This is a genomic window from Flagellimonas meridianipacifica (assembly GCF_003001695.1).
Taxonomy (GTDB): Bacteria; Bacteroidota; Bacteroidia; order Flavobacteriales; family Flavobacteriaceae; genus Flagellimonas; species Flagellimonas meridianipacifica.
The window spans coordinates 403,699-519,041 of the sequence record NZ_PVYX01000001.1; the positions used below are offsets into that span (position 1 = coordinate 403,699).

Below are 115,343 nucleotides of genomic sequence, written 5' to 3' on the forward strand. Positions count from 1 at the left end.
TGAGGATGATATCTTCAAGTTTTGGATTGAAATACCCTTGGCTCTAGGTACTGTTGGAGGACTCACTTCTTTGCATCCTTTGGTTAAATTGGCTCTAGAAATCCTTCAAAACCCAACAGCAAAACAATTAATGCAGATTATTGCGGTCGCTGGATTGGCTCAAAATTTTGCGGCCTTGCGCTCTTTAGTTACTACAGGTATCCAAAAAGGGCATATGAAAATGCACTTGCTCAACATATTAAACCAAATGGGAGCCAACGATAATGAGAAGAAAGAATTGGTTGAGTATTTTAAAGAGCGTACAGTGACCAATGCATCTGTTAAAGAAGCACTACAAAACCTCAGGCCTTAGATGCAGCAGGAGTTTTATAGCAATGGAAAATTATTACTATCGGCGGAATACGCTATTTTGGATGGTGCACAAGGTTTGGCCATTCCAACAAAGTATGGACAATCTCTTACTATAAACCCGATTGAAAAACCCATTCTGCTTTGGAAAAGTATCACGCATGACGGAGACATCTGGTTTGAAGCTGAGTTTACGCTTGATAATCTTTCAATTGGCAATACGACAAATGAAGAAGTGGCCAATACCCTTCAAGGATTACTAATTGAAGCCAAGAAACAGAACTCTAATTTCCTGGAAGAACGTATGGGATTTGAAGCTATGTCCCGTTTGACTTTTCCAAGGGATTGGGGACTGGGTAGTTCATCCACTCTTATAAACAACATTGCACAATGGGCCCAAATAGATGCATATCAACTACTATGGAATGCTTTTGGTGGAAGTGGTTATGACATTGCTTGCGCACAATACGATACTCCTATCATGTATAGCTTAAAGAACAAACGACCCATGGTTCAGGCAGTTGCATTTGACCCTCCCTTTAAGGATTCCCTATTCTTTGTATATCTCAACCAAAAACAGAGTAGCAAACAAGCTATTGCTGCCTATCGTCAGCAGTCTTTTGATAAAAACCAATTGATATTGGAAATTAATGGTATCACCCAACAGATGATAAGCTGTGATTCTTTGGATGATTTTATAATACTCCTGGAAAAACATGAATCTCTTCTTTCAAAAGTATTAGGCCTAGAACCGGTAAAATCTAGCCTTTTCCCAGATTTTTCGGGAGCAATTAAGAGCTTAGGCGCTTGGGGAGGGGATTTTGCATTGGTCACCGGTGATGAAAATTCCGTTAATTCCTTTGTGGAAAGGGGTTTTGAAACCGTTCTTCCCTATAATCAGATGGTGCTTACATAGCAATGGTATCTACAAAGCTTTTTCTACAATTCATAAATTTAAACAGGTAGTTTATGAATTCATGAAATCCATAATTCAATGGTTTCATTATATTTCCACTAAATAAGCTCAGGTCCAACCTAACCGAACTCAAAACAATAGAAGGGCTGCCAGCTAATAATCCAATCTGGAATATGAGTATTCTTAAAGATTTAGAGGATTTGGTAAAGGCCAATGTCATCACAGAAGATATTGCCAACAACATTAGGAGTTATTATCAAACTAAGAGCGAAAGCCCATCGTCCAATAGGCTTTTTGTTGTCTTCGGCATACTTGGGGCAATTCTAGTGGGCCTTGGCATCATTTTAATCATTGCCCATAATTGGGATGAGCTTTCAAGATTTACAAAAACATGTTTTGCCTTTTTGCCTTTGGTGCTTGGACAATTACTTTGCTGTTATAGTTTGCTCAAGAAAAGTGGGAGTACAGCATGGAAGGAAAGCACAACTGCTTTTCTGTTTTTTGCAATAGGCGCCAGTATAGCATTGGTAAGTCAGATTTACCATATTCCCGGAGATTTGAGTTCTTTTTTACTGACTTGGATGTTGATTTCGCTTCCCCTTGTTTATGTCATGGGGTCTTCGGTTACTTCCTTGTTTGTGTTGATTGGAATTACGTATTATGCTTGTGAAGTAAGTTACTGGTCCTATCCATACTCCGATTCTTATATGTATTGGTTGATGCTCCTTAGTATTTTGCCTTACTACTATCTTCTTTATAAGAAAAGCCCCAACAGCAATTTTATGGTGCTTCATAACTGGGCAATTCCCTTATCATTAACCATTACGCTTGGAACGTTGGCAGACAAGACCGAAGAGTTGATGTTTGTATCCTATTTCAGCCTCTTTGGAGTGTTTTACTTAGTTGGTGAATTGAATTTCTTTAGCCAACAAAAAACAAGGAACAGCGGCTACCGGACCATTGGTTCTCTGGGTACAATAGTGCTGTTGATGATTTTAAGCTTTGATTGGTTCTGGGAAGATTTAAGACGAAGCGATTTTTTAAATCAAAAAATACTTATTTCCCAGGAGTTTCTGGTCGCGCTTTTGTTATCAACTTTAGCTGGAGTACTGTTATATACCCATTTAAAGAACAAACGCCTAACGAACATCAAACCGCTAGCGCCAATTTTCTTTTTTTTCATACTTGCTTTTGTGCTTGGTCTATTCTCCCCCATTGCCCCAATTCTTATAAATCTCTATGTTTTTGGTTTGGGCTTATTGACAATTCGACAAGGAGTAAGAGAGAATCACTTGGGAATCTTGAATTTTGGACTTATCATTATTACTGTGCTAATCGCATGCAGGTTTTTTGATACTGACTTGAGCTTTGTTGCCAGAGGGATTTTATTCGTTTCTGTTGGAGCGGGATTCTTCATAACCAACTATTGGATGTTAAAAAAGAGGAAAAACCATGACACCTAAAAAAGCTACATTTTCACTATTCATCCTCATGGTTCTGGTCCAACTTTTTATACCGGCAAAAATGATATGGGACAACGAGGACGTTTTGGAAACTGGAAAAGAGTTCAAGTTCAAGACCGCTCCAATAGACCCTAATGACCCATTTAGGGGCAAGTATATCTTTTTGGATTTTGACAATACCACAGTAGAAATTCCACGCGACCATGGTTGGCATAGAGGTGACGCTGTTTATGTTTCCATTGAAGAAGATAGCGATGGGTTCGCTGCAATTGATTCAATTTGGAAGAAAGAACCAAAACATACCCAAGAATTTGTTCAAGCAAAAGTGGGATTCATCAATCCATATCAAGCTGATAGGGTTACCATGGATGTCAGATATCCTTTTGAACGATTTTATATGGAAGAATCCAAAGCTTACGATGCGGAAATTACATATCGGGAATCTCAAAGGGATACCACAAAAACCACCTATGCTTTAGTGCACGTAAAAGATGGGAACGCCGTTCTTAAAGATGTTTTGATAGATGGGGTTTCAATCAAGGAATTGGTTAATGCCAAACCAGAAACACCTTGATAAAACATCAAAAAAAAGCCCCTTGAAAGGGGCCTTTTTATTCTTATCATTATTATTTTCTATTAATAGAAAGTAGCACGCTTGTCCTCTATTTCCGCCCCTTCTTTAAGAGCATTGTAAACATCGCCATTGACTCTATTGGACGAGCTTGTTTTTAAGGTTTGGGCATAGGTACTAAAATTGTCTATTTCTGGTGCTGCCTCTTTTTTGGTCACCTTTATCATATACACCCCAGTCTCTCCTTTTATAAGTCCTGAAGTTCCATCTTGAGCAAGGGCAAACGCCGTACCCACAACTAGAGGTTCTCTACCTGCTCCTGGTAACGTTGGTGATTTCATGGTCAATGCCGTAGCAGTAGATGCAACCACTCCGTTATCCGATGCAAAGGATTCCATGGATTTACCTTGATTTGCGCTCATCAATTGCTCTGCTTTACGTTCTTTTCTTATTTTGGGTAAAACCGTGGCTGAGGCGTCTTCCGAAGCCATTAGGCCTTCTTTATATTTTTTGGTCAACTGCACTACAGCATAGCCATTGTTAACGTTGAAACGTTTGATGTCACCCACCTTGGTATCATCATTGAAGGCCCACTGTACAATCCCTCTCTGATTGGATAATCCCGGTAGATTTTCATCCAACTCCTTGATTTTATTTACTGGACGAACCGTATAATTGCTTTCTCCCGCAATAGTTGAAAAAGATTCCGCTTCAGCATCCAAAGTAGCCATCTCAAATTTTGTAGCATCGGTAAACAAGGTGTTTATGGTTTCTTCTGAAGGTTCTACTTCCCTTGTAAGCGTAGCCACTTGAATTACATCCTGCTTGTCATCTACTTTAATTACATGGAAACCAAATTGCGTTTCTACCAAACCTACGGTCCCAACGTCATTTCCAAAACAGAAATCATTGAACTCATCTGCCATCACACCTTCTTGAAAATAGCCCAAATCTCCACCTCTAGGTGCTGATGGTCCATCAGAATTATCCCGGGCCAAGGCGGTAAACTGAGCTCCTTCTTCTTTCGCATCTGCCAAAAGCTCGTTTGCTCTTGCCTCAGCCTCTTCTTTGGTTCGTGTTACTTCAGGATTGGCACGTTCTGCACCTTCATAAGTAATAAGGATATGACTTGCCTTTACAGAACCATTGGCTTTTTTATCAACTATCTTGCTCAATTTGAAAAAATCACCATCTCGGTAAGGACCGTGAATCTCTCCAACATTCATAGCCAACAAAGTATCCGCAACAACTGAGGGTAAGTCTTTTTTGGCCTTAAAAATCGTATCAAACTTAGAATCAGAGTTTCTGTCCAAGAAAGCAGCCAAATCTGTTGTGTTTCGGAATCCTGGAATAGTGTCCGTAGTATTGGTTTCCTCAATATACTCAACAGAGTCACCCAAAAGACCTATCAGTTCATCCTCCTTTACTTTCTCATCAGCAGCTGACGCTTTCTCCTCGAAATACACAAAACGAATATCCCTAGCTTTCTCTTGCTTGTATTCATCGGCATGTTCTTTCACATAGGCCTCTATTTCACCCTTGGACACTTGAACGGTGCTATCGGCAATTGAAGTATAAGGTACGCGTGCATATTGAATATCAACCTTTTCATTTGCCATTTTATAGTCAAATTCCCCTTCAGCAAGTGTGGCACCAACACCACCTTTAATAAGGTTAAAGTAAATCTGTTCCTTAGCCGATTGGATAATTATTTCTTCGATTCCCAACCATTCTTCATATCGAGCTGGATTGTTCACGCTCCAATCCGATATCGCAGTTCGGAAAACCTCTTCATTGAAGATTCCATTTTCATCCAAGAAATCCGGAATCTGTGCATAACCTGAAGTTCTTACAAACTCCACAATCTGGTCGCTCTCAACATTGATTCCCAAGTCCTCGAACTGTTGGCCCAAAAGGGCTTTTCTTACTTGTTGCTCATAAACGGTGTTAACCAATTGGGTTGCGGGAAAGTTAGGTCCAAATCTTCTGGAAGCGCTTTCTACTTCTCTTCGAAAATCATCAATGGAAATGGTTTCTCCATTAATCTCGGCTACTGCCGAACCTACTTTTGCCCCTCCAAATTCGTTACTGGTAAAAACTCCTGAGATCACAAATGCGAACAAGGCCAAACCAATAATCAAAATTAGTACGGTAGTTCGTTTTCTGATATTCTCCAATATTGCCATTCTGCGCTAGTTTTCTATATTTCAGTGGGCGAAAATACCATTTTCTTTTCAAATTAGAAAGCTGGAAAAAGATGGTAAAGTGTTAATCTTCAAGGAGCACCTGAACGGTTACCAGGTCGATTTTTGTATTGGACACCTCCAAGATGCGAAATACGAAATTGTCCATCTTGATTTCTGAATCCTGTTCTGGAATTTCAGCAATGCCATTCATGATCAATCCGCCCAAAGTTTCATACTCTTCACTTTCAGGAAGCTCCAATTTGTAGTTCTCATTGATGTAATCCACTTCTAACCGAGCAGAAAATTTATACACATTCTCACTCAATTGTTCTTCATGCAAGTCAGTGGAATCATGCTCATCCTCAATTTCTCCAAAAAGCTCCTCAATTATATCTTCTACAGTCATAATTCCCGAAGTTCCACCATATTCATCCAAAACCACGGCCATACTTTTGCGTTTCTTGGTCAATACATTCAAGATATCCTGTATGAGCATGGTTTCCGGCACAAACTCAACCGGTAGCAATATACTTTTTATGGTCTTGGGCTTTTTGAACAGTTCATAGGAATGGACATAGCCAATTATTTCATCTATGCTTTCTTTGTATACCAAGATTTTGGAATATCCGGTCTCAGTGAAGAGTTTTGTCAAATTCTTTGGGGTTTCTTCCAAATCCACTGCCATAATTTCGGTACGAGGCACCATAACCTCTCGTGCTTTTACGGTGGAAAATTCCAAAGCATTCTGAAAAATCTGAATCTCGGAATCCACCTCATCCTCTTCCTCAACCGATTCCATCTGTTCGGTGATATAATCCCCCAACTCCATTTTGGTGAAAGCCAATTGGACCTCATCGCCATCTGTCTTAAAAAACACTTTTAGAATAAAATCGGAAATCTTGATGACCATCCAAGATAGACTGGAGAACAAAAGATAGAAGAAATATGCCGGTATAGCAAACACCTTCAACAAGGTATTCGAATAAATTTGGAAGAAAACCTTGGGCAAAAATTCGGCAGTGATCAGAATAATAAAGGTGGAGATCACTGTTTGTGTGAGCAGGCTGAAATCCGTAAATAATGCATCCAAAAATTGATTTTGTGTGGGCATCAGGGTTTGAAACCATTCCATAAGCAAATCGCCCATATAAAACCCATAAATAACCAGGGCTATATTGTTCCCTATGAGCATAGTGGCAATAAACTTGGAAGGTTTATGTGTAAGCCATCCAAGTACCTTGGCGAAAAAACCCTCCTGCATCTTCTCCAATTCAATATGGATTTTATTTGCCGAGACAAAAGCAATTTCCATTCCTGAGAAAAATGCCGAAAATAGTAGGGACAAAACAATAATCAATATGGGAGAATCCATATTAGAAAGTTACAGCTATTATTTGTTGTTCTTTTTTCTTTCTTCGAACTTTTTGTAATAATGTCTTCTGAAAAAGAACATAAAAGCGGTTATCACAGCTAAAAAAATAAAAATATAGGCACGATTTCGGTCTGTTTCCCAAAAATTGAATGCCATATAAGTAGATAGAATAGCGATGATAAGATTAATATAGATAGTGTATTTTAAATATTTTTCCATTATTTGTCTTCCTCTTTGATGGTCATAAGCCCATAGGTCTTGTGAGCCTTAAAAAAACTGAAATCTCGATTGAAATCCATGCCCTCTCCGTCCATAATGGTTCCATCTTCAGGATTGGTGTAGGTAAATTTCTCTTCGGTGAACACCCAATTGTTCTTACGGTCAAAATACATCTGGGGCGCTTCCAGTTTCTTCCCGTCATGGGTTTCAATAACAACGTTCCCCTGTAAATCAATCAAATTGGTTTGCGTGTACACAATGCCATAGTCTGCTATAACAACACTTTTTTGACCCTTTTCATCAAAAAAATCGACCTGTAAACCTTCTGGGAATGTTTTGTATTTAAAGAACTGGTTGTCATAGTCTTCTGATATGGGGCTCTTAAGTATAGCAATGACCCTAGAGTCGGATTGATCCTCTGTACTGACCTCTTCTTGTGTACCCGAATAGATAAGCGTAAAATTTTGGGCCACGCCTTGGGGAAATACAGGTTTTATTGCCTCTTCACCTATGCGCTCATAGTCATCACCACAGGATATAAAAAGGATTGCCACGGCTAACACCGTGGCAAAACTCTTAAAAATATTTTTAGGACTAGGTCTCACCTTATAGGTTAGGAACTTTTACGCTTCCTCCAACCCAACAACTGAATGTTACGGTTTTACCTGCCATACCTGAGTTGAATATCATCTCTTTGGTTGGGGCTTTTGCTGCATAACTAGCTGCAGATTTGTTTGCTCTTCCACTTAGGGATGGGTCAACTCTTCCTGCTTTTCTAGCCATATCTGCTGCTTTCCAGTAGATTGCTCTTTTTTCGAATGGCGTAGTACCACAAGCATTTGCACTACTAGCATACAAGTTAGCAATCAATAAATATGCCTTACCGTTGGATGCATTTGCATTGATAGCTTTTTGAGCGTAACTACGTGCCTGCGACTTACTACTTCTTCGCACAGTTGTAGCAATCTTGTATAGAATATTGGATTTTCTATACGGATCTGTCTCCAATTCTACCGCTTTGTTAAAGTCTGCAATAGCTCCTTTGTTGTCTCCTGCTTTTTGTTTCAACGTACCGCCATATAGATAGGCATCCGCTGAAGGGTCTAAGGCAATTTGTGCCTCAAATAACTTTTGAAACATAGGATCGTCAGTACATTCTTTGGAGAACATTCTACCCACAGCTCTTTTAACCCAATTTACGTCCGTTTTCTTAGCTTCGAAGCTCTTTTCGTATAATGGAATTAAATTTCCACAATCTGCCAAAGCACCTAATTTGGAGTCTATACTTGTAGCAATCTTACCATAGGATTCTGAATTTGTTGTATAAGCTTTCAAACGTCTTTTCTCTTTAGAGGTCAAAGCAGTTCCGGCATCTTCTTTGGCTAAAAGCTTTTGAAGAGAAGCGGTCAATTTTTTGTTTTCTTCTTCAACCTTTTCCGTTACGTCATCATACACATCAAAAACTTCTTGTAGCTCTTTTTTACCCTCACCATGTAAATCTACAAGGCTTGAAAAATACAAATAGAGCGCTCTAGGATTTTTGAAATTTGTTCGGTCATCGGTAAAAGCAGTACCCAATTCAGCATAAATCTCATCATTGGATATCATCTTGTGTTCATATCGCAACAAAACTTTATCTATAATTACCTCAGCCTTAGAATACTTACTAGGAAAATACTTCAAGCTGTTATCAAAAAGCTCCAAACAATCTTGAATAAAGCCATCTTTATCGGCTCCCGACGTATTTTTTATCTTGTGTTTAAGGATTCTTTCCCCATAGGAAAAATTAGCCTTGTTAATATCTGGGCAGCTTTCATAAACCATTTTCCATGGTTCATATGCTGCATCATAATTTTTGACCTTAGCGTGCTCTGCGTAAATGGAAAGATTGGTCATGCACTCAGGATTTTGCGCTTGAGCCATACTTAAACCCATCGCCATGAGACCCGCAAACATCGTTAAGTAGTGTTTCTTCTTCATCTTACTAATTTTAAAGCGGTTAATGTACTAATTTTTTTTATTAATCTATCCTTCTTTTCTGGAACCATCGTGCATTTAACGAAAGTCCTATGCTGATATTAAGGTAATTTTCCTCTATCAAATTTGCTACCGTAGTCCCTCTCCTACCTAACTCAAAACCTAGGTTTACATTGGAAAAAGAATTAGGTAACGGAAAACCAAAGCCAAAATTTATGCCAAAGTCATTTATTTCGCTTCCATTGACTACCAAACCAGTTACATCATATTTAATTCCTGCTCTATAATTGATACGCTTAAAATAGCTTGAAAGCGATTTGTAATCAGGAATAAAATAACCTCCAAAGGCCATTGTGCTGGCATCTTGATAGGTTACATTGTCCAGTCCTAAAAAGTCGTTGCTAAAACTACTGAATTCCTGAAAACTGTATTCTCCACCCAAAAACCACTTTTTATCCTGACCAAATCCAAGACCAAAGGTAAATCGAGTTGGAATCTTGAGTTCTGTGTTTCTAAGGTTGACAGCGTCTAAATCTACATCGATCACCTCAATTTCTTGACCATTTACTAAGGAGAAAGAACCCAAAGTTTCCGAATTCTGTGAAGTAAGGTTGGCCTGAGTATTAACCAATACAGAAGTGTACAAAGTATATTTGTCCTTTATACGGGGTGTATAGTTTAGAGCATAGTTGATATCAAATCCGTTTATTCTGGATTCACGACGGTCCAGCGTTCCAAATTGAACGCCCTCCACACTTTGTATCCTTTGATACTCCAAAGTTCCAAAGTTAAAGTTTACCGTTGCACCCAAGCTCACATTTTTGATAACCTCTCCCCCAAGAGAAAAGTACACCCTGTTCAATCCTCCTTCTCCCGCAAAAACATTGGTTACCTCTTCTCCGTTGGCATTCGTGCCAACATCTTCCAAATTATAACCCACTGAAGTAAAAGGCATAAGTCCAAAACCAATTCCCATTTTAGAGGATAAGGGAAGACCTATTGACAAATACTCTAAATTGGTTATTGAGGTATTCTGCTCTTGAGTGAAATCTTCCAATCTAATTTCAGAATGGGATACCGCCGCAGTGTATGTCGTTAACTTAAGTTTAGAATAAGCGGCTGGATTTTGAAGATTAATATGTATGCTATCTCCATACATACTAATACCTCCCATCATGCGATTATCTATCGAACTGTTGTTTCTAAGTTCTCCTATTCCAAAGGATGAATAAGGTGATATGGTTCCGTTTTGTGCAAAAAGGCCATGGGCGGCCACGCATATAGATGCAATCAAAAATTTCTTTACCATCTAGCTTTTGTTGTATTCCAGCAAGCAATTAAGCCCCTCCACGAGAAATTTAGAGTTCGCAAATATGGAATTTTTTAGTCGTTTGACAAAAAATTGCGAGTCGCCACCTGTTAAAATAACTGTTAAATCTTGAAAACGAGCATGGTACTGGTCAATTGTTCCATCCAGTTCATTTATCAGACCGTTTATCACTCCGCTGTGCATACAACTCTCAGTGGAATTTCCTATAAAATCCAAAAGATCTTCTGGAGCCAACAAAGGGAGCTTTTCTGTTTGTGCATGCATCGCTTTGTATCGCATATGTAGTCCTGGTGAAATGGCACCTCCGATATACTCACCTGAATCATTAATCATATCATAGGTAATGCAAGTTCCCATATCAATTACCAGGGCATTCTTCCTGGCGTATTGGTAAAAAGCGGCAGTGGCCAATGCAATCCGATCCATGCCTAAAGTATTTGGAGTGGCGTAACTGTTTTTAAAAGGTACTTTGGATGTATGGGAAAGCACATGAACCTTGCAAAAAAGGGCCAAAATTTCCTTTTCCTTGTTCTCCAACTGCCCCACGGTGGATATAATAGCATGCTCCACCTTGGGAAAGCTTTCAAAAACATCTTTAATCTTGGATAAGAACAGATTGGACTCTGAGGTCTCAAAATGCAAAAGCTTACGATTCTCGAAAACCGCATACTTAGTAAGACTGTTTCCTATGTCGACAACAAGATTCATACGACAAAACTAAAAAACCGTTTCCTTTTTTCGTGTTTTTGTTTGTATATCCTAATTTTGAAATTATATTTGCACCCGCCTTTACAAAAGGTATGGAAGGTACCTTAGCTCAGTTGGTAGAGCAACGGACTGAAAATCCGTGTGTCCCTGGTTCGATTCCTGGAGGTACCACAAAAGACCCTCGCAAACACTTGTTTTGCGGGGGTTTTTTGATTAGAGCTCTCAAATGTGGTCTAAAACATCTGGGGTTATCAGCAAAATAAGTGCTTCCGAGACTTTGTCCCTCATACCATATCTCCATTTCAGCTGAAAAACTGATTCAAAATTTCCAAAAGTTTTTATACAATAGCACCCCTTACCATAGACGCTCTTTAAGGTTAAAATTGTTTACAGAAACGTAAAGCTTGCTCACTTCCTGAATTTTGCTTTCTTCCCTTAACTTAGTGGTCCATCAATGATTCCAATTTGAAAAGAAAAAAAAGGACCTTACTATACCTACATGATTTGGAACCCAAATCTGTTTCCAAGATATTCTCCCTAATTCACGATTTCATAGAGAACGGGAAGATTTCGAAACAGGCATTGGATTCGTTTTTGGATGAACATATCCTTTCCCTTGAGGAAAAATACCATTTCATGTACTATTTAGTGAAGTACATCGACCCGGACTTCAAAAGCAATCCAATAGTAATGGAGTACAATCATTTCAATCAAATTAGTGAAATTACAGAAGCCTATGATGATTGGTACAGAACAACTCTTGAAAACTCCCGAAAACTGATTTCAACGCTTTCTATAGGGGATCTCAAGACTTACTCAAAGGCTCTCATAAAGCACAAAAAGAATGAAAACCGCTTTGAGAACAAGATTCAAGCTTTGATTCCAGAATCACCATATACCGATGGTGAAGCAAGAGAGCAGGTGGGTTTTTTTAAGTTGCCCCTCCTTTTGCGGACCAAAGAATTGAAAGCCTTTAAAGACCATTTTCACTCCCTTTTTAAGCAACATTATTCTACTGATGAAATTGATGCAATGTTCGTTAACTCTTTCAAGTTAAACGTTGAGCCCCGGCCAAACGAATATCTTAATTTGAAGGTTTCGGATTCTAAATGGCTTTCAGCCCAGTTCCATAAACTTTATAAGTATTATAATTCCGAAATCAAGAACCATAACGAGTTTGTGACAAAGAAACGAAATGAGCAAGTAGATAAGATACCGTCGAACAGAAGAAAGTACGCCGTCAACATTCCATCAGCCAAGGTCTTGAAGATGGGTTCCAGGAATGACTTCGCAAAGCTTATGTTCTGTAATTTCAAGGAAATTAGGGAAGCTTATTATAAAAAGAAACTTAAACTAGGCCAATATCCGTTATCAAAATACCTTCTCAATATGGGCAAAAACATATGTGAGCGTAAATAACCGTTTATCTTAATTACACTTTTACGCTATTAAAGATTCTCTCTTCTATTTAGCCCATATTCGCTGGAAAGCTTTAAAACTAGCGATATGGACAAACTTAATTATCACCTTCAACAACTGGCGAACGAACTGGGTGAACATCTCAAAAGCCAAATCAAAAAGTGTCTTTCGGAAGAAATAGGGGAACTAAGTCTTCAAGACAGTGACAAAACCAAATTACTGACCTCGGAAGAGGTCTGTGAAAAGCTTGGGTTTTCTAAATCACATCTTTACAACCTAAGGAAGAGGCATAAAGACTTTCCTGTGTACAGATTGGACAAGTGCATCCGATTTAGGATAGATGAGATTGAACAGTTTATCAAAAACCTAAATCAAGGTAAATAATGGCTTTTGAGTACTTTGATCCGAGTTTCAAATTTTGGGGATTGAAAAGACGTAGGCCGGAGGTGAACTACTACAACTTCATAAAATTCCTTGGTCACCTCAACATCATCAAAATAAGATTGAACGATAGGAACCACTTGGCAGTTGTCAAGGGCAATATTGTCGAGACAATAACGATTGAGCAGTTGTCAAAATTGGTGTTGGACAAGATTCTTAATCGACTTCCCGAATCGTACGATTTCAAGGAAAGACAAATGGCAGCCAACGTCATAGTGGAAAAATCACAAAAGCTGTACCATTCAAATACCTTAAACTATCTTGAATGTAAAGAGCTTCCCATTCGCAGGGATAGCAAAAATTCCTGCGCCATCAACTTCAGTAATGGTATCCTCCACATATTTGCCAAAGAAGTCGAATTTGAAAAACATAGGGATGTTAAGTCATTGATATTGAAATCCAGCATTGTTGACCATGAGTTCAGCATAGAAAAAGAGAGAGGTGATTTTCGTTCGTTTGTATGGAAAGTCTCGGGAAGAACCTTGAATCGCTACAAAGCCCTGGTTTGCACTCTTGGTTATCTAGCACATCGCTATAAGGACCCAGCAAATCCCAAGATTGTCATTTTGGTGGATGAAATTGCCGATGAGCACAATATTGCCAATGGCGGTCGTGGAAAATCCCTGTTGCTACGTTGTCTAAAGTATATAAGAAACTGTGAGGAGATTGCCGGAAAGACATTTCAAAGTTCGGCCCGGTTCGCCTACCAGCGGGTAACAATAGCCACCAATAACATCCTAATCAACGATGTCACGAAATATGAGTCTTTGGACAATTTTTACAATGTGAGCTCAGATGACTTTGTAATTGAGCGGAAATTTGAAAAAGAGGAGGTCATACCCTACAAATACTCCCCAAAGATTGCCATAACCGCCAACAACCTGCTCAAACAGACCGAAGGGTTTAGTTCTGAACGGCGCAAGCATGAAATTGAAATAAGCGGTTATTATGGAAAGCACCTTAACCCAAAAACCGATTTTGGAAGGACGCTGTTCGATGAATGGGACACGGAGGAATGGAACCGATTTTACAATTTCATTGCTTGGTCGGTTTCGTACTATTTAAAATTCGGTCTGGTAGAAGCTCCAAAAATCAACATCAACCAACGCAAGCTACTGAACCAAGTGGGACCAGAGCTTACCGAATACCTCGACGAACTTCTTAGGCTAGGAAAGACCAAACTCCATAAAAAGGACACTTACAACGAGTTTATAAAAGGAGGTTACCTCAATAGAAGGTACATCCCCAACCAAGGTTCTTTTACAAGAAAAATCAAAAAATACTTTGAATACCGTGAACTCAATTATCGTGAAGTACCCTCGGATACTAGGCAGTACTTTGAAGTATTGACCCAAGGGGGAGCTACCGATTCAGAACCGACATCGATAAAGGACATAGAGGTCGACTACCAACTGGTCAAAACAAAGGCAAAGATGTCGTCAATCCTAAAAATAATAAAGGAATGAAAAAAATCATCTGTATCGATTGTGAGACGGACGGATTGGATGTAAACACCTGTAATCTGGCAGGAGTGGCAATTTCGATTGAGAAAAACCAGGGATGGTATGTTCCGTTGGAGAAAAAAAACAAGGTAGGCTCCGACGCCATTTCATTTCTTAAGGACCTATTGGGCAATCCACAATTAATCGTTGTGGGCCATAACCTAAAATTTGACCTACAGGTTTTAAAAAACCACGGAATCCAAGTCAATGGTGAAATCCATGATACCATGGTTATGGACTATGTACTGTCCCCACAACGCAAAAAACATGGGCTCAAACTCCTTTCGAAAATCCATTTGAACTATGACCAATTATCTTTTGACAAGATGATGGGAAACCATGGTTCAATATGGGAAGTCCCAATTAAAACCCTTACTAAATATGCCTGTGAGGACACAGACCAGACTTTACAGATTTTTCATCATCTAAACCCAAGAATCCAAGAATCCGGGGTCGGTAATATTTACGACCTCGACAGAAAGTTGGTAGCTGTGTTGGCAAGAATGGAATCCAATGGTGTTGCCATTGACCAAAAACTGCTTAAAAGTATTGCCAAAAAACTTCAAGATGATTCATTGGTCCTCGAAGAATCTATCATTGGTGACCTTATACCCGAAATAAACCTCAACTCTACCAAGGACATCAATTGGTTGCTTTTTGAACACTATGCTATCCCTCCTATTGGAAAAAAAACCAAACAGGGCAACTACTCTGTGTCAAAAAAAGTGCTTTCCAAACTCTCGGCCGACCACCTTATTGTCAAAGAACTTCTGGAACTCAGGGCAACAAAAAAGGTCCTGAGCACCTTTATTCCCGCACTTTCAAATTTAAATCCGCTGACCAACAAACTGCACTGTTCAATCAACCAAACTGTGACCGAAACAGGAAGGCTGAGCTGCTCCAAGCCAAATCTCCAGAACATCCCGAGCAGGACTATCGGAAAAATGCTGCGCCAATGCTTTGTGCCCTCCTCAAAGGACCATGTTCTTATCGGTGCCGATTACAGTAACATAGAACTGAGGGTCATGGCGGTTCTCAGCCAGGACAAAAACTTGTTGAACGCATATAAGAACGGAATCGATGTCCACAGATTAACCGCGTGCAAGTTGCTCGGGATAAAAAATATTGAAGATGTGGACGATATGCAACGAGACGTTGCCAAATCATTGAATTTTGGATTGATCTATGGCATGGGAGCACATGGACTGGCTGAGACCTTGTCCAATGTCACCAAAAAGCAACATACCCCGCAGCAGGCGCAAGAGATAATCGACAGCTACTTCGCCAATTACACCGATGTTGCAAAATGCAAGGAAAACTTGATATACCAGGCAACGGTTAAAGGTTATACCGAAACCCTGTTTGGCAGAAAAAGACCCATCCCCGACATCAACAGCAATGATTCAATTAAGCGCCAAATGTCCAAAAGATTGGCCATGAACACACCCATACAAGGTACAGCAGCAGATATCATGCGTATGGCAATGGTAAATATTGACCAGCAGCTTACAAAACAGAAATTAAAGAGCAAAATGATACTGACCGTTCACGATGAACTGCTTTTCGATGTTCCGAAACATGAAATTACAATCATGGAGGAATTGGTGCGGCATGAAATGGAAAACGCCGCCCAAATCGGTATTGCCCTTGAGGTAGATTTAAAGACTGGAAATAACTGGGCTGAGGTACACTGAATTATTTGCTTAAAACAACAATAAGATGAACCAAATTGATTTTATCCACCTAAAAAGTAAAACGGAAAGTGTTGATTTCAGTAAGTTGACACCCCATCCCACAATCAAGAACCGTTATCACCTAAAGCGCAAAGCTTTGGACGATTGGCAACTTAACCTGTTTGAAAAAAACCTCGATATCTGGACACATAATGAGAATGTGGACTTAAAGACCAGCCTCCCATATCTTTTTTGCGGACATAACTATGTGATGTTCACACAACAAAATATCTTCACCGCTCTTGATATTCTAAGCGACTTCTTGAACATAGATCTTTTCCACTCATCGGTTGAAGAATTGGAGTATGCATTTATTACAGAGAGTCTCGATTTTGAACACTTAACCGGGTCGATATTGACAGCAGTCGGTTACCAAACAATATTGCAAAAGAAGAATCTGCTGGTATTAAGAGGTATAGATGATGCCATAAAGTTTTACGACCCATGCGTGAACTTGAAAAAGAAACTCTCCAAAAAGCAGTACGATAGGATTGAGTTTAATCATGGGAGGTTGAAAACGGAAATCAAATACTTAAACCCAAAAAAATCATTGAAACGTGACTTAGTCGCAGGAGACCTCTGCTCCAATCTTTTCATGAATTACCTTAACAAGGATTTCATGAACAGGCTTGGTTCCATACTGCTCCATAGCGCCCATAACTTCCCTAAAAAGCCCTCCATTATCCAGTTAACCTATGGAAATCTCCTAAAGCTGTGCGACCAGCATGGATTGGACCCTGCACAGATCCTTACGGATTCGATCAACGGTTCCGACCTTTCCCATTCACAGAAATCTCAAAGACGGAAAGCGGTCAAGAGATTGGTTCAAACGTATGGGAAAAGCTATTGCCAACAAATATCGTTGGACAAGGTATTGACCTATTCCAATTACTAAGGGTCGTCCGGAGACCATATTTGGGACCTTCCCCTAATCGTAAAATCTAAAAAAATGGCAACAATCAATTTTCAACTGACCCAGACCCAGACCAACCGTAGAAAAAAGAATCCAATCCATATGATAATGATAAGGTACTCGCACCAAGGCAGGTCAAGACTGTTTTACAGTAAAAAATCGATAGATATTCGATATTGGGACAAGGGAAAGCAGATGGTAAAGCGAAGCTATCCAGGACACAGTACGCTCAACATTTACCTCAGGAAATTCAAGCAAAAAATTGAGGACATTGTCAACCGTGCGTTGATAGAAGACATCAATCCTACTGTAGATCTGGTCAAGTCAACATTTCGAAGGAATGCGCCGAGCGTTGGCAAAACCCAATTGTTGTTTTGGCAGTTCATAGACCAACATATGGAAAACAGCAAGGTCCGTCTGAATCCTCATACGATAAGGTCTTATAACAATTGCCTTAACAACCTCAAGGCTTATGAGCGGTTTTGTAAAAAGACGATTTGCTGGGAAAACATCGACATGCAGTTCTACCATGAATTTATGGATTTTTACCTCAATTACAAGCAATTAACTGTGAATGGGTTTGGGAAAGTGATAAAGGTTCTTAAATCATTCCTCAATGAGGCAACAGAACAGGGCCACAACAAAAACCGCACCTACAAATCCAAGAGTTTCCGTGTCCTCAGGGAAGAGGTGGACAATATCTATCTAAACGAAGGTGAACTTAATATTCTATTTAATTTGGACCTTTCGGGCGATTCTAAACTTGAAAAAGTACGAGACCTTTTCTTAATAGGGTGTTTTACCGGATTGAGGTTCAGTGACCTCTCAACATTATCATCGGACAAAATAGTTGGTAATATCATAAGACTGAGGACTCAAAAAACAAGTGAAGAAGTGTGCTTACCATTATTACCAATCCCTCAAAAAATAATCGCGAAATATAATGGGTCTTTGCCCAAAGCGTATACCAACCAAAAAATGAACCAATATTTGAAACAGATTGGGAAAGAAGCAGGTCTAGATGAAAGAATAGTAAAATATCATACATCGGGTGAAGGAAGGATAGAGACCAAATATGCCAAACATGAACTGATTTGTACACATACGGCAAGGAGGTCGTTCGCTACTAACATGCACCTTAGAGGGATTAGTACATTGGTCATTATGAAACTGACCGGGCATAAGACCGAGCAGTCGTTTATGAACTACATTAAGATAAGCAAGGAGGAAAACGTCAAATTATTCCTCAAACAATTCAACCATGGTTAGCAATTATACCTGTTTCTTGACTAGATAATTATTTTCAGAATTTTATAATTTCCTTTATTCGAAACGATTCTAATAAAGCAAACTTTTGCACTCACATTTGATACAAAAGGTAGAAGAAATTCGAACTATTGTTCGCCTTTAACCTCGCATGCTTGAGATTAGGTTTTTTTATATAGGCAAGCGAAAAAACGAACATAGCTCCCAATATAAACGAAATTGCATCAGATATAAGGTTTATTGCTATGTCTTTAATTGATTCCACTTTTCAAATATAAAGGACGAAGGCTTAATCTAAATTCAATAATTTGAAATATTTTTCCTGTCTTACTTTTTTTGAAGTAAAAAATGAATACAGAGATAGGAATTATCTCTACAATTTATACTTTAGTATATCCCCTAATTCTACCTTTTTTATTATCTAAAGCTAAGGTTCAACTTTTCATTTAATTTTTTAAAATATGGCGAAACTACAACTAAGTATTTATCAATTTGTTCTAAAAGAAAGGGGAAAACGTGCTGGCGAAGAATACCAGCAACTTGGAGTATTTTATAGAGAAAACTTTGTGAGGGATGAGGACGATCTTCAAACGGTAACAAGAGATAAGATTTATTTGAATTTCATAGAGGATTTTATTAATTTATTTGACAATGAATTTAGGTTGAATCCTAATGAAACAAAGGGTATAGGTATTCATAAAATACATCCATATCCTTCTAGCTATATAATTGATGGAATAATAAAAGGTGGTCCTACAGGTATTGAACAGGAAATCTTTAATGTAGATGACATGGTCAATCCGGAGGGGTTGATAGAAGAGGATAAACTTACCACACTTCCATACTATTTCAAATTGTGGGCTCCCTATGATAGTCAAACAGGTATTTTGATGATTCAGAGTTATACGGATTATGGAGTAAACAACTTAATTATAGGTCATATTCGTGAAGTATTTAGAAAATATAACACTACTATGGTATATGAACGTTTTATCCCTACCGAAATTAAAGAGCAATATATTGCGGATAGCTCTGTTTACAAAATCGCTTTTCTTAAAAATACTCTGTCAAGATCGGCACGGGAAAGACTAAATCCTGCCTTTACTGATAGCGAAGGGCTGGAAGTGAGAATTGAAATAAAAGGATTCAATAATGATCCTGATAATTTTTTACATAGTCTTTTTACTCCAGAGCACATAATTGGATCAAATCTTTCGGATTTGGAAATGAATAATAACGACGACTACAAAACTATTATATATTACAAGGATGACCAAAATCATAAAGCTCATGCTTCTGCAGAAAAACATGTTGAAATCACCCCCACAATTTATCTTCCTGAAAGCTTGAAGGAAACAAGCAAAGATTACATTGATTATGAAAAAGGTAGGGTATATACTAACGGAATGTTAGATAAAATTAAAACTGAAATAAATTACACCCCTTCTGAATGATCAATATTAGACGACATATTGGAAAAGTATTCAGTTGGCAAAAACTATCCATATGGGAAATAAAAAGAGATGCTGTTAGCTCTCTTTACAAAAACGAAAATGGAGATAGTTCTAAAAAATGGGTTGCAAATTTTTACTATAATATAATTCCGTTTGTCGTATCCCTAATATTGGTAGTCTTTGGTGTTTTTTTGACTAGTGATGTCTCAAATTACTTAATCACGGGGGTGAGCATTTTCGCAGGCCTTTTTTTCAATCTCCTACTAATTATTGCGGATAAACTAAAGTTAAGGAGAGAATTATTGGAATCGAATGATACTGAAGCGAAGGAAAATTATCTAAAACGTTTTGAAATCTTTTCAAGTCATTTCATATCCACAATATCTTATGCTATTATTCTATCCTTATGGTTAATAATACTAATGTTATTCTGCAGGGTAAATGTATTTCAAGATCAATTTTTTGATTGTGAACCAATGTTTTATGTAATTAAAGTTCTAACATATAGTTTTAACTATTTGACTTATTTAATAGGTTTTAAACTAGTAATACTGCTGTTTACTATTCTTAGCAGTTTATATATAATGATATTTGATGACTTGAATCTGAATAAAGGAACTCACACTTTCTAATAACAATTGCACTCTCAATTTCACCTTCTGTTTTCCTTATTTCCATTACTCATTTATACCGAAGCACTATCTTTAACAATTAAACAAAACGTATAGAAAGAACATAACATCAACATATTGACATTGCGTTAAAGTAATTCTTGGTTCACAAAATCGCCAATTAAAGGAACTACACAGGAATAATAGATTAACGCTCACGCTATGGCGTGGGCTGTATCTATTTGTGTAGTGGGTGTTTGGCGATACCTGTGAATCGGATAGCTCTACAGTTCCACGCTTGTTGTTTTTGGTAATCCGTGTTTGGGACTGGCACACAATAAAAACCAAATGAACACGAAAACAATTACAATTTTAGCGATAATCGCAATTCTGCTTACTGCATTTATAACCAATCCAACAGAAGAAAAGCATTCTGATTTTGCTTTGAAACAAATGATTGAACTTGAGTCAAAGGAAAAAGGAAACACTTTTGGTGAAGGGCCTGCATATGGTATCGCAAAACTATTGGGATTGGTCAACGTTGACATCAAAAATTACTATTTGTTCTCAATATCTTACATGCACTCAAAAAAGAGAAGTAAAACAATCTATATTGGGTTTGGAATCTTTGGTCAAGTTTTTCCGATAGCCAGTGACCAAGACTGGAAAGAATGGGAGAAAAGAAAATAGGTATACTTATCAAGATTTAAATTTGGTTCCGTAGGTAGATTGTAATTGTAAGACTTCCAAATCTCTAAAAACTCCAATACTGACATTTTTCTTAATATTTGGAAGTAATAATCTCGGTGATTTAATATAAAATGAGGAATAGTATTTCCCAAAACAATCATAGGTTCAGGTTGACTAAAATCACAAACAATGATAACTTGACGCTTGATCTTTCATATTTATATCTAAGCACTTTCATTTCAGACCCATTTACATAAATATGTGACAAATCCTCCGTACTGATTGATTTAATTCCATTAGTTGAAAGGGTTTTCAAGTATTTAGAAAACTTTTCGTGTAAAGTAATAAAGCTGTTTGCTTTGCAATATACCCCGACAAATTTTTCCCTTAATCCGGTAGGATCATAATGTTTGATTGTTTTTTCAATATGCCTGGCAACAATACTTTTTCTAAAAGAGTCTAAGATAAAACCCTCATATATGGAAACATTCAATTTATCAGCAGTTTCAATTGCAATGTCAAGTCTTCCTTGTGAATTTCCAGATTCCGATTTTCCTTTAAAAGATTGTTCGTTTGTAATATAGCCATCTTTGATTAGCATTGGTGACAATAAGTCTTGAAAGAATGTGTTAATCTCATCTTCATTAAACCTTTCAACAAGCTTATGTCTCGTTTGTAAATATGAGAGGGCTCTTACAAAGCTACGTACTAAAGGAACGCTAATTTTCTTGGATTTATAGCCAATAAGCATTTCTTTAATTTCTGCCCTTTCCGTGCTTTTAGGACAATCAATCTGCTCCTTACTTCTGGTCAGAAACCTTTTCAAAACGTTTTTGCTAAAAAAGTAAGGATTACTACCTGAAGAACATTCCGAACAATTACATGCTATCTTTTCATCAAAATCATCAGTATTCAGCTTCAGGTCTCTATGGATTCTATCTATTTCATGACTTAGCACGCTGAACAATTGTGAGGGAGTGTCTCCCTTAATAATTAGGTTTATTTTTTTTTCAATCTTATTTAGATGAATTAAAGCTCTATTATTTTCGTCATTAAAAACCGCACCGTATCTCCAAAAGTTTGTTCCCTCTAAGTTATTATTTAGTCTACATATGAGTCTTTCAATAATACCATGAATCAAGAAAGTATATTCTATTTCATATTTCAAAGAATCACCTAGCCTAAAGTATTCCAAAATTGTTCTATCCGGCGGTGAAACTGTTAATAAGGATGGTATTATATATTTATTCCTAGACCCAATTATTTTAAAGCAAATTTCGAATTTCTCCATCATTGACAATATTCCAAGGTACGTACTCATTGGATATGTGTCCTGATCTAAATGCTCTGATAAATCCTCTACTGAGAACAGTCCTTTGTTTTCTTGTATTTTCTTGGTTTGAACAAGCTCATAAATGGCTTTAGTAATCCAATGAGGATTTAGTATAATAATGTTCTTTAACGAAATATCGTCATTAAAGTGTATAATGCCTCCTATATCTGTCAAGTATTCACTTAAGAAATGAAGGTTTTCTGGTTTATCTAGGCCACATATTTCAGCAAACTTTTCTAAATCAATATAGTCTTGGTCTAATTCCCTCAATCTTAATCTGATTATATCCCATGCACTAGGTAATTTATCCCCCATATGAGGAATTTCTGATATAGCGTTTTTGATATCATAAATTAAGTTATCAATACCTTCCTTAGTAAGGCATGATACGTAGTGAAAACTTATGATGTTGTTAAACTTTTTCAAGTACCCGTTTTCATCAATGCTTTTAATTCTTACATCGGACTTATTCATTACAACAATAACAGGACTGTTCAAACTCAATCTTTTGATTACGTTTAACCAATAGTCGAAATTCTCTTCCTCAGTGTCAGATCTAGGCTCCCAAACAAATAAGTAAATTGATCTTTTAGTTAAGAAAAATTGATGTGTGGAGTATAAAATTTCCTGTCCTCCAAAATCCCAGATATTAATTTTGACTCCTTTCTTAAAATAAAAATCATTTCTCACCGTTTTGTAAGGCTCTTCAATAATTCTTAATTCCATGTAATCGTCCATGTAATCGAATTCTGATTGCAAAAAATCGTCTGGATCATACGGATAGTAAAGGAACTTTTTCTCAGATGGGTGAAACTCTTTGAAACAAAGCATATCGAAATCTAAACTTCTTCTGTAAAAAGGTTTTTTAGCTGGAAAATATATTGACTTGGTTATAGATTTGATATTTATTCCATGAGTACTCTCTTCTTCACCTAAGGCCACTTCAGTTTTAGAATCTGAAATTGTCCTCATTAGAGTAGTTTTTCCCACATCACCTTTTCCAACTATTAATAATTTCGTTTCAAAAAGTCTCTTGCTTCGATCATCATTTGCAAGCGCATCCAGATAAAAATCTATATAATGTATGTCGTCCCTAGCAACTAATTCGTAAGGTAAATTGTCAAGAAAAGATTGTTTTCATAAAGTATGTGTGATACACCAATTTTCAACAAACTACTTGGTATGAAGTTAAATTGGTTATTGGAAATATTAATTTCTTTAAAAGAGTAAGCTCTACCTAGCATAAAGTTTAAGTCGCTAAGATTATTGTTACTTATATTTAGGTAGTGTAGATTATCTAATGAATAAATTTCGTCAGATAGGATATTGAGGTTATTATAGCTTAAGTCTAAATCCATAAGAAAGTTCAACTCCCTAATTTCGTGGGGAATTTCAACTAACTCCAGAAAACTTAAATCTAAATATCTTAGATGATTCTTTTTTGCTTCTCGAATCCTTTTTAAAGCAATTTCATAATTTTCTGATGCCATTTGTTTTTAAGTTCAATGAAATGGTAATGGACAAATAAAGGTAAGATTTGAATTACAAATTCGTTTTTATTGTTTCTTAGAAATTCAATTATTTTGACCAATTAGCGATGTTCTTTGAATTTTCGGCGGTTAGATTTCGATTTAATGCCCTGCTCCTGAAATATTCCCCCGAACAACTACTACCCCTTTGGCCTAAATCACTTCTAGTATATTTTACCGCCATGGAAGTATCTCTAAAAGGGTTGGAGGTGAAAAAATCGTTGGCCTATTTTAGGGCACAACTCAAGAAATTTGGAGAAGTAACACTAAACACCGGAATAAAGAATCTTGTTCCCTGATTCAACTAGGAATTGAACCAGATATGACTTTAAGGATTCTCTAGCTGCTTTTGCCGCTAGAAAACTTTATTTATTCAGGAAAAAGTAAGAAGCATAAGCTGTTACCACCTAAAAGAAGTATAAATTTGAATGTGTTCAAAACATTTACACATGGTGTAAAATATATTGACAATACCTAGAAGTCTTTTATTACATTTTATTATTAAAATTTTGATAATCAGCAACATATATATATGGCATGAATTTAGATCAATAAATTGGAAAAACAACGACTTTGTGCAACAGTAATTAGTTCAAAACCTAATCCGATGAAAACTTTTATAAGGACTTTTTTCAGATATCTTCTTAAGAACAAGCTTTACACATTCGTTACAATCTTTGGGTTTTCTATTGCTATTACTTTCGTGTTTTTTTTAGGCACATATTTAATTAATGAATCATCAGTTGATGGGTTTCACGTCAACGGAGATAGAATTTTCAGAATTGAACATGAGGGAACAGAATTTTCCGCCCCTATCGCTCCCATTTTATCAGAATTAGTGCCAGAAATAGAAAGTTATACGCGAACATATGACAATAAATCAATCATAAACCATATAGGTGAAGAAAAATTTGAGATTGATTTATTAGCAGTAGACAGTTCTTTTTTTGAAATTTTTTCTTACTCCATAATAGACGGACAGAATGTTCTGGAAACCAAAAGTAGCATTGTTTTAAGTGAATCATTGGCAAAAAAAATGTTTTCCAGCCGGAATCCCATAGGTGAAACCATAAGCTTGGACAACAAATTCCAATTTATCATTACAGGAATTATGTCTGACTTTCCGGAAAACACCCATCTAAAAAAAGTTGATGCGATCGTTAATATTGGGAGTATGGGAGAAATTTTAGGCATGCAAGATTTTATGGAAAATTTCGAATTTTGCTCGCTTAGTATCTATCTTTTAGAAAAACCCAATTCTGATTTGCCTTCGAAAGCAAATGAGATATTATCCTATTTTAAAAATAACTTTTGGATATATAAAGATGGTTATGCTTCAACTGTAGTTTTTACACCGTTAAAAGAAATTTATTATAGTCAGAAAGAGGGTAATTGGACTAAAAACAGTAGTAAGTTTCTAGTTTATGTTGTGGTATTAATTGTGTTTCTAATTTTACTACTATCAATTGGCAACTATATTAATCTGACCATCGCTCAGGCTTTTTTTCGTGGAAAAGAGGTGGCGATTAGAAAACTTGTTGGAAGTTCCAAAAATCAACTTTTCTTACAATTCTTAATGGAGTCCATTTTCCTTTGTGGGGCGGCAACTCTAATGTCAGTTTTATTTACAATTTTACTCTCCCCTTATGTAAACGACCGTTTAGGATTGAATTTAAGTTTAACCGATGAACTGAACATTGGAAGCATTTTGATTTTTTTCACTATTCTACTATCGATTACTTTGATCTCAGGAATTATCCCAGCAATCAAGGTATCAGGATTTAAACCTTTGGAGATTGTACGCGGGAAGTTAAGACAACGTACAAAGACGGTTTACACAAAGTATTTCATAATTTTTCAGTTTACTATCACAATCGGCTTGTTAGCAAGCTGCTGGATTATAATCAATCAGACTAAGTACTTAAAATCCAAAGATCTAGGTTTCAAATATGAGAATCTAATATGGACGGACTACCTTGGTAATCCAAATGAAAAATCAAGAATCAAGGAAGAAATAATGAAGGTCTCCGGAGTTGAGGCTATATCCATTGTATGGGGAAGTCCCATTGATGGTGGCAGCAATCAATCGTTTACTTATGAAGGAAGACCTGTAAGCTTTCAAGAAATGCGGGTAGATACCGCATTTTTTGAAGTTTTTGATATACCTGTTCAATCTAACAGTACGGCTTTTGGCAAAAAAGGAGTCTACCTCAACAATACTGCAATAAAGGAATTGGGTATTGAACGGACAGCTTCTAATGTAAATTTTGACGGGGAAAAAGTACCTATTTTGGGCTTAGTGGATGATTTTAATTTTAACCGTCTCCAACTTGGGATTAGGCCCTTGATGATAAAACAAGAAACCAAAAATTCCTATGCGAATAAAGTTTTTATCAAATTAGGCTCAAGTAAAGAAAACACTGCCAACACGATTAAGGAAATTAAAAAAGTATATGCTGGGCTTACCAACGATAATCCTTTTGAATTAATGTTTGTAAACACAACCATCCAAGAGTGGTATTTAAAGGAAGAAAGGCTATCAAAATTATTGTCATATTTTGCCTTTCTTTCAATAATCATCTCCTCACTCGGAATTCTTGCGATGTCTACGTATTTTTTAAAACAAAAAAGAAAAGAGATAAGTATTAGAAAAGTCAACGGAGCGACCATTACGGAAATCTTGGTTTCCTTTAACAAAAATTATGTCAAATGGGTATTTATCGCTTTTTTAATTATCACTCCGATTATATGGTATCTTTCCGATAGATGGTTAGAAAACTTTGCATTTAGAATTAAAAACAACTTCTCTATTTATATTTTATCATGCGTATTCACTCTTGTAATGGCACTACTGGCTGTTAGTTGGCAAAGCCTAAAGGCTGCAAAGACAAATCCAGTTCAACATTTACATGAAGATTAGACCAAGTACGAATTGATGGTCGGTAGAAAATTTTTGTAGTAATAACAAGTTTCTTTTTTCGGATTCAACCCCGCTAGAATATGTAAAATTAGAGTTAAATCTTACAAAATAGTAAGATTTTAGCGAATATATTTCCTACATTTAAAGTAGATACTACTTTCTTTATTTAAGAAGTCAAGTCGAATTATCAAGATTCGTACTAGAGAGGCGAAGCCCTGTTCCTTTTAGATTTTTCAAATTTTATCGTACTATTTGTGAATTATGCCCCAAAACATAATAGATGGATGGATGGTTTTATATGTGAAACACCACCATGAAAAAAAAATTGCTGATAAGCTTTCTAAACAAGGTATAACGCATTATCTGCCCTTAATAAAAAGAAATTATACTTCAAAAAGTGTAAAAGAAGATTACAAAACTAAACCGCTTTTTCCAACTTATATCTTCGTAAAACCCACTTCCCGCAAGGAAATCTATATTACTCTGAAGCTGAATGGAGCATTCAAGTTTCTTAAATATTGCGCTGAATATTCCAAGGTCAGCGATCAGGAGATTAGCTCAATTAGAAAAATTACCAATTCAGGTTTCATTAGAGACATTCAAATAAAGTACATAAAGCCTAAAGTTGGACAAGAGGTTCTAATTACTAAAGGACCTTTTCACGGATTGAGAGCGGAAGTAATGAAGAATAAAAACCTTTGTGAAGTTTATTTGCAAATAAAATGTCTGAACCGATACGTTAGCGTGATTGCTCCATTGAACAGCCTAAGTATTCAAAGTGTAAAAATATAAGTTTCATTAACCTTAAAAATAATCTAGATGTCTAATAAGCAAAAAGTCTTAACCAAGACTAATGTTACTACCTTCTCTATTGAATCCCAAAAAATACATATCATAGATGGCGCTTTGAATTTGGACTTAGTAAATCAATTTTTCGATTACGTTTCAAAACTTTCATTTAAAAAAAATGAAAGAGATGACTATGACGATCGTTATCCAATATTTAGTACAGATTTTAAAACTGATTTGTTCGAAAAAGAAACTGAGATTGGGAAAACCGCGAGAGGTTTTGTTACTAAGTTTTATAATGAAAAGGTATACAATCTTAATAGGTCCTATATTAATATGTCATTTTATGGAGATATGGAGTTTCCACATAGAGATTGTCAAATAAATGAAGATGACATTACGGTTCTTTATTACGTAAACAATGTTTGGGACTATCGCTGGGGAGGAGAAACTCTCTTCTATTCTGGGCGCGATACCGTAAGAGCTATATTGCCAACGCCAGGAAGATTCTTAATATTTCCAGGCAACATTGAACATACAGGTTCGGTTCCAACACGAATATGTAATGTGCCTCGATTTAGTTTGGCTATGAAGTATGTTTCCGCAAACCACCAAAACTAAACGTCCTGCTATTAATTGAAATATCCGATTCAAACAATAAGTTTTACAACATGTATCGTAAGAACTTTTTTACCTGTCTTATTATCGGGAGCGAGACAATAAGAAGTAGTATTGAGTCAGTTCTAAAAGAATCTGCATCGTTACAGTTTGTCCAAATAAGGGAAGCTCCTATATCCTTTCTAAGAAAGAAAACATTCGATTGTGCAGTGCTCTATTGGAAAAGTAATAGTCCGATTATGCTGGAATTAGCTGCAAAAATTAAAGAAAACTTTCAAGAACTTCCGCTAATTGGGATTGTAAGTCCTGAAATCAAACCAGAAACTATAAGAAAGTGCGGAGAAATAGGCGTTAACGGAATCATTAAGCGTTCTAATTTATTTACTCTGGAGGAATTTTTGAGGAATTCAATCAATCGCTTGAATTCTAAAATTACACTCAGAGAACTAGATATTCACTTAGAAAATAAGTCAACCTTACTAGTAAGGGCCTTAAGAATAATCGAAGACAACTACCTGGTTTTGATGGGGACTTCAGAAATAGCAAAGCAATTAAATATCACCGATTGTACCTTATCAAGAGAGTTCAAAAAAAATGAGCTACTAAATCCAAAAAGACTGCTTTTAAATTTTAAAGTAAAGCACTCCGTGAATTTAATGGAAAATCGGGGACTAAGCCTAAAAAATATTGCAAGACAATCTGGATTTAGCAATGAACAACGATTTAACAGCTGTTTCAAAAAAATTTATTTCTGTACACCAGGAGAGTTTAGAAAAACTCTAAAAATGGACAATAAAGAACTGACAGGAATAGAGTTCAAACAAAAAAACAGAATAAGTGTCAAAAAAAAGGAATTGAATACAGACTTAAATCAAAATACTTTTATATCAGAAAAAATTAGGAATATGAGAAAAGTGTTGCCTAAAGAGTTAAAAAAACCTTCAAGAATTGACCTGAGACATGAAGAGCAAATCGTGGGTTTTTTATGTCGGGAATACCAGGGCGGCCCTCATTGTCGCGTTAATTCTGAAAGTGGAATAAATGAAGATATTCTTTTCTAAAGAAATAAAAATGGGAAAAAGAAAAAAATTAAAGAGTTTACCAAAAGAACTAATTAAGCCAGAGAAAACAGATACATTTTTTACAACTCAAATGGTTGAGTTTATGTGCCGAGAAAATGATCACGCAACTACTTGCCGTGTTAACTATGGTATGAATGAAGAAAATGACATATTATTTTAAAAATTAAAAATCTTTAAAACCGAAAAAATGAAAAACAAGAAATTGAAAGCATTGCCTAAAGAATTGGTTAAACCAACAGAGATTGACCTCAACACTTCAGGAGATTCAGTAGAATTTTTATGTAGGGAGTTCGGTAGTGGAACCACTTGCAGAATCAACGGAGCTATTGATGAGGAAAGTGATATTTTATTTTAATTCAATAAACCTTAAATTTTAAAACATGAAAAAAGAGAGACAAATTCCAAAGTTGCCAAAGGAGTTAATTAAACCTTCAGAAATTGATACCGAGGCAAAAGGAGGCGCAGTTGAATTCCTTTGTAATGAGTTTGGTAACGGAACAACCTGCCGGATTAATCGGGGGATAGATGAAGCAGATGATATTCTTTTTTAGTATTTCAGTTACTTTAAAATGATGAATTCGATTTAATTAAGAAAAATGAGTTTTTGCTATTTTTTTAACTCAAATCTTAATCTATTTCTTTTTGCTTTCATTACGAATACCAGTCGCAGAAAATCTAATACGTTAGATTTTCTGATATTTGGAACAAGTGTTGAGTATAAACTTGCTAATTCGATAGAGAGCAAATCAGTTTTATACCGGTGATTGATTTATTCAGTCATCGGTTCCATCATATTTCAAAAACATAGCGTACCATTAGGCTACATCAACCTTTCCTAAAAGTCTTTTGGCTTAAACTTCCGGGAGACACTCTAATATTTACTACAGCCCAATAATGACTAATAAGTCGATTTTTATTGGTAAAAGCAAACTATTTGCTTTGCGCAACCTTTACAACAAGTTGATTTTAAACGACATAAAAAATGATAAAGTCAAGTTTCTACAATGTGCTAATTCCAATCGTTGAATCTGATGAATATATCCTCTACAATACAAAAAATGGGGGGTTGGAATTGTTGACTTACTCTAACGGTATTGAGTTAGAGCGCTACCATGACATAACTTCAATTGACCTCAAGAGCGAAGGAAGAAATCTACCTATGCTTGAATATTTATATTCTAAGGGCTATTTTCTTGATGCGGATATTGATGAGCGTGAAGAGTTTCATTCATTTTATTCGAAAGAAAGAAGAGATACAACAATTAAATCTCCCGGTACTATTAACCTCACTATTGGAACAACTATTCTTTGCAACATGGGGTGTCCATATTGTTTTGAATTTGTTAAGCCAAATCTAACGCTTAAGAGTGAGGAGAACATTGTCGGAATCGCCAAATATGTGAATGACATGATAGTAAAGTCTCCTGTAAAATCTTGGAAAACATTAAACGTAACATGGTACGGTGGAGAACCCTTAATTAACACTTTTGGAATTGAAAAATTAACTCCACTTCTCTTAGAACTTTGCGAGAAATACGGGATGGATTATAATTCTGATATTATTACAAATGGACTATTACTTGATTTAAAGACCTGGAACTTCTTAATCGAAAATAAAGTTCAAAACGTTCAGGTGACCATAGATGGTTCGAAAGAAACTCACAATAAAAGTAGACCACTGAAAGGAAAAAATACTGACACAAGAAAGAATTACGAGAGAATATTGGAGAATCTATCTATTATGCCAACTGGAATTAAGACAAATATTAGAATTAACGTCGATAGAAAAGTAGCGTCTAGTTTCGCGGAATTTTTCGAAGATATGGAAAGTTATGGTATATGGCCTATGAGATTTTCGGAATTCAATTTTAGTCCTTCGTGGCTTAGGGTTTATGAAGAAGCTGGAGATTATGACAGTTCTGAAGGCCTAAGTAATCCTGAATTTTTTGATGTACTACAAGACTTCCGCGCTTTAAAAATAAAATTATTCAATAAATGGGCCACAAAGAATAATATACCTCAGGCAAAGTTGAAATGGACTCTTCCATCCAAACAGCAAGATTGCGCAACCTGGGTTTCTCCTTATAGTATGGTTATCGACCCTTTAGGATACATTCACAAATGTTGGGAGACTATTCACGATAAAAAAAGAAGTGTCAATCATGTAAATTCTGGCTATAGTTTTGATGATTTCAAAGAATATTTTGACTTTGACCGATTCCAATTGCATCAAGACTGCTACGAATGTAAATACCTGCCGGTCTGTGACCAATTATCTTGTTCTCATCAAGCAATTGAAACCGGGAAACCACCATGCACATATTGGAAGGAGAGAACAATACCATTTGTTAAGGAACAATATCTAATGTTGAAAAATCATCCGGACCTCATAAGTGCTCCCATTAATCAAAAGTTTGAGAATACCGGCCATACCAATAAATAATTTTCCAATTCTTTTTAATTGTTAGGTTTATGAAAAAAACTTCAATTCAAACCTTTGTTATAGAAGAACATAATGAAGCGTTTTTCGTATGGCAATATGCCCTAGCTAATGGACTTATTAAACAAAAGCAAAATTGCTTAATTCATGTTGATGAGCATTCAGACATGGGAACTCCAAGGTTTAATATTTCTATAGACAATTTAGGTTCAGATTTATCCGATATTCATGATTTTGTATTTAAGGAGCTAAACATTGCCTCTTTTATTATACCCTCAATTTATAAAGGTTTATTCCGAAGTATTTATTGGGTTAAACAAAAACATAGAAAATCTTCAATCACTTCAAATAAAATGTATGTCAAATCCTTAAATGATTCCGGTAAGAAATTGATGTCTGGTAAGATTGAAGATATACCTAAGATTATCGAGGAGTACAGAAAGTCCAGTACAACATACAAAGAATTTGAGTATCACCTTGTTACCGAAGAAAACCTACCATCTAAAGTAAATCCGGTATTAGACATAGACTTGGACTATTTTTCCTGTACAGGAATGCCTAATCAAAACAAGGAAATAATAATTGAGATATCTGAAGATGAGTTTAATGAGTTTACAAATGACAAATACCACCGTTTGAATTATTTACCATCTAGGGTAGAAGCTAGAAAAATTGATGGAAAATATTTCTATCTCTTAAATTATTATAATGAGTTATATCCAAGTAGTCTTTTAAAAAACAAGAAGGAGATTGAAGAAAGAGTTAAAAAGTTTGTTAACACAATCTCCAAAAAAGTAGGTGAACCTCAAATAATAACTATCTGTAGATCACGATTTAGTGAATACACTCCTCCAGAGCAATGGGAATTCATTGAAAAATATCTAATAAGTTGTCTATCAGAAATTTACAATTTAGATATCCACTACATAGACGAAATCAATTTTTTTCAAAATGAAATTGCTTAGTTTTCTTTTTTGTTTTTCATCTCTTATTGTTACAGCTCAATTTGAAGCAGTTTTCTATGAGGATGTCATTACGGATACGATATATTCATTTAAAAGTGAGAATCAAGAAAAACTTAACTATGATTTGGTATTCCCGCCTTACGAATATGGTGAAAAGCATTTGCGTGGAGGATTGCATGTTAATGAGATTTTGAAAGACAAGAAAGTTTCTGCTTTATTTCCTTCAAAAAAAGCCATAGAGGACTATCGTTTGGTCTGGTCTACCTCTTTTGAGGGAAAGAGTGTTGATTTAGAAAATAGTTCTAACCTAGGGTTATTTTGTAGGTTAGAAACAAAAAATATCGAAAAATTACATTTTGTTTTGTTTTCTGATGATTCAAAGGAATGGTACTATAAAGAATTGAAAGTCCCGGAGAATGGATTTTTAACCCCAATCCAGTTTAATCTAAAAGATTTCAGTAGGGAAAATGCATTTTTCAAGGGTTCAAATTCCAACCCCACATTACTAAACAGTTTTAGTATTGTTGCTTCAACCAAAAGTAGTAACGGAAGTTTTTCTATTTACGATTTAATAATCGGAAATAAAAATCAAAAAAGACTTAAGGTAAATCATCGATTTTTCAAAGCACTACTTAATCAAGAAGAAACACTATTAAAAAAAAACGTTTATGAATTAATCGACGTAACAAATGAAATATATGACAATACGTTGATTACTGGTACTATTAATTTGGAACCCATAGAAGGGTCAAACCCAGATGAGAAAACGCTTATTTATGAAATTCTAAATCTTGCATTCGAATACTATCCATTTTATTCCGAAAAGAAAATTAAAAAGAGGGTGATAAAAATGAAATTCTCCAGCTATTGGGATACTATTAGGGATTTAGAATTGTGCGAATTAATCTCAAAGATTGATGAATTTGTTTCTAAAAACTTTAATGACGCACATTTTGGGGTAGAGTTAGCCTCAGCTTGCAAAAATGAAATGGGAAAACCTAGCAAACTAAGAGGACCGGTAAGAGGGGTTTTTATTGGTAAAGAGCTTTACGTTGGTGCAGTATTGAATGAGAAGTTCTCAAAATTGAAAATAGGTTCTAAAATCAAAGTAATAAATGGTAAAAAGGTAAGCCATATAGTTGATAGCCTTTGGAATAATTCAAAATCCGCAGAGCATCGTAGGATAAAATATATTGAGAGAGAAATTTTATCGGGTTACAAATCAGATTCTACGCATATTGTTTATGAGGATGACACCAATCTAACGGACTCATTATTCATTACCTATAATCAAAAATCAAGAATTCCAAAAGGATTTAAATTACTTAAACATTGCGAATTCAAGAAGTTTAATGATAGTATTTCCTATTTCAGCATTAAGAATTGGTATCTAGATACTTATCTCAAGTTTATGAATCATTCTCATGAACTAATTGATTCGAAGAGAATTATTCTTGATTTAAGAGGAAATGGTGGGGGAGAAGATTTATCCTCAATTAGACTATTTTCAACATTTTTAGATACTTCCTTGACTTATTCAAAAACCGTAATCAATGGTGAAGAACAACTTTTGGTGGTCAAACCAAACCCCTATTTGAGATTAAGTGACAAAAAAGTTATAATTATCGGTGATTGGTTGACTGCTTGCTCTAGTGAAAGTTTTATTATGGCGATGTTACAATTGCCTAATGTCCAATTTATTTCTACAGCCAAAACGTATGGTTCAATGGCTACACGCTATAACCTCGTGCTTCCTTCGAAAAACATTATCTACATAAATGGATTGGCAGGAAAAAATGTTTTAATGGGAGAAATCGAAGACAGTGGTATTGAGCCAACCATTAAACCGCAAATTCAAAAAGTTCGAGATTTACTCCCGTATGAAGATAAGGTTTTATCTACAGCTTTAGATCCTATGGACCACTGGTTAATTATGACCAAGAATTAAGTCAATCAAGCTCAGTTCAAAACCACCAACCATAAGTTCCCTAAAATTCTCTAAACAATAGCTCATGGAAATTAAAGTAAGCAATAATTTTCCTCGAAATAATGAGGAGCAAAAAGAACTAATAGAATCCTTTAGTACTTATTCGGAACTTTTTCACGAATGTAACTTTAATAATTACACTCTAAACTTTATCAATAGAAATCTTGATATTGACTCCTTAATCAAGAACAAGTCCAGCGCTTTAAGAAAACTCAATGTGGCTAATTACAATCTTTTGCTTTTTTGCAAAATATGTGCTGAGGAACTACAATCAACCATAAGTGTTAAAAATGGATTAAAAGAAAAATGTGATGGTTGGCTAAATATAATAAGGTCGGGAAATTCTTTCCATACTTTGTCATATGCTCAAACTATAATTGACACCTTAAATAGACATGATTTTCCCTTTATTGACAATTTATTTTCAAAGAAATACGTGGTTATAAAGAATGCTTTTGTCGGTTTGGAGAGTAAATACAAATCCTTATATAAACTTTGTATTTATCTAAATGAAAAACATTTATACGACGTATTGGAAAGAATTTTCAATATTCTTCAAGAAGATACACAATCTTTCCATTTTGTTGAACGAGTCGAAGTGGCGAAAATGCAGTTTGAACTTTCCGGTTTATCGAGCTTCAACGTTTTTCCTTTAATTTCCTTGACAGTGCATAATGATAAGAATGAATTCGCAAAAGACCTGTCTGATTTCCCCTTGATTAATAAACTTAGAAAATTGATACAAGACCTAAAGCCTGTTAATATGAACAGTGATATGGCTATAAGAATTGGAAATCACATGAATCTTTATCAGGGGTATCGCAATTACAAAAATTTTCTTCGTCTTATAAATTCTTTAGATGAAGTTTATGATCCACAATATCAATATGCATTGATAAGAAAATAGTGAAAATGAATATTGTGATAATTGATCAGGGTGTTGAAAAAAACCATCCAAAACTCAAAAATTGTGATATTGAAGGTTACTTAATTTCCGTAGATGAAGATGGATCAATCAAAATTAAGGATAATGATTGTTCTGATGATACTGGTCACGGTACTGCGATAGCAGGAATTATAAACCGAATTGATTCTTCTAGTAAAATACTATCTGTTCATATGACCTCCCTTAATGGGATAATCAATGAGAGTCTTGTTTGTTCATCATTGGAGTTCAGTATTGAAAATTTAAAACCCAATGTCATAAACTTGAGTTTAGGTATTCCTACTGAAGTACCTTCCATGAGACTAAAAAAAATATGTGAAGAAGCTTTTCAGAAAAATGTTTTTATCGTGGCTGCTGCTCATCCAAGTATTAGTCGCCCGTGTTTTCCTGCATTCTTTTCTTGTGTGTTCGGAGTAGCGAATGGTTTAGTCAAAAACAAAATGGAGTATAGATATTGTGAAGGAGCACCAATAAATATTCTAGCTTATGGCGGAGTTCAAAGGGTACTTTGGAAAGATTCAGAGTATCGGATTACTGCAGGTACAAGTTACGCCGCTGCAAGATTTACAGGAATCTTATCTCGACTAATTAACGAATGTGAAAGCAATTTGCATAAAAAAATCTATTCAATTCTGAGAAAGAATAGTTCTTCAAAAGTTATTCCTTTCAAATACAGAAAAAACCTTGATGATTTTTTGTTTCGAGAATCTAAAACTACTAGCAAATTACAAAAGGAAGTTTTTTTTAACTGCATGGAGAGTCTCCAGGAGACTAAAAAGATTGCACTTTTTCCAATTTCAGAGAAAGAAAACTCTACCATACTAAAATTCAAAAAACAAAGCAAGTTTCCAATAACCTTGCTTATGGATTATCCGAAAGTGCTAAAAAAGAGCATGTTAATTCAGAAATCCACTACTGATGTAGTTTACAGGTCAGGCACTTTAAGTGAAAATGACTTTTCCCTTTTTGATACTCTTGTTGTGGGCTATTTTCTCGAACAGGATTTTGATGCCAACATACTTTTTGGGATTAGAATCATAGAAGAGTGTGTCAAAAGAAATAAAAGCTTCATTGTATGGGATAGGTCGGTATCTAATCTTATTCAAGAAGAAATCAGAAAACAAAAAAGAAAGTATACTGGAAAGTTATTCTACCAAGGTATAAATCTCCAACAATTTCAACAGGCTTTAGAATTTTCAAATCTTCCAAAGATAAAAGTACCTGTTTTAGCTGTTGTAGGGACAGGCAGTCAGCAAGGCAAAGTTACCATACAACTCCAAATCAAATTTAGTCTTGAAGCTCTTGGCTATAATGTATCCCATTTTGCAACAGAACCTCAAGCAGTAATATTTGGAGCTCAAATGCTATTTCCCTACGGATTCAATTCTCCGGTTGAAATTTCCAATGATAAGTGGGGAAAATACATTTCACAATGTCTTAAGGGAATACAAGAAGTAAATAATCCGGATATAATTATTTCAGGAACACAGGGTGGTATGATACCGCGTAATGCCCAAATCTTAGATTCTTCTGACTATATATTATCCTCACTCAATTTCATTTCCAGCCTCAAACCCGATGCCGTTGTTTGCGCTATTAACCCAACTGATGAAATTGACTTGATTAGAAATACTATTGAGACTATTAAAATCTTCACAGGGGCAAAAACTTTGTTTTTATGCATGACTCCGTATCGTAGAAGGTTTATAAAAACAACTAATGGGGGTGTTTTAGCAAACTACGATGTAATGGATAAGTATGAAATGGAAAATCGTATGAAATGTTATTCCAAAGAATTGAAAATTCCTGTAATCGATATCATGGATAAAAACAATTATGATTTCATTGTGAATAGCATTCAAATGGCATTTTCAAATTCTTAATCGATTAAGTATAAAAAGGAAAATTATGTTTAGTAGAGAGATTACAGACTATTTAAAGTCTAAAGACATATTGGAAGAGTGTTCAAAGCCTACCAAAGATTTTTTTAATCAAAATTTTGGATTTAAGAACAGGCCAGTACTAATAAAAGATGTCGCAAATTCTTGGGACGCATTCTCCAAGTGGAATAGCTCTTTTTTCCGTAAACATTATGGGGACAAAAAAGTTGATGCTAGGGATGTTTTAAGTAAAGACAGGAAAATCAAGAAATTCACTCTTGAGGATTACCTAGCTACTGCTCTTGAAAATATAGATGGACAAGAAGGTAAGTTCCCCTATTATCTTATAGACTGCCAGATTCATCTTAATACTCCTTTAGAAAATGATTATATAGTCCCCGACTACTTTAAATGCTGGTATCGATCAATTAAATCCAGAAAAATAAGACATATCCTGTCATGGCTATATATAGGAGGAGCTAACACCTTTAGCAACGTACACATGGATATCTGGGATACTAGCGCATGGAATGCGGTAATTTCCGGACGTAAACTTTGGCTTTTTTACGATGAGTCGCAAACAGATTTATTGTACGAAGGGAAAGTAAATCCATTTTATCCAGATTACAATCGATATCCAAAACTAAAAGATGCAAGACCAGTGGTTTGTATTCAAAAACCGGGTGAAATCGTTTTTACCCCAAGCAAATGGTGGCATGCGGTTTACAACATTCAGTCTGGGATTTCACTTACTGAGAATTTTATAAATGCGACCAACATAAAAAATGTTATGGACAATTTTAAAAAAAGAAATAATATCAAGGCGATTGATTCACTAAAACAAATAGCAACAGAAAACTCATATTCTAGAGTTTAAAGTTATTAAATATGGTTAGAACCGACATTTTGCATGCTGTAAAAAGTACAATAAACTCATATTTCCCTGGAGAAGAAGACTTCGAGTTAAGTATAGGTGACAAACTTCATATTTTATTGAGTGAATCTACACAGGCACTATCCTTGATTACCTCATTAGAAGATGAGTTTGAAATTGAATTTAATGATGATGATATTGATATGGATTTTTTCCTTTCCGTTGAAGTTATTACTGAAAAAATCATGAGTAGTCTAAAACAGGACATTCGTATTTAATTCTTCAAACGCAGTTTTGACAAATCAGTAGTACATCATGAATGTAGGAGTTGATATGATAGGGTTAGAATATGTTTCACACGAAATCGATAAAGGTTCGCACTTCATTAAAAGAGTCTTTACCACGGAAGAAATAAAGTATTGTGAATCTCAAAACAATCCCGTACAGCACTATGCTGCTAGATTGGCTGGTAAAGAGGCTGTGATGAAAGCTTTAGGGACTGGATGGGGCAAGGGTGTTAAATGGAATGATATTGAAGTTTTAAGACTTATAAATGGCAATCCATATGTCCGTCTCCATGGTAAAACTAAGAAGATTTTTGAAAATTCTGGATACAGTAAAATCGCGATTACTTTAACACATTACGGACAAACCGCACTAGCCTTTGTGATTTTCTTCGATTAATCTAATCAGTTTTCACAACCTTTTGTAATCAAACGAAGAGTGACAAAAAGTATGTTTTTTTTCTTTCTTAACTATTTGAGACCAAATGCTATTAAAGGAATTTTTGCCTCATTGTTACTAATTATCACAAGTTTACTATCACTAGCTACACCTTACGTCCTTAAAATCATAATTGATGATATTTTTCCATCTGGGAATTACAGGGATTTAATGAACATCCTAATGCTTCTTCTGGGAATATACATCATTAGGATTTTAGGTAACCTTTTGTTCGAGGTGTTGTTTACCAGAATTAATCAAGAGACCATTAATGATATTAGAATAGATTTGTTCTCAAGCTTGTTGAGAGAAAAATTAGGCAAACTAAAAAAAAAGAGGATTGGAGAACTCGTTTTTTTGCTTAAAGATGATGTTGAGACGATTCAAGATGGGGTTTCATCTTTTGGACTTAAAATAGTTAACAATGGTATTACCATTATTGGCATACTTATCATGCTTTTTGTTTTGAATTACAAGCTTACTTTTCTTAGCCTTTTTGTTCTACCCTTCATATTTATATCCACGAAAACTTTCTTACCTGAAATTCGAAAATCTTTTAAAAAACTACAAGCTAAAGACTCAGAATTACATGATTTTTACTTTGAAAGGATTAAGAATATTAGAGTAATAAAAAGCTTCAACACATACATACGTGAAAAGAAAAATGCAACTAGGTTACAACGAGAGCTTATTCACTATTATGTAAGAATCTCCTTAATCAAAGGAGGCAGTAATCATCTAACAGGTTTTTTGATAGCCATTGGACCGTTAATAGTTCTCTTGTATGGAGGTAAACAGGTCTTTGAAGGTTTAATGTCTTTGGGAGCATTAGTGGCATTTTTGCAATACTTGAACAAATTGTATAATCCAATGTTGAATTTAATTAATAGTTATAATGAATTGGAAAGGGCAAAAGTATCAATGGCAAGAGTATATGAACATTTTCAAGATAATATCATAACTCCTTCAAGTTTTTCAAATCCAAAAGAATTTGAAAGTCTATTTCTTAAGAATGTAAGTATAAGTTATAATAACAAACATGTTTTTGAAGAAGTAAATCTTGGGTTTCAAAGGGGAAATGTCTATGGCATAATTGGAGCAAGTGGGTCAGGAAAAACATCTTTGATTGACCTGATTTGTGGATTTCTAGAACCATGTAAAGGCACAGTTCTTATGAACAATGTGCAGGGGATAAGAAACATATCAAACTGGAACCAGTTTTACGCTCTAATCGAAAAAGAAAACCAGATATTTTCCGGCGATGTGATAACAAACATAAAATATGGAATTACGAAAACAAATCCTCAAGAAATCAAGAATGCTATTGGGCTTTCAGGACTTTTTGAAGTAATAAATAATCTCGAACACAAAGAACATACTGTTCTAACAAACAATGCCTCTATATTGTCAGATGGTCAAAAACAAAGAATATCTTTCTCTAGAGCTTTTCTAAAGAAACCCCCAATTTTAATTATTGATGAAGCCACCTCTTCCCTTGATAGTAAAACAGAAGAACTTCTTTTTGAAAATATAAGGAGAGAGTTAAAAGAATCTTTAATAATCTTCATCACTCATAGGACCGCCTCATTGAAATACTGCGACAAGATTTATGAGATAACCGACAGAAAAATCAATCTGGTTTAAAACAGCACATTAATCATAACTTCTTTGGCAAATGCTTTTCTCTATTAAAGAGATAACGAACAAATATTGAAAAATATGAAAACCTATGCCGTCTCAGCACGCCAATTAAGTGATTGGAAGTTGAATTCATACTTAAACCATAACCAAACCCCATCTTTTGTAAAAATCGAAGCTACTCTCCCTTCAACAGTCAGTATTAATAATCTTAAAAAAGTCTATGGGTACTTGATTGAAAGAAACGAAACACTGCGCACTTTTTTTCCAGAAATAAATGGGGAAGTGAAAATGGCCATTGCAGAACCTAACAGTCATATTTGCGGATTAGAGATTTGTGCAGATGAAGCCCAGGCCAACGAAAGCATCAAAACAATCCTATACGAGTTGAAAAACTTATCTCAACCTCCATTGACAAGAGCCATCGTACAGCATCAAAAATCAAAAAAGCTCTTCTCCTTATATATTCATCATATACTTTGCGATGCATGGTCGGAAAGAATCATTAAAAGGGAGCTTGAAAGAGTTTATTTAGCCAACAAGAAAGGCAAGAATCCCTTGTTTTTGAATAACAAGCCTATATCTATTAAAGAACATATCGCATCTAATCCCAGACTTCTTCAACAACCTGATCAAAAGAGAATAGTTAAGTTAAAAGAAAGGATTTCTTCCAATGAGCTGATTATAAATTATGACGTGATTTACAAAAAAAGTGCGCTCATTCATAACAAACCAAAATTGCAAAACAAGGATTGGCGTAGTTATTCTCAGAGAATATTATATAATAATACTAATGGTGAGTTCATAAAATTCACCATAGAGTCTGATTTATTTAAAGGAGTCTTAGAATTGAGGGAGAAATCGAATCTCAGTCCTAACACAATACTTATGTCAGTTCTAGCACTTGTTGGGGTTAAATTTACAGGCAGAAATCATATTTTGATTCCGACATTGTTCCATAATAGACTGAATCAGGATAGTCAAAATGTAATTGGTAATCTTATTGGGAACGTTTTGGTATACTATAAGGTTGATTTAGAACTCGTCTTTAAAGAATATTTAGAATATAGTTCAGTTCTATATCTGAATTCTCTTCGAAAAATGGTCTTTAATACGGAAACGATTAGAGAGATATATGTTCCGAAGCGGTGTTTTTCGTTTTTCAACTTTTTGGGCGGAGACTTGAATGATAATGGAAAACTCACTAACGAAATCAAGGCAAATAACATTTCCAAAGCAGAAATACCGTGCCCACTGGCCATCAAAGTAACCGAGTTTCAGAATACTTTTCTTATCGAGGTTTTTTACAATCTATTGTTTTACGACGAGCAAACAATCAGGTCTATAATTATTACTTACCGAAAAATTTTGCGGAATGGACTTTATAATATGGGGATTAAAATAAAAAAATTAGTTACTTAGAGAGTAACGTTGAGGTTACTTCAAAGAAAACATTAACTCTTATATCATTTTTAAAATATACTATAAAAATGTAAATCATTACATTTAAAGTAAATATCAAATGAAGCCCATCTGAAACCTTACCATTAATAACTTAGTAATTGGTCCTTCAATTATTCCCATCCGCTCATTCATTCTAGAACTTTTAAAACTTTGCGATAGCCAAAAAGTTTGGTTCTATTAAAGCTTGGAAATAGCAATAAATCTTGATTTTTAATACCTTTCATAAACAAGCAGTACGAGATAACAGAGTATAAGCTCGAAAATATGGTCCAGATTATTATCCTCCATTAAAGTTCATAAGTGATTAGTTAACATGCAACTAGACCTTTCTGAATTTTTATTAGTTGCAATCTGAAGTATACTTCTTCAATTTTGGTGAAACTGGAGGTACCACAACTCACAAGAATGTGAGTTACAGGAAAGCGTTCAAATATTGAACGCTTTTTTTGTTTCCAAGCACAATAAATTATTGTCACTTCCAAACTTAGCAAGAGAATGGGAGAATTATGCTGAAAGGCGCAATTCGATTTGAGTCTAGTGTTTCGTTGCTACCTCGTTTTCAATGCTTGTCCTTCTTCACTATAAAAACATGTCAAACTTGAATTAGTTTTCCTTTTTTATAAAAATCTGAGGCAGACTTTTCATCTTTGTATTCTACTAAATTCTTTTTTTTGAAATATATTGAAGAACATCTGGCACTTCACAAACTGCAAGAATTCCTCAAAGCTAATGGATGGCTGATAGCCGATGAGCATATCCAATCCTTACAGAAAGCGGGAGAAGGAAATATGAACGTGGTCCTTAGGGTGCAAACCAACCATCGTTCGTTTATCCTAAAACAATCACGTCCCTATGTTCAAAAATATCCGCAGATAGAGGCCCCTTTGGAGCGTATTGCTGTGGAGAGACATTTTTACAAGGCTCTCGAAGGCTCTTCCATAGCAACTTCTTTTCCCAAAGTGATAGCCTATGATGCAGGGCAATATCTAATGATGCAGGAAGACCTAGGCCAATGTGATGATATGGGATATTTATATGGTCAGCGCAAGGTCTCGTCCCAACAAATCAGAAAATTGGTCCAGTTGGCAGGAACGATTCACTCTGTTGGTAAGTTGGATACCTTTCCACAAAACCGACAGTTGCGCGAATTGAACCATCAACACATATTTATATTACCCTTCCTGAAAGAAAACGGTTTTTCACTCAATGCGGTTCAGGAGGGACTTCAAGAGCTTTCATTACCTTTCAAAACGGATGACCTTCTCAAAAAAAAGGTGACAGAAATTGGCGAAATATACCTTTCGCAGGGAACCTGTCTCATTCATGGGGATTACTATCCAGGAAGTTGGTTGAGCCAAGAAGACTCCATTTACATCATCGACCCTGAATTTAGTTTCATAGGTTTTCCTGAGTTCGATTTGGGTATAATGGCCGCTCACCTCACTATGGCCACCTCAAATTTTTTAGTTGTTGAAGAAGTATTGAAAGTATACAAAGGCGCACACGACCCAATATTGGTAAGGCAAGTGGCTGGTGTAGAAATACTACGCAGGCTTATCGGTCTGGCCCAATTGCCCATGCAGCGCACTTTAAACGAAAAAACACACCTTTTACAGGAAGCCCGAAATATGGTACTTTCCGATAAAACTTTGTAGCATGTCCATAAAATCAACATTCATCATTTCATTGGTTGCTCTGATACTTTCCTGTAAGGAGGAAACCCCAAAATTGGTGCTGCCCAGTCCCGTTAAACCGATTTATGGCAAACGGCAAATCGATTTATCCAAAGAAGAGCTCCACGACCGGGTTCTTGGGGCGTTGGTCGGCTCCGCTATAGGGGATGCGATGGGATTGTCGACCGAAATGTGGAACCGAAAGGATATTCAACGTCGATATGGGTATATCACTGGATTAACTCCCGCTACATCCGGGCAATCAGCAGAAGGATCTTGGGCGCACAATCTTCCTGAAGGGGCCACTACCGACGACACCCGTTGGAAGGTTGCTCTGGCCCGTTATATTATAACCGGCCCAACCCCACCGAATGCAAATGCCTTTGCCCAATTCATTATAGATTATTATCAGGACAATGCAAAGACGTTGGCTGATCGCACCATACTTGCAGAACCCGACAGCCTAGATGCCAAAATTGAAAAAATCAATTGGATCAAGGAGTGGGCACGTGTGGCGTTAGCCTTTCAAGAGGGCGGCACATCGTACGAACAAGCCCGTGACCGATTCTATGGAGGAGAAATAAGTTGCGCTGGCATGCTGTACACTCCAATGTTTGGACTCTTGGCCCTTAATGCCGAATCGGCCTATCAATTGGCCTATGAGCATACCATTTTTGACATGGGATACGGCCGAGACATTTCCAGTATTGCTGCCGTAATGTGCAATATGGCGTTACAAACACAGGATATGGACAGTATTCTTCAGGCACATGCTTACATCGACCCGTATGCCTATCAAGATAGCCGTTTGATAGGGCGTATTCCGCGAGGTATTGCGAGAGGAGTCGAAAACTATATACTAGCGGCCCTTGAAATCGAGGAAATACCCTTGGTACCCTCATTGGTCTTGAATGACAGCCTGATTGTCGGAAAAATTGGGGATGCCCCTGCTCTAGTAATCCACAAAGATTCAGTTCGCATAAAGGTTCCAGAAAATTTTCCTGGAAATACGTTGGATTGGTATCGACAGGAAGCCATCTATCAGGCACTAGAACGCAATAAACACATGATTGCCTTCCATGCTGGTGAGATTTGGGAAATATTGTATGCAGGACTTTTTTATGGAAACGGCGATTTTACAAAGACGATGCAATTCATTGTCAACTACGGTCGCGATAACGATACGGTTGCCGCAATTGCAGGTATGATATTAGGTGCCAAGGATGGTTTTGACAAATTGCCCGAACCGCTTCGCACACAAGTATTGAGTACCAACAAGGAACTTTTGGGCATTGATTTGGTCGCGCTAGCTCAGGATTTGACCAATCACATTTATGAGAGTCGACCCTAAATCTTTGACTAAGTCTTTTGGGTGGACATTCAAATTACATAACGGATTCATATCATTTAGACTTCAGCGCAAGGACAACAACTTATAACGTTGTATCGTCTTATGATGGTTTTCCGTATTAGAAGTTGGGTCAGATGCTCCAGATTTGGACTTTAGAGTGAAGTGTTTTTGATTGGTTTTTGAAGATTTCCGTAACAATTGTATTTCAACTTCATCTTTCATACAAACAATCGAAAAATGAAAAAGCAAATCAGCTTCCTTATAGTTGGGATAATGGTACAATTATCCTTTGCACAAAACACATCCATTGAAAAGACAAAATCCGACTTTTTCCCTAAGGAAAAGACCAAAGTGTTAGTAGTGGGTATGTTCCATTTGGACTATCCTGGGCTAGACAACCACAAAACCAAGGACGACAGTAAAATTGATGTTCTGAAGGAACCCAAGAAAACTGAGGTAACGGAACTTGTGGAGTATATCAAAAAATTTAAGCCAACCAAAATAATGATTGAAGCCGGAACGGATTGGAACAAACGCTATCAGGAATACAGAAATGGAAATTACCGTGATAAACGCGACGAACGCTATCAGATAGCCTTACGAGTGGCCCACGAACTAGACATTGACAGCGTGTACAGTGTGGATGCCGAAACCTTGCAGAGCGAGCTTTTTGAAAAGGATTCAGTCTTAGCTAAATCATTAATAGAAAACATAGATTGGAAAGCTAAAGACCCCTATTTGGACAGTGCCTTTAAGTGGTACGATTACCGTGATACACAAGTAAAACATAAGCATATTTTGACCTATTTAAAGGAAATGAACTCACGGGAGTCGCACAACACCAATTTTGGACTGTATCTTACTGGGCAAATGGCCACCAAAGACTATGATGGTGCAGATAACTTTACCATTTGGTGGTATAACAGAAACGTTAGGATATTTTCCAATATTCTTCGGCTAACGGAAGGTCCGCAAGACAGAATATTGGCGGTATTTGGCAACGGCCATGCAGCAATATTGAGGCAATTGTTCGAGGCCTCCCCGCAATATGAATTTGTGGAATTTGATAGTTTGGAGGATTGAGCAAATCCAGTCTCCCGATAGATTATTTACCGTGTTTCAATTTGACTAGAACACCCTTAATCTTTTTAGGCTCATTGTCTTTGCTTTTTCTTTTTATGAGGATAAACGATAGGCACATAAAAATCAGGGAGAGCAATAGAACCATCCAAAACGGTTCGATTCCAAAAGACCCAAGTTCCTTTTTACTGGCGGAATCGGGAAATTCCCAAACTGCAGTTCTATTTTCTTTGGACAAGGCATATCTGTCAGTTGATTTCAGATGTTTGATGAACACAAAGTTTTCCAATCGATTGTATACATCTGCGAGACAATTGATTTTTATATGAAGGCCCTTTGAAAAATCAAGTGAATCATCCGAAACGAATGTGATAAAAGCTTCATGGGCAATCAAGTTCATTTCCGTAATGGACAACTTGCCTCGCAAACTGTTTTCATTAAGCAGAATCCGCTCTCCGAAATACTCACAAAGCTCATCTTTGTAGTTATTCAAATTGATTCTTGAAGAATCCCTTAATCCAGGTTTTACAAACTCTAAAATATCAAGAAGAGTCTTTGGCGTAAAACGAATGGTCAAAGTGGACGTTTCCCCGTCCAATGTAAAAGTATATGTCAACTGATTAGGTTGATGTGAAAATAGGGTTGTTGTCCACATGAAAAACAACACAACCAAGCCATGGGAAATAATTTTGGTCATCATCTACTTTTTTATTTGAAAGAAAAACTGGAATCGGGAGTACCGGAAAAGCACAAAGGTGAGGAGGGAAAATTATCCGTGACCACATAAAAATATTCGTTATCTGATTCTGGGGTTTTACCAAACATGCCATTGCACTCGTCCAAACTGGAAATGCCATCCACATATTCGTAATCCTGAAAATAAAGCCCATCTGGGCATCCATTAGGTGCGCCTATTCCATCCCCTCCCCGTTCTATTGTCTTTAGCTGGTATCCGCTGCTCAAGTCCACTAGAGTGACTCCATCATCGGCATAGGCATACTTGTAATAAATCGGAAAACCATCGGCGGCGTATCCAATTTTTACCATTTCCGAACCGTCAATACCCTCCAATGAAACATAATTTGAAGGTGTACCATGATAGTGATATCGTCCGGTGGGCTGCGCATGGGCGTTATTGCAGTCCAAGCCCAAACTTCTTTCTGATTGTAAGGTCGTTATGTTCCAGTCCCGGTTAATGGTTCCGTCCGACCCAACAAAATACTCTGCAGTATAGGGTTCTCCTACAACACCCGAAAAATAGATGGCCATAGTATATCCTTGCCCATTCGTTACACTGGCTGCAAGCTCTGGCTCCATGGTCATAGTGTAGTTTTCCTTCGTTTCGGCTATGGTACTTGGGTTGCCTGAATTGGGAAACTCCCCCACAAGGTGATTGGCCACTCCATTAATCGTAATCTTTCTGGTAGTCCCTGAAATGGATTCAGAATACAAGGAAACAATACCCAACTCGGTTTCAATATCAATATCACAATCCGTTGGGTCCAAGTTGATGGTAAAAATACTGGACGGATTCGTGCAGTCCAGAAGAGAATCCGAATCATCTTCCAATAGGGTAACTTCAGAATCATCTGAAGTAGAACACGAAACAAAGAATACAAAGGCAATGCAAGAAATGTGTCTTAGGGATTTCATGGCTATGTTGTTTTGGAGATTATGTCCCTAAGACTTCGGCCTATTACATAGGTTTAACCCATGTTTTGAGTTTTAAGATTATTTAACACCCTAGTTGTGCTCTGGATTTTCATCAAACAAGAACTTCCCCATAGACTCTAGGGGTTTTCCTTTTTTTAGGCTTTTGACCTATCCAAATACCAAACAGGGCCACGTATTTGTCTAACCCAGCCTTTGGTAGATGGGCTTTTGCGTATACACAAAAAACAATTGGAACTCTCTTTTCGAATAGATGACCCTGACCCTTACGCGAAGATTCATGTGAAACACACCTATACAGGACCTATACAACTTAAAAAGAGAACCAGACTTGTTTTGGTATGATTTGGAGCGAAAAAGATGAGAAATAGATGGAAAACCTTACTTTTCTTTTGTAGTCCATTGACTACTTTCTTAAGATTTTCATAAATCTACAAAATGAATGGTGCTATAACTTTTTTATATCAAACTAAGGATTATATTTACCCAATCTAGACTAATTTTAAATAAACTAGATTAATTACACACAAAATGACGGAGCAGTTATTACTTCAAGCAGAGGAGTTCAACAATAGGACTCTTAGCCATATGTCCACCAGTGACCGCGTAAAAGCTTCAAGAGAAGCTAAACAACTTATACTTTCCATAAACGAAATCTACAAGAAGACCAAGGATTCCAAACTTATGGATGTGATGAAGAGCATCACCGAAAAGAAAAGAAAAATAGAAAAGCGTCTAAAAGGTACTCCGCTAGTATAAGCACATTGCCTAGTTATATATTCTTTTTTTGATAAAAAGTTCCGCCCAGAATGAGCGCGGAAGATATTATCATGACATTTTTTAAGATATACTGTCCTATCAAAGTAGGTTTCAAGTAATTTCCGTTCTGCACAGTTACCTCGGGCAAAAACACAAAGGGCATAAACGTACCCAACATTTGCAGAAAAAGAAGCGCTATGGCTATTCGTGTGGTCCGCTTAAACATAAAGGTAATCCCAATGGCCACTTCCCACCAGCCAATGACCACCAACCAAGTATCTGGTTGACCGAAAGGAAGCCATGCTACGGTATCCTTGAGCAGTTCACTTGCCGATGAAAGTCCAAATGGTTTTAGAATACCAAACCAGAAAAAGATAATGGCAAAAGAAATACGCAGCGCAGGAATTCCCCAATGGCTCATGCGTTCCGCAATGGCCTGGTCCACTTTGTTAAAATTCATATCTATTAGTTAAGGTCTGGCAATAGTAGCATTTTTTGTTTTTTTAACCACATTACCGTATAGAATTTCTTTTTAGACCCATTTCCATTTATACTCTTTTTTTTACCACCTATGACTTTTCCCCTACAGAGAATAAAAAGCTAAAAAGATCTACCCGTACTTTTCAGTAATTTCGAAAAGAAATCAAAATTCAACCTTTAATAACCCATTCAAAAATGAACACTGTAGAAGAAAAAATAGGCTATGCTTTTTGGTACTTGATGGTGGCTTGTTCTGTTTTTGCACTCATCAATAGCTTGTACCATTATATGAACTAAAAAAGGCCTTTAGGCCTGTCAAGAAGTCTCCACCCAGAAGGGTGTCTCATTTACATGAACAACCAACCAAAAAATAAGGGAAGCAGTTTGCTTCCCTTATTTTGTTTTATGCTCATCCTTTGATTTCCAGAATCTGCCTGACCATTTGATTGGTAAAGCCCCACTCATTGTCATACCAGGTCATTACCTTAAGCAAATCACCGCCTACAACTCGAGTCATGGCCAAATCCACTGTTGAAGCATAGGGGCTCATAATTATGTCGGAAGACACAATAGGTTCATCTGTAGTTGACAAAACATCCTTGTAGCGATCTGTTTGGGCTTCCTCCACCAAAATTTGGTTCACTTCTTCCGGTGTAACCTCCTTTTCGGTTACAAAGGTCAAATCAGAAATGGAACCTATAGGCACAGGAACCCGAATCGCTACCCCATCAAATTTACCAGCATATTCAGGTAATGCCTTGGTAGTAGCAATTGCCGCTCCTGTTGTGGTAGGAATCAGGTTTTGCGCTCCGGCTCTACCCATCCTAAAATTCTTTTTGGAAGGGGCATCTACCATTCCTTGTGAAGCAGTGTACGCGTGAACCGTGGTCATTATCGCTTTTTTGATACCAATACGCCTACCTAGCACCTCAACTACCGGACTAATATTGTTGGTAGTACAACTGGCACAGGAAAATACACTGGTTTCCCCATCAACAGAATTTACTCCATGAACCACAGTGGGTGTATCCACGCTTTTAGTGGGAGCCGAAATAATCACAGTTTTTGCTCCAGCTTTTAAATGTCTTTCTGCATCTTCACCCTTGGTGAAAACCCCAGTACTTTCTATCACTAAATCTACCCCATATTCACCCCATGGCAATTCTTCAGGGGTTCTGATGGAGGTAAACTGGATTTTATTTCCATCTACTACCAAAGCGTCCTCTTCGTGAGAAACTTCTTTGTCATACACGCCATAAACGGTATCGTATTTAAGTAAATAGGCTATGTTCTCAACAGGAACAATATCGTTTACCGCTACTACTTCTAGACCCGGAGTTTCGTTTATTACTTTTAATGCGGCCCTTCCGATTCGGCCCATTCCGTTTATTCCAATTTTCATATCTAATGTGTCTTTAAGTTACTCATTGTTTGCTACGTACTTAGTCCAAAAACCAGACTATAAATTACATATTGCCCACCTTTTCTTCAAAAGGCTAAGCGCAATAAAATGGTTATCAAATTGCTAAATTTATAAGTTATCCATTTTAGGCCACAGTCCCTCTTTCTTGCTATGTAATTCCTCCATACTTTCCAGTGTTTTATCCAAAAGGGAAATAGCTTCATTTATATAGAGGCCCTTGTTTAGCATGACGCATTCCGCCCGTAGAGAGGATGTCACATCGGTGATTTCAGAACGTGATGGCAGGCCCTTTTTGGCCAAACCCTCCAATACCTGTGTGGCCCATACCACAGGAACATGGGCTGCACTGCATATGGAAAGTATTTCCTCTTGTACCTTTCCCATGTTCTCCCATCCCACCTCCAGGGCTAAATCCCCTCTGGCTATCATTACTCCAATAGGCTTGGTTTTCATGGCCTTCAGCAAAATTTTCATTAGATTTTTGTAGGCAAAACGGGTCTCAATTTTCAATATCACCCCAATTTTGTCAAGTACCTCCAAATCGTTCAATGCTTCAAGTAGCTCCTCTACATCAGATTCTGTATTGACAAAAGAAAAACTGACAATATCCACATATCTGGCAATAAACTTTAAGTCTTCCTTATCCTTTGCCGTTAAACCTGAAAAACCAAGGTCCAAGGTTGGAAAATTGATTCCTTTCTCAGCCTTGAGCTGAGTACCTCCCTGTCTTGCTTTTACAATTCTCACTTCAAAACTATCGTCATGAACCCTTTCAATAACACCTTCAACTTTTCCATCATCAAAAAGTATGGGTGCCCCCTCCTTTACTTTTTCGACCAACGAAGGTGGCTGACAAGCGATACTCCCTGGATTAACCAGATTTCCTTTTTCATCAAACTTGGGCAAACTTCCAATGGAGTCATGCCCCTTTACAATTAGAGTGTCTCCTACATGCACCTCGATGGCCTTTTCCTTGGGGGAAATCTCCCCTAAAACAGCATTGGGTAATGAAACTCTTTTGGAAACCAATTGCATTCCCGTTTTTAGGTATATGGTCTTTCTGCATTGAAGTAAAACCGTATTTTCTGCAACCTGGGTCACCACCAACTTTCGAGTCTTCCCTCGAGCGTCTTGAACAACAAACTTATCTCCTAGCTGCACCAATTCTATCCATTGTGAAGGAACTGGAATTTCATCGGGACCTCTGCTCTGCTTGTCTTCCGGAACCAAAACAATTGCAGCGGGGCTTTCCACGACACCTTCATCATTTCTTTTGGGCCTGAATTTTTTCACTTTCGGGCCTTCTCCCAAAGCTCCCGTCCTGATTTTAGGCCCAGCCAAATCCATGGCAATCTTCACATTCGCGTTACAGGCTTCTGAAGCTTTTCGCAGATTTTCCACAATCTTTTTCCAAACTTCGGGTGAGTCGTGTGCACAATTAATGCGAGCGCAGTCCATTCCATTTTTCACCATTTCCAACACCATTTCATAGTCTGTGCTAGCTTCGGTAGGCATGGTAACCATAATCCTGACCCTCCTATTTTTTCCGCCATTTGAAAAAAGAGCTTCAGCATGTTCTTCAAGTTTTCTTTTGCCCTTCCCTATTTCCAGCTCGCCGTTCTGTACAAATTCCCCATTTTCATTAGTCAAAAACTTAAGAAGATTGTGAGTATTGATAAGGCTCTCCAAAATATTGCCTTCCGCATTCGCCAAACGCGAAAGACCCAATTCTTTTAGTTTCGTTTGTATCTCTCGCAAATCATAATTCCTAACCGTGCCATAGTGAAGTAAATTTTTTGCACTCCCTAAGTATGGAAAACAAACCTCCGCAAGTAATTCTGTATTATCCTGTTCCTGGTCATGGACAATTTTTATCAAATTGCCTATTTGGTCTTTTATTGAAGTGAGTTGGTCCGGAGCCACTATCTTTAGGAGGGGTTTTGTTCGACAAATTTTCTAATAAAACTGTTTAAAAAGACTGATTTTTGTCAAGCTATTTACAATATCAACATTTTCACCTTACCAAATGGACTGCATCCCCAAGATGGATATCTGTTGAATAGCATGATTTGAATCTTTGTTTTCCACAATGAGTTCATTGAACGGTTCAGTAGGAAAGATTTGGTCAGTCATGGCATAGAGCCCACCATCCACAAATACCTCAATGGAAGACCAATCCAAAAATATACTCACTTCATAGGGTTCTTTACCAAGTCTTTGTATTGGGGCATAATGTTTTTTATTTCCAAACTCTGCCTGGAAACTCATTTGACCCGATTTCATGCGATCCAAAAGCAAGGATTCACTTTTGGAATCCATTATCAAATCAACTTTTTCTCCAGAAGCATTTTTTATACTAAGCATGAAATCTTTGGATGCGGTTTTGAACTTAATCTGTGATTGATGCAATCCTTCAAGATAAATGGTTTCCTGTTTATTTGGCTTCACATCGTCCAATCGAGCCAAAACAGATTTTGCTATGTCATCCACTGACTGTAATGGGTAATTGACCAAAAAGTAATCATCTTCCACTTTTCTTAACCCTAAGTTCCTTGGGAGTGTCATAGCGCTTCTCCATTTTTCTGTAGGTGTGTCCCGCGCATAGTCCCAATTGCTCATCCATCCAATAAATATGCGCTCATCATCCGGCGTGTTATTATAAGTTACCCCAGCATAGTTATCTGTACCGTAATCCAGCCATTTGGGTTCTTTTTGGTTGGATGTAAATCGTTTTCCATTAAATTCTCCAATAAAATACTGAGTACCACTTCCGCCATTGGGAGCTCCAGGATTGATACTGATTAGAAGCACCCATTTTTTCTCTTCAGTCCCTTCAACTGGTAACGCAAATAGGTCTGGACATTCCCAAACCCCACCATGGGCACCTTGCCTTTTACCAAAATCACTCGCGTATCTCCAGTCTTTTAAATCGGCTGAGCTATAAAATTTAGCATGGTCCCCAGCTACCAAAACCATAATCCACTGTTCCGTTTCTTCATACCAGAACACTTTTGGGTCCCTAAAATCCCGAATTCCAGAATTTTTTATTACCGGATTGCCAGCATATTTCTCCCAAGTTTCCCCATTATCCAAGCTGTAGGCGATGCCTTGGGTTTGAAAATCATCCCTTCCAGATTTCTCACCCTCCATTAAATGATAGGTGAACATGGCCACCAAAGGCGTTTCTCCATTCTTGGCAAATCCAGATATGTTTTTCTTATCCACTACGGCGCTACCTGAAAAAATAAGTCCATGCTCATCCGGGTAAAGTGCAATAGGTTTGTGTTCCCAATGCACCATATCCTTGCTTATTGCGTGACCCCAGTGCATTGGTCCCCAAACTATATCATCCGGATAATATTGATAGAACAAGTGATATATTCCTTCGTGATAGACCAACCCATTGGGGTCGTTCATCCATTTTTCTTCCGGGCTAAAATGATATTGGGGACGGTACATCTCGGTATAGATTCCAGGGTTCTCAACAATCTCCTTTTTTACTTCCTTTTTGGGTTTACAAGCCAAGAACAAAGTAACGGCAGAAAGAAGGATAAAAAATCGATTCATGGGCAGGAAACTTAAATTACCCTTAAGATAACCATAATTGTTTTCTTGCAGACCAAAAATATCGGGGCGAGTCCTTAATTTTGAACTCATGTTCAAGCTCTATCTTCTCTTTCTTAGTTTTTCCATTTCCTTCGGATTAGTTGGGCAGTCTTCCATCCGTCAATCTTTGGACGATTTAAATGAAGGAAGTGTAGAATACATCCAACCCAAAAACCTTTCAAGCATGAAAGATATGGTGATTTTGGACGCTCGCGAGAAGGACGAGTTTATGGTAAGTCACCTTGAAAATGCAATTTGGTCAGGTTACTCTAATTTTGATTTTAGTAGGATTCAAACCCATATACCGAATAAAGAAAGTACCATCGTGGTTTATTGTTCTATTGGTGTTAGATCAGAAGATATTGGTGAAAAGCTTTTGCAGGCTGGATATAAAAACGTCAAAAACCTGTTTGGGGGTATCTTCCTTTGGAAAAATCTAGGATATCCTGTTTTTGATGAATCTGGCAAAGAAACCGAAAAAGTGCATGCATATAGTAAGGAATGGGGACTGCTTTTGACCAACGGAACCAAAGTATACTCGACCAAAAAGAATTAGTTTGAACCAGCGAGAAACCAACCTGTTACTTATTTTCACTCGAAATCCTGAACTTGGGAAGTGTAAAACCCGGCTAGCCTCCAAAATAGGCGACTCTGCTGCTTTGGAAGTTTATAAATTCCTTCTCAACCATACTGCAAAATTTACCAATAATCTAAATTCCAGTAAGCATGTTTATTACTCTGAGAACATTTGGGAAGATGATATTTGGGACAATACTTTGTACGACAAGAGATTACAGAAAGGTGACGATTTAGGAAAACGTATGGAACATGCTTTCGCCAATGGTTTTGACTCAGGTTTTAAAAAAATCATTATCATTGGTAGTGATATGTACAACCTATCCCAAGCGGATTTGGAAGAGGCTTTTTCCAGTCTTGATGCGCATGATTACGTAATTGGTCCGGCTGAAGATGGAGGATACTACCTTTTGGGCATGACCGTTCAAAATGCTAAGTTGTTCCAAAATAAATCTTGGGGTACTGATACTGTTTTGAGTGACACGTTAAAAGACCTTGAAAAAGAAAACATTTTGTTGCTGGAGGAAAAGAATGATGTGGACCATTATGAAGATATAAAGGATGATGAGGCATTTCAACCTTTTTTAAAACACATGAAAAATGACTAAAAAACAAGTCGAAGAATCATTACAATATCTCAAAAAAAGAGGCTTTGAATCGCCAGAAATCGGCATCGTTTTGGGTACAGGCCTTGGACAATTGGTAGAAGAGATTGAAAACCCGATTGAGGCTCATTACAACCATATACCCTATTTCCCATTGGCTACCGTGGAATTCCATTCCGGTAAACTGATTTATGGGACTATTGAAGGGAAGAAAGTAGTGGTAATGCAAGGACGCTTTCACTTGTATGAAGGGTACGATTTTTTGGACATTACATACCCCATACGCGTGATGCACGGGTTAGGGATTCAAAAACTATTTGTCTCCAACGCCGCCGGAGCCATTAATCTTGATTTCAAAAAAGGAGATATCATGCTCATTGAAGATCATATCAATTTGCAGGGAGGTTCTCCTTTGGCATTTAAGAATGTTGTGGAATTCGGTGATCGGTTTGTAGACATGAGTGAACCCTACGACCCAAATATGCGTAAGAAAATAGAGGACATTGCTGAGCGGGAGAACATCTCTCTCCAAAAAGGAGTCTATGTTTCTGTAGTTGGACCTCAACTGGAAACCAAAGCGGAGTATCGCATGTTGAAAATATTGGGGGCTGATGCCGTTGGAATGAGTACTGTACCGGAAGTAATTGTCGCCAATCATTTACGACTACCAATTGTAGCCGTTTCGGTTTTGACCGACGAATGTGATCCTGACAATCTACAACCTATTAATATTCAGGAGATTATTGAAATAGCAGGAAAGACCGAACCAAAAATGATACAACTGTTTAAAGAATTAATTAAGGAAATATGAGTTATTTAGATGCAACCCAAGATTTGTATAAAGAAGCGGCCTTGACCCCAGATGTAGGCCTATGCTGTACCACAAATCCCGTTTGGCAGTTCCCTGGATTGTCCATCCCCAAAATTATGCAGGAAATGAATTATGGATGCGGAAGTACAGTTTCTGCCCAGGACTTGGTCAATGACCCTAAAGTGCTGTACGTAGGTGTGGGAGGTGGCATGGAACTACTTCAGTTTGCATATTTCTCAAGGCAAATTGCAGGAGTGACTGGAGTGGACTCTGTGGACGAAATGTTGGAAGCATCTCGAAATAACTTCAAAATAGCTGAAGAAGAAAACGATTGGTTCAAAAGCGAATACGTTAATCTGGTAAAGGGAGATGCCTTAAATCTACCTGTAGAAGATGAGAGTATTGACGTAGCGGCCCAGAATTGCCTTTTCAACATCTTTAAGATGGAGGATTTGAAAAAAGCAGTTTCCGAAATGTACCGAGTTCTTAAACCTCATGGAAGACTGGTGATGAGCGATCCTACTTGTGAACAACCTATGAATGAAGAACTCCGCAATGACGACCGTCTTCGTGCGCTATGCTTAAGTGGTAGTATTCCGATTAGGGATTATGTAAAAGTTTTGACCGATGCTGGTTTCGGAACCATTGAAATCCGTGCTAGAAAATCATATAGGGTCTTGACACCAAATCATTACCCAACGGACGAATTAATTCATATCGAATCTATTGAAATTGCTGCTATAAAAGACCCTATGCCTACAGATGGTCCCTGTATATTCACAGGAAAAACAGCGATATATTATGGTAACGAAGAATATTTTGATGATCATAAGGGTCATGTTCTACAACAAAATCAACCTTTGGCCGTATGTGATAAAACTGCGGCGGCTCTTGCGGAAGCTTCAGATGAGATTCATATAAGTGAGAGTACATGGCACTACGACGGTGGAGGCTGTTGCTAAAAGATTTTTAAGGGCAAAATGAAAGTTTTGCCCTTTTTTTTAGACTTCTTTTACAACATAAAACCACAAAATCAATTGCTATGAATTTTTGGGGCTACACTTTGTTGTTTGCATCACTATTTAATTGCCAACCCGAGCTTACTCAGAATACTGTTTTTGATTCCAATAGTTTGATTCAAAAGATTGATATTGAGACTGAGAAGCCAGACCATACTTCATGGAACGATTTATTGAAAAAGTATGTGGATGATCAGGGCAATGTGAACTACCAAGGATTCAAAACTGATATCCAATCCTTAGAATCCTATATCAAAAACCTTTCAAATACACCCCCGACCAGTTCTTGGACAAAAGAAGATAAGTTGGCTTACTATATCAATCTCTACAACGCGGCCACGGTAAAACTAATAGTAGACAACTATCCTACTAAAAGCATAAAGGACATTCCCAACAGGTGGAAGAAAAAGTGGATTACGGTGGGGAATATTACCACCTCCCTAAATGATATAGAACACGAGGTTTTGCGTAAAATGAACGAACCCAGAATTCACTTCGCCATCAATTGTGCCTCATACTCCTGTCCAAAATTACTGAACACAGCCTTTACCGCCCAAAATATGGATAGTCTACTATCCATAACTGCCAAAGACTTTGTAAATGATACAAAACGTAACCGCTTCCAAAACGGAAAGGCGCAATTATCAAGGATTTTCAAGTGGTACAAAGGCGATTTTACAGAAAATGGTTCTCTTTTAGAGTACATTAACCAATATTTAGACAACCCGATAAACGAAAAAGCGAGCATTAGTTATTTGGATTATGATTGGAGTTTAAATGATGCAAAGTAATCCGAAAATAAGTGTTCTCATTCCTGTACTGAATGAGGAAAAAGGCTTGGGTACTGTCCTGAAAAACCTTTATTCGTCTGCCACAACTTCGCAAATAGAAGAAATAATCTGTATTGATGGAGGGAGTGCAGACCGTACGGTTGACATCGCAAAATCATATGGGGCAACGGTAATTTCTTCCAAAAGAGGCAGAGCCAGACAAATGAATGCGGGTGCCAGACATGCCAAAGGAAACATCCTTTATTTTTTACATGCAGACACTCTCCCCCCCAAAGGATTTGATAAAACAATACTAGAGGCTGTAGAGAATGGGAGTCAATCTGGGTGTTTTCGGATGAAATTTGATTCAAAAAATCCGATGCTTCGTCTTTTTGGTTGGCTTACACGAATAAACCACACCTTATGCCGAGGAGGAGACCAATCTCTTTTTATTGAAAAAGACCTTTTTGAACTAACCGAAGGTTTTAACGAGGACTATTTTATTTATGAGGACACGGAATTCATTCAACGGCTATATGAGCAGACGGAATTCAAAGTTCTTCCTGAATACGTGATTACTTCAGCAAGAAAATATAGAGATAAAGGATGGGTAAAAGTCCAGTTCCACTTTGGGATGATTCACTTAAAAAGCTACATGGGGGCTGGTCCTGAAGAATTGTATCGCTATTATCGCAAAAATCTGTTGACCTAAGGAGATGATTGAATTTTAGAGATTCACTCTTCTATCTTTAGGTCGGCATAATCCTTTAGAATTCCATTGGCCAACCATTGGGCCAAAATTGCTTTATTGGACACTACTTCTATTCCCTTGTTTTTGGATTGGGCAGACGTTCCATCAATATCCAACAAACTCACGGCTGGCAGCACATTTTTGGCCAGGTATAGCGTATTGTCATCATTAATAATGGCCTCTATACTTTTGTATGAACGATTCTTAACGCTGTTCTTTTGAAAGACTTCTCTCAGGTTTTTCGCCAATCGCTTTCCTTCATCACTTTTTTTATGATGATATACAGAGACATCTATTTTACCTTTAATTTGTCCGTTGGCACGTATAATTAGCAGCCTTTGGTATTTTCCAAAATGCTTTAGGTATCTTTTGTTTACTGCTTCCACATATGCTCCCATCAGCTCAATACCCTCCTGTTCTTTATTGGAATACTCAAAGCCCTTTTGTTCAAGCACAAACACGTGGGCCCCATTTTCTAGAAGTGTCTTTGCCAAATTGAGTTCTACTTCCTTAGCGAAACTACTCGATGCTTTTTCGCCATTTTCGGTAATCAAATAATAGACCACATCCTTTAACGCATCGCTCTTCCTGGACAGTTTTCTAAGTTCTTTTTCAAATACTGGTTCTTCGGTATCAGAAGCCAAAAAAACCCTAACCCCTACATTTTTAAAAGATTCAGCTGCATAGGGAATATAGTACTCTCTTCCCACATGCAGAAAACTGCCATCTTTGATGTTTTCCTGATTGAGTTCCACAAATTCTTGATAATGCTTAACAGGGTCCAATCCTTGTTTTCGCAGTATGGAATAAATACCATCACCAGGTTCGGCGACAACCTTATAGGCTTTTTCTTGGGCAAATAGAGTGCATACCAGAAACACCCACAGTACTAATGCGAGTTTGTATTTCATCAAAAAGAATTTTGCTGGGATGCTTTACAAATATCCGAAAAAATGACGGGAAAAACGCACTAAAAATACTGTCCTATCCCGAAAACCACCCCTCTGGAAGAGTTTGGGGTTATACCTTGACCATAATCAATCCTAAAAATGGCATTAAATATTCGTTTATGAATAAAACGGAGCCCCATACCTGGGTAAATTCTCAGGTTTTGATCATCTCCAAAATCACTGAAATCACCCCCAGGATTTCTCCAAGACCCACCATCCACAAAAACGTTGCTTTGAAGTACAAACCAATCTTTATCTATCAAGGTATGTCTATACTCCGTATTTAAAACAATAGCGGCGGTACCACGATCAATAAGGTTTCCTACTCCACGTATGTTCAAGTTATTATCAACTGCGAACGGAGCAAATGGTGTATCCAGATTGCTGGACAATCCCAATCGTAGTCGACTTGCCCAATTTCCTTTTTCACCCACCCTGAGAAAATAGGTAAAATCGTTAAAACCAATCCAAAATGGTGGGAGCTGCCCATCATCGCTTCTGACGTATTGTAGATTCAACGAGCTTTTAAATCCAGAGAGATATTGGTAGTGAAATTTAATTGCATCATAATTATAGAGCAATTTCAGCAAATGTTTGTTGACCCGTAAAGCCAAGGGAACGCTTGGGTCCGTATCCCCTGAAAGAAACTGATAGTCCTCCGTAAAAAAATTGATTCCAAACTCAAATCTGTTTTTAAAGTTGAGTTGAAACAGGACCAAAGCCTCTATGGATTCATTGTTGTAGCGGTAATCTGCACTACCGTTATCCAAAAAAACAGGTTCTTCTGTGGTTAAATCCTGATAGCTGAGAGCCAAACCCCATCTTCGGCCAAAGATATTTGGAGCCCGTATATGTGCTCCGAAAGAGTCAAAAATGTCTCTTTGATAAAAGCCACCTAAAGTGATATTACGACCAAGAACGTTGAACTCCTGCAATCCAACCCGAAACGCAAATTCATCATCATTAGAGGTGAAAATACTGGCAAAGGGAATTAAGGTAAAATTTTCCTCAATTCCGTAAACGACGTCTACCTGATTCTCGGCAAAGGATTCAGAGACTTGATAATACGCATGGGAAACCGAAGGCAATCGCTTAAGTCGGTACATATCCTCTTCCATCTTGGTGGTGTCCAAAGATGTACCAACCTCAAGTTTTATGATTTTTTCAAGGAAAGAGGTCTTGGTTTTTTCGTTTCCCTGAATTTTTAGGCTGGCTATGGTAGGTGTTTGGCCGTATCCAAAGAACACAACCAAAAAAACGGTTAAGGTAACCAAGCACCTATGTATCACAGCAATTCTTTTTTAATAAAGCTAACCCATTGGCTCTAAATAAACCAAACTCAATTGCGATTCTACTACCAATACCTAACCTATTCAAGCTCAAAAGGTATTTCGGAGAACAAGTTCACCCAATTGTCTTCACTTACTGCAAGTAAGGTAAAACCATACGGTGTACCTGGAGTTAGTATTGGAGGAGTTTCTTCGGTAATGTTCAATACCACATTATCCAATTTGTAATACTGAAACCTTCTTTCAAAAGTATATGTGCCTGATAAAAAATCGTTGAAGGCATTGGTAACCACATGGAAGTATATTCGGGAATCGGTAAAGCGACCATCTTCCCAAGTAAATTGCGGCATAGTACCCATTGAAAGGTCGGTCATTACATTTTCTGACAAATACTCAGTGGGCTTGGAAAGCTGTTTTAACCGAATGGGATTTGAAACATGCACGTCTCCCTCTTCCTCAAAGCTAACAATGACCCATTTTTCTTCTTCTGGTTCAATTTCGTACCTAAGCAAATGACCATTGAATACATCAAACAAAGGAAGCTCCTTACTTGTATACTGGGCAAAATCATTCTTATCTACCTCAGCCGTAGACGTTTCAAAATATCTGATGTTGCTCACACCTGGTCGGGGGTATAAAAAAACGCTTACTAATTCTGGATTTCTGTTACTTGCCGCACAGGCAATCACATTATCCAAAACCACTTCTCTCCCTTCCAAAAAAGAGTCCAATCGAATGGCATCTAGGATAGCCTCATCTTCCCCGTCTGAAGAACAAGATGACAGGATTAATGATAATAAAGCAAAAGCAACTTTAAACTTCTTCATTAGCGTTTCGCAAAAAAATCTCGTATCGTTTTTTCCGCAGGTTTGTTTTGTGGTGTAAAACGGTTATCCTCAGCGCCACCCGATCTATCATGATGTATGAACCATTTCCATATAAATCCTCCTGCAAACCAGTCCTCGTTCCAAAATTCATCAAAGATGGCCTGAGTGGCATCTGCCTGAGCCTGAAGATTCACATCCATTTGGTTTCTGTCCACCAACCAAGGTTTTTTGGCCGTATAATCCATACTTCTATATCCAAACTCAGTGAAAAGAATTGGTTTATCGGTAGTATTTGATAAGTCCACCAATTTGGTCTTCCAAGGCTGCCATCCTGATTTGAGTTCTTCCATGGTTGGATAACGCTCTTCAGAAAGTGGAAAATAGGCATCCACACCTATGAAATCCAGTTCTTTCCAGAATGGGGTTCTAGAGAATTCATCCCAATTTGCCGCATATGTCAACTTCCCTGTATAAATCTTTTTAATTTTTTTGATCAGATTACTCCAATAGTCCGGTCTATACTTCACAAACTCTTCCAGCTCCGTTCCAATACAAAATATTTCAGACTTGGTTTCCTGAGCCAATTTTGCGAAGGTGAGAATAAAGTCCTCGTACGTACTTTCCAGAGTATTCCAATCTTCTTCTGATTCCATCATCATATCCCCGGTAAACTCTCCACGCCAAATCCAAATCTGGGGTTTCATCATTACCTTAACCCCATTTTTCTTAAGCATTTCAATGTACTGCTTCGCGCCCTTCTTAGTTTCACCAAACCATTGTCTTTCTGTATCAAAGATTATTTTTGGTGAGCTAAGGTTCCTAGCAAAACCGAAGGGCATTACCGCCGCATAGTTGGCATTGACCTCTAAAACCGGTTCTATATGGTTTTGGTCGACTTTTTCTCGTGACCCTACAAAACTTACCCCATTTATTTTTTCTTTTTTTTGACTGGTACAAGAAAACTGGAGCATGCATAAAAAAAGAAGTCCTAATTTCTTCATAGTTTGAGAATTAAGACTTCTAATTTAGGCTTTTATGTAAGGTTCTGTCTAGAAAACAGCTCGTAAACCTATGTTAAATGTCTCTCCAAGCCCTGTATCCCTTCCTCTCACAAAGTTTGTATATAGGAATTCAACATTTAATTCTTTAGTCAATTGATATTTGGCACCACCTCCCAGGGCAGTGAAATTCTGACTAAAATTGTTTCCTAAATCTATCAATTCGGTATGCTGACCCAAGACCAATACTGTAAACTTACTACTGGGAAAATAGCTCAAAAATATACCTGGGGTTAACCGAAGACTGTTGTTGGCAAAGCTACCTTCAACTGTAATGCCATTCGCGTCCTGTACCGCATCATCCCCAAAGTTGTATTCAGAATTTATCTCTGAAAAAATTTGCCACTTTTTACCTGGAAATGTGTAATCATAGAAGAAACGATTTTGCCAAGTAAATCCATCCTGATCTAGGAACACTCCATTGTCGTCCACTTCTTGACTAATCAATGGAATGGAAAAAGAACTTAGAATGGAAAAGTTGCCTACTCTTTTAAACGGAACTATTTTGATGGATGGTGCAATTGAAGTCAGACCAGAGGTGTTTCTTCGCTCTGTAGTGCCATTTTCTAGGTTAAAATCTCTACCATTGGCCCTGTATTCTGCGATAACCCCAACATTTACCCTTTTAGTATCCGATACTCCCGTAAAGACTTCTAAGGTAGAGGTGAAAAAGTTTTGTCGAATTCCATCTTCTGCTTCAAATGTACTCTCGGTTTGCGTGTACAGATTGTTGAACAATTTAATGTCCCATTGTCCTTTACCAATAAGTTTGGAAGGTGTCAAATTCTGTATGTTACTGCCGGATTGGTCATCGTCCTGAGCAGATACAACAGCCGCTCCCAGAAAAAATAGGGCAAAAAAGGTATTTTTAAATATTGTTTTCATGATGTGTTGAATAGTCGTTTTACTTTTATTTGGTTTCATTTAGGGCCCAATCATAGCTATAGTAACCCACCTTAGCTTTTGGGTCCAGTTTTTCATTGCGATATTGGTTTACGTACTCTATCAAGTTTTTACCTCCTTGGGTAAAATCTCCGGTATACCACTCAAATATTTGTGATAGGTTGACCTTTTTTCCTTTGACCCGAATGAAGTTTGGGTTGTTCAAGGCCAGTTGGGTCTGTGTTTGCAATTGTCCCTCCAACTTTGCGGGAGTATAGGCTGCATCTATTATGGGAGGACATCCAAGACCCGCACAAACAAGCACGAAGTGAAAGCGTGATTCCTGTGGGAAAACAGCACGCAACAGTTTGTTCTCGATATCATTCAGTGTAGTCTTCTCCCCGCCGATGTCATATGTTTTCTTATCAAAAAAACCAGCTTTATCCAAAGGGGATTTTATCGGGTAATTGTCCACAATTCCCTTTATGACGGAAAGATTATACCCATTAATCCAAAAAGCTTGGTAGGTCTTTGCATCATCTTTAGTCACTCGAATTTCCTTGGCTATCGCCAAAAGTTCATCCAATGAAGCAGGATTAGCTTTAATTTCACTATAAGCTACTCTGCCATTACTAACATAAGTGCTGAAAAAAGCATCGGCTTTAGAGAAAAAGTCAGAGGTCTTCTGACCAAACCCAAATTGAGCTAGAACCAGAAACATGAGTACGATTAGTGTTTTATTTGTTTTCATTTCAATTGTTTTGTTGATTAAAACTGACCATTATGTCGAGGGTCATTTTAACACCATACAGCACTGTTAAATTTTTATGATATATTTAAGATTTTAATAATCAGAGTGTTACGAGTTCGCTATTTGAAGAATAACCTTACGGTAATGGTTGAAATTTAAATTCTTTCTAAATTGAAGACTCTTGATAAGTTCCTATCTTTAAAAACGACACAACCAACAACCAATAATACCTCATGGAGAACATTGTAATTATCGGGAATGGTATTGCAGGTGTTTCAGCCGCCCGCCATATCCGAAAACTATCCGACAAAAGAATCATTATTGTTTCTGCCGAGACCGATTACTTTTTTTCTAGAACCGCTTTGATGTATGTGTATATGGGTCACATGAAGTTTGAGCATACCCAACCTTATGAAAATTGGTTCTGGGAAAAAAATAGGATTGAACTCGTGAATGCTTTTGTAAACAAGGTGGACACAGAGAACAAGGCACTTACCCTTGATGGCTCACGCACCTTGCATTATGATAAACTGATACTGGCCACAGGTTCCAAACCCAACAAATTTGGGTGGCCTGGTCAAGACCTTCATGGGGTTCAAGGATTATACTCTAAACAGGATTTGGATTTGCTGGAAGTCAATGCTCCAAACAAAGAAGTTTGCAAAAGAGCAGTTATCGTAGGAGGTGGACTTATTGGAATCGAATTGGCCGAAATGCTGCGTACTAGAGATATTCCAGTAACCTTTTTAGTAAGGGAAAGTAGCTTTTGGAACGGTGTTTTACCGGAAGGAGAATCCCAGATGATTAATGAACACATTCTGGAGCATCATATTGATTTGCGTTTAGCCACAAACTTAAAAGAAATAGTTTCGGATGAAAATGGCAAAGTAAAATCGGTGATCATTGCAGAAACCGGTGAAGAGTTACCTTGCGATATGGTAGGGCTAACAGCTGGCGTGACTCCAAATATGGATTTTCTGAAAGATTCAGGAATTGAATTAGGGAGAGGAATCAAAGTGAACCGCCATCTTGAAACCAATATTCCGGACGTATACGCCATAGGTGATTGTGCAGAGCAACATGAGGCCATTGGCAATCGAAGACCTATTGAAGCAGTTTGGTATACCGGACGAATGATGGGGGAAACCGTTGCCCAAACCATTTGCGGCAACCGCATAGAGTACAAACCAGGACACTGGTTTAATTCAGCTAAATTTTTGGATATCGAATACCAAACCTATGGTTGGGTGTTTTCCGAAAGGGGTATGAAGGATTATGAGGCACATTTTCATTGGAGACATTCTTCAGAAAAACTTTGCATTACAGTAGCTTATAATAAAGAAACGGAACAGTTTCTAGGCATCAATACATTTGGAATTCGTATGCGACATGAAATGTTTGATAGGTGGTTGACCCAAGAAAAGGATGTTAACTATGTAATGCAGCATTTGGCAGACGCCAATTTCGACCCGGAATTCTACAAGCATCATGAATCCGCGATTCTATCCAAGTACAACTCGGATAGGGGTACCTCAATAAAACCCAAAAAGAAAAGTTTCAAAAGAATATTTCAACTCACATAAAGACAATCCTAATATCATGAGCACTTACGATAGAAGCATGGCCCTTACCGGTCAGCCTCCCAAAGAAATTAACCTAAATCAAAAAATCGCGTCCATAGTGGGCATGCTAGGATTGGCCATTTTGTTGTTGGCTACATTTAATGTGAGCTTTCCTAACAAAGCCTTTTGGCTTACCCTTTCATTAGTTTCAATTTCAGGCGGTACCATATGGTTTTCCTGGGAACAGTATAAGGGGAAATATCCAGGCATCAAGAACGATGGGGTTTGGTTCAAATCGCTTACCAACCTTGGGTTTTGGGGCTGGATAGCAGGTCTGGCCATTACCACTTTTTATGTGATTCTGTATTTTTTTCCTGAATATCTAGGTTTGGTAAATGGAGGCGACAATAAGGGTGTTATAGGCCTGTTCGACCCGCTGAGCAAGGCTTTGAGTGGTAATCCGGCAAGTCAATGGTTTGTTTACGGCGCGTTGTATACTGTAGCTATTTTGGCATTCGGGATAAAGTTTATGTGGAAATATCGCCACAATCGATATGAAAGGATAAGGACTATGAGTGTGATGTTCTTTCAGACTTCATTTGCTTTTTTAATTCCTGAATTCATGGCTAGATTGAACGGTAGCTCCGTACTTCAAGGAGGTAGCCTTCCTTTCTTGGATTTAAAAAACATCTGGCCACTCAACTATTACAACTTTGAATCGTATAGAATAAAAGGGTTTTTAAGCTCCGGTGACATAGGCTTTGCCATGCTCATTTTTGCTATCCTTTCCGTTTTTGTGATTACTCCTTTTTTGACATACAAATTTGGCAAGCGGTGGTATTGCTCCTGGGTATGCGGATGTGGTGGCCTGGCAGAAACTATTGGTGACCCTTTCAGACAATTGAGTGATAAGTCGGTTAAGGCTTGGAAAATTGAGAGATGGGTTATTCACAGTGTCGTGGTTTTTGTTACCCTTATGACTACCGCTGTAATCTATTCCTATTTAGGGAACGATACTAGCAAATATTGGTTGACCAAGACTACCTTTCTTTTAGGTGTCGCCGCATTGTTGACCTTAGTGTTCGCTTGGGTTATGATTTTCAAGCGCGACCAACTACAGAAAGATGCCAAATATGGGGCCATTGGATACTTCGTAATTATCATTTCATTGATTGCCATTCATTTTTTTAGTGGCGAAGGACATGTCTTTTTATTCAAATCAGGTGCACTTAGAAAAAACTACTCATTTCTTATTGGGAGTATCTTTTCTGGTGTGATTGGAACCGGATTCTATCCCATTTTTGGGAACCGAGCTTGGTGTCGATTTGGTTGCCCTATGGCTGCGATGATGGGCTTTCAACAAAGACTTTTCTCAAAATTCAGAATAACCACCAACGGGGGTCAATGTATTTCCTGCGGCAACTGCTCTACCTATTGTGAAATGGGTATCGATGTGAGAGCCTACGCCCAAAAAGGTGAAAATATTGTGCGTTCCAGCTGTGTGGGATGCGGTATTTGTTCCGCGGTTTGCCCAAGAGGTGTGCTAAAACTGGAAAATGGTCCTTTACAGGGAAGAATAGACAGCAATCAAGTGTTGTTGGGGAATGATGTTGATTTAATGGAATTGGTGAACTCAAAATAAGATGTTACGCTTTTTACTGGTTTTCATTTTTTTGGCTTCTCCTGTTTCCCTAAAAAAAGAGTACCATCGAGAATACCACAACAATGGTTCTATAAAGTCACAGGGGTGGAAAAAAGGAGATTCCAAAGAGGATTTTTGGAAATTTTACTTTCCCAATGGGAAAATCAGGGAACAGGGTCATTTCAAAAACAATCTTAAAGTAGGTTATTGGTACTTTTATACAAAAGATGGCAAATTGGACATGGAAGGTCATTACATCAAGGGCAACATGGTGAAATGGTGGCTGTTCTATGATGAAAATGGGAAAATCAATCACAAATGCCAACTACATAAGGGAGTAAAAAATGGGTACTGTCTCAAATACAAAAATGAAAAACTGAAGTCGGCCCAAAAATATAGCAATGGAAAAAAAATAAAGGAATGGTATGATTTCAGAAGCTTCAAGAAAGAAAACAAACTTTCCGATTTAAAATAAATGGCAGATATTAAAGTTATCATCCCAGCGGTGAACGAGGGGGATTCCATTGCCAAGGTAGTTGCTGAAATTCCAAATTCTGTTTCCGAGGTCATTGTGGTGAACAATGGTTCTACCGACAACACGGTTGAAAACGCGAAAAAAGCAGGGGCCACGGTTCTAACAGAAAATAGAAAAGGGTATGGATATGCATGCCTTAAGGGTATGGATTATGTGGACCAACAATCCAAAAAGCCCGATATCATCGTATTTATTGACGGAGATTATTCTGATTATCCGGAAGAATTGGATAAGATAGTGGCTCCAATTTTAGAAAAAGACATTGATTTTGTGGTTGGTGCACGAAAAAAATCACTTCGTGAACCGGGTTCTATGACTCCACAGCAGGTTTTTGGGAACCAATTGGCTACTTTTTTGATGCGCTTGTTTTTTAGGGCAAAATTTACGGATTTAGGACCTTTCCGTGCCCTAAAATACGAAAAGCTCAAAGCTTTGGAGATGCAGGACAAAACTTATGGCTGGACTGTGGAGATGCAATTGAAAATTTTGCGAAAAAAAATGTCATATATCGAAGTACCAGTACGTTATAAACAGAGAATTGGCGTCTCAAAAGTTTCAGGAACCGTAAAAGGTACTATATTTGCTGGCGTAAAAATCTTGGGTTGGATCTTTAAATACAGTTTAAAATAATGGGACTAACAATTGCTTTTATCATCATTGCCATTTACAGTACCGCACTGATATTGATTTTCTGCTATAGCCTGGCACAGTTGAATCTTTTGATTAATTATCTCGGTCAGAAAAGACAAAACGAGGAGGCTCCCAAGTACAATCTCCTTGACCCTAAAGAAATACCTCATGTGACCATACAACTTCCGATTTACAATGAGGAATATGTAATGGAACGACTCTTGGATAATATTGCTCAAATAGAGTATCCTAAAAGTAAGCTGGAAATTCAGGTATTGGATGACTCCACGGATGATTCTGTGATTGAGACAGCAAAACAAATTGAAGAACTCCAAAAAACCGGTCTGGATATCCAACACATTCGAAGAGAAAATAGACAAGGTTTTAAAGCAGGAGCACTCAAAGAAGGTCTAGCAATAGCCAAAGGAGAGTTCATCGCAATATTTGATGCTGACTTTTTACCCGAGAGCGATTGGTTAAAAAAGACCGTCCCTTATTTTAAAGATGAAGAAATCGGTGTGGTCCAAACCCGTTGGGGTCACATTAATAGAGATTATTCAACCCTTACTCGGATTCAAGCTTTTGCTTTGGATGCACACTTTACGTTAGAACAAGTAGGTAGAAACTCGAAAGGACACTTCATCAATTTTAACGGTACTGCAGGCATTTGGAGAAAAGAGTGTATCCTAGATGCAGGAAACTGGGAAGGTGATACCCTAACTGAAGATTTGGACCTGAGCTATCGTGCTCAACTGAAGAACTGGAAGTTTAAGTATTTGGAAGATGTAGAAACTCCAGCCGAGCTACCTGTGGTAATGAGTGCAGCACGTTCTCAACAATTCCGTTGGAACAAAGGGGGTGCAGAAAACTTTAGAAAAACCGTTTGGAGCGTCATCACCGCCAAAAATATTCCATTCCGCACCAAATTCCATGGAGTGATGCACTTGTTGAACAGCTCTATGTTTTTGTGTGTATTTATCGTGGCTTTGTTAAGCATACCCATGCTCTACATCAAAAACACATACGGCCATTTGGGTTGGATTTTTCAAGTAACAAGCTTCTTTATAATCAGTACCATTATTCTTTTTATTTGTTATTGGTTTACCTACAAAAGTATTCAGGGCAGTAGTTTTGATAACTTCGTGGATTACATCAAATTGTTCTTTACCTTCTTCTCCGTGGCTTTAGGGTTTTCCCTTCATAATTCCATCGCAGTTATGGAAGGTCATATGGGTAAACGGAGTGAATTTGTAAGGACGCCAAAATTCAATATCAATAGTCTTACAGATAGTTGGAAAGGCAATAAATACCTCGCCAAAAAACTATCTCCAAATATGGTCATCGAGTTCGCCCTCATGGTGTACTTCCTATTTGGAATGTATAGCGCAATTCCTTTGAACGATTATGGACTATTTCCTTTCCATTTGATGTTGTTTTTAGGATTTAGTTTCGTTTTCTTTAAATCCTTGACTGCAAAGGCGTAGTTTTTTTGTTCCATACCGAATCTATTTCGGAATCTCATTGGGTTTTTTGGGCACATTAAAATGGCTACTTTTATCTTTTAAGCTAGCCCATTTCTGATGTAGCATGGAAGAAAAACCTAGACTATCACGGCTCACAGCCATATTGACCCAGTTACAATCCTCTAGGATTGTCACAGCCAAGACCTTGGCCGAAAAACACAATGTTAGTATCCGGACCATATATCGAGATATACGAACGCTGGAAAAATCTGGAGTACCCATAGTCACGGAAGAAGGTAAGGGCTACTCCATGATGGAGGGTTATCAACTACCCCCGGTAATGTTTACTGAGGATGAGGCCAATGCTCTAATTACTGCAGAACAACTTGTTTTAAAAAACAAAGATGCATCCTTTGTGCAGTACTATACCGAAGCTATTTTAAAAATTAAGGCCCTTTTAAAAGGTTCGCAAAAAGATAAGGCCAGTCTGCTCAAAGACCGAATCTATTTTACCGATAATTTTTCACGCCAAACGACGAGTAGTTATCTTATGCGGATTCAATCGGCATTGACCAACTTTCAAGTCTTGAATATTGAGTATCTCTCCTTGGAGAACAAATCCACCAACCGAGATATAGAGCCCTTTGCTTTATACAGTACCCAAGAAAAATGGTTGTTAATTGCGTATTGTCGATTAAGAAAAGCTTTTAGAGTGTTCCGAATTGACCACATCCAAAAGGTCACAAACACTTACGAAGAGTTTGAATCGCATAACATGACTTTGGAAGAATATTATAAGTCATATGACAGGTATAATGAGAATGATTCCCATTACGGGAATCAATAAGCTTTTATGTCATTTATTAGCGTAGTATGTTACGTTATTTCATTCAAAATCTGTACCCAAATTGTATTTCGAAATTTCTCTTTAAATACTCCGAAATGTCCAATTTTTTTTGAGGTAAAATCCTCAGGTTTAAGATGAATCGATTTCTTAATGGCGTTTTTGTATTGTCGTGTCATCCATTGAACCGCTGCTAGCGGGGCAAAATCATCATCCTCAATACTAAATGCAGTAATATCGACCTTTATTTTCTCATAGAAAGTATCCTTTATCGATTCATCACTAAGGATGTAATCGCTGTTCTTACCCCAATTCCGCCATTGGTTTGCCACATTCCTTGGAAGATTTTCCATTCCACTTATTTTCTTGGAATTCAAGTATCCAAAGGAGTTTAGAAGAACTGGAAAAAGAATGTGCCAATTGAACCACATTTTTAATCTCCCAATTCCTCTCCAATATTTCCAATATCCAGATTGAGCGGCAACCAAAACTATTTTATCCAGGTCTTCAGACGACTTTGCAAGTCCTATTAATTGACCACCTATACTATGCCCTAGAACAATCTTTTTTGATTCTGGATAGTTGTTTTTGACGAATTGAAGTACACTTTCCAAATCATTTCTACCCCAATCCGCTGCATTGTTTTTTAACTCTGTAATCGGTTTTTTTAAAGAACTCCCTATGCCATAGTAGTCAAAGGTGATAACAGTAATTCCATTATCTGAAATGTACTGAGCAAATTTCTTATAAAACTCCTGCTTTACTCCGGTAGCAGAGGCGATAATTAGGACTATTTCACTAGAATCGTTCTCGAACAAAGTGGCTGATAAAGTCTCGGAATTGGATGTTATTTCGATTTCCCTCATTTCCCGATATGGATAAAACATGAACCGATAAGTGAAGTTAGCGATTTCATAAAGGAAAATCCAGACAAAAACATTCATGGTTGAAAGAAATTCAAGTTTTCAATCAACCCCTGACACACCCTTGTCATAAACTGGATTTAGTTTTGTACATATCTTAAAAAACAATCATCATGACAAACACTAAAAAAGAAGAATTAACCATTGTCGGAATCGCAGTAAGAACCTCAAACAAACCTGGAAAAGGTGACAAAGACATTCCCCGGTTATGGCGAAAATTCACAGGGGAGAACGTTCTAAATCGTATCCCTAACAAAGTGGATAATACCATATATGCCATGTACACGGATTATGAAGGAGACCATTTCCAACCTTATACCTTGGTTATAGGCTGTAACGTATCCAGTTTGGACAATATCCCAGAGGATATGACCGTGAAGATGGTTCCAGCATCCAACTACACAAAGTTTACCGCAAAAGGGGATTTAACCAAAGATGCGGTAATCAATACCTGGATGAAAATCTGGAATACAAACTTGAAAAGAGCCTATACCGCAGATATTGAAGTCTATGGTGAAAAAGCATTGGATCCTACCAATGGGGAAGCAGAAATTTTAGTGGCTACGGCCTAATATTCATCTAATCAAAAAAGAACAGTCATGAAAAACAAAACCCGTAAAAACAATCAGTTTGGGTTTTTCTCTCTGGCAGATCGTACGTCTGTCGGGCATAAACTCAGAGGCAGAAGAACCCAAAATTCGGAAAAGCATAGAACAAATGGATTAAAACAAAAAAGGTGGTTCTCCATACACTTTATCCAAGAATCGACTTAAAAAAAACGAGCCAAAGATTTCTCGATAAGACTTCTGTTAATTAAGTAGAGATTTAGACAAACAAAAATCTAGTTTGAAATAAAAGAATTTATAGTCCTAATCTTTATTTTTCCCTAATTCCAAAACATAATCTATGGTGCGCTGCAAGACCTCACTATCCCCATCATTGGTGTTATTAAAAGCAATACTACAACCATATGCTGGGATGTGCATAAAAACGGTGCCCCAAAAACCTGTATGCATATACACTTCTAAGCCCGATTTCTTTCCCACTATACTGCCAAAACCCAACCGCTGCTCCGGCAGTCCTTCGCCCTTATCATCAAAATCCTTTTTAAGTAACATAATATCCAGGGTATCCGGATAATCAAAAATTCTTCCGTTGAAGAGCGCTTGTAGAAAAACACTTAAATCTTTCGTATTGGAGACAAGACCTCCACCACCATACAAATCAACGGAATTGTCCCAATCTGATGCATCTATTTCTCCCATGTATCTTTTTACATTGGGGAGCAGACCCTCCGGTCTTTTTTCAAGGCTTTCCAAATATGTAGCTGACATCCCCAATTCATCAAATTTCAAAAGTTCGCGTAATCCTTCAGCGAGGCCTGATTGATTGAGTTTTTCAATAATTTCTCCCAAAAGCACATAGCCCGTATCGCTATAATGATGCTCTTTGCCAGGTGCTGCATGGGGTTGTCCATTTTCCATGGCAAATTGTATCTGTTCCGTTCTGGTCCATCGTTTATTAGGGTCTTTTGAGGCTTCTTCAATATACTCAGGACCACCTTCTGCATAGTCATATAGACCACTGGTATGTGTAAGACAATGCCTTATAGTAATTTGTTCTGGATTATAACCTCCTTTTTTCAGAATTGCTAGATGTTCTTCAGAAATATAGTTTGAAATAGGGTCTTCTAGGGAGAGTAATTCTTTTTCATAGAGTCGTAATATGGATGTGGCTACAAAAACTTTGGTCAGACTGGCTATTCGAAAAGGTTGTTCGGCTTTAAGGAGGTCTGTTTTCTCCAAACTGTCGTACCCTGAACTTCCTGTAAAATCAATATCCAATTGGGGTGATAAGACGGTAAGGGACATACCTACGATACCATTTTTAGTTTTACCACATTCTTCGTCCAAAATCTTTTGTAACTCGGCAGTAGTATTTGTTCCATAAGTAATTCTCTTAGCAGAAGAACAGGAAAATAATGTGTTGATAGCGATAAACAGCCATAAATATTTCATCTTTCTTGATTTTTGAACAAAGATTGGTGTTTGTTTCAAATCCCCATTGTAAAAATTCGTCAGCTATAATGGGGGCGTAATTCTATGAAACTAGGCATTTGAACCAAGACTGAAGGAGAATGTCCAGTAAACCTTTTCATTTCTTTGATAAAATGGCTTTGGTCATAGTATCCATGTTGTAAAACATAATGTTGCCAATCATGATTCTTTGTTGTTGAGAGTTCGCGGAGCACTTTTTTGAAACGTTGTAAGGTTTGAAAGGCTTTGGGAGTTAATCCAGTTTCTTTTTTGAAATAGCGTTCCAAGGTTGAATAAGAGTAGCCCGTTGCATGCATAATAGTGCTTAAATCGCAATCCATGCTTACTTCTTGCGACATTTCGACAATAAATCCTTCATCTTCCTTTCGGTAACGTTGCGCAAACCAGCTATCCAATTCAGAAACCAATAATTTTGGGTCGCACGCTTTTAGATAATCGTTCAGTCTTTGCATACCAAAACCGAAAACATCTTCCGTAAACGCTACCGAGTTCCTCATAATGGTATCAGCACAAGCCCGAATAAATGGCTTTAATGAAGAAATTGCCCTGGACTTAAACTTGACCACTATACAACGCTTCAAAGATGAAAAATCAATATGTACTTTTTCATGTATAAAACTAAAGAGAAGACCTCTGTTCGACCTGAAATTTTTGCCTTGGTATGAAAGAGAATAATGTCCGTCAAGCACAATAATCATGTCAGGGGTAATACCAGGGTAAGCAAACATTTGGGTGCTGTTCAATGCCAAAAGATCCGAAGCGCTGAGAATCCAGTAATGGTCAATATGTTTTTGTACTTCAGAAAGTTGGGGTTCGTAAACCATGAAATGATAAAATTGCTATGCTAAAAGACGCCGACGTATCTAAATTGTTACGCAAAGCACTAAAATAATCAAATACGAAAAAGAGTGAAAAAAATGCAGATTCTCACAATGGTAAAATGGTTTATGCTTCATTCACAAATCATTTTAAAGGTCTATTTTAGTATGCTTTAAGCCTACCCGTAAATGCCAAACCAACTGCTCCGGTACATCGCGTTGCACAAAATACCCTTGTTATTGGTAGTAACAAGCATCGTTTTTTATTGGGTATTCGGTTATGACTTGGACCGAACAGACTTTCTGAAACTACTTCTTCTTTTTATCGCTCTTTTCATCTGTCATCTTAAGCTTATTCAATTTGAAAAATGGAATTTTAAGCTGTTGTTTATAGCAGGAGTGCTGTTTCGCTTGGTTTTTCTTTTTGCAGAACCAACTCTATCACAAGATTTTTACAGGTTCATTTGGGACGGTCAGTTGATTAAGAGCGGCTTAAACCCATATGTTTATACCCCCTACCAAATCATGGAATGGTCACAAATTCCCATGGCAAATTATAACATGCTTTATGATGGAATGGGTGAATTGAGTGCTAAGCACTTCAGCAATTATCCTCCGTTAAATCAAATTATGTTCACCATTGCTGCCTTTTTTGGTGGAAAAAGCATATTAGGAAGTATTATAGCGCTACGTGTCCAAATTATTTTGGCGGATATAGGTATTCTTTATTTTGGAAGTAGACTGTTGAAAATGTTGAATAGCAATCCCAACAACGTCTTTTGGTATTTTTTGAATCCCTTGGTTATTTTGGAACTCTCTGGCAATTTACATTTTGAAGGGGTTATGCTCTTTTTCTTTGTTTGGTCAATGTATTTGCTCTGTAAAGAACGATGGATGTCTGCAGCACCCATCTACGCCCTTTCTATTTTGGTGAAATTGGTTCCCATCCTATTCTTACCATTGTTCTTAAGATATCTCGGATTTAAAAAGAGTGTCGGATTCTATGTTTTGGTTTTTACCACCTGCCTTGCTTTCCTTGCTCCCTTTTACACCACAATTTTTATTGACAACTATTCTGAAACAGTTGGGCTTTGGTTTTCCAATTTCGAATTCAATGCGGGAATATATAATGTGGTCAAATTCATCGGAGTCAACTTTTTTGAAGCAAAACCTTGGGAGTTGATAAAAACCTATGGCAAGATTATGGCCCTTGCTGTAATAGGGATTGCCTTGATCCTTGCATTTTTCAGGAAGAACGAAAACTTCAAAACCTTAATCCAATCCATGCTCTGGGTTCTTTTTACCTATTTGGTGTTGTCCAGTACGGTGCATCCATGGTACATCATTTTCTTATTAACCTTGAGTTTATTCACTGAATATAAGTTCCCAATCCTCTGGACTTTGGTGGCAATATTGAGCTATTGGGCCTATTCCAATCCCGATTTTACCGAAAATCTATGGCTTCTGGCTATTGAATATTTTGTGGTGTTTGCCTTTTTCATTTATGAATTGACCACTAAGTCAGGAAAAAAGTTAGATTTCTTCAAAAAAACATCCCCAAATTAGGGAGGTTGGAATTAATTTGTACATTTATCCCAATAATGAACGGACAAAATTACATATCAACTTCTTTGAGCACCATTGCTCCAATACGTCCTTTCGCACCTCGCCGTCGCCCGTAAGGGTGCACTCTAGTTATGGAAATAGGTGAGTCCATTTCCGCAAAAACCATCGAATCCTTAGTTTAAATTTTAGTTTAAATCGCATTGGCAATGGAAATTATAATTGCTAACGAATCACATTTTAAATACGCCCAGATAATAAGTGACACCATCTCCGAATCTGCAAAGGTTCGAGGTACAGGTATTGCGCAAAGATCTCCAGAATATATTATCCAAAGACTTCAAAATGGGAATGCAGTCATTGCGCTAGATGGAGAAAACTTTGCAGGTTTCTGTTATATCGAGGTTTGGGGAAATAAGAACTTTGTGGCCAACTCAGGCTTAATTGTGCATCCCGACTATAGAAATCAAGGATTAGCTAAAAAAATCAAAAAAGCGGTCTTTGAGCTTTCCAGAAAGAAGTTTCCTGATGCTAAGATTTTTGGAATCACCACAGGACTAGCTGTCATGAAAATGAATTATGAACTGGGTTACAAGCCTGTTACGTTCTCTGAACTTACGGACGACCCTGAATTCTGGAAAGGCTGTCAGACCTGCAAGAATTTCGATATTCTCACCCGTACCGACCGTAAAATGTGTCTATGCACAGGAATGTTACATGACCCCAAAGTCAATACATACAAATCAAGAAAATTGAACGGGAAGGCATTCCAACGATTGAAAGAAATGAAACAGAACCTTTTTCTTAAAAAGAAAACCAAATGAAAAAATTAGTACTGGCCTATAGTGGCGGATTAGATACTTCGTACTGTGCCAAATACCTCTCCAAGGAGGAAAATTTCGAAGTGCATGCCGTTAGTGTGAACACTGGGGGTTTTACAGAAATAGAAATTCAAGAAATAGAAGAAAAGGCCTTACAACTCGGGGCAATATCCTATACTTCCATCGATGCCATTGCGACGTTTTATGAGAAAGTGGTCAAATATCTCATCTTCGGAAATGTTTTACGAAACAACACCTACCCCCTATCCGTGAGTGCGGAACGAATTGTACAAGCCATAGAAATTGTAACCCATGCTCGAAAAATTGGTGCCGAATACATTGCCCATGGAAGTACAGGGGCTGGGAACGACCAGGTTCGTTTCGATATGATTTTTCAAATAATAGCTCCAGAAATTGAAATTATTACTCCAATTCGAGACAACACATTATCCAGGGAAGCTGAAATAGCCTATCTGCAAGAAAACGGAGTTGAGTATTCCTGGGAAAAAGCTAAATATTCTATCAACAAAGGCCTTTGGGGAACCTCTGTAGGAGGGGATGAAACCTTGACCTCTCATTTAGCGCTTCCAGGCGAAGCTTATCCGAGTCAATTGGAAAAAGAGATTTCCAAAGTTTTAAAGTTGACGTTTGACAAAGGCGAGCTTGTGGCAGTTGATGGAGAAAAAGAAAGTCCTGTTGTGAATATTGAGAAATTATCCGAAATCGCGTCCAAATATGCTATTGGAAGGGATATTCACGTGGGCGATACGATTATTGGTATAAAAGGCCGGGTTGGTTTTGAGGCTGCTGCTCCCTTAATCATCATTAAAGCACACCACTTATTGGAAAAACACACCTTGAGTAAATGGCAGCAATATCAAAAGGAACAGTTGGGCAACTTTTATGGTATGTTGTTGCATGAAGGCAACTACTTGGATGAAGTGATGCGAAACATTGAAGCCTTTTTAACCGACACCCAGAAAAATGTATCCGGTGATGTGCTGGTAACTTTGCACCCGTATCGATTTGAACTAAATGGTATTAACTCCACGCACGATTTGATGAATGCTTCTTTTGGAAGTTATGGTGAAATGAACAAAGGATGGACTGCCGATGATGCGAAAGGATTCATCAAAATCCTGTCCAATCCCGGAAAAATTGCTAATCACGTAAACAAAAACATTGAATAGACGTCACCCTGAACTGGTTTCAGGGTCTCACTCCAATGAGATGCTGATTTAAATTCAGCATGACACAAAAAGAACAACAAATGATTAAAGCTGGAATAATTGGTGGTTCAGGATACACTGGCGGAGAGCTCATCAGAATATTACTCAATCATCCTGGTGTGGAAATTGATTTTGTCTTTAGTACTACCCGTGCAGGAAAACCCATTTCAAGTGCCCATCCAGACTTATTGGGAGTAACTGAATTGGAGTTTACAGGGGAATCAAACCTAGAGGTTGATGTTGTTTTTCTGTGTTTGGGCCATGGGAACTCTTCCAAATTTTTATCTGAAAACGAATTTAGTGCCCAAACCAAAATCATAGACCTCAGCAACGAATTCCGATTGGAAAATGATGCTGAATTTCAAGGTAACAAATATGTATACGGCCTCCCTGAGTTACAAAAAGAGGCGATTGTCAATGCCACCCATATTGCCAATCCAGGTTGCTTTGCAACGGCTATCCAACTGGCATTGCTTCCATTGGCCAAAGAAGGGGCATTATCACAAGAGGTACATATCAATGCAACGACAGGGAGTACAGGCGCTGGAGTAAGCTTGTCTCCTACCTCACATTTTAGTTGGAGAAACAATAATATTTCTTGGTACAAACCCTTTACCCATCAACATTTAGGGGAAATTGGGGAAAGCTTAAACTCTTTCGGAAATACTATTGGCAAATTGCGATTTCTGCCCAACCGAGGGAACTTCACTCGAGGTATTTTGGCCACAGCTTATACAGCTTATGAAGGAAGCCTGGAAGAAGCAAAGTCGCTATACCAAAAGTTTTATCAAGAAGCTTTGTTCACGCATGTAACCGATGACCCTATTCATTTAAAACAGGTGGTAAATACGAATCAGTGCCATATTCATTTGCACAAACATGAGGATGTTTTACTCGTTACCTCCGCGATTGACAATTTATTGAAAGGCGCTTCCGGGCAAGCGGTGCAGAATATGAATTTGATGTTTGGACTAAAAGAAGATTTGGGCTTACAACTTAAGGCGGGAGTCTTTTAAAATAAAAATCAGGTCGAGCTGTCACCCTAAGCGGAGTCGAAGGGCGAGAGTTTGACAAAATAACCATCTCTCGATTGTGCTCGAGATGACAAAAAGAAATTATGAAAATAGCAATAATCGGAGCAGGAAATTTAGGGTTATCCATAGCCAAAGGGGTGTTGCACAGCAATGGTGCCACAACAATGTACTTGACCAAACGGAATTTGGATGAAATCAAGAATTTTGAAAAATATGGAAATGTAACAGTTACCTCCGACAATCGTGAGGCAGTAAAACACTCGGACATATTGATTTTTGCCGTTCAACCGGGGCATTTTCAAGCTATACTAGAGCAAGTAAAGGATTTGCTGACGGAAAAACATGTAGTCATCAGTACGATTACGGGTTTCAGCATTTCCAAAATGGAAGAAACAATAGGTTCAGACAAATACATCATCCGAAGTATGCCGAATACGGCAATCTCCGTTAGTAATTCCATGACCTGTATATGCAGTAATGAATTGGGCAAAAAGCGAATCGATTTGGCCAAGGCCATTTTTAACAGAATGGGGCATTCCTTGGAAATACCGGAAGAACAAATGCAGGCCGCCACGGTTATTTGTGCCAGTGGAATTGCGTTCTGGATGCGCCTCATCCGGGCCACAACACAAGGCGCCATTCAATTAGGGTTTGATGCTAAAGAGGCTCAAGAATTGGCCATGCATACTTGTAATGGAGCAGCCAATTTGTTGATTGAATCAGGTACGCATCCCGAAGAAGAAATTGACCGGGTAACAACACCTAAAGGATGTACCATTGAAGGATTGAACGAAATGGAACATCAAGGACTTAGTTCATCCCTGATTCGTGGTATCGTTACCTCGTTCGAAAAAATAAGTCAGATCAGAAAAGGATAGTATGGAGTTGTTTGATGTATACCCCTTATATGATGTTGCCCCGGTTTCCGCAAAGGGAATTGAGGTCAAAGACAATCACGGAACGACCTATTTGGATTTTTACGGAGGTCATGCCGTCATTTCCATTGGTCATTCACATCCGCATTATGTGAATCGAATAAAATCCCAATTGGAAAAAATCGCTTTCTATAGCAATTCAGTGCAAAATCCTTTGCAGCAAGAACTCGTGGAGCTCCTAGGTAGGCTTTCGGGTTGTGAGCATTACAATTTGTTTTTATGCAATTCAGGGGCAGAAGCCAATGAAAATGCTTTAAAATTAGCTTCGTTTCATACCGGAAAATCCAAGGTCATCTCGTTTTCCAATGGATTCCATGGAAGGACTTCGGCTGCCGTGGCCACAACGGACAATCCCGCTATCAATGCGCCTATAAACAAACAACAGCAGGTCACCTTTTTGCCACTGAATGATTTTGATGCTTTTGAAAAAGCTATCCAATCTGATACCTATTGTGCGGTCATTTTGGAGGCGATTCAAGGCGTGGGTGGATTGGATGAACCTACCACAGAATTCTATCAGTTTATAGCCAAAAAGTGCAAAGAAAACGGTGTGGTGCTTATTGCTGACGAAGTACAATCCGGATTTGGGCGAAGTGGTGCTTTCTTTGCTTTCCAGCACCATGGAATCCAACCTGACATTATTTCCATAGCCAAAGGCATGGGCAATGGTTTTCCAGTGGGCGGCATTTTAATTCATGAGTCCATAAAGGCATCCTATGGTTTACTGGGCACCACTTTTGGAGGAAATCATCTGGCGTGCGTTGCCACTTTAGCCGTTCTGGAAGTATTGGAGCAAGAAAACTTAATTGAAAATGCCAGAACCTTGGGAGTTTATTTCAAACAGGAAGCAGCCAAAATTCCGCACGTGAAAAAAATCAAAGGAAGGGGATTAATGCTGGGGCTGGAATTTGATTTTGAAGTTGCCGACCTACGTAAAAGATTGATTCACAACCAGCATTTTTTCACTGGAGGTTCAAAGAATAAGAAGCTGTTGCGAATCTTGCCAGCCTTGAACATTTCCAAAGACCATATTGACCAATTCTTTGAAGCCTTAAACAAAGAACTTTCATGAAACATTTTCTCTCTTTACAGGATATCGATTCTCTGCCCGATTGGGTAAACGAAGCCATTACACTAAAAAAAGACCCGTATCAATATAAAAAGATGGGGCAGGGCAAGACCATTTGTTTGTTGTTTTTCAACAATAGCCTTCGTACCCGTTTGAGTACACAAAAAGCGGCTATGCATTTAGGGATGGAGGTCATGGTCATGAATTTTGGAAATGAAGGATGGGCCTTGGAATATGAAGATGGAACGATTATGGACCAAGGCACTTCAGAGCATATTCGAGAGGCCGCTCAAGTGGTTTCTCAATATGCGGACATTGTGGCCATTCGTGCTTTTGCAGGATTAAAGGACAAAGCCAAAGATGAGGCAGAGGAGGTACTCAACGGCTTTGCCAAATTTGCTTCCATTCCCATTGTGAACATGGAAAGTTCTACAGCGCATCCCCTACAGGCCTTAGCAGACGCGATTACCTTAGCAGAAAATAAAACTAAGGACAAACCTAAGGTGGTTTTATCCTGGGCGCCACATCCAAAAGCTTTACCTCATGCCGTGGCCAATTCGTTTGTGACCCTGATGAAAGGCCAAGAGGTGGAATTTATAATTGCGCATCCCGAAGGCTACGAACTCAATCCACAGATTACTGAAGGTTGTCAAATTGAAACAGACCAAGAAAAGGCATTGGAAGACGCTGATTTCGTTTATGTGAAAAATTGGAGTAGCTACTCGGAATATGGGCAAGTGCTTTCTAAAGATTCTGGCTGGATGATGACGAAGGAAAAGCTGGGTAATGCTAAATTCATGCACTGTCTGCCTGTACGAAGAAACGTAGTAGTGGAAGATGCCGTATTGAATGGTAATCAAAGTTTGGTGATTCAACAAGCCAATAACAGGACCTATTCTGCGCAAATTATATTAAAAAAGCTCTTGGAGAAACTATGAAACCAAAATTATCCATAGTAAAGATTGGAGGGAATGTCATTGAAAATTCAAGTTCATTATCCCAGGTTTTGGAGTTGTTTTCCAAAATGGAAAACCATACCATCTTGGTGCACGGTGGCGGAAAAAAAGCTACTGAACTGGGCAACCGACTTGGCATTAAGGCACAAATGATCAATGGAAGACGTATTACCGATGCGGCCAGTTTGGATATTGCAGTGATGGTCTATGGGGGCTTGGTCAACAAAAATATCGTGGCAGAGCTACAAAGCATTGGAACCAACGCCATTGGAATGAGCGGCGCTGATGGCAATGCCATCCATGCACACAAAAGACCCATAAAGGATATCGATTTTGGTTTTGTGGGTGATGTTGATAGCGTGCATGGAGAAAATGTTTCAAAGCTTTTGATAGCTGGTTTTACTCCTATTTTTTGTGCCTTGACACATGATGGGAAGGGGCAGTTGTTCAATACCAATGCAGATACAATTGCAGCTGAATTGGCAGTGGGTCTTTCCTCAAACTATGAGACTACCTTGTACTATTGTTTTGAGAAAAAGGGAGTTTTGCGTGAGGTGTCCGATGAAGATTCGGTAATTGAACACATCAACTCCGAAAGCTATAAGGAATTGCTTAAAAACGGTGTTATTGCTGACGGCATGTTACCCAAAATGCACAATTGTTTTTATGCCCTACAGAATAACGTTCATCAAGTATGTATTGGCAACGAAAGTATGTTGTCCAATACCTCATCAAAATATACACGTTTGACATTATGAGTCACAATCAAAAAACATTGACGGAGAAGGCGATTGCCCTGTTGAAGGAACTGATTTCCATCCAATCCTTTTCTGGTGAAGAGGATAAAACGGCGGATACCATTCAAAATTGGTTGGGAGGTTTTGGAATTAAAACCGAGAGGCAAGTCAACAATGTATTTGCTTTCAATCAACATTTTGATGCCTCCAAACCGACCCTTTTGTTGAATTCCCATCATGATACGGTAAAACCGAATACCGCCTACACCAAAGACCCGTTTCATCCCTATGTGGAAGATGGGAAACTCTATGGTCTAGGAAGCAATGACGCGGGAGGATGTTTGGTCTCACTTTTGGCCACCTTTGTTCATTTTTATCATAGGGATGACCTAAACCATAACATTATCATAGCGGCAACAGCGGAAGAAGAAAGTGCAGGTCCAAACAGCTTGCTTTCCCTCTTGCCTAATCTGCCTGAAATTGATGTCGCCATTGTCGGAGAACCAACCTTAATGGACCTGGCTATTGCAGAAAAAGGCCTTATTGTTTTTGATGCCGTAGTAGAGGGAACTCCCTCCCATGCAGCACACCCAAATGACGACAATTCCATTTACAACACCATCGAAGTGCTTGAATGGTTCAAGAACTATCATTTTGAAAAGACCTCAGAGGCTTTGGGCGAGGTAAAAATGACCGTTACCCAAATTAGTGCGGGCAAACAACATAATGTGGTTCCTGCGCATGTGGATATGGTGGTGGATGTTCGTGTAAACGACCGCTATTCCAATGCTGAAATTGCAGAACTTTTACAGAAAGAAGCCCCATGCGAGATGACACCACGCTCATTGCGACTAAACTCCTCAGCTATTGACCCTAATCACAATCTAGTAAAAAGTGGTTTGGCTTTGGGGAGAAAAACCTACGGTTCTCCTACCCTTTCGGACCAAGCGGCCCTAAGTTGTCAATCCCTTAAATTAGGACCTGGCGACAGCACACGTTCCCACTCGGCCGATGAATATATCTTCGTCCATGAAATTGAGGAGGGCATTGACTTGTACATTAAAATATTAAACGGATTTATCACAGCATAGCTTGGAAAAAATGGCTGGAAAAAAGGAACTAACACAATTACTGAATGAAATGGAGCCGGTACTTCATTCAGGGGAATATGTGTTTGTTTCTTCAAAACATTCCATACCATTGGATTTCAAGGAAATCGTTGCCAGCTTTAAAGAAGAAGAGGGCACTACACTGATTCTAGAGAAAGAAAAAGCGGATGCGCTACATTTGGATTACGACTACGTAGCTTCCTGGATTACTTTGAACGTACACTCTTCTTTGGAAGCGGTTGGGCTAACAGCAGCGATTTCCAATGCCCTAGCTCAAGAAGGGATACCTTGTAATGTGGTGGCAGCGTACTACCACGACCATATTTTTGTAGCCCAAACAGAAGCTAAAGCTGCAATGCAAGTTTTAACCAATTTGATGAATACTAAAAGAGAAACACCATGAAGCTTTGGGATAAAGGATTCAGTACCGAAAAGAAAATAGACCATTTCACGGTGGGCAACGACCGTCAACTGGATTTGGTCCTTGCCAAATATGATGTTATTGCTTCCAAAGCCCATGCGCAAATGTTGGGTAAGGTTGGCCTAATTGATGAGGCTGAAGCCAAAAGTTTGGTCAAAGAGTTGGGAGTCATTGGAAAATCCATAGAGAAAGGCACCTTTACGATAGAAGACGATTTTGAAGATATGCACTCCAAAATTGAGTATCTATTGATTGAAAAGTTGGGAGATGTGGGCAAAAAAATCCATACCGCACGTTCTCGAAATGACCAAGTCTTGGTGGCTACGCAACTATACCTAAAAGACGAACTTATTGAAATCAAGAATCAGGTAAAAACCTTGTTCGACCTCTTATTGAAATTGGCGGACAAGCACCAAAAGGTTTTACTTCCAGGATACACGCATTTACAGATTGCCATGCCCTCCTCTTTTGGGCTCTGGTTCTCTGCTTATGCTGAAAGTTTGGTAGATGACCTCTATTTTATCCAAGCAGCCTATAAAGTAACAGACCAGAATCCCTTGGGAAGTGCCGCGGGCTATGGAAGCTCTTTCCCCATAGACCGACGTTTTACCACAGAGACCTTGGATTTTGAAACGCTTAAATACAATGTGGTAGCTGCCCAAATGGGAAGAGGAAAAGCGGAACGTGCCGCAGCCTTTGGAATCGCCAGCGTGGCCTCTACTTTAGGAAAACTGGCCATGGATATCTGTTTGTATATGAGTCAAAACTTTGACTTTATTTCCTTTCCCAATGAACTCACTACGGGGAGCAGCATTATGCCTCACAAGAAAAATCCGGATGTCTTTGAACTCATTCGCGGTAAGTGCAACAAACTACAGTCCATCCCTAACCAGTTGAGTATGATTATGACCAACTTACCTAGCGGGTACCACAGAGATTTGCAATTGGTCAAAGAAGTAATTGTCCCCTCCATTCAAGATATGAAGGCATGTTTGGAAATGATGTCCTTTAGCCTCAAGGAAATCCAGGTAAAACCCAACATTTTGGATGACCCCAAATACGATTATCTGTTCAGTGTGGATACCCTAAATGAAATGGTAAAAAATGGAGTTCCCTTTAGGGACTCTTACAAAAGTATGGGCAAGGCTATAGAAAATGGGAATTTTAAACCCAAAAAGGACATTGAGCATACACATGAAGGCAGTTTGGGCAATCTATGCTTGGAAGAAATCGAAGCTAAAATGAAGAAGGTTTTGGGCTGATAACTGCTTCTCTGTTGCCTTAAATCTTAACAAATGTCTCTTTATCCGCCATTTTGCGGTAATTGGTTCATAAGAGTGTGCTTATGTTTCATGTATCTTTATACAGACGTTGGCAATAATTAAGCTCAATAAAATAGATAGTGGTGTATTGAAGAAATTATTCTATGAATGTATACGATCTCCATAAAGCCAATCCCGATATTTTCAAGCAGTTTTCCATAAAAGACATCTTGTTTTTATATTACCATTGCCCACAGAAAGAAAAAATCATTAAGTTACATTCCCCATACAATCAACTTACATTTTCTATTTCTGGAAGGAGAATATTTCATCAAGGGGAACACACCTATACTGTAAACAAGAATTCCGGATTTCTTTTGCGAAGAGCCGCCTTTTTACAAGAGATGGATGATGCTTTCAAGGGTTGGGAATTGATGGCCTTTTATCTCAAGGATGAGTTCTTAAAAAAAATATTCAATGAGTTCAGACCGCATTTACCATTAAGAGATATCCCACCACCACCCAATGAAATGGTAATTCCTATGGATGTTAACAATCGGATTCGTGACTGTTACCTCAGTCTCATTCCATATTTCAATCAATCAGATTCCTTACCTGAAGAAATTCTGATCATTAAATTGAAGGAATTACTTTATAACGTCTTCATTAACCCAAAAAACAACCATATACTATCATATGTAAACAATCTTGCCAATGGTTACGAAGTTCCTATTTGGGAAGTTATGGAGGCCAATTATATGTACAATTTGAAACTATCGGAATACGCACAACTGGCCAATAGAAGCCTTTCTTCCTTTAAAAGGGAATTTGAAGAATTTTATAGTACTACCCCAGGAAAGTGGATTCTTGAAAAGCGTTTGGAGCGTGCCAAAAGATTTATTCGGACTTCTCAAAAAACTATAAGTGAAATTGCATTTGAATGTGGTTTTAAAAACGTATCCCATTTTAGCAGAATCTTTAAAGAGAAAATCAAATTTTCACCAACAGAGTATCGTGATAAGGCTTAAACTCTGTGACAATCCCAATTGAACTCCAAAGTAAAAAGATTGACTTTTTAAGAAAAACGATGTGTGAAGTACTCCCCTAGATTTGTGATGCATTTAATAATCATCAAAAATTTAGAATTATGAAATCTCTACTATCATTTACTGCGTTATTGTTGTTCGTCTTTAGCACTGTGCATTCACAACAAAAAGAAATTCCAACCACAACTAATAATGAGGACACTATGAAAACATATGTAATCGAACGTATTATTCCAGGTGCTGGTGATTTAACAGCAGAACAACTTAAGGGAATCTCCAAGACATCCTGTACGGTCTTAGAGGAAATGGGGCCTACAATTGAATGGCAACACAGCTATGTTACGGGCGACAAAGTCTACTGTGTGTACAAAGCAGAAAACAAAGCCTTGATTGAACAACATGCTAAAAAAGGAAATTTCCCGGCAAATTCAATAAGTGAAGTCGCAACTACAATCAGCCCAAAGACCGCAAACCAGTAGGTTAAACTATTACCAACATTGTATAAAAGCAATAGCGGTTTGGAGTAGTCCCAAACCGTTTTTTGTTTATTTAAGTATATTGCTGGTATATAAAACTTTGGGTTAATTGCAGACTACTGCCTTTATACTGGACCGTTGTGCTCAATTAAAAAAATGTAATTGCTTTCGACGAAACAAAAAAGAATAATTTTCCAAATCCTCCCTTTTGGAATTGTACCTGCCATCTTTAGTGCAGTTCATGTAATTCTTGAGAAAGGTATTTTGGGTAATCATCCTGTATACCCATCTACAGGAAATCCTTTTGATTCCAATATTTTTGTTTCGGTTGTTACCGCTTTCGTAGTAGGTGTAATTATTGGATTTTTAGAAGTTTTTTATGTAAACAAATGGTTTCAAAATAGAAGCTTCTATCAAAAAATTATCTTTAAATCCATTCTATACACCGTAGCAATAATAATAGCATCCGCTATCACTGTTGCTCTTGGCCATGCAGTAAACCAAAACAAGAGTCCATTTAGTTCAACTGTCTGGAATTTTGTACTATCATTCTTTACCAATTTTGTGTTTTGGAGCATAATTTGCTACTATTCATTGGCCATACTCGTTAGTTTGTTTTACAAAGAAGTAAGTGATAATATGGGTCATGCCGTATCATTGAACTTTTTCACTGGGAAATACCATCAACCAAAGTCAGAATTTAGGGTATTTATGTTTTTAGACATGAAATCTTCCACAGCGCATGCAGAAAAACTTGGCCATATCCGCTATTTTGAAATGCTAAAGGACTATTACGACGATTTATCTCATGCCATTCTTAAATATGGTGGAGAAATCTATCAGTATGTAGGTGATGAAATCGTAATCACATGGAAGGTAAAAAAAGATTTTGCGAAGAAGGCCTTGGACTGTTTTTTTGATATGAAATTGACATTAAGTGCTAAGGATAAATCTTATCTCTCAAAATATGGCTTTTCACCGAAATTTAAAGCTGGACTGCATTTTGGAAAGGTTACTACAGGTGAAATAGGACGTCTAAAAAAAGATATTGTTTTCACTGGAGACACCTTAAACACTACTGCTCGAATTCAAAGTTTATGCAATCAGTATGGGGCAGAATTGTTGGTTTCTGAGGATTTTACCAATGCAATCAAGTCAAAAAGTCACTACAAAATCCAATCCCTAGGGAAAGTTCAGTTACGGGGTCGCAACGAGGGAATAGAGTTGTTCCGTGTGAATAAAACGGAGCACAACAACTTAAATAAGTAATTACGGTAGGAAATTCAACAAATAGATTTCCTTCAATCAATTACCTTTACTAAAGGTGGACATTTTCCACAGGAAAAGTCCGCAACTAATCATACACATAACCGTTAGTTGTGATTATTGAAAATGAATAAACTAATTATGAAATACGTAAGACTTTTATCCATTTTCTTGGCTTTATTGTTGACCTCGATATTGGAGTCTTGTAGAGAGAATTACAAATCGAATCTTACTTTGCTCAATACCCAAATTCCAACGGATAAACCTTTGGTTTTTGCACCTGGCATTATATCGATTGACGACCATGTCTCAACTTCAATCACTTTTAGTCCCGATATGGATGAATTATTTTTCAACCGTAGAAAAGTAGACCAGAGTCATAATCTTTATACCATGAAATTGATAAATGGAGAATGGTCAGAGCCAGAACCAGCTTTTTTTTCAACCAACAAGGAATATCTGGATTTTCATTCCCGCTTTAGTCCAAATGGAGACCGACTTTATTTTGGAAGCACAAGACCAATTAATGATACCATTAAAGCATCAAATACCCCAAGAGGATTGCATCAATGGTATATCGAAAAAGATAAAAACGGTAGTTGGAGCGAACCCATTCTGATGAAAAAACCATTTTTGGATATATACATCATGTGTACCACACCTTCGAAAAATGGCAATCTATATTTCACTTCTGGTGAAAAACCTGGAGCAAATGACGAGGGTATTTATTATGCCATTAATCAGAATGGTTATTATACATCTGTTGAAAGGATGAGTGATGTAATCAATACCAATGGGAAGTGGATTGCCCATCCCTATGTGGCACCTGATGAAAGTTATATTTTATATGATTCTGAAAAAGTATCAGAACCAGATAATGGGGATATATTCATCAGCTTCAATATCGATGGAACCTGGACAGAATCTTATAGTTTAGGACCTAAAATAAACACTGAACTAAGTGAAAGTACTGCCACGGTCTCACCAGATGGGAAATATCTATTTTTCTCCAGGGGTGAAGAAAAAACAAGGGACGATGGAAGTACGTATTGGGTATCAAAAACCTATTGGGTAGATTTTACTAAACTAAAAAAAGAAATTCTTGAAAATATAAACAGCAACTAAGGATGTATCAAAACCATTAAAACTGTTTTTGCACGAGACAGTTGGCAACAGACCATACCAATCCTAGACAACTGTTTTGATAAATTTTACGTCTACTCTTATAGAAAGTAAATTTGTCAAATGCCAAAATCCAATATCACCAAAACTTCTACCATAATCGGTTGTACACTTTTGATTATCATGGCTCTATTTCATGGGAGTGGATTTTTTTATGTTACTGATGTAATTCAAAAATCCAACTCCGAACCATTTATAAAGAAAATTTTCCCCATTCTGTTTGCCCATCCTTCCATTCAACTTTTTGGACTTGCCGGATTAGGAGTATTAACACTGTTCATGAAACATGAAATTGAGAAAATATTATTCTTCATTGCTATTTTGGTATTCATCGATTCGTTACTGGCATTCTTTTTAGGTGCAGTTATACCTGGGATTTTATTGGTCTTTTCTTCTTCTGTGTTTGTATTTGGTGGAATCAAGAGAGTAAAATAAAAGCCTATTGCCAATGATGACCATAATTCATCGCTAATGTCGAGCAAAAAATAGAAATCCTTAACTTCAAACGAACTAAAAACAAATCGGAATTGTTTCTACACACGCTTTTGGCTCACTAGAAAATTGCAGTGTCCAACACGTGACGTTTGCCTAGGGGCCAAACTGTAATAAGATGATAACTGAGATCATGCGAGCAATTTGTTTGGTCTTATGGGAAAGCAAGCACGAAGAGACGAAAAACCTGCTCAATACAAGCAGTAGGAAGAAAATATTGGTGATATGGGAGAAAATTCCGCAATACAACCGGCTTGGAGGGGCTATCATAAAATTGGATTCCGTTTTGCTCTGATATTTTTTGTCCTGTTCATTATTTTTATGGATTGGTCAGTGAACCCCATATTGACCCAACTATATTATTATGGGCCGCTCTCGACTTTATTGGATAACGTAGTTTCCTGGGTTGGGAAAGACCTATTCAACATTCAATATATCATCATATCCCCATATGATGGGGAACACAACGATAGAACTTACATCTATTTACTTTATTTCACGATAGCGGTTGTGGCCGCTTTGGGAACTATCCTATGGAGCTTACTCGATAGAAAACGCCAAAATTATCAGGTGCTCTATTATTGGCTCACCACTATCATACGCTACTACTTGGCATGTACACTATTTCTATTTGCGCTGTATAAATTTTTTAAAGTTCAATTTCCCGACCTTGGATACTATACGTTGACAGAGCGTGTGGGAGACATGTCACCCATGCATTTGGCCTGGGCTTTTTTTGGTCATTCTTATGAATACAATGTCTTCATGGGTTTAGCAGAAGGAGCGGCATTGCTACTGTTTTTTCGAAGAACAACTGCCCTTGGAACAATCCTAATCATGGTGGCTCTTATCAACGTAATAGCCGTAAACTATAGTTATGATATTCATGCTAAAATGTATCCTACAGCTTTGTTCGTCATGGCTCTTTTTTTATTCCTTAAAGATGCTAAAAGTATCATCCGGTTTTTCTTGACCGGCCAAGCCGTTTCGCTTTCTGTTATTCAAGCGCCTGTATATCAAGAAAGATGGATAGGTATTTCAAAAATAGTATTGAAAATTGTTGTAATAGGTTATTTTCTGATTGTCTCAGTTAAAGAGAATATTAGCTACAAGAAGAGCTCTGAAGAAAGTTTACAGGCCAAATCCGAATATGCTGGGCTTTATGACATTGAGTTATTCACCTTGAATAAAGACACCTTATCACCAGAGAATCCCCAGCGTTGGCAGCAGCTCATTATTGGAGATAGAATACTTGAAGCAGTACGCTTTAGGGGAGATAGTGTCGCATTCATAAATGTTGACGTCGATAAAAAAGAACTTATGCTATATGGAGACCCAACGGATTTATCTGAAAAAATGCAAATGGTTTACAATGAACTAGGTATTGCTGATAGTATTTATTATGGGATGGATTCCATATTGATCGCTCAGAAAAAAATCAATAGGTTTTATCTTGAAAAACCTGATTCAACTACGCTTGTATTAAAGGGAATGATAAAAAACGATTCTGTCTTTATAACTGCTAAGCGAAGACCTCTAGAAATAAATGACTTCAGGTTAATGAAAAGACGTTTCCATTGGATAAACGAGTCAAGTTATTTTTATTAATGATGTATGTCATATTGGAATCTACTATGGAGTGCAGTTAACCACTCAACCAAGTCAAGATAAAGCTGCTTATAACAAAGACCATAATTCATTACTGCGTTCTTACTAACTTTAGACTCACCAACTAATAAAACCGCAGGATTTCAATTGGAGCATTTCCTATTGAAATTGTTGTATCAAAATCTTAACCAAAAGCATAACATTCGATTAAATTACTGATAAACCAATAAGAAGAGGAGCTATCAAACAAAACTAGAAAATGAAAAAAAACAGACGCGAGTTTTTGGGAATGGGGCTTGCTTTAGGATTAACATCAATTGTAGAAGCTAGTCCGGTAAAAAGCATAATCGATTATAAATGGAATGACAAAAAACTAAAAATCCTCATTCTTGGAGGAACAAGTTTTTTAGGTCCGCATCAGATTGCATACGCCCTAGATAGAGGACACGAAGTAACAACCTTTACGAGAGGAAAAACCATTCCCAGCGTTCATCAAAAGCTTTTTCCAAAAGTTGAACAACTCGTTGGGGATAGAGAAGACAATCTGGAAGCACTTAAAAACAGAACATGGGATGTGGTCATAGACAACTCTGGACGTAAAACGAAATGGACAGAAGACACAGCTCAGTTATTAAAAGATCAGGTTGGATATTACATGTACACTTCTTCAATCAGTGTTTATTATCCGTATTATGGAGAAGATTTTTCTGAAGACCGGTCGGTTGTGTTGGAAGTACCCAAAGAAGCAGAGGGAGATGCAAAATATACCTACGAATATGGTGTGATGAAGGCCAACTCAGAATTGGCGACCATAAACCATTTCGGAGCTGACAGATCTATCATCGTACGACCATCATTGATTGTTGGCCCTGGCGATCGTACAGATCGTTTTCCATATTGGTTGGCCAGACTTGAAAAAGGAGGGGATATAATCATTCCAGGGGACAGAAATGAGGTGGTCCAGTACATTGATGTAAGGGACTTGGCAGAATGGATGATACGATTGCTTGAAAACAAGTCGGCGGGGACTTACAATGCTTCAGGTCCTTGTTTTCCCATGACAACCAATGCTTTTGTCCACGGAGTTCATGCCTGCTATAATTCTCCAGTGAACTACATACAAATTGATGACCTCAACTTTCTGAAAGACAATGAAATCATCGGAATTCAGCCATGGGTTATCCAATTACCGGAATATGCAGGTATGTCCAAAAGTGATAACGGTAGAGCCATTGCGGCCGGCCTACAATTTAGACCACTGGCAGAAACCGTTATGGCTACTAAAGAATGGTGGTATTCCAATGCCATTACACAAGAACGTCGAGATAACATATTGAATGGTGAACGCTCCTTTATGAATAGGGAAAAAGATATATTAACCAAATGGAAAGCAAGGAAATAGTTAATAAAAACTAAGAAAAGACCATAACAAAATATGGCAATAATTCATAGCTTGACCGTTCAATGCTACCATTTAAAAACGTTTTAAAGCGAAAACAACAAATGTCCCTTATACAAAAACCTTTCATTTTTTTGATTGTATTGTGTTTTACAATCAATCTAAGCGCACAAAAAAGAGCCATGACGACCGACGATGGCCTTAACATGATTCGATTACAAGGCGCCTACATTTCACCCAATGGCAATCAAATTCTTTATGGTAAATCTGTACTGGATTGGGCAAAAAACAAACGCAATACGAAATACCACAGCATTCTTCCCAATGGGTCGGATGATTATCAGTTTCTAGGAAAGGACGGTGGGAGCAACATCCAGTTTTCACCTGATGGAAAGTATATAAGTTTAACACGTACTATAGAAAAAAAATCGCAATTGTTTTTGCTCCGAGCCAATGGTGGTGAGGCCATCCAGCTAAGTAAACACAGCGAAAGTATTAGGTCATATCAGTGGTCTCCCGATAGTAAAAAAATCTATTTTTTAGCAAACCAAACGCTTTCCAAAGAAGCCAAAAAAGATAAAAAAGACGGGTATGACCATGTGGTTGTGGACGAAGGCCCCAATGGACAACGTGCATCCGAATGGAGGCATCTATTCGTGATTGACGTAGAAGATAAGAAGATTCAACCGCTGTTAAAGAAAGAATTGCTTATTGGCAATATGAAAGTGAGTCCCGATGGAAAACATATCGCCTATACCGCACGTACTGAAAACCGCAGAAATCAGAGAGATCTGTCAGAGATTTTCTTTTATCATGTGGCAGATAGCTCTATAACCCAGCTCACTGACAATAGGGCTCCGGAGGGAGGATTAGCTTGGTCTCCAGACAGTAAAATGCTCAGTTTCACGGCCGCTGATGATAAGAGATGGGAGCTGAAAAACGCAAAGATTTGGACAGTGGATGTGAACACAAAAAGCATACAGATTCGTTCTGGAAAGTTTGAAGGAAACATACGCGGCCATTATTGGGCACCTGATGGAAAGTCTATCTTTTTTAGCGGACAGCAAGGCATCAACTCCAATGTCTATAGCTTAAATCTGGAATCAGGGGATTACACCAATATCAGCAACGGAACGGGCACTTGGAGAATTCTTGGAATGGACAAAAGTCGAAGTAAAATGGTTTTAAGCTTCAGCGACTTTGATACCCCCACTGATCTTTACTTCTCGACAGTCGCTCCCTTCCAACCCAAAAAACTGACCAGCCTCAATCCCTGGATTGAAAAAGATATCGAACTGGCCAAAATGGAACCCGTTCAATGGGAGTCAACCGATGGATTGTCAATCGAAGGACTGTTGTTTCAACCTGCGAAATCTGCTTCCAAGAAATCCCCTTTTCTACTTCATATCCATGGTGGTCCCGCTGGGGTTTTTTCCAATTCATTTAGCTATTGCTATCATGTATGGGCAGGTTTGGGCTATGTTCAATTAGCCCCCAATGTTCGTGGAAGTAGTGGGTATACGGATGCACTCCTGCGTGGCAATATGAAGGATATTGGTGGAGGGGATTACAATGATCTCATGAGTGGAGTGGATTTTGTAATTGACAAGGGCTTAATTGACTCCAGCAAAATGGCCGTCCGTGGATGGAGTTATGGAGGAATTCTAGGAGGTACGGTGATTGGTAAAACCAATCGCTTCAAAGCTGCTTCTTTGGGCGCTATGGTATCGGATTGGCGCTCAGAATATGGAATCGGATTTAACTTTGATGTCAGGCTATGGTACATCGGTGGGACTTTTTGGGAGAACCCAAAAGGGTATCGCGAAAAGTCTGCCCTAACCCATGTAGAAAAGGTAGAAACGCCTCTCCTACTTTTACATGGAGACAAAGACATCACTGATACCGAAGCACAGAGCATGATGTATTTTGCCGCACTGAAAGATCTTGGAAAAACGGTACGATACCTAAAATTCCCTCGTGAACCTCACGGTTTTAAGGAGCCATGTCATATTCGTACCAGGGATATCGAGGAAATCAAGTGGGTTCAAAAGCATACCCTAGGAAAAGATTGGAAACCCTGGGAACGCAAGAAGGATAAAAAGGAGGAAGAGAAAGAGGAAAAAGACTAAGCTTCCAATGAACAACAATTTACTTACGATTAGAATCTTACTTGCACTCTTAGCAACAAATGCTATGCTTTCGTTTTCCCAAAACAAAAGGCTGCGGGATTACGGGATTGAGATTGGCGTTTTAAAAACCGGCAAGTACAATGCCATCACGGATGTGGATGGAGTTAAAGTGGGTCATACCACATTGATTATTGGGGACAGTATACGAACCGGTGTGACCGCAATTCTGCCTCACAGCGAAAACATTTTTCAATTCAAAGTTCCTGCGGCTATTTATATTGGAAATGGTTTTGGGAAGTTGGCAGGTTATAGCCAAGTCAAAGAATTAGGGAATATTGAAACACCCATTATTCTTACCAACACATTGAGCGTTCCTGTTGCTTCGGATGCGCTGATTACCTATACCTTGAAAGAAAATGAAAACGTACGCTCGGTAAATTCAGTAGTTGGAGAAACAAATGATGGTTGGTTAAATGATATCAGAGGGAGACACATTAAATCCGAACATGTGTTAAGCGCCATACAAAACGCGCAGGGAGGACGTATAGAAGAAGGCAATGTGGGAGCAGGAACAGGAACCATTTGTTTTCAGTACAAAGGGGGCATTGGGACTTCTTCCCGCATTATTCCTGAAGAATTTGGAGGATATACCGTTGGTGTTTTGGTTCAATCCAATTTTGGTGGGGTGCTGGAGATTAACGGAGCTCCAATAGCCAAAGAACTGGACAATTATCCCTCCCAATTCAAATATGATGTGGATGGTTCGTGTATGATGGTGGTGATGACCGATGCCCCACTGGATTCAAGAAATCTTGAAAGATTGGCAAAAAGGGCCATTATGGGATTGGCAAAAACAGGTGGAATTGCATCCAATGGAAGCGGGGATTACGTTATAGCAGTGTCAACAGCAAAAAAGAACCGTATTCCCCATTCAAGTGACTCGTTATTTAATGAGACCAAAGTATTGCGCAATGGAGCAATAACACCCTTGTTTTTAGCAACTATTGAAGCAACCGAAGAGGCCATTATAAACTCCTTATTTGCCGCAGAGACCATGACTGGAAGAAATGGTCATACGATAAACTCCATTCCTAAGGACAAAGTCCTCAACATTTTGAAGAAATACAACAAAATTCGTGTGGATTGACGTCATCAGTGTTTATATGGAATAAACGGCATTACTATAACCATCCATAGGGTTCGTAGTGCGTCAAAAAAATAAAATAAATGGTTTTTGAACTTGACAAAGCGATTGAAATTCTTGAGAGAACGCCTGCATCCATAGAGACGTTATTACATGGGATCTCCAATGAATGGCTAATGCACAATGAAGGTGATAACACCTGGAGTCCTTATGAAATTATTGGACATTTAATTCATGGTGAAAAAACGGATTGGATACCAAGAGCCAAAATAATTCTCTCGCAATCACAAAACAAAACCTTTGAACCATTTGACAGATTCGCGCAAAACAAGCAAGGTCAAACAAAGACTATCTCAGAATTACTGAAGGAATTTAAAAAATTGAGGGCTGAAAATATAAAAGAATTACTAGCATTAAACATTGACAAGCTAGCCCTAAAAAAAACGGGTATTCATCCTGAATTGGGTGAGGTTAACTTACAGGAACTCCTGTCCACATGGGTAGTGCATGATTTAGGACACATAGCGCAAATTTCACGAGTTATGGCAAAACAATACAAAGATGAAGTTGGCGTATGGCAAGCATATTTAGGAATTTTAAAAAAATAAAGAACACAACACAAAAGAATATACACGCTACAATTTGAGCAATGAAAGTAAAAGATTCAAGAATAACGATTCATATGGTTTCCAGTGTTGATGGTTTTATTGCCAAGAAAGATGGAGACGTTTCTTGGATGCACTCAAAAGATACTTACCCTAAAGGAATAGAGCTGACAAAAGAGTACATAGCTGAATTTCTCGAGTCCATAGATTGCTATGTTATGGGTTCCCGAACCTATGAGCATGCCGTTGAACTAGGCTGGCCTTATGGTAAAACGCCGGTTTTTGTGCTTACGAACAGAGACTTAAAATCGGACAAAAAAAGCGTGCAATTTCTTTCCGGTGATTTGACCAAAATCGTGAATCACGAGTTAAAGCCAAAATTTGAAAACATCTGGATGGTTGGCGGAACTATGCTTACCAAAGAATTTCTGCAACAAGGATTGGCTGATGAAATATGCATCACCACAGTCCCTACCCTTTTAGGTGATGGAATACTCTTTTTCGAATATATTGGCAAGCAAATTCCATTGCATTTAAAAAACGTAACGGCTTTTAGGGATGGAATGGTTGAAATGGTTTATGAGATACATAAACTGTAGCTGGTAAGGACTAGGGTTCATTATAATTTCTTGAGATTGCAGAAATCGAAACCAAAACCATTACATGTAACTTGACAAAGACAGATGGAGATTAAAAGCTTAGTAGGAATTAAGCACACTGACATTCTCAATGTCTTTAATGAGTCCTTTTCCGACTATTTTGTTCCTTTTCGATTGAACGAAGAGCAACTGAAATCCAAAATGATCGCAGACCAAACTGACCTAGAATTGTCAGTTGGTGTTTTTCACAATCAAAAACTGATTGCTTTTATTCTTCACGGTTGGGACACTATTAAAAATCGAAAAGTAGTCTATAATGGAGGAACAGGTGTCATCCCCTCTAAAAGAGGGAATGGATTGACCAAACGAATGTACCTGTTCAGTCTACCAGTTCTAGAGAAAAATGGGGTTGATAAAATTGTCCTGGAGGTTATCTCCCAAAATATTCAAGCTATTAAATCTTATGAAAAATCTGGCTTTGTCAAAACAAGGAAATTGGCTTGTTTCAAAGGAAGTTTTAAATCCAATAAGACCAACAAAGATTTAGAAATCCGTCCACTGCTAGTTTATTCATGGAAAACAATGGAATCTTTCTGGGATATAAATCCTACATGGCAAAACTCTAAAAATGTGATGAATACGTTGAGAACGGTCAATGCTTCTTTTGGAGCCTATCTAAACGACCAACTCGTGGGTTATCTCATATACAATCCACAAAGCAAACGGATACAACAAGTCGCTGTGCATAAAGATTATAGAAAAAATGGAATAGCTTCAACTTTGCTCTCTAATCTGGCAAAAGGACATGGAGACACCTTTTCTATTATCAATGTAGATAAAAAAGCAAAAAACATGACCAATTTTTTTAATTCAGTAGGACTTGAAAATTATCTGGAACAATTTGAAATGGAATTGGAACTCACTAAAAACTAGTGCTGTTCAAGTGAGGAACATTCTAAGCCCGAAACAAGACTAATGTAAAAAGTGAATTGACAATTGCAGGGATACAAATCACCATTTATCAATTCAACTTCTCGTGAAAAGCAAAAAAGCTTCCACAAGGTCTATGACTCATTTTGGCGTTCTTGTTAACTTTATGTAATTACTATCACGCAGGCCAAATTTCATAAAACTAGAACCATGAAAAAGACAAGCTTACTCCTTCTACTTATTGTATGTATTCTTTGGCAATGTAAAACAAATACGTCTAAAGAATTAAAAACAGTCACTTTAGAAAAACAATCCAATGAAGGTGTTGTTGCCGCTAATGGAATGGTAGTTACTGCTCATCCCATTGCAACGCAAATAGGCTTGGATGTTTTGAAGAAAGGAGGCAACGCCTTCGATGCAGCAGTGGCCGTGAAGTATGCCCTATCCGTGGTTTTGCCAAAAGCTGGTAATCTTGGCGGAGGAGGCTATATGGTTTATCGGACCGCCGATGGCAAAAAAGGGGCACTGGATTTTCGAGAAACAGCGCCTGCGGGAGCCAGTCGAGATATGTTCATTGACACGAAAACGGATTCAGTGATGAAACAAAAAGCACTTTTGGGGCACTTGGCTGCTTGCACTCCAGGCACAGTGGACGGTATGGACAAAATCTATAAAAAATTCTGTACTCTACGTTTTGACACTTTAATTCAACCTGCCATTGATGTAGCGAAAAACGGTTATGCTGTTTCAGAATATGATGCGTGGACTTTTAATCGAGCTCAACAAGATTTTCGTGCAGTTAATGATTCAACGATGTTGTTTATCAAAAACAAACCATGGATGCAAGGGGATTCCTTGATTCAAAAAAATCTGGCTAACACCCTTGAACGCATTAGGGATTTTGGGAGAGATGGTTTTTATAAAGGAGAAACGGCTCAACTCCTTTTGGACGAAATGAATTCTGGTGGAGGTATCATCAGTAAGGAAGACTTGGAAAACTACAGTTCTGTGTGGAGAGACCCCATTGAAGGTGTTTATCGGGATTCTTTCAACATTATTTCAATGCCTCCCTCATCAAGCGGTGGCATTATCATAGTTCAACTCTTAAAAGGTTCCAACGCGTACGATATTAAAAAAATGGGACACAACACTCCCGAAACGATTCATGTAATGACGGAATTGCAGCGTAGAGCATATGCAGATAGAGCCGAACATATGGGAGACCTGGATTTTTATGATGTGCCCATTGAAATGCTTTTGGATAAGGAATATATTGCCAGCAGGAATGCTTCAATCGATATGAAAAAGGCAACACCTTCAGCAGAAATTAAAGCTGGGAAAGTAGATAAAATCGAAAGCCTTGAAACTACCCATTTTTCCATAGTTGATAAGGAAGGAAATGCGGTTTCCATAACCACCACTTTAGTGGGTTACTTTGGTTGTAAGGTATTGGTGGATAATGCGGGATTCTTTTTAAATAATGAGATGAACAATTTTAGTTTAAAACCTGGTTTTCCAAACATTTTTGGCCTTATAGGGGGTGAAGCCAATGCTATTGCCCCAGGAAAAAGAATGTTGAGCAGTATGAGTCCGACCATCGTTGAAAAAAATGGGGACTTATTTATGGTTTTAGGTACTCCTGGAGGCTCAACCATAATAAATGTCAACTACCAGAACATTATCAATGTCATTGACCACGGTATGACCATGCAAGAAGCTGTTGATGCTAAAAAACATCATTCACAATGGCTACCCGATACAATTGTAATGGAAGAAGGGGCATTGGATAGTTTGACCATTACAAGATTAAAAGAACTGGGACATACATCTTTCAGGGAAGTTGAACAATTAGGAAGAACCGAGGCTATTTTAGTAAGACCTGACGGCTCCTATGAAGGTGCAGCGGATAATACACGAACTGGTGATGCGGTAGCTGAAGGATATTGATTTTGATTCTTTTCTCCTCCTAAATCCGTTTCGGTCCTCTTAAAAAATCCGGTGCTAAAATGGTCGGATTATAGTATCTTTAAGGTGTTTGCTTTTGATGGAAAGGCTACGAAACGACTAACGAAAACACCTTCCTAATGAAAAAATCCTACCCTATCGCATTTGTATGCGCACTACTTGCTTGTTTTTTCAATTCATCTGCTCAAGAATCAACTCAGAATACGGAGATTGACTCTAGTTTTTACAGTGGTCTAAAATGGCGAAATATTGGTCCCAAACGTGGAGGCCGCTCCCTAGGTTGTGCGGGTAGCCCAAGCCGCCCCAACGAGTATTATTTTGGTGCTACTGGTGGCGGATTGTGGAAAACAATTGATGGTGGAAATGAATGGAAACCCGTAACCGATGGACAAGTAACTAGTTCCTCAGTAGGTGCCGTTGCCGTTGCAGAAACTAATCCTGACATTGTTTACATTGGCATGGGCGAAGTCCAATTGCGCGGCAGTATTACCCAAGGCGATGGGGTATACAAATCTGAAGATGCTGGGAAAACTTGGAAGCATTTAGGACTAAAGGAAACTCAAGCTGTTGCGAGAATAAGAATTCATCCCACAAATCCTGACTTGGTCTATGTGGCGGCTTTGGGCCATCCCTATGGTGATAATGAAGAAAGGGGCGTATTCCGAAGCAAAGATGGGGGTGAAAATTGGGAAAAAGTACTGTACGTTGGACCCAAAGCGGGTGCGGTGGATTTAATTATTGATAGAAACAATCCTGACGTTCTATATGCAACTACCTGGCAAGTGTATCGCAAGGCTTGGAAAATGTGGGGTGGCGGAGGCCAGAGCAAGCTGTGGAAATCTACAGATGGTGGCGACACTTGGACTGACCTCACCCAAAATTCCGGGATACCTAAAGGCCCCATTGGAAAAATTGGAGTAACTGTTTCTCCTGCTGATTCCAAAAGAGTGTGGGCCATTGTTGAAGCCAATGAAGGAGGGGTATTTCGTTCCGATGATGCGGGTAAAACTTGGGAAAAGACCAATGATGAACGTAAACTCAGGCAACGTGCTTTCTACTATTCCAGAATTTATGCCGACCCTTTGGATAAAGAAACGGTTTACGGACTGAATACTCGAATGTATATGTCAACAGATGGAGGAAAAACGTTCGATTCCATCATTCAGACACCCCACGGCGATAACCATGATTTATGGATTGACCCAAATAATCCAAAACGCATGATTAATTCCAACGATGGAGGAGGTAATGTTACCATCAATGGAGGTAAAACATGGACAGAACAAGATTTTGTCACCACACAGTTCTATCATGTGATGACCACTAATGATGTGCCGTATCATGTTGCTGGAGCACAACAAGATAACAGTACTCTTGCCATGCCGAGCGATGGCTGGAGCCACATGCAAGCCAGAGGCCATAACAAAGGCTGGTATTATGCTGTAGGAGGTGGAGAAAGTGGATGGATTACCCAACACCCTGAAAATTTGGACATTTTCTATGCGGGCAGTCAAGGAGCCCTATTAACTAGATATGACAGAAGTAATGGTCAAATTCGAGATATTCAGGTATATCCACGATTCTTTTCAGGAGAGCCAGCAGAGGCCCTTCCTGAAAGATGGCAATGGACCTTCCCTATTATGTTCGCGCCTCAAGACAGCAAGGTAATGTACACCTGTTCCCAACACGTTTGGAAAACCACAAATGATGGGCAGACTTGGGAAAAGATAAGTCCTGATTTGACCTATGCCGACCCAAGTACTTTAGGAAAAACTGGTGGGGTAATTACGATGGACATGAATGGCCCCGAGATTTATGCGACCGTCTTTGCATTGGCACCCTCTTTCCATGATATAAATACCATTTGGGCAGGATCGGACGATGGAAAAATCCATATTACGCGTGATGGAGGTAAAAACTGGGAAGACATCACCCCATCCGATTTGCCGAAATTCTCAAGGGTAAGCATTATTGACGAATCAAAACACCGACCTGGTACTTTATATGTGGCAGCAAATCGCTATCAAGTAGATGATAGACAGCCCTATGTCTTCAAGACTCATGACTATGGTAAAACGTGGACCAAAATCATCAACGGAATTGAAGATGGGCATTTTGCCAGAGCTATTCGCGAAGATCATGTAAGAGAGGGGCTCCTGTTTTTAGCAACGGAACACGGGGTGTATTTTTCTATGGATGACGGCGCGAAGTGGCGAAGCCTGCAATTGAACCTTCCGGATACGCCCATTCGTGATTTGGTCATTAAGGACAACGATGTGGTTTTGGGTTCACATGGCCGTGGGTTCTGGATATTGGATGATATTCTTCCGCTGCGTCAATTTAAGCCAGAAATGTTGAACCAATCGGTAGTACTTTTTGAACCCAGGGACGCCATTCGCGGTATTTCGGAAGCTTCTGTGCAGTATTATCTGAAAGAACAACTGGACACCATCACTTTTGAAGTTCTGGATGCCAATGACAACCTCATTGATACGTTTACAGGTAGCAAACCCAAATATAAAGTGGATAAAAACATTCCATGGTGGCGACGGGGCGGCTCTTCCAAACCAACCACCGCAAAAGGGCTGAACACCTTCACTTGGGATTTGCGTTATAAAGGTGCTACGGATTTTGAGGGGATGATCATTTGGAGTGCACGACCTACAAGAGGTCCAAAAGCCCCCATTGGAGATTACAAAGTGAAAATCAAATCAGGCGACTATGAAAAGACCTATCCTTTTTCAATTCATATGAATCCTAATTTAAAAGGAATCACTAAGGAAGATTTGGACGAACAGTTTCAATTGGCGAATAAAATTATGCAGAAAACAAGTACAGCCAATGAAGCAGTTATCCATATTCGAGAGATAAAAAAACAACTCAAGGAACATGAAGAAAAACTGTCCAGTAATGCTATGAAAAGAACAATCACTCCTTTTATCAGTAAACTAAGTGCTATTGAAGAAAACTTATATCAAGTTAAAAATCAGTCTGGACAAGACCCATTGAACTTCCCTATTAAGTTGAACAATAGATTGGCTTCCTTGCGACGCAGTGTCGAAAATGGGGACGCCAAGCCAACGGATGGGGCCTACAAAGTGTTTCAAGAGCTTTCAGCAGAACTTGAGATTGAGTTGAGCAATTTGGACAATATTCTAAGAAAAGATCTCCCCAAGGTGAACAAAGCCCTTCAGGTGATTGACGCAGATAGTATAGAAATTACGGAATAACGAGCTTAATATAGTTTGATTTATAGATTCAATAACCTTAAGCAATTTCCATTTAGAAATCATTGCCGTAATACTGAAAAAACTATATGAAGTATTTAATGTTGGTTTTATGTTTGGCTCTTACAAGCTGTAAAACTGAAAAGAAACCTAAACCGGAAACTATTGCGGAAAAGCAAAAGAATAATCAAAATGAATATGGTATTTCTCCTTCTGCAATGTGGAAAGATTATACTGAATCAAATCCTAGAGCAGAAAACGAGCAAATTCCCGAATCTGATTTTTTTCATAATAATCGAGAAGATGCAAATCGTCTTGCAGAATTAACCTTGAAAGGTAAAAAGAAGGCTTCCTCCGGACTTTATCGCTTGTACAAACAATACAATGTGGATTTGCCTAGTGTTGGAGCAATACAGATAATAACAGATTTCGACGGGAAAGCAAAAGCCATAATAAAAAATGTAAGTGTTGATACAATTCCATTCAACAAGATTTCCAAAGAATATGCTGAACTGGATATGGGGACAGATATTGAACCTCTTAAAAAATGGAAGAAAGCACACTGGGACTTTTTTGAAAACTTTTTGAAGGAAAGTGGCGAGAAACCAACCGAGGAAATGCTGATAGTCTGTGTAAGATTTGAAAAAGTATGGCCCAAATAACGTACTAGAATTATCATCATTTGTGATTGATTACTAACCTCTGCAACCATCAAATTTCACTAAATTTATAGTACAGAGAAGTCCGTGGCTCATCTAGGCCCTTAGGCTTCATTCAAAACAGCAAAGAGTGAAAAAATTCATTGAATTAAACCCCGAAAATATCGCTTCGGAGCACATCTGTTGCGCCATATCCGACAAGAAATGTGCTGACAGCTATCAGGCAAAAAAAGACTGGTTAAAGAAAGAGTTTGCCAATGGATATGTCTTTAGAAGACTTGATGAGAGGGCAAAAGTATTTATAGAATACGGCCCTGCAGAAAATGCTTGGATTCCCATAACAGCACCCAATTACTTAAATGTAAACTGTTTTTGGGTTTCAGGTAAATATAAGAAGAACGGTTATGGAAAAGCCCTTTTGCAATCAGCTGTTGAAGATGCAAAAGCGCAAAATAAAAATGGCCTTGCAACTGTAGTAGGTACAAAAAAGTTCCATTTTATGAGTGATACCAAATGGTTGTTAAGACAAGGATTTGAAGAAGTGGAAAGGATTACGAGCGGGTTCAGTTTATTGGCATTAAAGTTTAATAAAAGTTCTGAAAACCCCAAGTTCAATGAATCAGTATTGAGTGGGGAATGCCCAGACAGAGAAGGGATTGTTGTGTATTACTCAAACCGATGTCCTTTTGCCGAATTTCACGCCATGAACTCATTGGTTGAAACAGCAGAAAAAAGAAATCTTCCTTTAAAAGTGATTAAGCTCAAAACAATGGAAGAAGCCCAAAACTGCCCGAGTCCTGCAACTATTTTCAGCTTGTTTTTAGATGGTAAGTTTATGACCACCGACCTCAGTGTCTGTATGGACAGTAGGTACGACAAAGTGATTGAGAAGGCAAAAAAGTAAGTAAGGACAAAAAGTACAACAGTATACTCTAAAATTTTAGTTAAAAGAGATTAACTAGAGGGATTTTTATGCTTCTCTACGTGTGCCTTAAGTATGTTTAAGTCGTATTTTTAGAGCCTTAAACCTAATTCATGCGTAAACCTTTTTTCCTATTCCTGGTCAGTTTGTTCCTGTGCAGTCATAATCTGTACTTAAAAATGGAAACCTATTTCTTGCAACCTAATCAAGGAGCCGTTTTGAGCTTATACAACGGGACTTTTGAACAGAGTGAAAATATCATCACTCGGGATAGAATGTTGGATGCCTCTCTCATTGCTCAAGGCGAAAGGATAGCCATTGACCCTAAGCAGTGGAAGGATCAGGATAGCACTATTACTCAATTAACTTTCAATACAGGTGTAGCCGGAACCTATGTGGCAGGGGTCTCTACCAAAGCAAGAAACATTGAACTCAGCGCGGAAAAGTTTAATAGCTACTTAGAACATGACGGTGTCCTCGATATGCTTGAACAACGTACCAATGACAGCCTTTTAGATCAAGATGCGGTAGAGAGTTATGAAAAACATGTAAAAGCCATCTATCAGGTAGGCGACGTAAAAACAAACGACTGGAGTACAGCGCTAGGCTATCCAATTGAGTTTGTTCCGAAAGCGAATCCATATGAAAAATATAGTGGCGAAAAGTTGAAAATACAGTTGCTTCTCGATGGTGAACCGTTATCCAACCAACTAGTCTTTGCTGATTATATTAAAGGTTCCCACGCTCATACACATAATGATCACGACCATAATCACACACATGATGGAACTGAACATTCCCATAATCATGAACACTCGGGTGATGGGCATGGTCATTCCCATGAATCACAAACAGGGGAAACACATACCCATACCAGTGGGCAGCAATTACGAACCAATGACGAAGGTATGGTTCTTGTAGACCTACCTGAAGACGGTATCTACTATCTGCGGACCATTCACATGACCCGAGTCACTGATAGTGACGAATTGACCCATCAGTCCAAGTGGGCGACACTTGCTTTTGAAGTGAGCCACAAACATGGTGCAGATACGCATACACATGATCATGACCATGAACATGATTATGCCACCTGGATTTTTGTTCTGGGCAGTTTACTAATCATAGGATTGTTGTTCCTAGTCTTCAGAAAATAGAATTAAGGATGTCTGCACGTTTAAAGCAAGTTTTGCTGTTAGTCCTGTTGTTTGTTCCACTTCTTGGATTTGCACATGATGTTACAAGTGCTGATCAGGAGATTTTACGCAATGGCGGTTTGTTAGCCTATATTCGTGTAGGGGCAACACACATGCTCACAGGTTATGATCACCTGCTTTTTCTTACTGGTGTCATATTCTTTCTAAAAGGTTTTAAAGATATCTTGATCTTCATTACCGTTTTTACTATAGGGCATTGTATAACCCTTATAGGCGCTACTTATGCAGGAATTACAGCAAATGAACATTTGGTAGATGCGGTAATTGCCCTAAGTGTTTTGTATAAAGGGTTCGAGAATTTGGGTGGTTTTGAAAAATTAAAAGTAAAGTCGCCCAATTTGCTCCTAATGGTGGGTCTTTTTGGATTGATTCACGGATTTGGACTTTCTACAAGGCTACAATCCTTTGACATAGGAAAAGAACAGTTTTTGGCAAAAATTCTGTGCTTTAACCTGGGGGTGGAAGTAGGGCAGATACTTGCATTGATTCCAATCGTTTTTATAATTACGCTTTCGCGAAAGCATAAGCAGTTTCCCGCTTTTTACCAAGCAGTGAATTGGTATCTGGTGTTGGCAGGAATAGGTCTGTTTGCCTATCAGTTGTATGGCTATTTTACTGGGCATTGATTCTATAGTCTAAGAGATATTCTTGTATTTAAAAGATGTTTTAATTCTGAAATGGTGAAAAAAGACTGATGTTGTCTTTGGCCATCAAATTCAAAACAAATCCCAAAATGAAAAATATAATTATTATCCTGGTTTTATGTCTAGGCTTAGGATGTAAAAATGATCGTCAAGACACGCTTAAAAAAGATGCAAAAACGCATAGTGAAGAGCATAAGCATGAAAAGCATTCGGGACATGCTTCAGCCAATGAGTTCATGCATAAATCTTCCTTCGATGACCTTATAGCGCGATTCGAGTCTCCTGAAAGGGATGCTTATCAACACCCCTATAAGGTATTAAACCATTTAGGGGATATCCAGGGACAGACCATCATGGATATTGGAGCCGGTTCAGGTTATTTTTCTGTAAAACTCGCGAAAAAGGGAGCTAAGGTGATTGCAGCAGATGTAGATGATCGTTTTCTTGAATTCATCCAAAACCGAATTGAAGGAAACGCGCTAGAAAACATTGAAACCCGCAAAATCCCATATGATTCGCCTAATTTAGAGGAAGACGAGGTAGATTTGGTATTGGTAGTCAATACGTACCATCATATTGAAAATAGGCCAGAATACTTTGCGCAGGTAAGGAAGGGAACGAAAACCAATGGAAAATTGGTCATTATTGATTTCTTCAAAACAGATACTCCTGTAGGGCCACCTTCAGATCATAAACTATCTATGGACGTGGTGGTTGACGAACTTAAAAAAGCAGGGTATTCTTCCTTTGATGTAAATGTGGATTTACTACCTTATCAATATATTATTACGGCAAAATAAAATGGACCCCAATCCACAACTCAAAAAATTTTTGGAACCTTATGATGATAGCATCCAAAGATTGACTTTGGATTTACGCAGCTTCATATTGGACATAGTGCCAGAGACCAACGAATTAATTTGGGACAATTACAACGCTGTTGCCATCGCATACTCTAAATCGGAAAAACTAAAAGATGCATTTTGTCATATTGCAGTGTATAAAAAACATGTGAATTTTGGATTTAACCGTGGAGCAGAACTAACAAAGACAAACGTAAAGCTAAGTGGTACAGGTAAGTTAATACGCCATATTTCGGTAAAGGACTTTCACTCCTTCCCTTCTGAAGAAATAAAGCCCATGATTTGGGAAGCCGTTGGAATTTCTGAACACATGAACAGTTCGTTACTGGATAGAAACAACAATCCAAAAAGTATTGTGATGTCTATCTCTGAAAAGAAAATACGACCAAAATCATGAAGAAACTGATTCTTGGCCTTAGCATGCTTTTTGTGACCCTGGGTCATGGTCAAACTGAATTTACCATTACAGCGGACGGAATATACCCAAAAGCCATAACGTCCGAGATAGGTGCCTACACAACCTCGCAATTGTATAAAAAAACCATTGACTGGATTGAGGAAAATTCAGAGACCCATAACCTCACGATAGATTGTACTGCCGAAGATATTTCCATTCATATTTCTTCCCTAAAAAACAATGCGGCAAACCTAGAGAAACAGTATTACAATGCAACCTATAGGGTAAACATCCGCTTTGAATCCGGAAAATACACATTTGAGCCCACTCAAATTCAGTTAAAGCTAAACAGCAAGTATGATATGGGTTGGGAGGATTTTGACCTCAACAATGGGTCGCTATATTTCAAAAAAGGAAAACCACTGCGAAAGTATAGGGCCTATTTAGAAAATATCCCCAAGGTATTGAATGAGCTTCATACGGAACTTGATGGTCATTTAAAAGTAAAAGAAAACTAGTTTACCCTGGAGCCAAGAATTACTAAGTTTTCAGAGTTTCAATCAGTATAAGATTTTCGAATAATGCTTGGTAGAATACGAAATAGCTTTTTTACTAGAATCCTCTGGGGATTTATTGGGCTTTACCTTCTCAATATGAGTGTTGATAGTTCAGACCCCTTCCCAGATTATATCCCAGAAGACCTGTCTTTCAATGACCAAGAAAGCATTATTGAAATTTTGGTAGAACAGGTTTTAGGTTTTGAAAATGCTTTTGAGGAGTATGATGACCATGATACAGAAGACCACAACAAAAAAAAGAATATAAAGATTGAACTATTGGTTCATACAACCAAAAACAAGGAAATCACACATCGATACCTCACTGAAAAAGAAATGCTTTGCCTTCATTATGAAGCCAGATTAACCAAAGGCTTCAAAGAAATAGATTCTCCTCCGCCCAAAGCTTGATTTGTTTTTTATGATTCTAAAATCCCTATGACCAAAAGGACGTAGGGATAATTCTTAATGCTTAAAACAAATCAAAAATGAATATCAAAATAAAAACTATGCTAATCATTGTATTGGCATACCCAACCTATGGAGTATCCCAAAAAACTGATAACGAGAAAGATCTTCTCTATATTCAACAAGTTGAAGACCATAAAGAACCTGATAAGGTTTTACATGCCGAACCCCTTTACATTGATTTGATACGCGACTTGGGAGCAAGAAAAGGCGAAAAAGAATGGAACATAGGATTAGGGCTTACCGATAATTTGAAATTCGATTCTTACGAAGCTTTAATAGAGTATGAATGGGCTCCTATAAACAGATTGGGATTGGAAGTCGAATTGCCTTTTACCTTTTATTCCCCAGTAAACGGGACGGTAAGAGATTCGGTCCCATCCAACCAATTGAATAGTATAAAAATTGCTGCTCAATGGTCATTCTTTGTAAGCGAACCAATGGCTACTTCAATGGCGCTAGGATACATAAACGAGTTTGAACTCTCAGAATTCAGAAATTTAGGAAGGCCCTTCATTAAAGGAAATATTTACAATCCCTTCTTAGTAGTGGCCAAGCGCTGGGGGAATAACTTTCATTCATTGATATATACAGGTCCTCTGATAGAGCAAAACTTCGATTCTAATAGGTTTCACACTACGTATGACATCAATAGCAGTTTTCATTACATGATTTCGGGCACAAGAAACTTTCTGGGTGTTGAGTTTAACAAGACCATCTTAAAAAAAGACTTTGACATGACAGTTCGACCTCAGATGAGACTGGGAATTGCAGATAATTTGTTAATCGGAATTATTGCAGGAATTCCGGTAAGTAGGGAAAATCAAAGGTTAAGCTCCTTTGTTCGGTTGATATGGGAACCCGGGCATAAAAAAGAATAAACAGGAACTCCCACAGGGTATAGACGTAATGCGGGAAAAAAGTTCAAATAGAGTACTTTGCACCTATTAAAGCTTTGGTGTCGGACAAGAATCACATTGGAATCCCGCATTTCGTTTATACGAGGTTATTAACTTTAGGCCCAGAGAAACATTGTTGATGATAATTCATATTCCCGTGAAACCCAGAATTGAAATATTACCAGAAAAGAAGCTAGTAGGAAATACAATGTCCATGAGTATTTCCCACAATAAAACAGGCCAGCTTTGGGGACAGTTTGGTCCAAAAATCCACGAAATAAATAATCGTATATCTCGCGATAAGATTTCAATGCAGGTTTATCCGTTATCCTACTTCGACTCCTTCAATCCCATGGCTGAGTTCGAAAAGTGGGCTGCTGTAGAAGTTGAAGATTTTGCAAATGTTCCACAAGGGATGGAGACCTTCGTTTTGCAAGAAGGGCTTTATGCCGTTTTTGATTATAAAGGGTTAAGTTCGGATAACTCTATATTCCAGTACATTTTTACCGAATGGTTACCTAGTTCAAAATATGTTCTAGATAATAGACCTCATTTTGAAGTACTGGGTCCCAATTATAAGAACAACGACCCCGAATCTGAAGAAGAAATCTGGATTCCGATAAAGCCGGTATCCGAAACTTAATCATGTAGTTACAAACCATTGTTTACTTTTACGAAAAAACCATGCTTTCCAAAATTTACAACATTAAGAATCTAAGAGGTGATTTTACTGGAGGTCTAGTTGCCGGTGTTGTTGCTTTACCCTTAGCCCTAGCGTTTGGGGTTCAATCTGGAATGGGAGCTACAGCGGGTCTTTATGGAGCCATTGCCGTAGGAATCTTTGCTGCTTTGTTCGGAGGAACGGAAACTCAAGCCAGTGGTCCAACCGGTCCAATGACTGTGGTCTCTGCCGCTTTGGTTGCAACTGCCATAGAAATGAACGGCAGTCTGGAGAGTGCGCTTCCTATCATCTTGGCCACTTTTTTGGCAGGAGGGCTTTTTCAAGTGATTTTTGGATTCATGAATATTGCGAGCTACGTAAAATACTTTCCCTATCCTGTGGTTTCGGGTTTTATGAGTGGTGTAGGGTTGATTATCGTCATTTTACAGCTTTTTCCTTTTGCCGGGCTTGATTCAGCTAAATCTACAGTAACGGTCATACAAAATTTTCCTAGCCTTTTTGCTGAGGCGAACATCTACGCATTACTCTTAGGGGGAGTGACGATTGCCATCTATTTTCTCTTTCCAAAACTCACAAAGGCCATTCCCAGTGCATTGGTTGCCATGATTGTAGCTACCCTAATTGCGTATTTTACCAAAATGGATGTTCCTGTAATTGGAGAAATACCCTCAGGACTCCCCTCTTTTCAACTTGGAGGAATTCTAACCATTGATTCTGGAGCGTACTCCACAATTTTGGAGTATGGATTGGTACTTGCTGTACTGGGCAGTATTGACTCCCTATTGACTTCCGTTATTGCAGACAACATTACGAAGACCAAACACAACAGTAATAGGGAACTTATTGGTCAGGGTATTGGAAACATGTTAGCCGCGGCCATTGGAGGAATCCCAGGAGCTGGTGCTACCAAAGGAACCGTGGTAAACATCAATGCAGGTGGTAGAACAAGGCTATCTGGAATTCTTCATGGTGTTTTCCTTCTTGCGGTCCTTCTAGGTCTTGGTCAACTTGCAGCTCATATCCCATTATGTGTGCTAGCCGGTTTACTAATTCCCATTGGTTTTAAAATCGTTGACTTCAAAGGTTTAAAACACTTGACAAAAGTACCGAGGGCCGATGCCATCGTCCTTGTAATTGTTTTGCTAATCACAACATTTGGCAGCTTGATTTATGCAGTAGGTATCGGTGTAACTCTTGCCTGTCTGTTATTTATGAAAAAATCAGGTGATATTAGTGAAAATGGGATGGAAGTAGGTAGCATTTCAGATATGGACGGTTCTAAACCTTGGCAAGATGAGCAGGAGTTTTACGAAGAATACAAAGATAAAGTCATTATCAAACACCTGTATGGTCCATTGTTTTTTGGCTTTACTTCGTACTTTAAAGACCAAATAAGCAACCTTCCAAAAGACATTACTGCAATTATTTTGAGAATGGACAGGGTTCCTTATATAGATCAGTCCGGTTTGTACACTTTGGAAGGAATTATCTTTGATTTACGTAAACAGAACATCGAAGTCATTCTTGTAGGCCTTAAAGAACAACCTTTGGATATGCTTAAAGCTGTTGACATTATTCCAGATCTTGTCCCTGAAGAAGACATATTCCAGAATATTGGGAACAGTTTTAGCTACCTACGGGAAAAGCTAAAAGAAGAAAATACTGTTTCATAAGACAAGAATGGCATAATCCTCGACTGAACGTTTCATTTTCTTTTTCAAAGTCTAATATCAATTCTATAAAGGTTTGTTGCATTTACAACAATCCATTACCTTGCCGTTACAAAACCAATAATACATGAACAATTCAGAGGACCTGGAACGGTTGGCTGAAGCAGAGATTCGGCTGTCCTATTTCTTAGCAGAGCAAATCAAGAATTCTACTACCTATTTCGGTTATCCAGAAGTTCCCGAAAATAATGATCTTTCCATTCTGGGGATTAGTAGTCTGGCCAAATTACATCTGAACAATGCGGGTGATCCATGGGTACACGGAAATGCCAAAATGCATACTAAGGAATTTGAGCAAGAAGCGTTGGATTTTGTTGCCCATCTCTATGGAATTGAAGATAATTACTGGGGCTACATCACCAGCGGCGGAACAGAGGGCAATTTATACGGCATGTACACAGGTCGTGATTACCTTGCCAACCAAGGAAAGCGCCCCGTTTTTTTATTTTCATCATCAAGTCATTATTCTATCCCCAAGAACGCACATCTGCTGGGTATAAAAGCTCTCCAAGTTTCAGCACAGACAAGTGGCGAAATGGATTATGACGACTTAGCAAAAAAGCTGAAAACCATAGAAAATCAAGATGGTATTATAGTCAACCTGAATTTGGGAACAACCATGACAGGGGCCATGGATTCTTTAACTCAAATTAATACGGTCATTAATGATTTAGGCATTCCCAGAGATAGGGTTTTTATTCATGCGGATGCCGCTTTAATGGGATTTATTTATCCTTTTCTGGAAAATGCAGAGTCTTTATTTGAAAATGGGGTGAACAGCATTGCGATTTCGGGTCATAAGTTTCCTGGGGCCATACACCCCTGTGGCATTGTTTTAAGCCAGAAAAAAGTACACGACATAGCTTTTGGTGAAAACTGGGTGCCTTATGTAGGAACGAAGGATACAACCATAAGCGGTTCGCGCAATGGTTTTTTGGCCCTGAATCTTTGGTATATTTTTCAGAAAAAAGGAATTCAAGGTTTTAGGGATGAAGGTATGCAGTGCATTGAAAATGCCAAATACCTTACACAGAAACTAAAGGATATGAACTATCCAGATGTTTTCCATTTTCCCAATCAAATCATAGTTACTTTCAAAAATCCTATCCCTGCCCTGGTTCGGAAATATCAATTGGCCACACAAGGAGATATGGCCCATGTGGTGGTCATGCAGCATATTACCAAATCCCGGATTGATAGTTTTTGTAAAGACTTGATGAAAAATATAGTGTAGCAGCATTGAGTACAATAAATAGGTCAAGATGAAACGATTACAGCTTTTTGAATTCGAGGATTTTGATTGGTTACCACTTGACCTACGTTCTGGAGCTACAAACCTCATCAAGGTTCTTCACCGTTTAGTAGGTACTTCTGAGGTATTGTCCAACCTAATTCTAAGTGTAAGGGAAAAAGTTGATTTTAATCAAATTGTGGATTTGGGCTCTGGTTCTGGAGGACCTATGATTGAAACCATATGGAAAATCAATGAGGAAAGACAAGACTCCCAAGTTAACTTGTTATTAACTGACCTATATCCAAATACCAAAACCATTGCGGACATTAATGCTTTAAACCTTTCTAATGTTTCCTATCATCCTGAATCATTGGATGCGCAGAAAATGGATACCGCTCCTGAAGGGCTTAAAACCATGATTGCTAGTTTTCATCACATGAGACCATCCATTGCCAAACAGATTTTGGATAAGGCCGAACATAGCGGTGAGCCCCTGTTGATTTACGAAATTGCCAAAAACAACGTTCCCATACTAATTTGGTGGATTCTTCTTCCCATTTCACTTATAATCCTGGTGATCATGTCCTTGTGCATGACTCTTTTTGTAAGACCCCTAAGAGCGAAGCAACTCCTTTTTACCTATCTGATTCCATTGATTCCCATAATCTATGCATGGGATGGACAAGCCTCATTAATGAGAACCTATACATTCAAGGACGTTGAGGAGTTATTAGGAGAACGAAAAAACGAAAAA

Annotated in this window: 110 protein-coding genes and 1 tRNA gene (2 of these 111 only partly in view); 87 read left to right on the plus strand and 24 right to left on the minus strand. The window is 38.1% G+C overall.

The window, feature by feature from the left end; genetic code table 11:
* The 4 genes from CLV81_RS01725 to CLV81_RS01740 form a co-directional block, all read left to right on the plus strand.
* On the plus strand, nt 1–352 hold the final stretch of the coding sequence (locus tag CLV81_RS01725; RefSeq protein ID WP_106143341.1) for a hydroxymethylglutaryl-CoA reductase, degradative. The gene continues 962 nt to the left of window position 1, outside the view; the window shows 352 of its 1,314 coding nt (coding positions 963–1,314); the start codon falls outside the window, past its left edge; it ends in the stop codon at nt 350–352.
* Complete coding sequence (locus tag CLV81_RS01730) at nt 353–1,264, plus strand: GYDIA family GHMP kinase (protein ID WP_106143342.1); 912 nt, start codon at nt 353–355, stop codon at nt 1,262–1,264.
* A gap of 173 nt (nt 1,265–1,437) precedes the next feature.
* Nucleotides 1,438–2,727: a DUF2157 domain-containing protein gene (locus tag CLV81_RS01735; protein ID WP_106143343.1), complete on the plus strand. Its 1,290-nt coding sequence runs from the start codon at nt 1,438–1,440 to the stop codon at nt 2,725–2,727.
* Nucleotides 2,717–3,301: a GDYXXLXY domain-containing protein gene (locus CLV81_RS01740; RefSeq protein WP_106143344.1), complete on the plus strand. Its 585-nt coding sequence runs from the start codon at nt 2,717–2,719 to the stop codon at nt 3,299–3,301. Before CLV81_RS01735 ends, CLV81_RS01740 begins: the two co-directional genes overlap by 11 nt.
* A gap of 62 nt (nt 3,302–3,363) precedes the next feature.
* Here the strand turns inward: CLV81_RS01740 and CLV81_RS01745 are convergent, their stop codons facing one another.
* The 7 genes from CLV81_RS01745 to CLV81_RS01775 all read right to left on the minus strand — a co-directional run bounded on the left by CLV81_RS01745 (nt 3,364) and on the right by CLV81_RS01775 (nt 11,090).
* Complete coding sequence (locus CLV81_RS01745) at nt 3,364–5,484, minus strand: peptidylprolyl isomerase (protein ID WP_106143345.1); 2,121 nt, start codon at nt 5,482–5,484, stop codon at nt 3,364–3,366.
* A gap of 82 nt (nt 5,485–5,566) precedes the next feature.
* The gene (locus tag CLV81_RS01750) at nt 5,567–6,856 is read right to left on the minus strand and encodes a hemolysin family protein (RefSeq protein WP_106143346.1); all 1,290 of its coding nucleotides are present in this window, start codon (nt 6,854–6,856) and stop codon (nt 5,567–5,569) included.
* Between the two features lie 18 nt (nt 6,857–6,874).
* Complete coding sequence (locus tag CLV81_RS01755; RefSeq protein ID WP_106143347.1) at nt 6,875–7,075, minus strand: hypothetical protein; 201 nt, start codon at nt 7,073–7,075, stop codon at nt 6,875–6,877.
* Nucleotides 7,075–7,680: an LPS export ABC transporter periplasmic protein LptC gene (gene lptC, locus CLV81_RS01760; protein ID WP_106143348.1), complete on the minus strand. Its 606-nt coding sequence runs from the start codon at nt 7,678–7,680 to the stop codon at nt 7,075–7,077. The genes CLV81_RS01755 and lptC overlap by 1 nt, the downstream gene beginning before the upstream one ends.
* Before the next feature lies 1 nt (nt 7,681).
* Complete coding sequence (locus tag CLV81_RS01765) at nt 7,682–9,055, minus strand: hypothetical protein (protein ID WP_106143349.1); 1,374 nt, start codon at nt 9,053–9,055, stop codon at nt 7,682–7,684.
* Between the two features lie 40 nt (nt 9,056–9,095).
* Nucleotides 9,096–10,361 carry a BamG family beta-barrel-assembly machinery protein gene (locus CLV81_RS01770; RefSeq protein ID WP_106143350.1) on the minus strand — a complete coding sequence of 422 codons (1,266 nt, stop codon included), beginning with the start codon at nt 10,359–10,361 and terminating at the stop codon, nt 9,096–9,098.
* The gene (locus CLV81_RS01775) at nt 10,362–11,090 is read right to left on the minus strand and encodes a type III pantothenate kinase (RefSeq protein WP_106143351.1); all 729 of its coding nucleotides are present in this window, start codon (nt 11,088–11,090) and stop codon (nt 10,362–10,364) included. It lies immediately after the preceding gene.
* A gap of 98 nt (nt 11,091–11,188) precedes the next feature.
* Here CLV81_RS01775 and CLV81_RS01780 point away from each other — a divergent pair.
* The 9 genes from CLV81_RS01780 to CLV81_RS01825 all read left to right on the plus strand — a co-directional run bounded on the left by CLV81_RS01780 (nt 11,189) and on the right by CLV81_RS01825 (nt 21,119).
* A tRNA-Phe gene (locus CLV81_RS01780) sits at nt 11,189–11,261 on the plus strand.
* Between the two features lie 294 nt (nt 11,262–11,555).
* On the plus strand, nt 11,556–12,509 hold the full coding sequence (locus CLV81_RS01785) for a hypothetical protein (protein WP_106143352.1): 954 nt from the start codon (nt 11,556–11,558) through the stop codon (nt 12,507–12,509).
* 87 nt (nt 12,510–12,596) lie between these two features.
* Complete coding sequence (locus CLV81_RS01790) at nt 12,597–12,893, plus strand: helix-turn-helix transcriptional regulator (RefSeq protein ID WP_106143353.1); 297 nt, start codon at nt 12,597–12,599, stop codon at nt 12,891–12,893.
* Nucleotides 12,894–12,934: 41 nt separating this feature from the next.
* Nucleotides 12,935–14,416: a hypothetical protein gene (locus CLV81_RS01795; protein ID WP_146129806.1), complete on the plus strand. Its 1,482-nt coding sequence runs from the start codon at nt 12,935–12,937 to the stop codon at nt 14,414–14,416.
* Nucleotides 14,413–16,146, plus strand: a complete 1,734-nt coding sequence (locus CLV81_RS01800) for a DNA polymerase (RefSeq protein WP_106143355.1) — start codon at nt 14,413–14,415, stop codon at nt 16,144–16,146. The genes CLV81_RS01795 and CLV81_RS01800 overlap by 4 nt, the downstream gene beginning before the upstream one ends.
* A gap of 25 nt (nt 16,147–16,171) precedes the next feature.
* Nucleotides 16,172–17,080, plus strand: a complete 909-nt coding sequence (locus CLV81_RS01805) for a hypothetical protein (RefSeq protein WP_106143356.1) — start codon at nt 16,172–16,174, stop codon at nt 17,078–17,080.
* Nucleotides 17,081–17,134: 54 nt separating this feature from the next.
* A complete protein-coding gene (locus CLV81_RS01810; protein ID WP_106143357.1) occupies nt 17,135–18,367 on the plus strand; it encodes a site-specific integrase in 1,233 nt (410 codons plus the stop codon).
* 458 nt (nt 18,368–18,825) lie between these two features.
* Complete coding sequence (locus CLV81_RS01815; protein WP_106143358.1) at nt 18,826–19,818, plus strand: hypothetical protein; 993 nt, start codon at nt 18,826–18,828, stop codon at nt 19,816–19,818.
* 959 nt (nt 19,819–20,777) lie between these two features.
* Nucleotides 20,778–21,119, plus strand: coding sequence for a hypothetical protein (locus tag CLV81_RS01825; protein WP_146129807.1), 342 nt, complete (start codon nt 20,778–20,780; stop codon nt 21,117–21,119).
* Between the two features lie 157 nt (nt 21,120–21,276).
* Here CLV81_RS01825 and CLV81_RS01830 read toward each other — a convergent pair whose 3' ends face one another.
* Together CLV81_RS01830 and CLV81_RS01835 are read right to left on the minus strand one after the other, a co-directional pair.
* Entirely contained in the window at nt 21,277–23,424 is a 2,148-nt protein-coding gene (locus tag CLV81_RS01830) for a COR domain-containing protein (protein ID WP_146129808.1), read from the minus strand.
* A 128-nt stretch (nt 23,425–23,552) separates the two neighbouring features.
* Nucleotides 23,553–23,942: a leucine-rich repeat domain-containing protein gene (locus CLV81_RS01835; protein ID WP_106143362.1), complete on the minus strand. Its 390-nt coding sequence runs from the start codon at nt 23,940–23,942 to the stop codon at nt 23,553–23,555.
* Between the two features lie 107 nt (nt 23,943–24,049).
* Here CLV81_RS01835 and CLV81_RS01840 point away from each other — a divergent pair, with 107 nt between their 5' ends.
* The 21 genes from CLV81_RS01840 (at nt 24,050) to CLV81_RS01930 (ending at nt 46,414) form a co-directional block, all read left to right on the plus strand.
* Nucleotides 24,050–24,280, plus strand: a complete 231-nt coding sequence (locus tag CLV81_RS01840; RefSeq protein WP_106143363.1) for a hypothetical protein — start codon at nt 24,050–24,052, stop codon at nt 24,278–24,280.
* A 257-nt stretch (nt 24,281–24,537) separates the two neighbouring features.
* Nucleotides 24,538–26,901 carry an ABC transporter permease gene (locus CLV81_RS01845; protein WP_146129809.1) on the plus strand — a complete coding sequence of 788 codons (2,364 nt, stop codon included), beginning with the start codon at nt 24,538–24,540 and terminating at the stop codon, nt 26,899–26,901.
* A gap of 261 nt (nt 26,902–27,162) precedes the next feature.
* Nucleotides 27,163–27,693, plus strand: a complete 531-nt coding sequence (locus CLV81_RS01850) for a UpxY family transcription antiterminator (protein ID WP_106143365.1) — start codon at nt 27,163–27,165, stop codon at nt 27,691–27,693.
* A gap of 27 nt (nt 27,694–27,720) precedes the next feature.
* On the plus strand, nt 27,721–28,311 hold the full coding sequence (gene flmC, locus CLV81_RS01855; protein ID WP_106143366.1) for a FlmC family 2OG-Fe(II) oxygenase: 591 nt from the start codon (nt 27,721–27,723) through the stop codon (nt 28,309–28,311).
* 50 nt (nt 28,312–28,361) lie between these two features.
* Nucleotides 28,362–29,369, plus strand: a complete 1,008-nt coding sequence (gene flmA / locus CLV81_RS01860; protein ID WP_106143367.1) for a FlmA family RiPP peptide — start codon at nt 28,362–28,364, stop codon at nt 29,367–29,369.
* 10 nt (nt 29,370–29,379) lie between these two features.
* On the plus strand, nt 29,380–29,550 hold the full coding sequence (gene flmA / locus CLV81_RS20490; protein WP_158259055.1) for a FlmA family RiPP peptide: 171 nt from the start codon (nt 29,380–29,382) through the stop codon (nt 29,548–29,550).
* A gap of 27 nt (nt 29,551–29,577) precedes the next feature.
* Nucleotides 29,578–29,745 carry a FlmA family RiPP peptide gene (gene flmA, locus CLV81_RS20495; RefSeq protein WP_158259056.1) on the plus strand — a complete coding sequence of 56 codons (168 nt, stop codon included), beginning with the start codon at nt 29,578–29,580 and terminating at the stop codon, nt 29,743–29,745.
* A gap of 25 nt (nt 29,746–29,770) precedes the next feature.
* Nucleotides 29,771–29,941, plus strand: a complete 171-nt coding sequence (flmA, locus tag CLV81_RS20500; RefSeq protein WP_158259057.1) for a FlmA family RiPP peptide — start codon at nt 29,771–29,773, stop codon at nt 29,939–29,941.
* 431 nt (nt 29,942–30,372) lie between these two features.
* Nucleotides 30,373–31,833, plus strand: coding sequence for a FlmE/OhkG family radical SAM/SPASM peptide maturase (locus CLV81_RS01870; RefSeq protein ID WP_106143369.1), 1,461 nt, complete (start codon nt 30,373–30,375; stop codon nt 31,831–31,833).
* Nucleotides 31,834–31,862: 29 nt separating this feature from the next.
* A complete protein-coding gene (locus CLV81_RS01875) occupies nt 31,863–32,795 on the plus strand; it encodes a peptide arginase, FlmR/OhkR family (RefSeq protein ID WP_106143370.1) in 933 nt (310 codons plus the stop codon).
* A complete protein-coding gene (locus CLV81_RS01880; protein ID WP_106143371.1) occupies nt 32,782–34,743 on the plus strand; it encodes a S41 family peptidase in 1,962 nt (653 codons plus the stop codon). Before CLV81_RS01875 ends, CLV81_RS01880 begins: the two co-directional genes overlap by 14 nt.
* Before the next feature lie 64 nt (nt 34,744–34,807).
* Nucleotides 34,808–35,689 (plus strand): hypothetical protein, encoded by an 882-nt coding sequence (locus CLV81_RS01885; protein ID WP_106143372.1) that lies wholly within the window; start codon nt 34,808–34,810, stop codon nt 35,687–35,689.
* Between the two features lie 5 nt (nt 35,690–35,694).
* Nucleotides 35,695–37,611, plus strand: a complete 1,917-nt coding sequence (locus CLV81_RS01890; protein ID WP_106143373.1) for a S8 family serine peptidase — start codon at nt 35,695–35,697, stop codon at nt 37,609–37,611.
* A 25-nt stretch (nt 37,612–37,636) separates the two neighbouring features.
* Complete coding sequence (locus CLV81_RS01895) at nt 37,637–38,485, plus strand: cupin-like domain-containing protein (RefSeq protein WP_106143374.1); 849 nt, start codon at nt 37,637–37,639, stop codon at nt 38,483–38,485.
* Between the two features lie 11 nt (nt 38,486–38,496).
* On the plus strand, nt 38,497–38,760 hold the full coding sequence (locus CLV81_RS01900; RefSeq protein ID WP_106143375.1) for a hypothetical protein: 264 nt from the start codon (nt 38,497–38,499) through the stop codon (nt 38,758–38,760).
* Nucleotides 38,761–38,797: 37 nt separating this feature from the next.
* Nucleotides 38,798–39,166, plus strand: coding sequence for a holo-ACP synthase (gene acpS / locus CLV81_RS01905; protein ID WP_106143376.1), 369 nt, complete (start codon nt 38,798–38,800; stop codon nt 39,164–39,166).
* Between the two features lie 75 nt (nt 39,167–39,241).
* Nucleotides 39,242–40,849, plus strand: a complete 1,608-nt coding sequence (locus tag CLV81_RS01910) for an ABC transporter ATP-binding protein (RefSeq protein WP_158259058.1) — start codon at nt 39,242–39,244, stop codon at nt 40,847–40,849.
* A 75-nt stretch (nt 40,850–40,924) separates the two neighbouring features.
* Nucleotides 40,925–42,265, plus strand: a complete 1,341-nt coding sequence (locus tag CLV81_RS01915) for a condensation domain-containing protein (RefSeq protein ID WP_106143378.1) — start codon at nt 40,925–40,927, stop codon at nt 42,263–42,265.
* A gap of 713 nt (nt 42,266–42,978) precedes the next feature.
* Nucleotides 42,979–43,962 carry a phosphotransferase gene (locus CLV81_RS01920; RefSeq protein ID WP_106143379.1) on the plus strand — a complete coding sequence of 328 codons (984 nt, stop codon included), beginning with the start codon at nt 42,979–42,981 and terminating at the stop codon, nt 43,960–43,962.
* Nucleotide 43,963: 1 nt separating this feature from the next.
* Nucleotides 43,964–45,331, plus strand: a complete 1,368-nt coding sequence (locus CLV81_RS01925; RefSeq protein WP_106143380.1) for an ADP-ribosylglycohydrolase family protein — start codon at nt 43,964–43,966, stop codon at nt 45,329–45,331.
* Nucleotides 45,332–45,568: 237 nt separating this feature from the next.
* The gene (locus CLV81_RS01930; RefSeq protein WP_106144864.1) at nt 45,569–46,414 is read left to right on the plus strand and encodes a DUF5694 domain-containing protein; all 846 of its coding nucleotides are present in this window, start codon (nt 45,569–45,571) and stop codon (nt 46,412–46,414) included.
* Between the two features lie 22 nt (nt 46,415–46,436).
* Here CLV81_RS01930 and CLV81_RS01935 read toward each other — a convergent pair whose 3' ends face one another.
* Together CLV81_RS01935 and CLV81_RS01940 are read right to left on the minus strand one after the other, a co-directional pair.
* Nucleotides 46,437–47,111: a hypothetical protein gene (locus tag CLV81_RS01935; protein WP_146129811.1), complete on the minus strand. Its 675-nt coding sequence runs from the start codon at nt 47,109–47,111 to the stop codon at nt 46,437–46,439.
* 8 nt (nt 47,112–47,119) lie between these two features.
* The gene (locus tag CLV81_RS01940; RefSeq protein ID WP_106143382.1) at nt 47,120–48,064 is read right to left on the minus strand and encodes a YHYH protein; all 945 of its coding nucleotides are present in this window, start codon (nt 48,062–48,064) and stop codon (nt 47,120–47,122) included.
* Between the two features lie 549 nt (nt 48,065–48,613).
* On the opposite strand from CLV81_RS01940, the gene CLV81_RS01945 reads away from it, so the two are divergent.
* The gene (locus tag CLV81_RS01945; RefSeq protein WP_106143383.1) at nt 48,614–48,841 is read left to right on the plus strand and encodes a hypothetical protein; all 228 of its coding nucleotides are present in this window, start codon (nt 48,614–48,616) and stop codon (nt 48,839–48,841) included.
* 13 nt (nt 48,842–48,854) lie between these two features.
* Here the strand turns inward: CLV81_RS01945 and CLV81_RS01950 are convergent, their stop codons facing one another.
* From CLV81_RS01950 to CLV81_RS01965, 4 genes are all read right to left on the minus strand, one after another.
* Nucleotides 48,855–49,301 carry a DoxX family protein gene (locus tag CLV81_RS01950; RefSeq protein ID WP_106143384.1) on the minus strand — a complete coding sequence of 149 codons (447 nt, stop codon included), beginning with the start codon at nt 49,299–49,301 and terminating at the stop codon, nt 48,855–48,857.
* A 429-nt stretch (nt 49,302–49,730) separates the two neighbouring features.
* On the minus strand, nt 49,731–50,723 hold the full coding sequence (gene gap / locus CLV81_RS01955) for a type I glyceraldehyde-3-phosphate dehydrogenase (RefSeq protein WP_106143385.1): 993 nt from the start codon (nt 50,721–50,723) through the stop codon (nt 49,731–49,733).
* Between the two features lie 129 nt (nt 50,724–50,852).
* Complete coding sequence (locus CLV81_RS01960) at nt 50,853–52,667, minus strand: pyruvate kinase (RefSeq protein ID WP_158259059.1); 1,815 nt, start codon at nt 52,665–52,667, stop codon at nt 50,853–50,855.
* A 96-nt stretch (nt 52,668–52,763) separates the two neighbouring features.
* On the minus strand, nt 52,764–54,401 hold the full coding sequence (locus CLV81_RS01965) for a glycoside hydrolase family 32 protein (RefSeq protein ID WP_245911896.1): 1,638 nt from the start codon (nt 54,399–54,401) through the stop codon (nt 52,764–52,766).
* On the opposite strand from CLV81_RS01965, the gene CLV81_RS01970 reads away from it, so the two are divergent.
* The 6 genes from CLV81_RS01970 to CLV81_RS01995 all read left to right on the plus strand — a co-directional run bounded on the left by CLV81_RS01970 (nt 54,400) and on the right by CLV81_RS01995 (nt 58,843).
* Nucleotides 54,400–54,906 carry a rhodanese-like domain-containing protein gene (locus CLV81_RS01970; protein WP_106143387.1) on the plus strand — a complete coding sequence of 169 codons (507 nt, stop codon included), beginning with the start codon at nt 54,400–54,402 and terminating at the stop codon, nt 54,904–54,906. The genes CLV81_RS01965 and CLV81_RS01970 overlap by 2 nt on opposite strands.
* A gap of 1 nt (nt 54,907) precedes the next feature.
* Entirely contained in the window at nt 54,908–55,534 is a 627-nt protein-coding gene (locus CLV81_RS01975; RefSeq protein WP_106143388.1) for a TIGR04282 family arsenosugar biosynthesis glycosyltransferase, read from the plus strand.
* Complete coding sequence (locus tag CLV81_RS01980; protein ID WP_106143389.1) at nt 55,527–56,342, plus strand: purine-nucleoside phosphorylase; 816 nt, start codon at nt 55,527–55,529, stop codon at nt 56,340–56,342. Before CLV81_RS01975 ends, CLV81_RS01980 begins: the two co-directional genes overlap by 8 nt.
* A complete protein-coding gene (gene arsM / locus CLV81_RS01985; protein ID WP_106143390.1) occupies nt 56,339–57,304 on the plus strand; it encodes an arsenosugar biosynthesis arsenite methyltransferase ArsM in 966 nt (321 codons plus the stop codon). The genes CLV81_RS01980 and arsM overlap by 4 nt, the downstream gene beginning before the upstream one ends.
* 80 nt (nt 57,305–57,384) lie before the next feature.
* Complete coding sequence (locus tag CLV81_RS01990) at nt 57,385–58,152, plus strand: DUF547 domain-containing protein (protein ID WP_106143391.1); 768 nt, start codon at nt 57,385–57,387, stop codon at nt 58,150–58,152.
* A complete protein-coding gene (locus tag CLV81_RS01995; RefSeq protein ID WP_106143392.1) occupies nt 58,139–58,843 on the plus strand; it encodes a TIGR04283 family arsenosugar biosynthesis glycosyltransferase in 705 nt (234 codons plus the stop codon). The genes CLV81_RS01990 and CLV81_RS01995 overlap by 14 nt, the downstream gene beginning before the upstream one ends.
* A gap of 23 nt (nt 58,844–58,866) precedes the next feature.
* Here CLV81_RS01995 and CLV81_RS02000 read toward each other — a convergent pair whose 3' ends face one another.
* The 6 genes from CLV81_RS02000 to CLV81_RS02025 form a co-directional block, all read right to left on the minus strand.
* Nucleotides 58,867–59,793 (minus strand): N-acetylmuramoyl-L-alanine amidase, encoded by a 927-nt coding sequence (locus CLV81_RS02000; RefSeq protein WP_106143393.1) that lies wholly within the window; start codon nt 59,791–59,793, stop codon nt 58,867–58,869.
* A gap of 59 nt (nt 59,794–59,852) precedes the next feature.
* The gene (locus CLV81_RS02005; RefSeq protein ID WP_245911898.1) at nt 59,853–61,121 is read right to left on the minus strand and encodes a POTRA domain-containing protein; all 1,269 of its coding nucleotides are present in this window, start codon (nt 61,119–61,121) and stop codon (nt 59,853–59,855) included.
* An 80-nt stretch (nt 61,122–61,201) separates the two neighbouring features.
* On the minus strand, nt 61,202–61,948 hold the full coding sequence (locus tag CLV81_RS02010) for a hypothetical protein (RefSeq protein WP_170068318.1): 747 nt from the start codon (nt 61,946–61,948) through the stop codon (nt 61,202–61,204).
* Complete coding sequence (locus CLV81_RS02015; RefSeq protein ID WP_106143395.1) at nt 61,948–62,949, minus strand: glycoside hydrolase family 113; 1,002 nt, start codon at nt 62,947–62,949, stop codon at nt 61,948–61,950. Before CLV81_RS02015 ends, CLV81_RS02010 begins: the two co-directional genes overlap by 1 nt.
* Nucleotides 62,950–62,997: 48 nt before the next feature.
* Complete coding sequence (locus tag CLV81_RS02020; protein WP_106144867.1) at nt 62,998–63,891, minus strand: hypothetical protein; 894 nt, start codon at nt 63,889–63,891, stop codon at nt 62,998–63,000.
* Nucleotides 63,892–63,916: 25 nt separating this feature from the next.
* The gene (locus CLV81_RS02025; protein ID WP_106143396.1) at nt 63,917–64,639 is read right to left on the minus strand and encodes a DUF547 domain-containing protein; all 723 of its coding nucleotides are present in this window, start codon (nt 64,637–64,639) and stop codon (nt 63,917–63,919) included.
* Nucleotides 64,640–64,872: 233 nt separating this feature from the next.
* Between CLV81_RS02025 and CLV81_RS02030 the strand changes: the two genes are divergently transcribed.
* The 6 genes from CLV81_RS02030 to CLV81_RS02055 all read left to right on the plus strand — a co-directional run bounded on the left by CLV81_RS02030 (nt 64,873) and on the right by CLV81_RS02055 (nt 71,318).
* Nucleotides 64,873–66,222 carry an NAD(P)/FAD-dependent oxidoreductase gene (locus CLV81_RS02030; RefSeq protein WP_106143397.1) on the plus strand — a complete coding sequence of 450 codons (1,350 nt, stop codon included), beginning with the start codon at nt 64,873–64,875 and terminating at the stop codon, nt 66,220–66,222.
* A 16-nt stretch (nt 66,223–66,238) separates the two neighbouring features.
* Nucleotides 66,239–67,843, plus strand: coding sequence for a 4Fe-4S binding protein (locus CLV81_RS02035; protein ID WP_106143398.1), 1,605 nt, complete (start codon nt 66,239–66,241; stop codon nt 67,841–67,843).
* 1 nt (nt 67,844) lies between these two features.
* Nucleotides 67,845–68,318, plus strand: a complete 474-nt coding sequence (locus CLV81_RS02040; protein WP_106143399.1) for a toxin-antitoxin system YwqK family antitoxin — start codon at nt 67,845–67,847, stop codon at nt 68,316–68,318.
* Entirely contained in the window at nt 68,319–69,008 is a 690-nt protein-coding gene (locus CLV81_RS02045; RefSeq protein ID WP_106143400.1) for a glycosyltransferase family 2 protein, read from the plus strand.
* Nucleotides 69,008–70,492 (plus strand): cellulose synthase family protein, encoded by a 1,485-nt coding sequence (locus CLV81_RS02050; RefSeq protein WP_106143401.1) that lies wholly within the window; start codon nt 69,008–69,010, stop codon nt 70,490–70,492. The genes CLV81_RS02045 and CLV81_RS02050 overlap by 1 nt, the downstream gene beginning before the upstream one ends.
* A 103-nt stretch (nt 70,493–70,595) precedes the next feature.
* Nucleotides 70,596–71,318, plus strand: a complete 723-nt coding sequence (locus CLV81_RS02055; protein ID WP_106143402.1) for a helix-turn-helix transcriptional regulator — start codon at nt 70,596–70,598, stop codon at nt 71,316–71,318.
* A gap of 29 nt (nt 71,319–71,347) precedes the next feature.
* Here the strand turns inward: CLV81_RS02055 and CLV81_RS02060 are convergent, their stop codons facing one another.
* Nucleotides 71,348–72,259, minus strand: a complete 912-nt coding sequence (locus CLV81_RS02060; RefSeq protein WP_106143403.1) for an alpha/beta hydrolase family protein — start codon at nt 72,257–72,259, stop codon at nt 71,348–71,350.
* A gap of 92 nt (nt 72,260–72,351) precedes the next feature.
* On the opposite strand from CLV81_RS02060, the gene CLV81_RS02065 reads away from it, so the two are divergent.
* Both CLV81_RS02065 and CLV81_RS20505 read left to right on the plus strand, forming a co-directional pair.
* Nucleotides 72,352–72,810, plus strand: a complete 459-nt coding sequence (locus CLV81_RS02065; RefSeq protein ID WP_106143404.1) for a GyrI-like domain-containing protein — start codon at nt 72,352–72,354, stop codon at nt 72,808–72,810.
* 27 nt (nt 72,811–72,837) lie between these two features.
* On the plus strand, nt 72,838–73,011 hold the full coding sequence (locus CLV81_RS20505; RefSeq protein WP_158259060.1) for a hypothetical protein: 174 nt from the start codon (nt 72,838–72,840) through the stop codon (nt 73,009–73,011).
* A 96-nt stretch (nt 73,012–73,107) separates the two neighbouring features.
* On the opposite strand, the gene CLV81_RS02070 is transcribed toward CLV81_RS20505, so the two are convergent.
* Both CLV81_RS02070 and CLV81_RS02075 read right to left on the minus strand, forming a co-directional pair.
* Complete coding sequence (locus CLV81_RS02070; RefSeq protein WP_106143405.1) at nt 73,108–74,256, minus strand: serine hydrolase domain-containing protein; 1,149 nt, start codon at nt 74,254–74,256, stop codon at nt 73,108–73,110.
* A 59-nt stretch (nt 74,257–74,315) separates the two neighbouring features.
* Nucleotides 74,316–75,119, minus strand: a complete 804-nt coding sequence (locus CLV81_RS02075) for an AraC family transcriptional regulator (protein WP_106143406.1) — start codon at nt 75,117–75,119, stop codon at nt 74,316–74,318.
* Nucleotides 75,120–75,302: 183 nt separating this feature from the next.
* On the opposite strand from CLV81_RS02075, the gene CLV81_RS02080 reads away from it, so the two are divergent.
* From CLV81_RS02080 to CLV81_RS02265, 38 genes are all read left to right on the plus strand, one after another.
* The gene (locus CLV81_RS02080) at nt 75,303–76,679 is read left to right on the plus strand and encodes an MptA/MptB family glycosyltransferase (protein WP_106143407.1); all 1,377 of its coding nucleotides are present in this window, start codon (nt 75,303–75,305) and stop codon (nt 76,677–76,679) included.
* Nucleotides 76,680–76,885: 206 nt separating this feature from the next.
* Complete coding sequence (locus tag CLV81_RS02085; protein ID WP_106143408.1) at nt 76,886–77,500, plus strand: GNAT family N-acetyltransferase; 615 nt, start codon at nt 76,886–76,888, stop codon at nt 77,498–77,500.
* A complete protein-coding gene (locus CLV81_RS02090) occupies nt 77,497–78,687 on the plus strand; it encodes an argininosuccinate synthase (protein ID WP_106143409.1) in 1,191 nt (396 codons plus the stop codon). Before CLV81_RS02085 ends, CLV81_RS02090 begins: the two co-directional genes overlap by 4 nt.
* 80 nt (nt 78,688–78,767) lie before the next feature.
* Nucleotides 78,768–79,742, plus strand: coding sequence for an N-acetyl-gamma-glutamyl-phosphate reductase (gene argC, locus CLV81_RS02095; RefSeq protein WP_106144868.1), 975 nt, complete (start codon nt 78,768–78,770; stop codon nt 79,740–79,742).
* Nucleotides 79,743–79,843: 101 nt separating this feature from the next.
* On the plus strand, nt 79,844–80,638 hold the full coding sequence (gene proC / locus CLV81_RS02100; protein WP_106143410.1) for a pyrroline-5-carboxylate reductase: 795 nt from the start codon (nt 79,844–79,846) through the stop codon (nt 80,636–80,638).
* 1 nt (nt 80,639) lies between these two features.
* Nucleotides 80,640–81,767 (plus strand): aspartate aminotransferase family protein, encoded by a 1,128-nt coding sequence (locus CLV81_RS02105; RefSeq protein ID WP_106143411.1) that lies wholly within the window; start codon nt 80,640–80,642, stop codon nt 81,765–81,767.
* Nucleotides 81,764–82,702, plus strand: a complete 939-nt coding sequence (locus tag CLV81_RS02110) for a Rossmann-fold NAD(P)-binding domain-containing protein (RefSeq protein ID WP_106143412.1) — start codon at nt 81,764–81,766, stop codon at nt 82,700–82,702. Before CLV81_RS02105 ends, CLV81_RS02110 begins: the two co-directional genes overlap by 4 nt.
* On the plus strand, nt 82,699–83,478 hold the full coding sequence (argB, locus tag CLV81_RS02115; protein WP_106143413.1) for an acetylglutamate kinase: 780 nt from the start codon (nt 82,699–82,701) through the stop codon (nt 83,476–83,478). Before CLV81_RS02110 ends, argB begins: the two co-directional genes overlap by 4 nt.
* Nucleotides 83,475–84,548, plus strand: a complete 1,074-nt coding sequence (locus CLV81_RS02120; protein WP_106143414.1) for a M20 family metallo-hydrolase — start codon at nt 83,475–83,477, stop codon at nt 84,546–84,548. The genes argB and CLV81_RS02120 overlap by 4 nt, the downstream gene beginning before the upstream one ends.
* 10 nt (nt 84,549–84,558) lie before the next feature.
* Nucleotides 84,559–84,969, plus strand: a complete 411-nt coding sequence (locus CLV81_RS02125) for an ACT domain-containing protein (RefSeq protein ID WP_106143415.1) — start codon at nt 84,559–84,561, stop codon at nt 84,967–84,969.
* On the plus strand, nt 84,966–86,249 hold the full coding sequence (argH, locus tag CLV81_RS02130) for an argininosuccinate lyase (RefSeq protein ID WP_106143416.1): 1,284 nt from the start codon (nt 84,966–84,968) through the stop codon (nt 86,247–86,249). Before CLV81_RS02125 ends, argH begins: the two co-directional genes overlap by 4 nt.
* Nucleotides 86,250–86,413: 164 nt before the next feature.
* Complete coding sequence (locus CLV81_RS02135) at nt 86,414–87,277, plus strand: helix-turn-helix transcriptional regulator (protein ID WP_106143417.1); 864 nt, start codon at nt 86,414–86,416, stop codon at nt 87,275–87,277.
* A gap of 119 nt (nt 87,278–87,396) precedes the next feature.
* Nucleotides 87,397–87,774: a DUF4242 domain-containing protein gene (locus CLV81_RS02140; RefSeq protein ID WP_245911900.1), complete on the plus strand. Its 378-nt coding sequence runs from the start codon at nt 87,397–87,399 to the stop codon at nt 87,772–87,774.
* Between the two features lie 159 nt (nt 87,775–87,933).
* On the plus strand, nt 87,934–89,040 hold the full coding sequence (locus CLV81_RS02145; protein ID WP_106143418.1) for an adenylate/guanylate cyclase domain-containing protein: 1,107 nt from the start codon (nt 87,934–87,936) through the stop codon (nt 89,038–89,040).
* A gap of 138 nt (nt 89,041–89,178) precedes the next feature.
* A complete protein-coding gene (locus CLV81_RS02150; protein WP_158259061.1) occupies nt 89,179–90,162 on the plus strand; it encodes a TolB-like translocation protein in 984 nt (327 codons plus the stop codon).
* A gap of 120 nt (nt 90,163–90,282) precedes the next feature.
* Nucleotides 90,283–90,654, plus strand: coding sequence for a hypothetical protein (locus CLV81_RS02155; protein WP_106143420.1), 372 nt, complete (start codon nt 90,283–90,285; stop codon nt 90,652–90,654).
* A 282-nt stretch (nt 90,655–90,936) separates the two neighbouring features.
* Nucleotides 90,937–92,319, plus strand: a complete 1,383-nt coding sequence (locus CLV81_RS02160) for a hypothetical protein (RefSeq protein WP_146129812.1) — start codon at nt 90,937–90,939, stop codon at nt 92,317–92,319.
* A gap of 259 nt (nt 92,320–92,578) precedes the next feature.
* Nucleotides 92,579–93,721, plus strand: a complete 1,143-nt coding sequence (locus CLV81_RS02165) for an NAD-dependent epimerase/dehydratase family protein (protein ID WP_106143422.1) — start codon at nt 92,579–92,581, stop codon at nt 93,719–93,721.
* Between the two features lie 179 nt (nt 93,722–93,900).
* Nucleotides 93,901–95,847 carry a S9 family peptidase gene (locus CLV81_RS02170; protein WP_158259062.1) on the plus strand — a complete coding sequence of 649 codons (1,947 nt, stop codon included), beginning with the start codon at nt 93,901–93,903 and terminating at the stop codon, nt 95,845–95,847.
* Between the two features lie 7 nt (nt 95,848–95,854).
* Nucleotides 95,855–96,994, plus strand: coding sequence for a DmpA family aminopeptidase (locus CLV81_RS02175; protein ID WP_106143424.1), 1,140 nt, complete (start codon nt 95,855–95,857; stop codon nt 96,992–96,994).
* Between the two features lie 80 nt (nt 96,995–97,074).
* Nucleotides 97,075–97,599, plus strand: a complete 525-nt coding sequence (locus tag CLV81_RS02180) for a DinB family protein (protein WP_106143425.1) — start codon at nt 97,075–97,077, stop codon at nt 97,597–97,599.
* A 41-nt stretch (nt 97,600–97,640) separates the two neighbouring features.
* Nucleotides 97,641–98,195 (plus strand): dihydrofolate reductase family protein, encoded by a 555-nt coding sequence (locus tag CLV81_RS02185; RefSeq protein ID WP_211297980.1) that lies wholly within the window; start codon nt 97,641–97,643, stop codon nt 98,193–98,195.
* An 84-nt stretch (nt 98,196–98,279) separates the two neighbouring features.
* Entirely contained in the window at nt 98,280–99,128 is an 849-nt protein-coding gene (locus CLV81_RS02190; protein WP_106143426.1) for a GNAT family N-acetyltransferase, read from the plus strand.
* A gap of 207 nt (nt 99,129–99,335) precedes the next feature.
* Entirely contained in the window at nt 99,336–101,072 is a 1,737-nt protein-coding gene (gene ggt / locus CLV81_RS02195; RefSeq protein ID WP_106143427.1) for a gamma-glutamyltransferase, read from the plus strand.
* 137 nt (nt 101,073–101,209) lie between these two features.
* Nucleotides 101,210–104,320, plus strand: a complete 3,111-nt coding sequence (locus CLV81_RS02200) for a VPS10 domain-containing protein (RefSeq protein WP_106143428.1) — start codon at nt 101,210–101,212, stop codon at nt 104,318–104,320.
* A gap of 86 nt (nt 104,321–104,406) precedes the next feature.
* On the plus strand, nt 104,407–104,979 hold the full coding sequence (locus CLV81_RS02205; protein WP_106143429.1) for an ASCH domain-containing protein: 573 nt from the start codon (nt 104,407–104,409) through the stop codon (nt 104,977–104,979).
* A 127-nt stretch (nt 104,980–105,106) separates the two neighbouring features.
* Nucleotides 105,107–105,880 carry an N-acetyltransferase gene (locus CLV81_RS02210; RefSeq protein WP_106143430.1) on the plus strand — a complete coding sequence of 258 codons (774 nt, stop codon included), beginning with the start codon at nt 105,107–105,109 and terminating at the stop codon, nt 105,878–105,880.
* Between the two features lie 131 nt (nt 105,881–106,011).
* A complete protein-coding gene (locus tag CLV81_RS02215; protein ID WP_106143431.1) occupies nt 106,012–107,055 on the plus strand; it encodes a DUF4198 domain-containing protein in 1,044 nt (347 codons plus the stop codon).
* Between the two features lie 8 nt (nt 107,056–107,063).
* Entirely contained in the window at nt 107,064–107,741 is a 678-nt protein-coding gene (locus tag CLV81_RS02220) for a HupE/UreJ family protein (protein ID WP_106143432.1), read from the plus strand.
* 107 nt (nt 107,742–107,848) lie between these two features.
* The gene (locus CLV81_RS02225; RefSeq protein ID WP_106144871.1) at nt 107,849–108,559 is read left to right on the plus strand and encodes a class I SAM-dependent methyltransferase; all 711 of its coding nucleotides are present in this window, start codon (nt 107,849–107,851) and stop codon (nt 108,557–108,559) included.
* A 1-nt stretch (nt 108,560) separates the two neighbouring features.
* A complete protein-coding gene (locus CLV81_RS02230; protein ID WP_106143433.1) occupies nt 108,561–109,019 on the plus strand; it encodes a DUF1801 domain-containing protein in 459 nt (152 codons plus the stop codon).
* Nucleotides 109,016–109,537 carry a hypothetical protein gene (locus CLV81_RS02235; protein ID WP_106143434.1) on the plus strand — a complete coding sequence of 174 codons (522 nt, stop codon included), beginning with the start codon at nt 109,016–109,018 and terminating at the stop codon, nt 109,535–109,537. Before CLV81_RS02230 ends, CLV81_RS02235 begins: the two co-directional genes overlap by 4 nt.
* Nucleotides 109,538–109,600: 63 nt before the next feature.
* Nucleotides 109,601–109,987 carry a hypothetical protein gene (locus CLV81_RS02240; protein WP_106143435.1) on the plus strand — a complete coding sequence of 129 codons (387 nt, stop codon included), beginning with the start codon at nt 109,601–109,603 and terminating at the stop codon, nt 109,985–109,987.
* 77 nt (nt 109,988–110,064) lie between these two features.
* A complete protein-coding gene (locus CLV81_RS02245) occupies nt 110,065–110,925 on the plus strand; it encodes an HAEPLYID family protein (protein WP_106143436.1) in 861 nt (286 codons plus the stop codon).
* A gap of 157 nt (nt 110,926–111,082) precedes the next feature.
* Nucleotides 111,083–111,586, plus strand: coding sequence for a GyrI-like domain-containing protein (locus tag CLV81_RS02250; protein ID WP_211297981.1), 504 nt, complete (start codon nt 111,083–111,085; stop codon nt 111,584–111,586).
* Nucleotides 111,587–111,627: 41 nt separating this feature from the next.
* The gene (locus CLV81_RS02255; RefSeq protein ID WP_106143437.1) at nt 111,628–113,298 is read left to right on the plus strand and encodes a SulP family inorganic anion transporter; all 1,671 of its coding nucleotides are present in this window, start codon (nt 111,628–111,630) and stop codon (nt 113,296–113,298) included.
* 124 nt (nt 113,299–113,422) lie between these two features.
* Complete coding sequence (locus CLV81_RS02260; protein WP_106143438.1) at nt 113,423–114,589, plus strand: histidine decarboxylase; 1,167 nt, start codon at nt 113,423–113,425, stop codon at nt 114,587–114,589.
* 28 nt (nt 114,590–114,617) lie between these two features.
* On the plus strand, nt 114,618–115,343 hold the 5' portion of the coding sequence (locus CLV81_RS02265; protein ID WP_106143439.1) for a hypothetical protein. The gene runs 81 nt beyond the window's last position; 726 of the gene's 807 nt are visible here — the first part of the coding sequence; its start codon is at nt 114,618–114,620; its stop codon lies beyond the right edge, outside the window.

Coding starts and splice junctions, on each gene's coding strand:
- CLV81_RS02030 (WP_106143397.1), top strand. CDS start 64,873: ATGGAGAACATTGTAATTATCGGGAATGGTATTGCAGGTGTTTCAGCC.
- CLV81_RS02085 (WP_106143408.1), top strand. CDS start 76,886: ATGGAAATTATAATTGCTAACGAATCACATTTTAAATACGCCCAGATA.
- CLV81_RS02250 (WP_211297981.1), top strand. CDS start 111,083: ATGATAATTCATATTCCCGTGAAACCCAGAATTGAAATATTACCAGAA.
- CLV81_RS02170 (WP_158259062.1), top strand. CDS start 93,901: ATGACGACCGACGATGGCCTTAACATGATTCGATTACAAGGCGCCTAC.
- CLV81_RS01925 (WP_106143380.1), top strand. CDS start 43,964: ATGTCCATAAAATCAACATTCATCATTTCATTGGTTGCTCTGATACTT.
- CLV81_RS01800 (WP_106143355.1), top strand. CDS start 14,413: ATGAAAAAAATCATCTGTATCGATTGTGAGACGGACGGATTGGATGTA.
- CLV81_RS01805 (WP_106143356.1), top strand. CDS start 16,172: ATGAACCAAATTGATTTTATCCACCTAAAAAGTAAAACGGAAAGTGTT.
- CLV81_RS02040 (WP_106143399.1), top strand. CDS start 67,845: ATGTTACGCTTTTTACTGGTTTTCATTTTTTTGGCTTCTCCTGTTTCC.
- CLV81_RS01870 (WP_106143369.1), top strand. CDS start 30,373: ATGATAAAGTCAAGTTTCTACAATGTGCTAATTCCAATCGTTGAATCT.
- CLV81_RS01850 (WP_106143365.1), top strand. CDS start 27,163: ATGCCCCAAAACATAATAGATGGATGGATGGTTTTATATGTGAAACAC.
- CLV81_RS01835 (WP_106143362.1), bottom strand. CDS start 23,942: ATGGCATCAGAAAATTATGAAATTGCTTTAAAAAGGATTCGAGAAGCA.
- CLV81_RS02155 (WP_106143420.1), top strand. CDS start 90,283: ATGCCAAAATCCAATATCACCAAAACTTCTACCATAATCGGTTGTACA.
- CLV81_RS01825 (WP_146129807.1), top strand. CDS start 20,778: ATGAACACGAAAACAATTACAATTTTAGCGATAATCGCAATTCTGCTT.
- argC (WP_106144868.1), top strand. CDS start 78,768: ATGATTAAAGCTGGAATAATTGGTGGTTCAGGATACACTGGCGGAGAG.
- CLV81_RS01775 (WP_106143351.1), bottom strand. CDS start 11,090: ATGAATCTTGTTGTCGACATAGGAAACAGTCTTACTAAGTATGCGGTT.
- CLV81_RS02015 (WP_106143395.1), bottom strand. CDS start 62,949: ATGAAGAAATTAGGACTTCTTTTTTTATGCATGCTCCAGTTTTCTTGT.
- CLV81_RS02230 (WP_106143433.1), top strand. CDS start 108,561: ATGGACCCCAATCCACAACTCAAAAAATTTTTGGAACCTTATGATGAT.
- CLV81_RS02010 (WP_170068318.1), bottom strand. CDS start 61,948: ATGAAGAAGTTTAAAGTTGCTTTTGCTTTATTATCATTAATCCTGTCA.
- CLV81_RS02020 (WP_106144867.1), bottom strand. CDS start 63,891: ATGAAAACAATATTTAAAAATACCTTTTTTGCCCTATTTTTTCTGGGA.
- CLV81_RS01895 (WP_106143374.1), top strand. CDS start 37,637: ATGTTTAGTAGAGAGATTACAGACTATTTAAAGTCTAAAGACATATTG.
- CLV81_RS01790 (WP_106143353.1), top strand. CDS start 12,597: ATGGACAAACTTAATTATCACCTTCAACAACTGGCGAACGAACTGGGT.
- CLV81_RS01875 (WP_106143370.1), top strand. CDS start 31,863: ATGAAAAAAACTTCAATTCAAACCTTTGTTATAGAAGAACATAATGAA.
- CLV81_RS02135 (WP_106143417.1), top strand. CDS start 86,414: ATGAATGTATACGATCTCCATAAAGCCAATCCCGATATTTTCAAGCAG.
- CLV81_RS02075 (WP_106143406.1), bottom strand. CDS start 75,119: ATGGTTTACGAACCCCAACTTTCTGAAGTACAAAAACATATTGACCAT.
- CLV81_RS02060 (WP_106143403.1), bottom strand. CDS start 72,259: ATGAATGTTTTTGTCTGGATTTTCCTTTATGAAATCGCTAACTTCACT.
- CLV81_RS02105 (WP_106143411.1), top strand. CDS start 80,640: ATGGAGTTGTTTGATGTATACCCCTTATATGATGTTGCCCCGGTTTCC.
- proC (WP_106143410.1), top strand. CDS start 79,844: ATGAAAATAGCAATAATCGGAGCAGGAAATTTAGGGTTATCCATAGCC.
- CLV81_RS02070 (WP_106143405.1), bottom strand. CDS start 74,256: ATGAAATATTTATGGCTGTTTATCGCTATCAACACATTATTTTCCTGT.
- CLV81_RS02050 (WP_106143401.1), top strand. CDS start 69,008: ATGGGACTAACAATTGCTTTTATCATCATTGCCATTTACAGTACCGCA.
- CLV81_RS02180 (WP_106143425.1), top strand. CDS start 97,075: ATGGTTTTTGAACTTGACAAAGCGATTGAAATTCTTGAGAGAACGCCT.
- CLV81_RS01740 (WP_106143344.1), top strand. CDS start 2,717: ATGACACCTAAAAAAGCTACATTTTCACTATTCATCCTCATGGTTCTG.
- CLV81_RS01940 (WP_106143382.1), bottom strand. CDS start 48,064: ATGAAATCCCTAAGACACATTTCTTGCATTGCCTTTGTATTCTTTGTT.
- CLV81_RS01750 (WP_106143346.1), bottom strand. CDS start 6,856: ATGGATTCTCCCATATTGATTATTGTTTTGTCCCTACTATTTTCGGCA.
- CLV81_RS02175 (WP_106143424.1), top strand. CDS start 95,855: ATGAACAACAATTTACTTACGATTAGAATCTTACTTGCACTCTTAGCA.
- argH (WP_106143416.1), top strand. CDS start 84,966: ATGAAGCTTTGGGATAAAGGATTCAGTACCGAAAAGAAAATAGACCAT.
- gap (WP_106143385.1), bottom strand. CDS start 50,723: ATGAAAATTGGAATAAACGGAATGGGCCGAATCGGAAGGGCCGCATTA.
- acpS (WP_106143376.1), top strand. CDS start 38,798: ATGAATGTAGGAGTTGATATGATAGGGTTAGAATATGTTTCACACGAA.
- CLV81_RS01745 (WP_106143345.1), bottom strand. CDS start 5,484: ATGGCAATATTGGAGAATATCAGAAAACGAACTACCGTACTAATTTTG.
- CLV81_RS01890 (WP_106143373.1), top strand. CDS start 35,695: ATGAATATTGTGATAATTGATCAGGGTGTTGAAAAAAACCATCCAAAA.
- CLV81_RS02220 (WP_106143432.1), top strand. CDS start 107,064: ATGTCTGCACGTTTAAAGCAAGTTTTGCTGTTAGTCCTGTTGTTTGTT.
- CLV81_RS02215 (WP_106143431.1), top strand. CDS start 106,012: ATGCGTAAACCTTTTTTCCTATTCCTGGTCAGTTTGTTCCTGTGCAGT.
- CLV81_RS02080 (WP_106143407.1), top strand. CDS start 75,303: ATGCCAAACCAACTGCTCCGGTACATCGCGTTGCACAAAATACCCTTG.
- CLV81_RS01935 (WP_146129811.1), bottom strand. CDS start 47,111: ATGATGACCAAAATTATTTCCCATGGCTTGGTTGTGTTGTTTTTCATG.
- CLV81_RS01810 (WP_106143357.1), top strand. CDS start 17,135: ATGGCAACAATCAATTTTCAACTGACCCAGACCCAGACCAACCGTAGA.
- flmC (WP_106143366.1), top strand. CDS start 27,721: ATGTCTAATAAGCAAAAAGTCTTAACCAAGACTAATGTTACTACCTTC.
- CLV81_RS02200 (WP_106143428.1), top strand. CDS start 101,210: ATGAAAAAATCCTACCCTATCGCATTTGTATGCGCACTACTTGCTTGT.
- CLV81_RS02065 (WP_106143404.1), top strand. CDS start 72,352: ATGACAAACACTAAAAAAGAAGAATTAACCATTGTCGGAATCGCAGTA.
- CLV81_RS02090 (WP_106143409.1), top strand. CDS start 77,497: ATGAAAAAATTAGTACTGGCCTATAGTGGCGGATTAGATACTTCGTAC.
- CLV81_RS02140 (WP_245911900.1), top strand. CDS start 87,397: ATGAAATCTCTACTATCATTTACTGCGTTATTGTTGTTCGTCTTTAGC.
- CLV81_RS01735 (WP_106143343.1), top strand. CDS start 1,438: ATGAGTATTCTTAAAGATTTAGAGGATTTGGTAAAGGCCAATGTCATC.
- flmA (WP_106143367.1), top strand. CDS start 28,362: ATGTATCGTAAGAACTTTTTTACCTGTCTTATTATCGGGAGCGAGACA.
- CLV81_RS02260 (WP_106143438.1), top strand. CDS start 113,423: ATGAACAATTCAGAGGACCTGGAACGGTTGGCTGAAGCAGAGATTCGG.
- CLV81_RS02235 (WP_106143434.1), top strand. CDS start 109,016: ATGAAGAAACTGATTCTTGGCCTTAGCATGCTTTTTGTGACCCTGGGT.
- CLV81_RS02055 (WP_106143402.1), top strand. CDS start 70,596: ATGGAAGAAAAACCTAGACTATCACGGCTCACAGCCATATTGACCCAG.
- flmA (WP_158259056.1), top strand. CDS start 29,578: ATGAAAAACAAGAAATTGAAAGCATTGCCTAAAGAATTGGTTAAACCA.
- CLV81_RS01945 (WP_106143383.1), top strand. CDS start 48,614: ATGACGGAGCAGTTATTACTTCAAGCAGAGGAGTTCAACAATAGGACT.
- CLV81_RS01930 (WP_106144864.1), top strand. CDS start 45,569: ATGAAAAAGCAAATCAGCTTCCTTATAGTTGGGATAATGGTACAATTA.
- CLV81_RS02045 (WP_106143400.1), top strand. CDS start 68,319: ATGGCAGATATTAAAGTTATCATCCCAGCGGTGAACGAGGGGGATTCC.
- CLV81_RS02160 (WP_146129812.1), top strand. CDS start 90,937: ATGGGAGAAAATTCCGCAATACAACCGGCTTGGAGGGGCTATCATAAA.
- CLV81_RS01755 (WP_106143347.1), bottom strand. CDS start 7,075: ATGGAAAAATATTTAAAATACACTATCTATATTAATCTTATCATCGCT.
- CLV81_RS01730 (WP_106143342.1), top strand. CDS start 353: ATGCAGCAGGAGTTTTATAGCAATGGAAAATTATTACTATCGGCGGAA.
- CLV81_RS02185 (WP_211297980.1), top strand. CDS start 97,641: ATGAAAGTAAAAGATTCAAGAATAACGATTCATATGGTTTCCAGTGTT.
- CLV81_RS02255 (WP_106143437.1), top strand. CDS start 111,628: ATGCTTTCCAAAATTTACAACATTAAGAATCTAAGAGGTGATTTTACT.
- CLV81_RS01840 (WP_106143363.1), top strand. CDS start 24,050: ATGTTCTTTGAATTTTCGGCGGTTAGATTTCGATTTAATGCCCTGCTC.
- CLV81_RS01815 (WP_106143358.1), top strand. CDS start 18,826: ATGGCGAAACTACAACTAAGTATTTATCAATTTGTTCTAAAAGAAAGG.
- CLV81_RS20505 (WP_158259060.1), top strand. CDS start 72,838: ATGAAAAACAAAACCCGTAAAAACAATCAGTTTGGGTTTTTCTCTCTG.
- CLV81_RS02205 (WP_106143429.1), top strand. CDS start 104,407: ATGAAGTATTTAATGTTGGTTTTATGTTTGGCTCTTACAAGCTGTAAA.
- ggt (WP_106143427.1), top strand. CDS start 99,336: ATGAAAAAGACAAGCTTACTCCTTCTACTTATTGTATGTATTCTTTGG.
- CLV81_RS01970 (WP_106143387.1), top strand. CDS start 54,400: ATGTTCAAGCTCTATCTTCTCTTTCTTAGTTTTTCCATTTCCTTCGGA.
- CLV81_RS01765 (WP_106143349.1), bottom strand. CDS start 9,055: ATGAAGAAGAAACACTACTTAACGATGTTTGCGGGTCTCATGGCGATG.
- argB (WP_106143413.1), top strand. CDS start 82,699: ATGAAACCAAAATTATCCATAGTAAAGATTGGAGGGAATGTCATTGAA.
- CLV81_RS01950 (WP_106143384.1), bottom strand. CDS start 49,301: ATGAATTTTAACAAAGTGGACCAGGCCATTGCGGAACGCATGAGCCAT.
- CLV81_RS02125 (WP_106143415.1), top strand. CDS start 84,559: ATGGCTGGAAAAAAGGAACTAACACAATTACTGAATGAAATGGAGCCG.
- CLV81_RS02150 (WP_158259061.1), top strand. CDS start 89,179: ATGAAATACGTAAGACTTTTATCCATTTTCTTGGCTTTATTGTTGACC.
- CLV81_RS01990 (WP_106143391.1), top strand. CDS start 57,385: ATGAATTTTTGGGGCTACACTTTGTTGTTTGCATCACTATTTAATTGC.
- CLV81_RS01915 (WP_106143378.1), top strand. CDS start 40,925: ATGAAAACCTATGCCGTCTCAGCACGCCAATTAAGTGATTGGAAGTTG.
- CLV81_RS02110 (WP_106143412.1), top strand. CDS start 81,764: ATGAAACATTTTCTCTCTTTACAGGATATCGATTCTCTGCCCGATTGG.
- CLV81_RS01965 (WP_245911896.1), bottom strand. CDS start 54,401: ATGAGTTCAAAATTAAGGACTCGCCCCGATATTTTTGGTCTGCAAGAA.
- CLV81_RS01900 (WP_106143375.1), top strand. CDS start 38,497: ATGGTTAGAACCGACATTTTGCATGCTGTAAAAAGTACAATAAACTCA.
- flmA (WP_158259055.1), top strand. CDS start 29,380: ATGGGAAAAAGAAAAAAATTAAAGAGTTTACCAAAAGAACTAATTAAG.
- CLV81_RS02245 (WP_106143436.1), top strand. CDS start 110,065: ATGAATATCAAAATAAAAACTATGCTAATCATTGTATTGGCATACCCA.
- CLV81_RS02035 (WP_106143398.1), top strand. CDS start 66,239: ATGAGCACTTACGATAGAAGCATGGCCCTTACCGGTCAGCCTCCCAAA.
- CLV81_RS01995 (WP_106143392.1), top strand. CDS start 58,139: ATGATGCAAAGTAATCCGAAAATAAGTGTTCTCATTCCTGTACTGAAT.
- CLV81_RS02120 (WP_106143414.1), top strand. CDS start 83,475: ATGAGTCACAATCAAAAAACATTGACGGAGAAGGCGATTGCCCTGTTG.
- arsM (WP_106143390.1), top strand. CDS start 56,339: ATGAGTTATTTAGATGCAACCCAAGATTTGTATAAAGAAGCGGCCTTG.
- CLV81_RS01880 (WP_106143371.1), top strand. CDS start 32,782: ATGAAATTGCTTAGTTTTCTTTTTTGTTTTTCATCTCTTATTGTTACA.
- flmA (WP_158259057.1), top strand. CDS start 29,771: ATGAAAAAAGAGAGACAAATTCCAAAGTTGCCAAAGGAGTTAATTAAA.
- CLV81_RS02190 (WP_106143426.1), top strand. CDS start 98,280: ATGGAGATTAAAAGCTTAGTAGGAATTAAGCACACTGACATTCTCAAT.
- CLV81_RS02225 (WP_106144871.1), top strand. CDS start 107,849: ATGAAAAATATAATTATTATCCTGGTTTTATGTCTAGGCTTAGGATGT.
- CLV81_RS01980 (WP_106143389.1), top strand. CDS start 55,527: ATGACTAAAAAACAAGTCGAAGAATCATTACAATATCTCAAAAAAAGA.
- CLV81_RS02165 (WP_106143422.1), top strand. CDS start 92,579: ATGAAAAAAAACAGACGCGAGTTTTTGGGAATGGGGCTTGCTTTAGGA.
- CLV81_RS01885 (WP_106143372.1), top strand. CDS start 34,808: ATGGAAATTAAAGTAAGCAATAATTTTCCTCGAAATAATGAGGAGCAA.
- CLV81_RS02240 (WP_106143435.1), top strand. CDS start 109,601: ATGCTTGGTAGAATACGAAATAGCTTTTTTACTAGAATCCTCTGGGGA.
- CLV81_RS02025 (WP_106143396.1), bottom strand. CDS start 64,639: ATGAAAACAAATAAAACACTAATCGTACTCATGTTTCTGGTTCTAGCT.
- CLV81_RS01830 (WP_146129808.1), bottom strand. CDS start 23,424: ATGAGGACAATTTCAGATTCTAAAACTGAAGTGGCCTTAGGTGAAGAA.
- CLV81_RS01770 (WP_106143350.1), bottom strand. CDS start 10,361: ATGGTAAAGAAATTTTTGATTGCATCTATATGCGTGGCCGCCCATGGC.
- CLV81_RS02000 (WP_106143393.1), bottom strand. CDS start 59,793: ATGAAATACAAACTCGCATTAGTACTGTGGGTGTTTCTGGTATGCACT.